At 60.3% G+C, this 87,981-nt stretch carries 77 protein-coding genes, 1 tRNA gene and 2 pseudogenes; 38 read left to right on the top strand and 42 right to left on the bottom strand.

The genetic code is table 11. From position 1 onward, the window contains the following. Positions 1-89: 89 nt before the first annotated feature. Complete coding sequence (locus ABAC402_RS39405) at positions 90-932, top strand: DUF4253 domain-containing protein (RefSeq protein WP_023450653.1); 843 nt, start codon at positions 90-92, stop codon at positions 930-932. A 112-nt stretch (positions 933-1,044) separates the two neighbouring features. Then, a pseudogene (locus ABAC402_RS35570) lies at positions 1,045-1,332 on the top strand (peptide chain release factor-like protein); the annotation flags it as partial. A gap of 237 nt (positions 1,333-1,569) precedes the next feature. On the opposite strand, the gene ABAC402_RS35575 reads toward ABAC402_RS35570, so the two are convergent. From ABAC402_RS35575 to ABAC402_RS35610, 8 genes and pseudogenes are all read right to left on the bottom strand, one after another. Beyond that, positions 1,570-2,757 (bottom strand): hypothetical protein, encoded by a 1,188-nt coding sequence (locus ABAC402_RS35575; protein ID WP_023450655.1) that lies wholly within the window; start codon positions 2,755-2,757, stop codon positions 1,570-1,572. 114 nt (positions 2,758-2,871) lie between these two features. Further along, on the bottom strand, positions 2,872-6,957 hold the full coding sequence (locus ABAC402_RS35580) for a CHAT domain-containing protein (RefSeq protein WP_023450656.1): 4,086 nt from the start codon (positions 6,955-6,957) through the stop codon (positions 2,872-2,874). Between the two features lie 151 nt (positions 6,958-7,108). Further along, positions 7,109-8,185: an AAA family ATPase gene (locus ABAC402_RS39410; RefSeq protein WP_023450657.1), complete on the bottom strand. Its 1,077-nt coding sequence runs from the start codon at positions 8,183-8,185 to the stop codon at positions 7,109-7,111. A gap of 40 nt (positions 8,186-8,225) precedes the next feature. Beyond that, positions 8,226-8,993, bottom strand: a complete 768-nt coding sequence (locus tag ABAC402_RS35590) for a hypothetical protein (RefSeq protein WP_155847450.1) — start codon at positions 8,991-8,993, stop codon at positions 8,226-8,228. Positions 8,994-9,080: 87 nt separating this feature from the next. Continuing rightward, complete coding sequence (locus tag ABAC402_RS35595; protein ID WP_023450659.1) at positions 9,081-9,779, bottom strand: hypothetical protein; 699 nt, start codon at positions 9,777-9,779, stop codon at positions 9,081-9,083. 863 nt (positions 9,780-10,642) lie between these two features. After that, positions 10,643-10,938 (bottom strand): annotated as a pseudogene (locus ABAC402_RS35600) (ATP-binding protein); the annotation flags it as partial. 144 nt (positions 10,939-11,082) lie between these two features. Beyond that, positions 11,083-11,619 carry a YfbM family protein gene (locus tag ABAC402_RS35605; RefSeq protein ID WP_082180027.1) on the bottom strand — a complete coding sequence of 179 codons (537 nt, stop codon included), beginning with the start codon at positions 11,617-11,619 and terminating at the stop codon, positions 11,083-11,085. Positions 11,620-11,766: 147 nt separating this feature from the next. Then, positions 11,767-12,273 carry a hypothetical protein gene (locus ABAC402_RS35610; RefSeq protein WP_023450662.1) on the bottom strand — a complete coding sequence of 169 codons (507 nt, stop codon included), beginning with the start codon at positions 12,271-12,273 and terminating at the stop codon, positions 11,767-11,769. Positions 12,274-12,391: 118 nt separating this feature from the next. Here ABAC402_RS35610 and ABAC402_RS35615 point away from each other — a divergent pair, with 118 nt between their 5' ends. Further along, positions 12,392-13,111, top strand: coding sequence for an SOS response-associated peptidase (locus ABAC402_RS35615; protein ID WP_052025360.1), 720 nt, complete (start codon positions 12,392-12,394; stop codon positions 13,109-13,111). 643 nt (positions 13,112-13,754) lie between these two features. On the opposite strand, the gene ABAC402_RS35620 is transcribed toward ABAC402_RS35615, so the two are convergent. After that, entirely contained in the window at positions 13,755-14,480 is a 726-nt protein-coding gene (locus tag ABAC402_RS35620; RefSeq protein WP_023450664.1) for a TetR/AcrR family transcriptional regulator, read from the bottom strand. A gap of 165 nt (positions 14,481-14,645) precedes the next feature. Here ABAC402_RS35620 and ABAC402_RS35625 point away from each other — a divergent pair, with 165 nt between their 5' ends. From ABAC402_RS35625 to ABAC402_RS35640, 4 genes are all read left to right on the top strand, one after another. Beyond that, positions 14,646-15,521 (top strand): alpha/beta fold hydrolase, encoded by an 876-nt coding sequence (locus tag ABAC402_RS35625; protein ID WP_023450665.1) that lies wholly within the window; start codon positions 14,646-14,648, stop codon positions 15,519-15,521. After that, positions 15,518-16,672 (top strand): thiolase domain-containing protein, encoded by a 1,155-nt coding sequence (locus tag ABAC402_RS35630; RefSeq protein ID WP_023450666.1) that lies wholly within the window; start codon positions 15,518-15,520, stop codon positions 16,670-16,672. The genes ABAC402_RS35625 and ABAC402_RS35630 overlap by 4 nt, the downstream gene beginning before the upstream one ends. Before the next feature lie 9 nt (positions 16,673-16,681). Continuing rightward, positions 16,682-17,491: a 3-hydroxybutyrate dehydrogenase gene (locus tag ABAC402_RS35635; protein WP_023450667.1), complete on the top strand. Its 810-nt coding sequence runs from the start codon at positions 16,682-16,684 to the stop codon at positions 17,489-17,491. A gap of 101 nt (positions 17,492-17,592) precedes the next feature. Then, complete coding sequence (locus ABAC402_RS35640; RefSeq protein ID WP_023450668.1) at positions 17,593-18,900, top strand: hypothetical protein; 1,308 nt, start codon at positions 17,593-17,595, stop codon at positions 18,898-18,900. Positions 18,901-19,006: 106 nt separating this feature from the next. On the opposite strand, the gene ABAC402_RS39415 is transcribed toward ABAC402_RS35640, so the two are convergent. The 5 genes from ABAC402_RS39415 to ABAC402_RS35665 form a co-directional block, all read right to left on the bottom strand. Beyond that, positions 19,007-22,018 carry a tail fiber protein gene (locus ABAC402_RS39415; protein ID WP_023450669.1) on the bottom strand — a complete coding sequence of 1,004 codons (3,012 nt, stop codon included), beginning with the start codon at positions 22,016-22,018 and terminating at the stop codon, positions 19,007-19,009. A 69-nt stretch (positions 22,019-22,087) separates the two neighbouring features. Beyond that, entirely contained in the window at positions 22,088-25,003 is a 2,916-nt protein-coding gene (locus tag ABAC402_RS40330; RefSeq protein ID WP_023450670.1) for a calcium-binding protein, read from the bottom strand. Positions 25,004-25,081: 78 nt separating this feature from the next. Next, positions 25,082-26,149, bottom strand: a complete 1,068-nt coding sequence (locus ABAC402_RS35655) for a M23 family metallopeptidase (RefSeq protein WP_023450671.1) — start codon at positions 26,147-26,149, stop codon at positions 25,082-25,084. Positions 26,150-26,188: 39 nt separating this feature from the next. Beyond that, positions 26,189-26,710 carry a dihydrofolate reductase gene (locus ABAC402_RS35660; RefSeq protein ID WP_023450672.1) on the bottom strand — a complete coding sequence of 174 codons (522 nt, stop codon included), beginning with the start codon at positions 26,708-26,710 and terminating at the stop codon, positions 26,189-26,191. Continuing rightward, a complete protein-coding gene (locus ABAC402_RS35665) occupies positions 26,707-27,513 on the bottom strand; it encodes a thymidylate synthase (RefSeq protein WP_023450673.1) in 807 nt (268 codons plus the stop codon). Before ABAC402_RS35665 ends, ABAC402_RS35660 begins: the two co-directional genes overlap by 4 nt. Positions 27,514-27,569: 56 nt before the next feature. Between ABAC402_RS35665 and ilvC the strand changes: the two genes are divergently transcribed. Continuing rightward, positions 27,570-28,595: a ketol-acid reductoisomerase gene (ilvC, locus tag ABAC402_RS35670; protein WP_023450674.1), complete on the top strand. Its 1,026-nt coding sequence runs from the start codon at positions 27,570-27,572 to the stop codon at positions 28,593-28,595. A 107-nt stretch (positions 28,596-28,702) separates the two neighbouring features. On the opposite strand, the gene ABAC402_RS35675 is transcribed toward ilvC, so the two are convergent. Continuing rightward, complete coding sequence (locus ABAC402_RS35675) at positions 28,703-29,476, bottom strand: tRNA1(Val) (adenine(37)-N6)-methyltransferase (RefSeq protein WP_023450675.1); 774 nt, start codon at positions 29,474-29,476, stop codon at positions 28,703-28,705. Positions 29,477-29,616: 140 nt separating this feature from the next. Between ABAC402_RS35675 and ABAC402_RS35680 the strand changes: the two genes are divergently transcribed. The 3 genes from ABAC402_RS35680 to ABAC402_RS35690 are packed head-to-tail and all read left to right on the top strand — an operon-like array spanning position 29,617 to position 33,444. Then, on the top strand, positions 29,617-30,636 hold the full coding sequence (locus ABAC402_RS35680) for a polyprenyl synthetase family protein (protein WP_023450676.1): 1,020 nt from the start codon (positions 29,617-29,619) through the stop codon (positions 30,634-30,636). 15 nt (positions 30,637-30,651) lie between these two features. Further along, a complete protein-coding gene (locus tag ABAC402_RS35685; protein ID WP_023450677.1) occupies positions 30,652-31,890 on the top strand; it encodes an acyltransferase in 1,239 nt (412 codons plus the stop codon). Positions 31,891-31,917: 27 nt separating this feature from the next. Continuing rightward, positions 31,918-33,444: a helicase HerA-like domain-containing protein gene (locus ABAC402_RS35690; RefSeq protein ID WP_023450678.1), complete on the top strand. Its 1,527-nt coding sequence runs from the start codon at positions 31,918-31,920 to the stop codon at positions 33,442-33,444. Positions 33,445-33,672: 228 nt separating this feature from the next. On the opposite strand, the gene ABAC402_RS0120640 is transcribed toward ABAC402_RS35690, so the two are convergent. From ABAC402_RS0120640 to ABAC402_RS35705, 4 genes are read right to left on the bottom strand one after another with little or no spacing between them, the layout of a single operon-like run. After that, positions 33,673-33,834 (bottom strand): hypothetical protein, encoded by a 162-nt coding sequence (locus ABAC402_RS0120640; RefSeq protein ID WP_023450679.1) that lies wholly within the window; start codon positions 33,832-33,834, stop codon positions 33,673-33,675. 7 nt (positions 33,835-33,841) lie between these two features. Continuing rightward, positions 33,842-34,729 carry a TIM barrel protein gene (locus ABAC402_RS35695; RefSeq protein WP_023450680.1) on the bottom strand — a complete coding sequence of 296 codons (888 nt, stop codon included), beginning with the start codon at positions 34,727-34,729 and terminating at the stop codon, positions 33,842-33,844. A gap of 59 nt (positions 34,730-34,788) precedes the next feature. Continuing rightward, complete coding sequence (locus ABAC402_RS35700; RefSeq protein ID WP_023450681.1) at positions 34,789-35,220, bottom strand: DUF2214 family protein; 432 nt, start codon at positions 35,218-35,220, stop codon at positions 34,789-34,791. Positions 35,221-35,232: 12 nt separating this feature from the next. Beyond that, the gene (locus ABAC402_RS35705) at positions 35,233-35,982 is read right to left on the bottom strand and encodes an SDR family oxidoreductase (RefSeq protein ID WP_023450682.1); all 750 of its coding nucleotides are present in this window, start codon (positions 35,980-35,982) and stop codon (positions 35,233-35,235) included. A gap of 206 nt (positions 35,983-36,188) precedes the next feature. Here ABAC402_RS35705 and ABAC402_RS35710 point away from each other — a divergent pair, with 206 nt between their 5' ends. Further along, positions 36,189-36,662, top strand: a complete 474-nt coding sequence (locus tag ABAC402_RS35710; protein ID WP_023450683.1) for an NUDIX domain-containing protein — start codon at positions 36,189-36,191, stop codon at positions 36,660-36,662. A gap of 42 nt (positions 36,663-36,704) precedes the next feature. Here the strand turns inward: ABAC402_RS35710 and ABAC402_RS35715 are convergent, their stop codons facing one another. Further along, positions 36,705-38,147 (bottom strand): M23 family metallopeptidase, encoded by a 1,443-nt coding sequence (locus ABAC402_RS35715; RefSeq protein WP_023450684.1) that lies wholly within the window; start codon positions 38,145-38,147, stop codon positions 36,705-36,707. Positions 38,148-38,679: 532 nt separating this feature from the next. On the opposite strand from ABAC402_RS35715, the gene ABAC402_RS35720 reads away from it, so the two are divergent. From ABAC402_RS35720 to virB11, 12 genes are all read left to right on the top strand, one after another. After that, positions 38,680-42,225, top strand: coding sequence for a YdbH domain-containing protein (locus tag ABAC402_RS35720; protein ID WP_023450685.1), 3,546 nt, complete (start codon positions 38,680-38,682; stop codon positions 42,223-42,225). A 147-nt stretch (positions 42,226-42,372) separates the two neighbouring features. Beyond that, entirely contained in the window at positions 42,373-42,558 is a 186-nt protein-coding gene (locus ABAC402_RS0120650; RefSeq protein ID WP_031235902.1) for a YnbE family lipoprotein, read from the top strand. A gap of 25 nt (positions 42,559-42,583) precedes the next feature. Further along, positions 42,584-42,967, top strand: coding sequence for a YdbL family protein (locus ABAC402_RS35725; RefSeq protein WP_023450687.1), 384 nt, complete (start codon positions 42,584-42,586; stop codon positions 42,965-42,967). Between the two features lie 130 nt (positions 42,968-43,097). Continuing rightward, on the top strand, positions 43,098-43,298 hold the full coding sequence (locus tag ABAC402_RS35730; RefSeq protein ID WP_023450688.1) for a hypothetical protein: 201 nt from the start codon (positions 43,098-43,100) through the stop codon (positions 43,296-43,298). 93 nt (positions 43,299-43,391) lie between these two features. Next, on the top strand, positions 43,392-43,640 hold the full coding sequence (locus ABAC402_RS35735) for a hypothetical protein (RefSeq protein ID WP_155847451.1): 249 nt from the start codon (positions 43,392-43,394) through the stop codon (positions 43,638-43,640). Between the two features lie 320 nt (positions 43,641-43,960). Then, positions 43,961-44,251 carry a TrbC/VirB2 family protein gene (locus ABAC402_RS35740; protein WP_235079992.1) on the top strand — a complete coding sequence of 97 codons (291 nt, stop codon included), beginning with the start codon at positions 43,961-43,963 and terminating at the stop codon, positions 44,249-44,251. Between the two features lies 1 nt (position 44,252). Continuing rightward, complete coding sequence (locus ABAC402_RS35745) at positions 44,253-44,537, top strand: type IV secretion system protein VirB3 (protein WP_023450691.1); 285 nt, start codon at positions 44,253-44,255, stop codon at positions 44,535-44,537. Between the two features lie 7 nt (positions 44,538-44,544). After that, positions 44,545-46,974: a VirB4 family type IV secretion/conjugal transfer ATPase gene (locus ABAC402_RS35750; protein WP_023450692.1), complete on the top strand. Its 2,430-nt coding sequence runs from the start codon at positions 44,545-44,547 to the stop codon at positions 46,972-46,974. Next, on the top strand, positions 46,971-48,254 hold the full coding sequence (locus tag ABAC402_RS35755; protein ID WP_023450693.1) for a type IV secretion system protein: 1,284 nt from the start codon (positions 46,971-46,973) through the stop codon (positions 48,252-48,254). Before ABAC402_RS35750 ends, ABAC402_RS35755 begins: the two co-directional genes overlap by 4 nt. Further along, the gene (locus tag ABAC402_RS35760) at positions 48,251-49,054 is read left to right on the top strand and encodes a TrbG/VirB9 family P-type conjugative transfer protein (protein WP_023450694.1); all 804 of its coding nucleotides are present in this window, start codon (positions 48,251-48,253) and stop codon (positions 49,052-49,054) included. The genes ABAC402_RS35755 and ABAC402_RS35760 overlap by 4 nt, the downstream gene beginning before the upstream one ends. Then, complete coding sequence (virB10, locus tag ABAC402_RS35765; protein WP_023450695.1) at positions 49,054-50,145, top strand: type IV secretion system protein VirB10; 1,092 nt, start codon at positions 49,054-49,056, stop codon at positions 50,143-50,145. Before ABAC402_RS35760 ends, virB10 begins: the two co-directional genes overlap by 1 nt. 2 nt (positions 50,146-50,147) lie before the next feature. Beyond that, positions 50,148-51,134: a P-type DNA transfer ATPase VirB11 gene (gene virB11, locus ABAC402_RS35770; RefSeq protein WP_031235904.1), complete on the top strand. Its 987-nt coding sequence runs from the start codon at positions 50,148-50,150 to the stop codon at positions 51,132-51,134. On the opposite strand, the gene ABAC402_RS39425 is transcribed toward virB11, so the two are convergent. Further along, a complete protein-coding gene (locus ABAC402_RS39425) occupies positions 51,135-51,983 on the bottom strand; it encodes a CPBP family intramembrane glutamic endopeptidase (protein ID WP_023450697.1) in 849 nt (282 codons plus the stop codon). 605 nt (positions 51,984-52,588) lie between these two features. Between ABAC402_RS39425 and ABAC402_RS35775 the strand changes: the two genes are divergently transcribed. Continuing rightward, entirely contained in the window at positions 52,589-53,308 is a 720-nt protein-coding gene (locus ABAC402_RS35775) for a metallophosphoesterase family protein (protein WP_052025359.1), read from the top strand. 108 nt (positions 53,309-53,416) lie between these two features. Here the strand turns inward: ABAC402_RS35775 and ABAC402_RS35780 are convergent, their stop codons facing one another. The 3 genes from ABAC402_RS35780 to dctA form a co-directional block, all read right to left on the bottom strand. Further along, positions 53,417-54,994: a phospholipid carrier-dependent glycosyltransferase gene (locus ABAC402_RS35780; protein ID WP_023450700.1), complete on the bottom strand. Its 1,578-nt coding sequence runs from the start codon at positions 54,992-54,994 to the stop codon at positions 53,417-53,419. A gap of 325 nt (positions 54,995-55,319) precedes the next feature. Then, positions 55,320-56,300 carry a glycine zipper 2TM domain-containing protein gene (locus ABAC402_RS40970; RefSeq protein WP_023450701.1) on the bottom strand — a complete coding sequence of 327 codons (981 nt, stop codon included), beginning with the start codon at positions 56,298-56,300 and terminating at the stop codon, positions 55,320-55,322. A gap of 281 nt (positions 56,301-56,581) precedes the next feature. Continuing rightward, positions 56,582-57,865: a C4-dicarboxylate transporter DctA gene (gene dctA, locus ABAC402_RS35790; RefSeq protein ID WP_023450702.1), complete on the bottom strand. Its 1,284-nt coding sequence runs from the start codon at positions 57,863-57,865 to the stop codon at positions 56,582-56,584. Positions 57,866-58,230: 365 nt separating this feature from the next. Here dctA and ABAC402_RS35795 point away from each other — a divergent pair, with 365 nt between their 5' ends. After that, a complete protein-coding gene (locus tag ABAC402_RS35795) occupies positions 58,231-58,701 on the top strand; it encodes a hypothetical protein (RefSeq protein ID WP_235079993.1) in 471 nt (156 codons plus the stop codon). Positions 58,702-58,882: 181 nt separating this feature from the next. Here the strand turns inward: ABAC402_RS35795 and ABAC402_RS39435 are convergent, their stop codons facing one another. Then, the gene (locus tag ABAC402_RS39435) at positions 58,883-59,671 is read right to left on the bottom strand and encodes a polysaccharide lyase (protein ID WP_155847452.1); all 789 of its coding nucleotides are present in this window, start codon (positions 59,669-59,671) and stop codon (positions 58,883-58,885) included. A gap of 37 nt (positions 59,672-59,708) precedes the next feature. Between ABAC402_RS39435 and ABAC402_RS35800 the strand changes: the two genes are divergently transcribed. Beyond that, the gene (locus tag ABAC402_RS35800) at positions 59,709-60,572 is read left to right on the top strand and encodes an NAD(P)H-hydrate dehydratase (protein WP_235079994.1); all 864 of its coding nucleotides are present in this window, start codon (positions 59,709-59,711) and stop codon (positions 60,570-60,572) included. On the opposite strand, the gene msrA is transcribed toward ABAC402_RS35800, so the two are convergent. Next, positions 60,530-61,201 carry a peptide-methionine (S)-S-oxide reductase MsrA gene (gene msrA, locus ABAC402_RS35805; RefSeq protein WP_023450706.1) on the bottom strand — a complete coding sequence of 224 codons (672 nt, stop codon included), beginning with the start codon at positions 61,199-61,201 and terminating at the stop codon, positions 60,530-60,532. The genes ABAC402_RS35800 and msrA overlap by 43 nt on opposite strands. A gap of 144 nt (positions 61,202-61,345) precedes the next feature. Between msrA and ABAC402_RS35810 the strand changes: the two genes are divergently transcribed. Then, positions 61,346-61,435: transfer RNA gene (locus tag ABAC402_RS35810), tRNA-Ser, on the top strand. Between the two features lie 222 nt (positions 61,436-61,657). On the opposite strand, the gene ABAC402_RS35815 is transcribed toward ABAC402_RS35810, so the two are convergent. The 3 genes from ABAC402_RS35815 to ABAC402_RS35825 all read right to left on the bottom strand — a co-directional run bounded on the left by ABAC402_RS35815 (position 61,658) and on the right by ABAC402_RS35825 (position 66,082). After that, positions 61,658-63,022, bottom strand: coding sequence for a bifunctional diguanylate cyclase/phosphodiesterase (locus ABAC402_RS35815; protein WP_023450707.1), 1,365 nt, complete (start codon positions 63,020-63,022; stop codon positions 61,658-61,660). Positions 63,023-63,574: 552 nt separating this feature from the next. Further along, on the bottom strand, positions 63,575-65,326 hold the full coding sequence (locus ABAC402_RS35820) for a VWA domain-containing protein (protein ID WP_023450708.1): 1,752 nt from the start codon (positions 65,324-65,326) through the stop codon (positions 63,575-63,577). Positions 65,327-65,725: 399 nt separating this feature from the next. Continuing rightward, positions 65,726-66,082 (bottom strand): VOC family protein, encoded by a 357-nt coding sequence (locus tag ABAC402_RS35825; RefSeq protein ID WP_023450709.1) that lies wholly within the window; start codon positions 66,080-66,082, stop codon positions 65,726-65,728. Between the two features lie 105 nt (positions 66,083-66,187). On the opposite strand from ABAC402_RS35825, the gene ABAC402_RS35830 reads away from it, so the two are divergent. After that, positions 66,188-66,628, top strand: coding sequence for a YdeI/OmpD-associated family protein (locus tag ABAC402_RS35830; protein ID WP_023450710.1), 441 nt, complete (start codon positions 66,188-66,190; stop codon positions 66,626-66,628). On the opposite strand, the gene ABAC402_RS35835 is transcribed toward ABAC402_RS35830, so the two are convergent. Then, positions 66,629-67,408, bottom strand: coding sequence for a hypothetical protein (locus tag ABAC402_RS35835; RefSeq protein WP_023450711.1), 780 nt, complete (start codon positions 67,406-67,408; stop codon positions 66,629-66,631). It lies immediately after the preceding gene. 1 nt (position 67,409) lies between these two features. Next, positions 67,410-67,844: an ABA4-like family protein gene (locus ABAC402_RS35840; RefSeq protein ID WP_023450712.1), complete on the bottom strand. Its 435-nt coding sequence runs from the start codon at positions 67,842-67,844 to the stop codon at positions 67,410-67,412. Positions 67,845-67,942: 98 nt separating this feature from the next. Here ABAC402_RS35840 and ABAC402_RS35845 point away from each other — a divergent pair, with 98 nt between their 5' ends. Both ABAC402_RS35845 and ABAC402_RS35850 read left to right on the top strand, forming a co-directional pair. Beyond that, the gene (locus ABAC402_RS35845; RefSeq protein WP_023450713.1) at positions 67,943-68,536 is read left to right on the top strand and encodes a TetR/AcrR family transcriptional regulator; all 594 of its coding nucleotides are present in this window, start codon (positions 67,943-67,945) and stop codon (positions 68,534-68,536) included. Between the two features lie 40 nt (positions 68,537-68,576). Continuing rightward, a complete protein-coding gene (locus ABAC402_RS35850) occupies positions 68,577-70,016 on the top strand; it encodes a glycosyltransferase family 39 protein (protein WP_023450714.1) in 1,440 nt (479 codons plus the stop codon). A 227-nt stretch (positions 70,017-70,243) separates the two neighbouring features. Here the strand turns inward: ABAC402_RS35850 and ABAC402_RS35855 are convergent, their stop codons facing one another. Both ABAC402_RS35855 and ABAC402_RS35860 read right to left on the bottom strand, forming a co-directional pair. Next, a complete protein-coding gene (locus tag ABAC402_RS35855) occupies positions 70,244-70,678 on the bottom strand; it encodes an OsmC family protein (protein ID WP_023450715.1) in 435 nt (144 codons plus the stop codon). A 61-nt stretch (positions 70,679-70,739) separates the two neighbouring features. Beyond that, positions 70,740-71,993 carry a hypothetical protein gene (locus ABAC402_RS35860; RefSeq protein WP_162148535.1) on the bottom strand — a complete coding sequence of 418 codons (1,254 nt, stop codon included), beginning with the start codon at positions 71,991-71,993 and terminating at the stop codon, positions 70,740-70,742. A gap of 117 nt (positions 71,994-72,110) precedes the next feature. Here ABAC402_RS35860 and ABAC402_RS35865 point away from each other — a divergent pair, with 117 nt between their 5' ends. Continuing rightward, positions 72,111-72,803, top strand: coding sequence for an outer membrane protein (locus ABAC402_RS35865; RefSeq protein WP_023450717.1), 693 nt, complete (start codon positions 72,111-72,113; stop codon positions 72,801-72,803). Positions 72,804-72,924: 121 nt separating this feature from the next. On the opposite strand, the gene ABAC402_RS35870 is transcribed toward ABAC402_RS35865, so the two are convergent. The 3 genes from ABAC402_RS35870 to ABAC402_RS35880 form a co-directional block, all read right to left on the bottom strand. Further along, positions 72,925-73,284, bottom strand: coding sequence for an endonuclease domain-containing protein (locus ABAC402_RS35870; protein ID WP_031235915.1), 360 nt, complete (start codon positions 73,282-73,284; stop codon positions 72,925-72,927). 139 nt (positions 73,285-73,423) lie between these two features. Further along, a complete protein-coding gene (locus ABAC402_RS39830) occupies positions 73,424-73,606 on the bottom strand; it encodes a DUF559 domain-containing protein (protein ID WP_040410051.1) in 183 nt (60 codons plus the stop codon). Between the two features lie 153 nt (positions 73,607-73,759). Then, the gene (locus ABAC402_RS35880; RefSeq protein ID WP_031235917.1) at positions 73,760-74,119 is read right to left on the bottom strand and encodes an endonuclease domain-containing protein; all 360 of its coding nucleotides are present in this window, start codon (positions 74,117-74,119) and stop codon (positions 73,760-73,762) included. A gap of 506 nt (positions 74,120-74,625) precedes the next feature. Between ABAC402_RS35880 and ABAC402_RS35885 the strand changes: the two genes are divergently transcribed. Continuing rightward, complete coding sequence (locus ABAC402_RS35885; protein ID WP_023450720.1) at positions 74,626-76,635, top strand: M3 family metallopeptidase; 2,010 nt, start codon at positions 74,626-74,628, stop codon at positions 76,633-76,635. A gap of 250 nt (positions 76,636-76,885) precedes the next feature. Here the strand turns inward: ABAC402_RS35885 and ABAC402_RS35890 are convergent, their stop codons facing one another. Then, positions 76,886-77,137 (bottom strand): hypothetical protein, encoded by a 252-nt coding sequence (locus ABAC402_RS35890; protein WP_023450721.1) that lies wholly within the window; start codon positions 77,135-77,137, stop codon positions 76,886-76,888. A gap of 110 nt (positions 77,138-77,247) precedes the next feature. Next, the gene (locus ABAC402_RS35895) at positions 77,248-77,451 is read right to left on the bottom strand and encodes a cold-shock protein (protein ID WP_023450722.1); all 204 of its coding nucleotides are present in this window, start codon (positions 77,449-77,451) and stop codon (positions 77,248-77,250) included. Positions 77,452-77,804: 353 nt separating this feature from the next. Between ABAC402_RS35895 and ABAC402_RS35900 the strand changes: the two genes are divergently transcribed. Further along, positions 77,805-78,122, top strand: a complete 318-nt coding sequence (locus ABAC402_RS35900) for a hypothetical protein (protein WP_023450723.1) — start codon at positions 77,805-77,807, stop codon at positions 78,120-78,122. 275 nt (positions 78,123-78,397) lie between these two features. Here the strand turns inward: ABAC402_RS35900 and ABAC402_RS39440 are convergent, their stop codons facing one another. Beyond that, on the bottom strand, positions 78,398-79,039 hold the full coding sequence (locus tag ABAC402_RS39440) for a hypothetical protein (RefSeq protein ID WP_023450724.1): 642 nt from the start codon (positions 79,037-79,039) through the stop codon (positions 78,398-78,400). A 26-nt stretch (positions 79,040-79,065) separates the two neighbouring features. Here ABAC402_RS39440 and nhaA point away from each other — a divergent pair, with 26 nt between their 5' ends. Together nhaA and ABAC402_RS35915 are read left to right on the top strand one after the other, a co-directional pair. Continuing rightward, the gene (gene nhaA, locus ABAC402_RS35910; protein WP_023450725.1) at positions 79,066-80,313 is read left to right on the top strand and encodes a Na+/H+ antiporter NhaA; all 1,248 of its coding nucleotides are present in this window, start codon (positions 79,066-79,068) and stop codon (positions 80,311-80,313) included. 242 nt (positions 80,314-80,555) lie between these two features. Next, complete coding sequence (locus ABAC402_RS35915) at positions 80,556-83,171, top strand: TonB-dependent receptor (RefSeq protein ID WP_031235920.1); 2,616 nt, start codon at positions 80,556-80,558, stop codon at positions 83,169-83,171. A 280-nt stretch (positions 83,172-83,451) separates the two neighbouring features. On the opposite strand, the gene ABAC402_RS39835 is transcribed toward ABAC402_RS35915, so the two are convergent. The 3 genes from ABAC402_RS39835 to ABAC402_RS35925 all read right to left on the bottom strand — a co-directional run bounded on the left by ABAC402_RS39835 (position 83,452) and on the right by ABAC402_RS35925 (position 86,354). Then, positions 83,452-84,203, bottom strand: a protein-coding gene (locus tag ABAC402_RS39835; protein WP_155847454.1) for an IS5 family transposase whose coding sequence is annotated in 2 segments (ribosomal slippage) — positions 83,452-83,879 and positions 83,879-84,203 — 753 coding nt in all. Because the reading frame shifts where the segments join, the coding sequence is not laid out codon by codon here. Between the two features lie 52 nt (positions 84,204-84,255). Continuing rightward, positions 84,256-85,632 carry an ATP-binding protein gene (locus tag ABAC402_RS39445; RefSeq protein ID WP_023450729.1) on the bottom strand — a complete coding sequence of 459 codons (1,377 nt, stop codon included), beginning with the start codon at positions 85,630-85,632 and terminating at the stop codon, positions 84,256-84,258. Beyond that, on the bottom strand, positions 85,629-86,354 hold the full coding sequence (locus ABAC402_RS35925) for a response regulator (protein WP_023450730.1): 726 nt from the start codon (positions 86,352-86,354) through the stop codon (positions 85,629-85,631). The genes ABAC402_RS39445 and ABAC402_RS35925 overlap by 4 nt, the downstream gene beginning before the upstream one ends. Before the next feature lie 166 nt (positions 86,355-86,520). Here ABAC402_RS35925 and ABAC402_RS35930 point away from each other — a divergent pair, with 166 nt between their 5' ends. After that, complete coding sequence (locus ABAC402_RS35930) at positions 86,521-86,940, top strand: EF-hand domain-containing protein (RefSeq protein ID WP_023450731.1); 420 nt, start codon at positions 86,521-86,523, stop codon at positions 86,938-86,940. Positions 86,941-86,981: 41 nt separating this feature from the next. Then, positions 86,982-87,800: a sterol desaturase family protein gene (locus tag ABAC402_RS35935; protein ID WP_023450732.1), complete on the top strand. Its 819-nt coding sequence runs from the start codon at positions 86,982-86,984 to the stop codon at positions 87,798-87,800. Positions 87,801-87,981 lie beyond the last annotated feature (181 nt).

Genomic DNA, 87,981 nt, shown 5'->3' on the forward strand with positions numbered 1-87,981 from the left:
GAGTCTGATCCCATTTTTCTTTAACAGTCCCGCCTGGTTCACATGGCCGGGGGTATGTGCTTGAATGGCGCCTCACTTCAGGGGGCCGTATGATCGATTTTACCAAACGTTGGTTGATGAGCGCGATGAGCGCGCTGGGCTTTGTCAGCGCCAACCCGGCCGCCGCACAGCTTGATACATCCTCGTTTGCCGAGGAGCTAAAAGACTTCCCCTATGAGTTTATCACCGTCGACGGCGCCATGGCGGAGGCTGAATGGTTGCGATTGACTACGGCCGGGCGAGGCTGGCCTGTGGTCGTCGGTGGCGATGACAACCTTCGCATCATGGCCGAGGTCTTCGCTTTCAACAGCGAAGACCCCAATCACACACCCGCTGCTATTCTTAAAGCTGCCGAAGCGATCAAATTTCCGGAAGATCTGAAGGCCTGGCATGACGCTTACGATTTGAGTGTCATGGAAAAAGACTTTGTCGGCGAATGGCCGACGGACCTGGAACCATACGATCTGGGGATAAGCGTCGCGACCGACATTGCTGACTGTCTTGGTGGGATTGCTGGAAACGAATTAACCGGGAAATTCCTGCCAAAGGTCCATATCGTCCTGGTGCCCACTGACAAGAGCTGGGAAACTCCCGCCTATCTGAAATGGGGCGGGGGGAACGAATGTCCGCCTGCGGAATATCACGTAGCCAGGCTCAAGTTGTGGCATGAGAACTTCGGCGCCGATGTGGCCGGCATGAGCGGCGATGTGCTCAATTTGCGTGTCAGGAAACCCGTGCAGGAAAAGGCCGAAGCTATAGCCGTGGCTAAGGAACAGTTTCTCTATTGTTCGGACATCGTCTTGCAGGGGACCAACGATATCGCAACGTTGGCAGCAACATTGGTGGGGCAGAGGTACTGGTACTTCTGGTGGAATTACGCGCCTGGTGATTGATCGCAAGGCCAAGTCATTGGTCAATCACTCTGGTCCCTTTTTCGCCAAGCATCGCAACTGGTTCGTGGGTATGGTCCTGGCGCATTCGCCCGAAAGCGATGTCGCGTTTTCGACTACGCGGGCCAGTGGACCGGGCGGACAGTATGTCAACAAGACGGACAGCGCGGTACGGGCGGTCCACCGGCCGACCGGGTTTGTGGCGACGGCCCAGGAACAGCGCTCCCAGCACGCCAACCGCAAGCTGGCGACGTTGAAGCTGGCCCTGCTCCTCGAAGAGCGTAGTCTGGAGGCGGGTGCGCATGCCCGGCGTGACCAATGGTCGGTTCAGCAAAGCCTGGAACGCGGTAATCCGGTGCGCACCTATACCGGGCCGTTGTTCAAGCTGAAGGTGGCTAAGTGATGTGATTGGCTGTCGCGGGGCAGGGAAACCTGACCCGCGACAGAAGGCATTCAGCAAAAAGATTGGGTATTTCGTATCGTGTCGCGGAAATTCTATGCACGTAAGTCACAATAGGTGATACGACTTACGTGTAAGACAATTCCTTGACTTTGCCCTAGTCACGGTGTCCGAAACCTGCTCCCTGATAATGATTGGGTGCGACAACGCCTGGCTGAACGGGCGGGATTTCAATTCCAGTCAGGCAGGCAGAGCCTGATAAAACGGCAGCCTGAAACCATAAGCATCCCCTATTTTTTCTTCATTTTCGAACCAAACGGCAAATTTATCGAGCATTTCGCTGGAGAGCAGGCCAGTTTCCAGACTAGTGGTGTAATCTGTCTTTCCGAGGTTCGGCCTCTCTTTTGCCATACGATATAGATCACGGGTGGAAGGATTGAGCCGGTCGATAAATTCGCCGTCGAGGTAGTCTTCATTTACATCTTCACCCAATGGCCTGGTCATTGATCGGAACAGCTCTGGATGGGAACTTAAGGGGACCCGGTGGACAAACGCCAGCAGATCTAGAAACCGATCATGAAGATTGGCGTCGGGATAAAGTTCCGGAAGATCGAGGCGGCCGCTCACATCGAGTTTGCAGGACAGCCGCTCACGTTTTTCAAGCCCTGACGTGGGATTGTTTGTGCCTTCCCGGGGCAAGATAGACGAGACTTTCGCGTCCGGATTTGGCTCCAGCATATCCTCTAGTAACAGCGTGCACTCCCAGCCCGACCAATCGACGCCTTCTGGCGAGGCTATACGAAGATTGACATCGTGAATGCCCAGCAGGACATGGGGCGCACCTGTCGGAAGCGGTTGCCGGCAGGGGCGATTTTTCTGACTTCCAGGTGCTGCGCGACCAAGGCGAGTTAGACTTGGTGCTGGAAATATCGTTCGGGTCGTGCTGGTGTTAATCTCCTGACGAATGTCGGCCGGTGAACGTGGAAAGCGTGATGCTACGGTTTCAAATTCGATTAGCTGTGTCCGCTTCAAACGACCGCGCAGACGGCTCCATGGACGGCTATCTGCCGGCCTAAGCGGCAGATCTTGTTCAATCTCGGTCTCAAATAATTTCTTTTTGGCTAACAACTGGGCATCGAAAGCCTCCCCGCTAAGTTCGAAGACTTTGCGATCAACGCCGAAGATCGCATATAGCAGTTGAGCCCGGCCTACACCGGCGACTAGGGTCGATTCATGCCCGTCGGTGATGCTATCAATTTTGCCTGTGCATCGGCGCGTAACCCATGCGCGGTCGACATTAAGCAGCTCCGCTAGACGCGCTTGATTTTCGACGACAATCTTTCGCTTACCGATTGTCTGAAATACAGGCCGTCGTTCGAACGCGAATTTGCACAATTCGGAAAATGCATGGCTAAACGTCACGGGCATAATGGTTTCCTTCTGTCATTTGGCGGGTAGACAGCAAAGTGAAGGATAGCCTTGGGATCGTATTGCTTCGGGTGTTGCAAAAAGATGCACGAGTCTTTCTTGTGAGGGGCGCCATCATGCACATGTTGCTTTGAAGGCCGCCCAGTCGATAAGTGAGAAAGCAGACTGTGTCTCGTCAGCGCCCAAAGCGACCGAGACAGAACGTTTCGGGCGTGCACCAAGTCGGACATCAGCACTCGCCGCAGGTCCCTGCAGAACTTGGTCTAGAAATGCCGCTTGGGTCGCAGAAACCACAGAAACATTGTCGTGTCGGGCGGAATTTAGGCGAAAAACCACCTCATCTCGAAACGCCGTCGCGAGATCGGCGCCTTGCGTTTGGCGTGCATAGAGGGCTGGAATGAATTGCGCTGCAGATCTGTCAAGGATCGAGTACAGGGCAGACAAGACCGATTGCGCGCCCAGTTGAATAAAAGCACCGACCAAACCCAAAGATTCACTGGCAAGGTCGCCGCTATCAGAACGCCCGGATTGGCAACTGGCGAGACACACCTGGCACAGGTGCGCGATAGGTTGAAGCCGCAGGATATCGGCGACACTGACGACAGAAGATCGTCCTTCAGCATCGACAAATCTAAGTCCTGACTGCTCGAGGGAATCGGCATTGTACTGCGCATGGGTGCTGATATGCAGAGCCCCATATTCGGCTCGCCAGCTCGCCAGTTGATCAAGGAACCACGCACGGGTCGCCTGAGACCTGGCGACAACCACAAGTTCATCCCCCAGAATCTGACGAAGTTCCGGAAGTTCGATGTCCAATGAGGACGGCAGATCCACGGGCGTTTGCGTATCGGCTTGAGGCGCAAAAATGCCAAGAACCTTGGATTTACCGGCTCGCGTGCCTTGCTGCTGCCGACGCATGCGAACAAGCGCGGCCAGGCCAGGCGCGAACCTGATCACGCGATCCTCGATGACATAGCGTAGGGCGCCTGCCTCTTGACGTGCCGCGGTGTGCAGTGGAATGGAATCCAGCGGGCCTTGAACGACGAAGGTTATCGGCGCGTCTTCTGGAAGGCCGGTCGCGGAAAGTCGCTCGGCCACCGGCCCGACGAACGCGTCCCAATAGCCCAGCGCCTGCTGTTTTAGCCGCGTGTCAAAGGCAAGAATTCCTACAGAGCCCCCTGACGCCCCCTCATCTTCTATACTGCGGAGAAAATCCTGTTCGGCCTCCCGAACATCTTTGCTCCACCGTTCTATCTGCCCGCCATCAAGCGTGATAAGTTCAACCGACGAAATACCGATGTCGGCCCCTGCCAGCAAAACGATGGTGCCGAAGGTCGTGGTCACGGGGATCACCAAGGCGCCACCCTCAGGTGCTAGTGAGACAATTTCAGCCGCCGTCGGAATGCTGCCGGTCAGCGAGATCCCGGCAACACCTACCTCAGCTTCTAGCGCCTCCCAGGTTTCATTCAATGCCTTGCGGAGCGCCGCCTCGTTTTTCTTGTTGAACGACGATTGGATCCCATCCGGCGCCGCTTCGAGCTTGCCCCTTAGACTATCCATTGTCGTTCTCAGCCGGATTATCTCCTGGCGTGTCGACTCACCTACTCGCGGATCGGAGACGAGATGCTCGGTATCATAGGCTTCACGCAAAAGGATGTTGCTAGTCTTTGCCAGGTATTCAAGTGAGGCAGAAGGATTACCGAACCTAGCAAGAGCGAAAGCCGCGAGCTGGCCTAAAAGTCCAATATTTTTTATCGTCTCTCTTTTACCTGCCGACGTCCGTGCTTGATGAATGTCCATTTTCCGGCTATCGAGACCGGTATCAAGCACCTCAGCTGCTTGCTGGAATCGCTCTACCCGCATCAGCCGTACGGCGTGATCACGTAATAGTTCCACGTCTTCAGAATCGATTCGACTGACGCGCGGCGTCGCCTGCCATGCCGTATAGGCCTCTTCACTAGCCTGCAGGGCGCGTACGACATCGCCCCGATCATCATAGACCAAGGCCAGGGCCGAGCGCGATGTCATGATCAAACTTGTCCATGCCGGGTCTTCCATAACCGATACTCCTGCTGACACCGCCATAAACCGACTGTAAGCGGACAACCGTTCATCGATTTCAGAGCAAATGCCGATAATCTCATCACCACCAATATCGCCAGACGAAAATTCGGACGCACGGTGCAGTAACAATGGAGCTAGTCGCTTCCAGCCTTCGAGACTACGTTCGTCCCGGTAATTTTGGACGAGAGTGCGCCTAACAGCAATGGCACGATCTATGTCATCCCTGGCTAGGTCTGTGTAGGCAACACCACGCACCCCCCAAAGCGCCGAGCGGTTCACATAGGCCTGGGCCAGGTCATCGCGCCAATCGACCATAGATTCTATTTTGAGCCCATCTGATGACAATATGTCGATGGCCCGTTCAGCATAGGCGTGTGCAAATTCAAAATCATGCTCGGTGGCTTGGGCAGCGTATGGGGCAATAAGCTGCAGGCAGCATCTGGCAATCATATGCATTGTCTCTCCGTGGCGGCTGGCGTCATTGGGATCCACAAGGGTCAAAACCCGTTCATGATACATCAGCCCGCGTTCATAGGCTTCAATGCGCCGGCTCCAGGTTTCATCAGAGTCCATACAACGCAAGCTTCCAAGGTTCATCCACAGGGAAGCCTGGCTTTTTAAGGTCTCCAAACTATTGCCATCGTCACTTTGATCCACCAATTCAATGGCAGTCTCGACTTTCGCCTTGATCGGTTTCAGGGGATACCCAAACCGCATTTCAGCGAACGCCAAGCCCTTAAGAATATGCTGGCGATCGGTGAAGTCGGTCGGCGGCGTCAGTGCCATAGCCGCTTCATAGTCCGCAATGGATCGCTTCGCGTCAGCCAAGGATTGGGCGCGGATGGTACCCATTTGGGCATCTGCCCTGCAGATGTACAAACGCCTGAGTTCGTCTTCAGCACCCGGCACGTCGCATAAGAGATCGATTGCCCGACTAAGGTCGGCAATGGCGGCCTGGTCATAGCAAGCGATTTCCCGTCGGCCGGCAAAACGCCGACTGTACGCGCTGGAGATGATCCGGCGCCAAGTTGGACTATCCAGAAGATCCGGACGATCAGACGTCAGCTGCTCAGTAATTCTAATCTCTTCGTCATTGTCCTCCAGTGCTAGGAACATCACGGGTTCGTGTAACCGCCGCAAGTTGGCCCGTTCCTGATGGAGTTGGGCAAGGAGCGTCCAGAAGTTAAACCCGGCATCGAATTGTGAATCAGTAAGTTCGCTGCGGCAAATGCCAATGGCATAGTCGAGGTGAATTATGCCTGACTTCACATCCTCACCGAGACATTCGCCGATGGCGCGGGCAGCAATGAGTCGTATGACGGCATGCGTAGTCCCTGACGGGCCAAATAGCTCAGAAAGTTCGCCAAGGCTGGCGCGTGCACTTGCCACTGCCGCATCAGGTTGTCCTTCCTCCAACATAAAATCGGCAACGGCGGCATGCATCGAAACAGCCGACGCGTGGTCTCCAAGAGCTGAGAAATAGTCGGCAATATGTTGTCCTACTGGGACCTGCGGATCGTCCACAGGGTTGCCAATGGAAACACGCGGGGGTGCTCCCGCCCGCTCAACCCTCGCAGCAATCTCTGCAAATTCGTCGTGGTCTTCATTTTCCCCGTCGATCATATTCTCGATAATCGCGCGGATATTGTCGGGGGTGCTCTCGTCGCCGCTCACCTGATAAAGCCAGCCCAGCAATACCTCACTCAGCGCCTGTGTCCCATCGTCAAGGGTGATGGCACCCAGGGACTGCCATTTTTCTGCAGCGCGTTTAACGAGAGCATGCGCCATTACATAGATAAATGCTGGCGGCAGCAGGAAGCCCTTCTCCAGGCCTTCACTTTCTAGGGCTGCAAGCCCTTCAACTTTGGCCGCGGCATTTTCCTGCCAACCGTAAAGCCTGACACAGGCTGCAAACCCCGCAAGGCTGCTCAGCCAGTCACCATAGGCTGACGACTCAGCGCCCAGCACAGAATGGAGAAATTCCGAAAACGCCTCCAGTCCGCCAGGTCTGAACAGGATCTCGTGCTTTCCCGCCGCAGCAACCTTGTCGGGGACAGACTGCGCGCTCAGGATGGCCTGAGCGACTCTCATCAAATCATTCCTAGAGGTCAGTGCCGGTTGATCAGATTGGGTCATTGGGTTTTCCGAATAATGGCAAATCAATTGTCAAAGAGGTTTACGGTTACATTTACACACCGGATGAAGATCCGGCACAACGCCTAGCGCGCGTCAGGCGCATACTTATAAATGCAATTTTAAGTAGAAAAATTTCAACGCTCTCGAACACCTAAGTCACCGGCATAGGCGTAGGTCGAGGTTGGGGCCGACGGCGTGGGTTGGCAACGGCACGGCGCTTGATCTCCACCTCGAACTCAGACCGGATATCGCGAAGGCTGTCGCCCCTGAGAAGAGCTTTCTCAACGCGTAATTGCAGGATATCGTCAATCGCCGGGATTTTGGTCAGAGATAGACCATAGCGGCGTGCCATGTCCTGGCGAAAGCCTTTGAGAACAGCGTAGAGGCTCTCTACTCCGGGACGTGCAATCTCGTAGACGGAAAGACGACTTACCAGCGGCTCGGGGAGCTTTTCTATCTGATTGGCCGTAAAAATCCACGTGACATGCGAACAATCAATATGGATCTGTGTAAAGGCATCGTAATAATGAGACGAACTTTCGGCTTCCGTAAATGGCAAAAGGGCAAGTCGCACGTCTCCGTTCCAGTCGCTGGACCCAGCCTTGTCAATTTCATCAAAGACAATCGCCGGATTAGCCCGCCGGCTGCGGGCGATAGCCCGAACGGCGAGGCTGGCGTCAGCCGAACGAAAACCTGCCGGTTGCCCGACAATCTCAATCGCCGAACTCATCCCCGCAGCAGAATGAAACATCGCCTTTTCCGAGAGAACGCCGGCCAAGCGATTTGCGGCCCAAGTTTTGCCGGCGCCGCTCGCACCCCACAGGAGGATGTGTCTCGGGGGTGCCATTTGGACACCCTTGCGCTTCATGAACCTTAGATCGATTTCCAGATCGTCAAGGACCGCGGCGAGATTTGGCGCTTGATCACGCAGATCAGCGACCGCCTTCAACTCGGGTGGTGGCGAGACAGCTAGCGGAGCTTCCAGCACCTTGTAGGCGCGCAGTCTGCCACTGACGTCAGTATCCTGGCTACTATTATTTATAATCTCTGTCGTGACCCTATGACGGAGTGCTTTAGTCTTGTCCTGAGCGCTGACACTCCCATTGCCACGATTGGCAGGACCAAGATGCCCACGGCATTCCGCCGCCAACTCACCCACGCCTGCAATCACAACTCCCTTCACACGAGGCCATTTTGCGCGAGCGTCTTCTCTTTCAATGTCGTCCATCTTTGACTCCTTTTGCGTTTTCGACTCTAGGTTGAGTTAGTCACACCAGCACCCTGATACCGCGGACATACATTTCCTGGCGGTTCGTACCTATGCCTTCCAATTCGCCGTCATCATCCATTTCGACTTGGCCTGATTTGCGCAGAATAAACGAGGCTCTAAAAAGTTTGCGGCCGTAGGCAACCAGGGCTTTCGCTGTCCAAAGTGGGACGGAATCACAACCGGTATTGCCAACTTCTTCGCGGGACAAATCTAAGGTGAAATCAAGATTATCAATTCCCGAGGCAGCGCCGCCACGCCTCTTGATCAACCCAGGCAGGTCCCCGTGATCGGTCGTGACGAAAAAGGTGCCTTCATCACCCTGAAGAGCGCGACAAAAAAACGTCAGGTACTCCCTGGCCTGGGTCTTTGAATCCAGGCACGGCGGCCGACGCAGATGGGTCAGACTCAGGGGGGCCGCCTCCCCCGTCAGATGTATGAGCCGGCCACCTATTGCCAGCAAATCAATCACCCCGACCCCGCCATCAGAACGCACGACTTCACAGTCAATGAGAATGCCAGCCGCATAGAAACTTGGAGCGATTGCCCGGATTTGCTTTAACTTATAGGCCTCACCAGCATACGCCAGTGTGTTCGCCAGATTTTGTACCGCGCAGTAGGTATCCGGGTCCTCGTTCGGCGACACCAGCCACCAATTACCCGACACCAACAACGACGGCCGCAATGGCCGTTTTGCCCTTAAGATTCGGGGGGGGGCGGCCTGTTTGGTTGCCTCATCAACTGATGAAGAAATCGCTTGTAAAGTCATGATACTATCTCCTTTATCCAGACTATCCCTATGCTTTCGAGTGCCAAACACTACGCTGCCGCGTTGCGCGGATTGCATACAGAGGCATCAGGCCTGATCGAATGGGTAGTTGTCGTTGGCGGGCAAAAAGCCCAGGTGAGATCTAAGGGGCAGCGTTTTTCCGGTGGCTGATGAACGAACGTCAATCCCATCAATAGCTGACTTCAGCAGGGTGACCTGATAATCAGCCACATATTCAGCCATCTGGAACAGATGAAGTTGCCTGAAGCGCTCGGCGCTAATGCCAAGCTTGGCAATTAACTGTGAACTGGGCCGCCGGCGCTGAAATCCACACGCGATCAAATTGCGTGATGACGGCTGGTTGCGACGATCCACAAGAGCAATAGCGGGATTTGAAACACCGCGATGCAATTCCCACGCGAGACCTACCCGGTTCAACAGGCGCTGTAGGCCGAAATGGGGAAAAGCTGAACATTGCCCGCCGAACTCTCTTACGCGCTCATCATCGTGATTAAAGATAGCCGACACAGCCAGAAGGCGGCCGCTGGCACCGGCACGGATAAAAAAGACATCGCGTCGACCCAGAGTGCTTGTAAGAACCGGCAAGCCGCGATCTTTGATCATACCGGCGCCGTACTGGCGATAAAACGCTTGCATCTCTGCCGCGATCGCTTCGTTGTCTTGGCCTGTCGCCTGCTCAATAACGAGGCTATCGATGGCATCAACATCCGCTGCTTTGGCGTTGTCATAAGGAAAGTGGATTGATTGAGTGTAAGCTGTTTGCATTTTAATTCTCCATGTCTGACGGAGATAAGTCTGCCTAAAGGGCACCGATCACTCAATTCGACACCGTTGCGCGATGTTGCGCAACGGTGTCGAAAATTGTTCGCCTTCAAAACGCCGGGTGCTTCTCGGTAAGAAACCTTGGGATGCGGACGGAAAGTTAGGCGACGAGGCTGAAGGCTTCGGGTTTCTTGTCCAGCGGATTACGCGGGCCGAATGCATCAACGCAAACGGCAGACGTTGGTGACCCGTTGAATGATTTCCAGCTAAGCAGGTCGGAATGTTATAGAAAATTTGACCTCGCGGATTTCCGTCAGCAGTTAGTTGGAAACCGCGCTCACTTGAATCGTGCTGCTTTGCCTATAAGACCAAATCGGGGGCACAGGCTTCCGCTACAATTTTGCGACCGCATAGACGACATTTGGAATGGGGCTATTCGAAGCGAAAACTTCCATGTTTTAAGGCTGTGTCAATTTGGGCATAAATTATTGAAAAATAAAACTTATTTAACATTATAAAAACGTGCTATGTGAAAGGAATGTGAAAATTTCACGTACCAAAATGCCCAGAAATCCAAACGGATTCAGACCAAAAAGACGGCGAACGCCCCGCATCTGCCGAACGGCCACACTTTTGAGGCGAACGCTTCCCCCAGGTCGGGAAAACTGGAGATATGAGTGTCAACCGGCGTCGAAAAAGGACCCCTTATCGTCGCGGAAAAGGGACCCTCTTTGTGCGTGCATTGAGCGGCGAGAAGCGGAGCCCTTCTGACGCGCAGCGCATCGCCGCGTTCATTTGAACTGGGTGTCGTTGTTCTACCCGGAGGGGGGGGGGCTGGGGGGAGGTTGAACAGTTTGTGGATAACTTCAGGTGCGGTGTCGCAGGCGCCAGCTGTCGTTCCCGGTCTCGATGATGTCGCAGTGATGTGTGAGCCGGTCGAGCAAGGCCGTGGTCATCTTGGGATCGCCGAAGACGGTCGGCCACTCGGCCACTCGGCGAAGGTCAGGTTGGTCGTGATGATGATCGAGGTCTTTTCGTAGAGCCGGCTGATCAGATGGAACAAAAGTTGCCCGCCGGCTTGCGGGAACGGCAGGTATCTCAGTTCGTCGAGAACGACGAGATCGAGCCTGGCCAGCTGATCGGCGATGTTGCCGGCCTTGCCGAGGCATGACAGAAGCACGGCTGATCAACGCTTGCGCCTCGCGGCTTTCGTCCTGGCGCGCGGCGAGCGTCGGCCTACCGAGCACGCTTTCCAGACTTCTGGGGAATAGTGCTCCTGTTGTTGTCACTAAATTTCTACAGCTTGCTACTGATCAGCCGTGAAAAGAACAAACCGCCCTTCCGCCGCAGCACGCAGATATAGAACCCGAACGTGCTGGAACCATTCCCAGGTATATGTGAAATCCTCATCTCCGATTTCGCCTTCATAACTCGCAGCATCAATGCGCTCATATGCCTGGCGGAAATCCGCGATCGTCAGATGCTCAATCGCGGAGGCAACGGCCCTGACCTGTTCCGGTGTCTTCAGGCTCATGATGTAGTCATCCGCGGAATACAAAGGCGTACCGGCGAGCACGGTGTGGTTAAGTGGAAACGTGCCTTCATCCGATGTAAGCTCTCCGTCGGAAAGCGTTCGATGCATGGCGTCCCAGGATTTGTCGCTTTGGGCAATGTATTCCGCTGGCCCTGCGAAATATCTCTCCTCCAGTTCCTCTTGCAAGAACGCCAGACGCTCCTGTTCGCCACTTATGCCTTGCAATGCAGCGACGTCGTCCGCCGTCAAAGCGAAATGGACCCCCAGACAACTCATATCAATCCCCCAGTTTGGTGCGTTAGCCGACATTCCCCGTTGAACGTCCGATTGACGCTACGTTAACGTAAAGGTAGCGCACCATAAGGGCGTTGTGAAGCCGAGACAGCAAAAGGTCAGAGACGATAAACCCTCGCCGCGCGAGTTGCGCCGCGCATTGCAGCCACTCGCGTGGCCGCGTCACGGCCTCTCCCTCTCAATCGTAACCCGCCCTTTACACGTCAACCGCCGGCACACCGACGCGTCCTCGATCTGCTGGACGGTCCGGGTGCCATAGCGGGCTTCTTCGACCAGGCGGCGGACCTGATGGACTACGGATAACCCACAAGCCAGGCAGGTGCCGCGCAGCTTGTCATACGGCTTCATATCGAACAGGCGGACCTGCGTTTTCCACGGCTGGTCCCGGCTTTCCAGGGCGCGGACAATGTCGGCGAAGGCGCCGTCGTCCCTCATCTTCATGCGGCGTTCTTTGGCGTGGCCCTTGGTTTCGCTCTCGCCATGCCAGACATCAATGACCTTGGGCGCGTGGGGCTGTAGCGACTGGCCATAGGCGTCGTAGCGATAGCCGCCGATGTGGAACAGGTTCGGATCCTTGCGGTCCTGCAAGGCTTTGCAATAGGTGTCGCGCCGCCCGGTGAAATCCCGCACCCCTTCCAGGTCGACAAAGAAACCGTCTTTGATCAGCATGTCACCCTCCCAGGGCTGGTTCCCGCGCACTGTGGCAAGAATGTTCTTATTTTGTTCTCATTGCCGCGAAAGAGTCAAGCGGGTAGCGTCGCAGGCTGTGGATGCCGGAGCCGCGACCATGTGCAATCTGTACAGTCAAACCACCAACGCCCAGGCGATTATCGACTTCGTAAAGGCCTGGAAGGCGGTTCGTGACCGGGCCGGGAACCAGTTTCCGATCTCCGGGATTTTCCCGAACTATGACGCGCCGGTGCTGCGCGTGGTCGAGGACGAGCTGGAGCTGGTCATGGCCAAGTGGGGCATGCCATCGCCGCCGTTTGCCCTTCAGGGCAAGAAGTCCGACATCGGCGTGACCAATGTGCGCAACACCAGGTCGCCGCATTGGCGCCGCTGGCTGGGGGTCGAAAGCCGCTGTCTGGTGCCGGTGACGTCGTTTGCCGAGCCGGATCAGGTGTCGGGTTCCAAGATCAATCACTGGTTCGCTTTCAATGAGGCGCGGCCATTGTTCTTCTTCGCCGGGGTGTGGACAAAGACGACGCGGCAGGTGCGCGTGTCCGGCGATCCGGTATCGGGCGACTTCTATGCCTTCCTGACGACGGAGCCCAACGCTGAGGTCGGCGCGGTGCATGACAAGGCGATGCCGGTGATCCTGACGACGCTGGACGAATGCCAGGCGTGGATGACGCTCCCATGGGCGCAGGCGCAAGACTTGCAACGGCCTTTGCCCGATGGCGCTTTGCAGGTCGTGGCGACGGGGACCAAGCGCGACGGCCCCGGCGAGGCGACGCAGGCAGAGCCCGGGCTACCAGGCGGCGATGTCCAGGGGACGCTGATGTAATCGCGAAGTTCGTGTCGGTTCGTGTCGCCGCAAAGCGGCGGGTTCGTGGTGTTCGTGTTCAGGTCTTGCGGCCGGCCTTAGGCCTGGCTTGCTCGTGCGTTCCTTGCGCTTGCCAGGATATGTCCTGGCTACGCTCACCCACGAACGAAGAAGAACGCGGGGTGGCATAACTCCACCCCGCGATGATCCTGACGCATATTTCCTGAAATTCTCGAAGATGCCGGGCGGCTGCCCGGCGTGAAAAATCGATCAATTCAAGTGTCGGCTAAATTCGTGTACAAAAAATACATTTAATACATTGGAACTCTGAGGTCTCGGCCAGCGTCTGACATCAAGGCGATTGTCAGTCCGTTGATCGGGAGCCTCAGCTGCCGGGGATAACCCGTAGTGCGCACCGTGATGACTGTCAGCTCCATATGCGGGGTGATGGCGCCATCTGGCGAGCCTCCACCCAGGCCGCAGCATACCCATCCAGCGCCGGCAAGTGATACGGTCTTTGACATTGTGAGTCAAAACATCTTCCCGAGTTAAGCCACAACTGGGGAAGACTGAGCGCAGCGGCGGCCAACTGTGCCCAACGGCTTGCCCTGGTGTATTTCCGATTTTTGGGAAGTGGCTATCTGGAAACAGGGGATACCTTCCCTTAATCTGCGCTTCGCGGCAACGCCAGGAAGGCGCCGGTGAAGACACTGACCAGGTGGCCATAGGCGTCCACCGCGTCGCCCGACTGGCACAGCCCGCCCGACAAACGGTCAATCCGCCCGGTGTCCGCCATGGTCAGGGTCAGGGCCCCGGTCAGCATATGATAGGCCCAGTACATGTCCTTGGGCGCAACGCCCGGTACGGCATCATGCAGGGCGGCGATGAACCTGGTGATCAGGCTGTCGAAATGCGACGTCATCATCCCCGCCCATACCGCCGACGAATTGACCTCGGCGACGAGGCGACAATAGTTGCGCCAGCCCGGATCGAGCGAACTTTGGGCGGTCATCACCGGCCGGATAAAGGCGTTCAGAATCTCATCGACCCGAACGGTGCGGCCCTCGCGTTCGGCGGCAGCAAAGGCGGCGTCCAGCTCGTCATTGCGCTGCTCGTTCAGCACCTCGGCGCGGCGCAGGAAGACCGCATCGAACAGCCCGCGCTTGGAGTCGAAATAATAATTGGGCAGGGCGACGTCGACCCCGGCCATGTCGGCGACCTGACGCACCGTCACGCCGTAAAATCCGCGTTCGGAGAATAACGCCTCGGCGGAATCCAGCACCAGGTCGCGACGGCTCTGGAGGCCGCCAGACCTTGGCGAGGAGATCTTGCCTGAGGAGACCTTGCCTGAAGAGACCTTAGGCAGAGCGGCTTTAAGCGGGGCTTTCACGTGGGTATCTTCCTGTTTTGTTTACCCTGTGACACAACTCAAACGAAACGGTCAAATTTTCAATGACTGTTGAAAAAAGGTTGACACTCAACGGATGTTGAAAAATAGTGTCTCCACAAATGATAAGAAGCGGCTTAGACGTCGAAAAAATACAGGGAGCCGGCGGTGGACGCCATCTACAGCGACATCTGGTACCAGAGCGCCGACACGCGGTTGCAGCTGTATGCCCGTGACTATAAAGCCCTTGGGGGCGGCTCCGGCATGCCGGTGCTGTGCATGCACGGCCTGACGCGTAACTCCGCCGATTTCGAATGGATCGCCGCCCACCTCGCAAAGACCTACCGTGTTATTTCGGTCGATCAGCGCGGCCGCGGCAAGTCGCAGTGGGACGATCAGCCGGCCAACTACGCACCGGGCGTCTACGTCCAGGACATGTTCAAGCTGCTGGCCGAGCTGGGGATTACGCGCACGGCCATTATCGGCACCTCGATGGGCGGGCTGATGGCGATGATTATGGGGTCATTTGCGCCCCAGGCGATCGCCGGCATGGTGATCAACGATGTCGGACCCGAGCTCGACCCGGCCGGGCTGAAACGCATCGCCGGCTATACCGGCAAGGGCATCGCCGTCGCCACCTGGCAAGACGCTGCCGCCCGGGCGCGTGAGACCAACGCCGTCGCCTTTCCCGATTATCATGATGACGACTGGCTGGCCTTTGCGCGCAGGACCTATGAGGTCCGGCACGACGGCAGCATCGCCCCGGCCTATGACCCAGCCATCGCCCAGGCCTTTGCCACCCCTGAGCCGACCGTGGCGCCGCCCGATCTGTGGGGCCTGTGGGACAAGCTGGAAGGTCTGCCGCTCCTGGCCGTGCGCGGCGAAATCTCCGACCTTTTGTCGGCCCATACCCTGAAGAAGATGGGCGAGCGCCACGCCGGCATGAAGGCGGTCACCGTGCGCAATCGCGGCCACGCGCCGATGCTGGACGAGGGCGAGGCCGTCACCGCCATCGAAACTTTTCTGCAAGGACTGAAGTCATGAAAGCTGCCATTGTCGGTTGGGGCCATACCCCGTTTGGCCGTCTTGATATGTCGCTGGAGGAGATGATTCATGCCGTCGCCCGCGAAGCCCTGGCCGATGCCGGACTGACAGGCGAAGACATCGACGCCGTCTGGCTGGGCAATTTCAACGCCGGCATGGTCCCCGACGGCTTCTGCGCCTCGATGATCCTGGGCGCCGATCCCGGCCTGCGCTTCAAGCCGGCGACTCGGCTGGAAAACGCCTGCGCCTCGGGTTCGGCCGCCGTGTACGCGGCCATGGATGCCATCGCGTCGGGGCGTGTGAAAGCGGCCGTGGTCGTCGGTGCTGAGAAAATGACCGCGGTCGACGGTGCCACCGTTACCCGGGCGCTCGGTGCCGCCAGCTATCAGCGCGAAGAGGCGGGGATGAGCTTCCCCGAAATCTTCGCCCGGTTCGCCCTGGCCTATCAGGCGAAGTATGGCGACCCGACCGAGGCCATGGCGCATATTGCCGCCAAGAACCACGCCGCCGCCGTGCACAATCCGTTCGCCCAACTGCGCAAGCCGCTGGAGCTGGACTTCTGCCTGCATGCCTCCGAGAAGAACCCGATCATTGCCGCGCCGCTGAAGAAGACCGATTGCTCGCTGGTTTCGGACGGCGCCGCCGCCATCGTCCTGGTCCGCGAAGACATGGCCGGCGATTTCAGGCGCGCTGTCGGTTTCCGTGCCGCGCAACAGGTCAATGACCTGCTGCCGCTGTCAGCCAAGGACATGACGGCCTTCGAAGGCCCGCGCCGCGCCTTCGCCAGGGCCTATGAGCAGGCCGGGGTGGCCATCGGCGACATCTCCTTTGCCGAGGTCCACGACTGTTTCACCATTGCTGAGCTGCTGTCGGTCGAGGCCATGGGCCTGGCCGAGCCGGGCAGGGGCCGCGAACTGGTTATCGACGGCGGTACCGGGCGCAACGGCAGGCTGCCAGTCAATATGTCGGGCGGGCTGAAGGCCAAGGGTCACCCCGTCGGCGCCACCGGGGTCAGCATGCACGTTATCGCCGCCAAACAGCTGACCGGCGAGGCCGGCGACATGCAACTTCATGATCCCAACCTGGGTATGTGTTTCAACATGGGCGGCGGAGCGGTCGCCAACTACGTCTCCATTTTGGAAAGGCTGTAAGTTTCCCTCATGACATCGGGATATCTGGAAGGCCGCACGGCGCTGGTTACCGGCTCCGTGAGCGGGATAGGCTTTGCCGTCGCGCAAGCCCTGGCGTCGGCCGGGGCCAGGGTCGGGGTCCATGGCCTGGCGACGCCGGACGAGGCTGACCGGGCGGTCGCTGCCATGCGCGCGGCCGGGGCAGCCGACGCGCGGTTCTTCGCCGGCGACCTGCGCGATCCGGCGGCGATTGCCGGACTGATGGAGGCTGCCGAAGCCTGGGGCGGGCCAGACATCCTGGTCAATAATGCCGGCCTTCAGAAGACGGCGCGGTTCAGCGAGGTCACCGACGACAACTGGGACGATCTGATCGCGGTCAACCTGTCGGCCGCCTTTCGCACCATGCGCCATGTCCTGCCAAGGATGGCGGCGCGCGGCTATGGCCGGGTGATCAACATCGCCTCCGTCCATGGCCTGGTCGCTTCCGAAGCCAAGGCGCCCTATGTGGCGTCGAAGTTCGGCCTGGTCGGGCTGTCGAAGGTGGCGGCGCTGGAATTTGCGAAGGCAGGGACACGCGACAGCGGCGGGGTAACGGTCAACTGCATCTGCCCGGGCTGGACCGAGACGGCGCTGATCGAGCCGCAGATCCAGGCGCGCGCGGCGGCCTGTGGTGGTGATCGCGACGCCGGCACCGCCGATCTGCTGGCCGAAAAGCAACCGACGCGGCGCATGTCCGACCCGCGCGAGATCGGCCTGCTGGCCCTGTGGCTGGCCAGCCCCCTGGCGCACAATATCACGGGTGCGTCGATCCCGGTCGATGGCGGGTGGACCGCGCAGTAAGGGGTTGCCGTTGGTTTCACATCTAACGGAAATGTAAATTGCCACACCCGCTCAGTTCGCTTAGATGGCGAGGTTTCAAGGCATATTTCAGGAGAGTGGGTATGGGTAGCGCTCGTATATTCCTCACGCGCGGCTGTGCAGCCGTTGTGATCACAACCTTTGTTGCCGGACCAGCGTCCACGGCGACCCCGCCCAAGCAGGTCGTCACCGGTCCGGTTGCCACCTACTGGATCGATACCACCACCAGTTCTGGCTTCAGTATGGCCGGCCTCGGCGGCTCCGGAATGAGCCAAGGCAAGGCGCCGTCCATGTCGTCAATGATGGGCATGATGTCCGGTGACGTGAACCACACTGTGACCTTGACGCTGGGCTCGAACCAGGTGGCCAGGACCGAGACGACCGGCGACCACCGGATGACGGCGGGTGACCTGCCGCTCTATTACAAGCGCACGGTGGCCACGCCGACGCAGCCGACCCCATATACGCCTGGCGAGCCGCAGAGCTATGAGCCGCCCAAGGGCAAGATCCTGATCTACTGGGGTTGCGGTGAACGTGCTGCCGCCGGCCAGCCCCTGGTGATCGACCTGGCCAGGATCACCGATCCGAACCAGCGTATGACCCTGGTCAAGCAACTGGCGCCGCAGGTGACGCTGGACACCGTCAAGAAACCGACCCCGGACAGCGTCAAGGCCTATGGCGAATGGCCCAATGCCAAAACCGACAGCGGCTTTACCGGCCATTCGCTGACCGGCGCGCACACCGTGAAAACGGACTATGCCCCACAGATCGACTTTTCCCTGAACCAGGGTCAGGACTTCCTGGCGCCGATCAAGGTGTCGGGTAATCAGAAGGCGGCTTCGGGTGCGGTGCCATTGACGTGGGCGGCGATTCCGAATGCCAGGGGTTTTGTGGCGACGGCGATCGGTGCCGGGCGTGAGCGCGACACCTTCATCATGTGGACCTCGGCGGCCAGCAATACCGGCTGGATGGGTATGGCGCCGGACTATCTGACGCCAGGCGATATCGAGCGGTTGACGGCGTCGAAGGTGCTGCTGCCGGGGACGGCGACGGCCTGCACCGTGCCGGCCGAAGTTGCCAATGCCGGTGAGGGCGCCATGTACAACATTACGGCCTACGGCGGCGAAACCAATCTCAGCTACCCGGCGCGGCCGGCAGACCCCAAGGTCGCCTGGAACATCCAGTGGACGACCAAGATCCGCTACAAGTCGCAAACGGGTGGGTTACTGGGCCAGGATATGGGTGGCGCCGGCATGTTCGGCATGACCGGTCGCTCTGAGCCCGAAGATCAGGCTCCGCCTGAGACGACCGCTGCCGATAAGAAGAAAAAGAAGAAGAACAGCCTGTTCGGCGAGATCGTCAAACAGGGCGTGGGCAGTTTGATTCCGTAGGAAGGGAGCTTGTAACGCCCCCTCCGTCTCGACTTGCTACGCCTTCGGCTTCGCTCGCTCGACACCTCCCCCGTGCAACGGGGGAGGATAAAGGTGGGTTCACCTCTTACCACACGATGTGGGCGAGGACGTCGGCCGCCACGGCGCTGTTGACCGTGATGACGTTACCGCCGCCCAGATTTATGACCACATTGCCGCCGTTCTGGGTGACCAGACCGGCATTGGCGACCCCGCCTGTATAGGCGTTGATGTTGATGCTGTCGTTCTGTGACGCGCTGAAGTCGGTGATCGTATCTGTGCCGCTGTTGGCGTCGAAGAGGAAGATATCAGCGCCAAAGCCGCCGCTGAGATTATCTGCCCCGCCCTTGCCGTTGATGGTGTTGTTGCCGTCATTGCCGCCCAGCGTATTGCCCAGCGAGTTGCCGGTAGCATTGATATTGGCGGAGCCGGTCAGATTCAGGGTCTCGGCGTAGCGCAGGTTCAATGAGTAGGTGACGGTCGAGAAGATAACGTCGGAACCGCCGCCCGAGACTTCAACCACGTTATCGCCCGCGTTCTGGATATAGTAGGTGTCGTTACCCGTTCCGCCGGTCAGGATGTTGACGCCGGCATTGCCGGTCAGGACGTTGTTGAGGGTATTGCCGTTCGCGTTGAGGTCGGCTGAACCGGTCAGGGTGACATTTTCAACATTGGCGCCCAAGGTGGTGGTGAAGGACGTTTGGATTGTGTCAATTCCCTCATTGGCGTTTTCAATCACGACGTCGCCGACCGCGCTGATGAGATAGGTGTCGTTGCCGGCGCCGCCAGCCATGGTGTCGTTGTTGGCGCCGCCGTCGAGGACGTTGTTGCCACTATTGCCCGTCAGAATGTTGGCGAAACCATTGCCGGTCGCGTTGACATGGGCCGAGCCGGTCAGGGTCAGGTTTTCGACCTGGCGGCCGGACAGGCTGTAGGTCACGGTTGAGTTGATCAGGTCCGTGCCTTCATTGGCCGCTTCGACGACATTGTCGCCGGTGTTCTGGACGTTATAGGTGTCGTTGCCTGCCTTGCCGGTCAGCGTATTGATGCCAGTATTGCCGGTAAGGATATCGTTGCCGGCATTGCCGGTGCCGTTGATGTCGGCCGTCCCGATTAGGGTCAGGTTTTCCAGGACATCGCTGAGGGTGAAGGTGATGGCCGACTCGACCGTATCGGTACCCTCACTGGCGTTTTCGTTGATGACGTCGCCGACATTGGAGATGACATAGGTGTCGTCGCCCATGCCGCCGTTCATGGTGTCGTTGTTGGCGGCGCCGTCCAGCCGGTTGTTGCCGGTATTGCCGGTGATGAGGTTGGCCTGGCCATTGCCGGTACCGTTGATATTGGCCGAGCCTGTCAGGTAGAGGTTATCGATGAAGGTGAAGGCCAGGCTGAAGGTTGCGCTGGAAAAGACGCTGTCAAAGCCCTGATTGTTCAGTTCGACGATGCTGTCGGTCGTGGCATCGACATAATAGGTGTCGTCGCCGGCTCCGCCTTCCATGGTGTCATTGCCGGTGCCGCCGTCCAGCCGATCGTTACCGGCATTGCCGACCAGCCGGTCATTGGCGCCGTTACCGTTGATCGTATCATTCTGGCCAGCGCCAAACAGGCTGTTGGCGCTGGCATTTCCATTCAGGGTCAGGGCGGGCATGGCGGCGGACGACAGATAGGTCACTTCGGTGCCGCCCCTCTCGCCCAGAACAACGCCATCACCGGCCCCCACCGCGGTGCGGCCGCGGAAGTCGGGCAGGGCGAAGGTGGTGCGGCCGTCGCCGCCATAGGTCGTGCCGAGGATGGAGAAAAGGGCCTGGTTCTGAGCGATGCTGAGGAGCTGACCGTGGCAGAAGGCCCAGCCCCTGGGGGCATAGGTAATTGCGGTTATGGCGATTTCGCCGAGAAACTGTTCTTCCGGATCCGCGTCGGTAATGGCGTTCCGCGATGGGAAAATGCCCTGCAGGGAGATGATATAGTTCAGGGCCAGCGAAGGCTGGACATTATTGACGGCATGGTTGCTGCCGCCCATGTCCGAGGGCATCTGGCTTTGCTGGATCGTTTGATTTTCGGTACCGATGACCTCGCCGAGCATGCGGTTGCTCAGGCCGGGACCCTGACCGGTGCCCACGACGGTGCGGCCGCGCAGATCGGGCAGGGCGAAGGTCTCCTGACCATCGCCGCCATAGGTCGTGCCGATCAGGTTAAAAAGGGCCTCATACTCCGAAATCGGCAGCAGGCTGCCGTCGCAGGGCAGATAGCCGTAGGGCGCGAAGTTGCCACCGAACTGCACAACCAGTCCCATCATATCCATGTTGTTGGAGATCAGGCCGTCGCTTGGCAGGCTGCTGTAGGACGGGAATATGCCATAAACCTGGATCATATAGGTGGTGGCGAGGGTGGGCTGGATATTGTCGAAACTGTAACCGCTTCCGCCTGCCGAGGTCGGCAGGACGCTGGAATTAATCTCGAAAGTATTTGATCCGTATTCTTCTCCGACGACGCGCTCGTAAAGCCCCGGCCCCTGTCCGACTCCGACGACGGCGCGGGCATCCAGATTGGGCAGGGCGAAGGTCGATCTGCCATCGCCGCCATAATTGGTGCCGAACAGGGAAAACAGCGCTGTGTTCTGGGAGATGGACAAAAGCTGGCCACTGGCCGTGGTGGTATAGGAGGGCGCGAAATTGCCGGCAAACATGCGCATGCCGCCGAGATAGGCCGAGTCGTTGACGCCGCTTTCCGGGGCGTCGTGGAGGGACGGACGCGGCGGATAGTAGCCACTCAGCGGGACGAGGAAGGTGATGCCCAGGTAGGGCTGATGGTTGTCGATGATGTAGGGCGCGCTGATCGGCCCGCTATTGGGGGCTGCTGTCAGGTCGAAGGCCAGAGTGTCTGCGACGGCGAAGGTCGCGGCGGAGACCGTGTCCGTCCGTCCGTCACTAACCGTACCGGTCCTGGCGGCGACGGCCGACAGGCTGGGGGCCGAGGGCACGTTCAGCGTCACCGGCGCGGTGCCCGGGCTGAACGTATGTGTGCTGGCGCCGGACTCAAGATGCGAAAAACGAAGCGCCGACGACAGGTCGAGCGCGGCCAGATAAATAGGTTTCATGATGTAGGCCCCTGCACATTGTTTATGGCATTTTCATACTTTATTTACCCGCAGGCTGTCGCGTCTTTTCTACCAGGTGATGTGCGCGAGTACTTCGGCCTGGAGCGCGTTGTTGACCGTGATAACATTCCCGCCGCCCAGGTTGATCACCGTATCGGCACCGACCTGGGTGATAAGGCCGTCATTGGCGACACCGCCGGTATAGGCGTTGACGTTGATCGTGTCGTTCTCGTCAGCGCTGAAATCGGTAACTGTGTCAGTACGGCTGCCAAGCTGGAACAGGAAGATGTCAGCGCCCAGACCGCCCGTCAGGATATCGTTGCCACCCAGGCCGTTAAGCGTGTTGGCGCCTGCGTTGCCGATCAGGGTGTTGGCCAGAGAGTTCCCTGTGGCGTTGATGTTGGCCGATCCCGTCAGGGCCAGGGTTTCGACAAAGCGGCCGGTCAGGGTGTAGCTGACGGACGCATAGATGATGTCGGCACCCTGACCGCCGGCCTCGACCACCTTGTCGCCGGTCGCCTGGACGTAATAGGTGTCATCGCCCAGGCCGCCTGTCAGGGTGTCGGCGCCGGAGCCACCGTCCAGCAGGTTGTTGCCGGTATTGCCGGTCAGCTTGTTGCCAACGCCGTTGCCGATCGCTGTCAGGTCGTCGACGCCGGTCAGGGTCAGGTTTTCGACCACCCGGCCGGTGAGATTATAACTGGCGCTGGAGATGACGGTGTCGGTGCCGGCGCCCGAGGCTTCGGTGACGATGTCCAGGCTGTCGTCGACATGGTAGGTGTCGTTGCCGAGGCCACCGACCAGGGTATCGACCCCGCTGTCGCCGTCCAGGACATTGTTGCCGTCATTGCCAGTGATGGCGTTGTTGGAGGCATTGCCGGTTCCGTTGGCGGCCGTGCCGGTCAGGATCAGGCGTTCGATGTCAGCGGACAGGACGTAGCTGACCGAGGCGTAGACAATGTCCGTACCTTCGTCGGCGCTCTCGATGACGACGTCGGACGCCACATTAACCATGTAGGTGTCATCGCCCGCTGCACCACCCAGCGTGTCGGCGCCGCCGCCGCCATCCAGGAGGTTTCCCACGGTATTGCCGAACAGGGCATTGGCGTAGCTGTTGCCGATGGCGTCGGTGGCTGACTCTGTCAGGACAAGGGTTTCAACAAATCGTCCGGTGAGATTGTAACTGACCTGACTATAGATGACATCCGTTCCGCCACCATTGGCTTCGACGACGTTGTCGCCGGTATTCTGGATAAAATAGGAGTCATCGCCCAGCCCACCCGTTAACGTGTTGTTGCCATCGTTGCCGGTCAGAATGTTCCCGAGATCATTACCCGTGCCCCTTGAATTCGCGGATCCGGTCAGGGTCAGGTTTTCGATGTAGGTGCCCAGGGTCCAGGTCAGCCCGGTCATGACGGTGTCGGTACCGCCGCCGTTCAGGTCGTTGACGATGTCTCCATTGGCGTCCACGACATAGGTGTCGTCGCCCCCGCCGCCGACCATGGTGTCGCTGCCGGTGCCGCCATCGAGATAATCTTGACCGTCGCCGCCTTCGAGGAAGTCAACGCCTGAGCCCGCCAGCAAGGTATCGTCGCCGCCATAACCGGCGAGATCGTCGGTGCCGGCTCCGCCTTGGAAATAGTCGTTATAGTCACGACCCCAAAGGCTGTCATTGCCACCTTCGCCGCTGAACGCGGCGGCGGCCCAGGTGCTGGCTACCAGCAGATTGGCGCTGCTGTTGCCGGTGGCATAGACAGTGGATGGCATGTCCACCAGCGGGCCGCCGGGCGCATAGCTGCTGTCTTCAAGACGGAAATAGATATTCTCGACGCCCGTTATGGTGTTGATTTGACCGCCCACGGTCATGATCCCGGTCGTCAGATTGACGTCGATGACGCCGATGCCGTTTGCGTCCCATACCTCGCCCAGATCCGTGTCGACAAACGTGCTGCGCCATAAGGTCAGGGTCAGGCTATCGGTGCCGGCGCCCCCGTCGATATGATTGCCCGCGAAGGTGAGGTTGGCGCTGCCGGAGGCGCCATTGGCGCCGGCGGCAGCCGTTTCGGCGAGGTCTGTGCCGCCCTGGCCGCCCAGTCCGCCGATCCCGCCACGGCCGCCAGACAGGATGAATTCGAGTTCCATCTGCTCATCGGCAGCCGTGCCGGTGAGATGATTGTTGGTAAAGCTGATGCCGACGTCGCTGCCGCGGCCGCCGTCCCCTCCGCGGCCGCCTGCGCCATAACTCCCCACCTGCGTGGCGGCGCCGCCACGACCGCCGTCGCCGCCGAGACCGCCGAGTGCCCCGGTCACCTCAATGCGGTGGCTGGTGCCAGCGGTATGAAACGGAAGCCAGATGCCGTCGACCTCTATGTTGGCCGTGCCTCCGGTGCCGCCCTTGCCGCCATCGCCGCCATTGCCGGGGGTGTCGCCCGAACTGCCGGTACGGCCGTAGCCGCCCATCTTGTAGCCGGCCGCGAAAATGGCCAAGAGGTCCAGCCGCGCGTCAGCCGTGAACACGCTATCGCTAATCCGGATAAGAACATCGCCGCTGTCACTGCCGTCAGCCGACAGACCGGCCGCGCCGCCGATGCCGGCAAGGCCATTGCCGCCCTGGCCGCCGGAACCACCCCCGCCGCCCGCCCCGCCGTAGGCGAGCAGAGTCATAACGCTGCTGAAACTGATGCCCGTGACGTCAATAAGCAGGTCGCCGCCCCGGCCACCGATGGCGCCGTCTCCGCCTGTTCCGCCAGACGGTGTCCCGGGATTTGCCGCGGAGCCGGAGCCGCCCTGGCCGCCAGCGCCCGAAGTGACCTGCAGCAGGTTGTTGCCGAGCAGGTCCTGGATCGTCTCTTCGGTGACGAACACACTCAAGCTCTCGCCATCCGCGCCCTGACTGGCGTCACCGCCGTCAGCCCCGTCCTGTCCGGGGGGCGGTGCCGCGCCATGGGAGCCCCAGGCGCCGTTCGTACCGGTGATTGTTGTCATGATACTGTCCTGTCGCCCAAAAAGACCCGGGGGTTCGATGGCACAATGACATGCGTGCCGGCAGGGTCAATGCCACCTTTATGGCAGGTTGAGGGCAAACTCGTGGTACAGAACGGTCTTCGTCCCGGCAGTGACGGCGTAGGTGGCGCGATAAGTGCCCTTTCGCCAGGTTCCGCTGGCCGGGCGCTCGCCCGTGAACAGCATGTACTGAGCCTTGTTGCGATCGAGCGGTGTGGGCGGCGAGGCTTTCAGTACCTTACCATCGGGGCGATAGATGGTCAGGGTCTGGATATCGCCGGCCTTCAGGTTGATGGCGCGAACCCAGGCGACCAGGGCCGGACTGGCGGCCGTCGGCGCCGGGATACCGCCGCGTTCGATGGCATCCATGGTCACCGGCCCGGAGGCAAAGCCCGCATTAAGCACCTGGCGGCCGCGATAGGCCATCTGCTGCCGTGCTGAGGCCTGCCACAGGCTGGTCACCGCTGTGGGTGAGCAGGCTGAAGAGGTGTTGAACGGGTCGACGGGGACCTTGTTCTTGCGTACGGTCAGGTGAACATGGGGAAAGGCTGCCCAGCCGGACTGGCCGACCATGCCCAGGACGTCGCCGGCCTTGACCTTCTGGCCGTCCTTGACCGCAAGCGAACCTCGCCGCATGTGGCAATACTGGCTTTCCCAGCCATTGCCATGGAGGACGAAGACGCGATTGCCGCATGCCATGTTGGATGGGATGGCGGACTGATTGTAGGCGCCGACCTCCCAGTCGGCTTCGCTGTCGCGGACCCCGGCGATGACCCCATCGGCGACGGCCAGGACGGCGACGCCACGCGCCTGGGCGATCTTGTCCGGGATACGAAAATCGGTGCCGTCGTGGCCGTCATAGGTCGCGATGCCGCAGGTATAGTCGCTGGCTGGCCCTTTGGCCGGGTCGTGATCGGCATATTGCTGGATAAGGCAATCCTTACCCAGTTCGCAGGCAATGGGGGACGCTATGCTGAAACCGACGTCCGAGGCGGTGACGGCCGGTTGCGCCGCGGGCTCGACCAAGACGGCAGGGGCGGTATCGGCCCGGGGCGGCGAGCAGGCAGCCAGAAGGGCTAAGCCAGCGGCAATAAGACCAGATGGAAGGGACGTGGTGCGCAGGGTCATAGGGCCGGACCATAATACAATCAGGCGAGCCTTGCCAGATCACTTCCCTCTTTCGTAGACTTTAAGGGTAAAATCAAAGTCATCGTTCTCGGTCTTGGCAAAAGCCTCTTCACGAACGACCCGCCATATCGCCGGATCGATCGCTGGAAAATGCGTATCGCCGTCAACCGTGGCATGAACATGGGTCACGTAGAGCCGGTCGGCCCTGGGTAGGGTCTGCGCATAGACATTGGCGCCGCCGATGACGCAGACCTCCCCAGCGCCGTCGTCGGCGGCATGTTCACGGCCGATATCGAGTGCCTCGAACAGGGTTTCGCAGACGACACCACCTTCGGCTTCGAACTTCAGGTCGCGGCTCAGGACCAGGTTCAGCCGGCCGGGCAGGGGTTTTTTCGGCAGCGAGTCCCACGTGTTCGACCCCATGAGGATCGGTTTGCCCAGGGTTATGTCCTTGAACAGCTTCATGTCCGAGCGCAGCCGCCACGGCAGGCCGCCGGCCTTGCCGATGGCATTGTTCTCGTCCATGGCCACGACCACGGCCAGGGGAACCTTGGAACTCATACGGCAACCGGCGCCTTCAACGCCCCGTGACTCTGGTAATTTTCGACCTTGAGGTCGGCGTAGTCGAAGCCGAACAGGTCGGTTTTCGGTGCCAGAACCAGGGTTGGAAAGTTGAAAGGCGTGCGTTCGAGCTGGGTTTTGGCCTGCTCGATATGGTTGCTGTAAACATGGACATCGCCGAAGCTGTGGACGAAGTCGCCAACCTCCAGACCGACCGCCTGGGCCACCATGTGGGTCAGCAGGGCATAGGAGGCGATGTTGAACGGAACGCCCAGAAAGATATCAGCCGAGCGCTGATAGAGCTGACACGACAGTTTGCCATTCGCCACGAAGAACTGGAACAGGCAGTGGCAAGGTGGCAGGGCCATATCTTCGACCTGCGCGGGGTTCCACGCCGAGATGACATGACGGCGGGAATTGGGGTTAGTCTTCAGGTTTTCAATCAGTTGTGCCATCTGGTCGATCGCCCGACCGTCCGGCGCGGCCCACGACCGCCACTGCTTGCCATAGACGGGACCGAGATCGCCGTGCTCGTCGGCCCATTCGTCCCAGATGGTGACGCCATGGTCATGGAGATACTGCACATTGGTGTCGCCGCGCAGGAACCACAGCAGTTCGACGGCGATCGATTTGAAATGGACCTTCTTGGTGGTCAGCAGTGGAAAGCCCTTCGCCAGATCGAACCGGATCTGGCGGCCGAACAGGCCGTAGGTACCCGTACCCGTGCGGTCGTCGCGGTGCACACCGTTTTCAAGACAGTCGCGCAGAAGGTTGAGGTACTGATATTCCGGATGGTCGAACATGAAGGGTACTTTAAGATCAGGCGATTCTAATTCCACTATAGCTGAGGCCACCCGCCATGTCCCTTCCCGTTTATCGTGATCACGACTGCGACCTGTCCCTGATCCAGGCGTCGAAGGTGCTGATCATAGGTTACGGCTCACAGGGGCGGACCCAGGCGCTCAACGCCCGCGATTCCGGTGTCCGCCAAGTTAAGGTAGCGCTTAAGCCAGGGTCAAAAACACGTCTCAAAGCCGAATCGGATGGCTTTGAAATCGTTGCGGTTTCGGACGGCGTCCTGTGGGCCGAGGTGATCGTCGTCCTGACGTCGGACGAGGCCCACCAGAGGTTGTTCGTCGACGAGATCGCGCCCCATTTACGAGAAAATCAAGCGTTGATTTTCGCCCATGGCCTGTCTGTCAACTTCGGTCTGGTGACCCCGCCTGCCAATGTTGACGTCCTGCTGGTCTCGCCCAAGGGCATAGGTCCGCGCATCCGTGACCTCTATGTGGCGGGCGAGGGGGTGTTCTGCCTGTTCGCCGTTCACCAGGACGCATCTGGCCGGGCCAGGGCGCTGGGCCTGTCCTATGCGGCTGCCCTCGGCTGCGGCCGCAAGGGCATTCTCGAGACCACCATGAAGGACGAATGCGAGAGCGATCTGTTCGGCGAGCAGGTCGTGCTGTGCGGTGGAACGCGTGAACTGGTGACCTCGGGTTTCCAGACCCTTGTTGATGCTGGCTATCCGCCCGAGGTGGCGTGGTTCGAGACCTGTTATGAGCTCAAGCTGGTGGTCGATCTGTTGTGGGAACTGGGTATGTCGGGTGGCTTCGGCAAGATTTCCAACACAGCGGAATATGGGGCCTATCTTACGGGTGCGCGAATAATCAATGAGTCTTCGAAAGCAGAGATGCAGGGAGTTTTGCAGGATGTTCAGTCTGGGGCGTTCGTTCGCCGGCTGATGGCAGATTACGATGCCGGGAGTCCGGATTTGAACGCCCGACGGGCGGCGCTGAGGGACAATCTGCTGGACGCGACGAAAGCTTATCTGGATGATGTGGCGCTGTCAGAATCCCCTCTCCCCGCGAGCGGGGAGAGGTTAGGGTGAGGGGCGGGGCGTCTTGCGAGCGCTCCGTCCTTTGAAGGCCCCTCACCCGATCGCCCACGCTTCGCTCGGCTCTCGTCCTCTCCCCGCAGGCGGGGAGAGGTAGATAATCACCACGCCAGGAGTTGTACGCCCCGCAGGATCGCGTCGACCTCTGGCGTGTGTTTGCGGTCGCCGTGGTCGTGTAGAACCAAGGGCGGCAGCAATCGTAAAGGCGCCTTGCCCAGGCGGGTGGCGCGAACCAGCACGCGTTTAGCGTCCTTTTCGATAAACGGTTGAATGGGCCGTACCCGGAAGGAACCGGCCTTTGACGACAGGCCCGTCAGGATATCGCCGAGGCGGTCGGCGCGATGGATGAAGACGATATCGCCGCCGTCCTTCACAGCCGCCAGCGCAAAGTCCAGCCAGGCCCCCAATCCATCATCGGCGATCCAGGCCGGACGCTTGGCCTCGTGCGGCGCTCGTAAAGTGTCAGGGTCATCGAAGAACGGCGGGTTGCTGAACACCAGGTCGAAGCGTTCGAGACCAAGGGTTTTGAAGCCGGCGCCGATGTCACCTTCGATCACAGTGACCTCGTCGTGACCGTTCAGGGCGGCGTTTCCCCGCGCCAGGCCGGCATAGACCGGTTCGCGCTCGATGCCCGTCAGGGCCAGATCAGGGCAGCGTGCTTTCAGCGACAGCATCGCTCCGCCGGCGCCGCAGCCCAGTTCAAGTGCGCGGCCCGAGGGATTCAAGCCGGCGCACGCCGCTGCCAGCAGGGCACCGTCCATGCCGATGCGATAGCCTTTGGCAGGCTGCATCACTATGACGCGCCCGTCCAACAGGTGCGTCTGCGTCACATCTGTGGCAGAATGCGTCAAGGTCGGATCCGTCTCTTCGCTCATAAGAGATTGTTTTCTGATATATTTGCCGCCGATATGCCAAACACGTTCTTTGGGCCGGTTGGAAGTTTACTATCGCGGGCCATTGCCTGCACCGTCAAGGCGGTTTATGGCCTTTACCGTTTGTGTCAGGAGTTAACACCTTGGATTCGGCCAATATCGAGACTGTACGCGCGCCGGTGGCCAAAGCCGACGTGAATGCCCTGATCGGCCTGACCGCTGCCGACATGATCAAGGTCAACAGTCTGATCACCGCCCGCATGCAGTCCGAAGTTCCCGTCATACCGGCCCTTGCCGACCATTTGATTGCTGCTGGCGGCAAGCGTCTGCGTCCGCTGCTGTGCGTCGCGGCGGCGCGGCTGTGCGACGTGCGCAACGACAATCACCACAGGCTGGCGGCTGCCGTCGAGTTCATACATACGGCCACACTGCTGCACGACGACGTCGTCGACTCGTCATCCCTGCGCCGTGGCAAGGTTGCCGCGCACCTGATCTGGGGTGCGCCGTCGTCGGTTCTGGTGGGCGACTTTCTGTTTGCCCGCGCCTTTGAGTTGATGGTCGAAACCGGTTCGCTGCGTGCGCTCGACATCCTGTCAAAGGCCGCGGCCGTCATCACCCAGGGCGAGGTCCTTCAATTGATGAAGGCCTTCGACCTGAATCTCAGCCAGGCTGACTACATCGAAATCATTTCGTCCAAAACGGCGGCATTGTTTTCGGCGGCTTCGGAAAGCGGTGCGGTCTCCGCCGGCGCTTCGGAAGACCGGATCACCGCGCTTTACAGCTATGGCCTTAATCTGGGCCTGGCGTTCCAGATCCAGGACGATGTGCTGGACTACCAGGGCGACGCCGCCGACCTGGGGAAAAATGCCGGTGATGACTTTGCTGAGGGCAAGTCGACCCTGCCGCTGATTCTGGTCATGCAGGCGACCAAGGGCAGCGAGGACGCCTTCTGGGCGCGGACCATCGGTGAGCGCAAGCAACAGGTTGGCGATTTCGCCCATGCGCAAAAGTTGATGATCAAGTCGGGTGCGCTCGAGCAGTCACGCGCCATTGCCCGCGGCTACGCCGACAAGGCCCGCGCCGCGCTTAGCATCTTCGATCCAGGTGCATGGCGTACGGCCCTGGAAAACCTGGCGCTCTTCAGCGTGGAACGGCAGACCTAGCCAGGGCGAACGACCTTGACCCCAGAAACGGCTACCGAAGCGGCGACAGAAACGGGCGCCGCCACCATCCGCAACACCGAAGCCCGGTTTTTCGAGCTCGATATCCTGCGCGGAGTGGCCGCCGCCATGGTGGTTCTGTTTCACTACAAGCATTTCCTGATCGATGACGGCGGCAATTTCGACTACGCCCACATGCCGCTCCATGGCCTGCTGGCGCCGGTCTATATTTTTGGCCAGTATTTCGTCGAGCTGTTTTTCTCGATCTCGGGCTACGTCTTCTTCTGGCTCTATGCCGAGGCTGTGTCGGAGCGGCGTGTCGGCCTGCGCAATTTCTTCATCGCGCGCTTTTCGCGGTTGTATCCTCTGTTTTTCCTCACCTTTATCGCAGTTGCACTTTTCCAGTGGGCCTTCGTCACCCTGTACGGCCAGGCCTATATCTATCAGGACAATTCGCCGGGTCAGTTCGTGCTCAACCTCTTCATGGTGCAGCAATGGCTGCCCGGCGCCCAGATGTCGTTCAACGGCCCCTCGTGGTCGATCTCGGTCGAGGTCTTCCTCTATGCTGTCTTTTTCGCCCTGTGCGCCCTGCGGCTCAACACCCCGGTGATGATCGCCGCGGTGGTGGTGCTGGGTCTTTTGTTCAAATATCTGCAACCGCAGCCGCCGCCGGACTTTACCCGCGGGATACCGAACTTTTTCCTGGGGGGACTGATCTTTTATGCCGTCCAGTACCTGCGTGATTATGCCCGCACCGTCTGGCTGGAGCGGGTGGAGAAGGTACTGATCTGGCTGGTGCCCGTCCTGTGGTTGGCAGCCTATGTTGTCGGTCATGATTTGATCTGGGGCCCGGTATCGACCTGGATCGAGAGCCACGGCATCGGTTCCAGTTCATTCCTGTTCAGTACAGACAGCTTCGTCTATGTTCTGGTGCCCCTGACCCTGCTGGCACTGGGCCTGCAGCAGGGCAAGTGGTTGAACCTGGAAGCCCTGCGAAAATGGTCGTGGGCCGGCGACGTCAGCTATTCGATCTATCTCATCCATTTTCCACTACAGATTCTGGTCATGGTTGGCTTGGCGCACCTGCCCTATGAAACGCGCGCCGACATATTCGACTCGCCGTTGGTGCTGATCCTGTTTATGGCTGTGTCGCTCGGCCTGGCGCGGTTAAGTTTCCTCTATTTCGAGATGCCAATGCGACGCCATCTAAAGGACTGGCTGACGCGCAGGCTGGCGCCCGGTACACCGATCCTTTAGAACAATCTCATCTTGAAGGAGCGACTCATGTCCGATCTGCCGGGGGCCTTTGTCGGCCAGGGTACACTACCGCAAATCCTGCTTTACAATCGTGCCAACCGCCACGGCCTTATCGCCGGCGCCACTGGCACCGGAAAGACCATCACGCTCCAGATCCTGGCCCAGGCCTTTTCCGACGCCGGTGTGCCGGTCTTCGCCGCCGACATCAAGGGCGACCTGTCGGGGATATCGCAGCCGGGCACGCCCAACGAAAAGCTGCTGGAGCGCGCCAAAGGTATGAACCTGGAGCTGACGCCGTCAGCCTGTCCGGTGGTGTTCTGGGACCTCTACGGCGAAAAAGGTCACCCGATCCGCGCCACCATTTCCGAGATGGGGCCGCTGTTGCTGGCGCGGCTTTTGGACCTCAACGACGTCCAGGAGGGTGTGCTGAACATCGCCTTTGCCGTGGCCGACAAGGAAGGCCTGCTGCTGCTCGATCTCGACGACCTGCGCGCCATGCTGCGCTACCTGTCTGAGAACAGCAAGGAGATCGGTGCGACCTACGGCCAGGTGTCACCAACCACCGTCGCCACCATCCAGCGCAATCTGCTGACCCTGGAAAACCAGGGTGCGGCCAAGTTTTTCGCCGAACCGGCCCTGCGGTTGGAAGACCTGATGCGGACCAACATCAACGGCAAGGGTTACGTCAATATCCTGGCCTCGGACCGGCTGATGCAGAATCCGAAGTTGTATTCGACCTTCCTGCTGTGGCTGATGGCCGAACTTTTCGAGGAACTGCCCGAGGTCGGCGATCCCGAGAAGCCGCGTCTGGTCTTCTTCTTCGACGAGGCCCATCTTTTGTTCAACCAGGCCTCCAAAGCTTTGCTGGAAAAGATCGAACAGGTGGTGCGTCTGATCCGGTCCAAGGGCGTCGGCATCTATTTCATCACCCAGAACCCGGCTGATGTCCCCGATGCCGTACTGGGTCAGCTCGGCAACCGGGTGCAGCATGCCCTGCGCGCCTATACACCGTCGGAACAGAAGGGGTTGAGGTCGGCAGCGGATTCGTTCCGGCCCAACCCGGCGTTCGACACTCTTGAGGTGTTGCAGCAACTGGGCACTGGCGAGGCCCTGGTGTCGCTGATGGACGAGAAGGGCCGGCCGACCATAACCGAGCGTGCCTTGATCCGGCCGCCGGCCTCGCGCATGGGACCGGCGACGCAAGCGGAGCGTGCGGCCATCGTCGCTGCCTCACCCGTCGGCGGCATGTACGACACCGAACGCGACCGCGAGTCGGCCTACGAGATGCTGTCGGCGCGCGCCGCCCAGGCGGCCGCCGATGCGCCTCCGCCACCGCCCAGCGCGGCGGAAAAAGCCGCGGCCAAGGCGGCCACCGACGCCGCCAGGGCAGAGGAACGGCAACGCCTGGCCGAGGAAAAGGCCCGTGCCAAGGCGACGTCCGACACGCTCAACACAGTCAAGCAGGTGGCTGTGCCGATCATCCGCTCGGTCGGCATCGCCATCGTCGGCCAGTTGATGCGCGGCATGTTTGGCACGACCCGGCGGCGGCGGTAGCAAGACTACGCCAGATCCTGAACCGCTGCTCTCGGGCGGCCGCCCTTGAAGAACAAATACGCGGAATAATCCTTGAAGCCATGGATCAGGACGATGTTCTGCTCATCCAGCGTGTAATACCAACCCGCGAAAATCTTGACTCATCGTGGGTTGGCAAGCGCGACTGCGCGCCCGAGCTTTTGCGAGGAGCCATGCGGCGTTTGAGCTGAAAAAAACGAATACCAAGCGTCATTCTTTATGAGGCTTGGTATAACACGGATGCCCCCATGTGAAGTCTTCGGTGAGGTCGCAGGCCACGGCGATTACCCGCAGTGTCTCGAACTCGGTTTTCCACGGCGCTTGCCGGGCCATGTAGGCGTCGACCTTGGGATGGGTGACCGTTGCAACCATGGTCAGGTCAGGCCAGACCCGCCGCCAGTGACAGCGTTGCGGCATCCTTGACGGCGCGGTCGAAGTCATTGTCGATCGGCATGTATTCCAGCCCCAGATAGCCCGTGTATCCAGCGGCGCGGATGGCCTTTAGCAGGTTGACGTGATTGACCTCGCCAGTGCCCGGCTGGTGGCGGCCGGGGACATCGCCCAACTGGACATAGCCGACCTGATCAATGCCGGCCTGAAACTTCTCGATCAGATCACCGTCTTCGAGTTGCATGTGGTAGAAGTCCCAGTTCAGCTTGACCATCGCAGAATTGACGGCGCGGCAGATGGCGACCGCCGGACGTGAGCCGTTGAGCAGGTGGTTGGGGTGGTTGACCGTGTTGAACGGCTCGACCAGTGCCGTGACGCCTGCGGCCTCGAGCAGCGGCGCGACACGCATCAGGCCGGCCGTATAACCACTAACCATGGCTTCGCGCGACATGTTGGCGATATTGCCGTGGCCGACCAGGGTGATGGCCTTACAGCCCAGCGTCTTGCAGTCGGCGATCGCCTGTTTGATCATGGTGCCCAGCTCTTCGTGTTTGGCCGGGTCGGAAAAGGCCGGAGCGGCCGGGGCGAACTGCGCCACCTTCAGGCCATACTGGTCGAGCAAGGCCCGCACCTTGACGGCATCCAGACCATCGCGATTGACCGGCCAGAACTCGACGGTCGTGAAGCCAGCCTTGGCTGCCAGGGCAAAACGGTCGGCAAAGGGCGTAGTGCGGTACCAGGTGTCGAGATTGAGGGCATAGGGTTTCAGCGCCGTTTTGGTATCAGGCGCGGCGTCCGCCGGGCTGACGGCGGCGGTCGCAGCTAATCCGGTCAGGCCGGCGAGGGTAGCGAGGGCGGCTCGGCGTGAAGTGGTCATGTGGCGTATCCCTGTATGGCTTATTGTCGGACTATCTACGCCACAAACGGCGCGTTTGGCTACAGTTGCCCGTAACCGCGCGCCATGATCGCTGCAAAAACCGGAATCAGGACGAACAAGGCCAGCTGAATCCGAATCCAGCGCATCACTTTGGCGACGGCGGCTGCGTCGGGCGGGGCTTTTTGCCAGCCGACGAAGGCCCGAGTCGGCAGGATCGAGCAGATCCCGACCGCCAGGAACGCCACCATCTTGGCCCAGAAGAACAGGTTGTGCGTGTAGTAGTCCGGGCCCGACCGGCCAAACATAACGCGGCCGACACCAACCATGATTATCATCACGGCCATCAGGCCATAGCCGCGATCGATACCGCCAAGGAGCTTGATCTTTTCAGCCGTTATCTCGGCGCGCAACAGCGTGTGCTCGGAAATCAGGGCGCCGAAAACACCAAAAATCAGAATATGATGCGCAATAGCCAGAAGAAGATCGATCACGCCGATGACTCCCTAAAGGTCGAACATATCCACGGTTTTCCAGTTCAGATGTTGGCCGGAATCGACGCAGATCATCTGGCCAGTGACGCTGGGGGCGTTTAACAGATAAACCGCCGCCGCCGCGACCTCTTCTGGCGAAGTCGGCTTCTGCAGCAGGGTCGAGCGCGCTTCGCGCGCGAAGTCCTTGTCGCTCTGGTGGATCGACTTCAGGGTCGGCCCGGGACCGATGGCATTGACGCGGATACGCGGCGCCAGCGCCTGGGCCAGGGTGCGGGTGGCGTGCCACAGACCGGCCTTGGACAGGCCGTAGCTGAAAAAGGGCGGGGAGGGTTTCAACACCCGTTGGTCGATCAGGTTGATGATTGAGGCGCCGTCGGGCAGCGGGGCTTGTGCCGCGAAGGCCTGGCTCAGCAGGATGGGCGCCAGGAGGTTGGTATTGGTGTGGGTGGTAAAGCTGTCGACCGTCACCGTGGCGGCACGGTCGTCGGAAAAGATCGAGGCATTGTTGATGAGGACATCCAGCGGCCCCAGGGCCTTGACGGTATCGCCGACGAGATTGGCAACACAGGCGGGTTGGCTGAGGTCGCAGCCGACGGGAACAGCGTGGACGCCCAGGGCTTCCAACTCGGTCACCACGTCCAGAGCGTCGGCGCGCGAACGGTTATAGTGGACCGCTATATCATAGCCTTGCCCCGCCAGGGCCATGGCAATGGCCCGTCCGATGCGCTTGGCGGCGCCGGTGACCAGAGCGCGCTTAGTCAACGCGACGGAAGTCGATCAGGTTCAGGATGAGGTTCAGGACGAAATAGCCGGCAAAGATGTAGATGGCGATCATGGCTGTCAGGACTCCGAATATTCAGCCCCTGTTAAACGTGTCGGGCGGCGCGGGCAAGAGGGGCCGATAAAAACTTGGAATGTCCTGCATTGTCCACTTGCGAAATAATCGCATGGCGTTCACATCTAGGGCTATGGAAGATTGGAAGAGAGTTGTAGAGCCGTTTTCGCGACCGCTGTTCTTCGCCTATTCGCGCACGACGCGGGGCAAGACCCTCGGCGTGCGCGGGCTGGTGCTGGACAAGGACGGCCGGGTGCTGCTGATTGAGCATACCTATCTCGAAGGCTGGTGGCTGCCGGGCGGCGGAGTCGATGCTGGTGAGACGGCCCACGACGCCGTGGCACGCGAACTGCGTGAGGAGGCGGGGGTCAATCCGCTGGAACTGCCTAAGCTCCAGTCGGTCCATTCCAATGAGCAGTTTTTCCCTGGCGATCACGTGCTTCTGTTCCGCGTCGACGAATGGGAACCGGTCGACATGAAGCCCCAGGGCGAGATCAAGAATGTCGGTTTCTTCGCGCTTGATAACCTGCCGGAAAACATTAACGGCGGCAGTTTGCGGCGGATACAGGAAGCGTTGATGGGCTTTCCGCCCGATCCTTTGTGGTGATACCTCCCCGCGCGCGGGGGGTATACGCGGGGGGCATAAAGGTCAGCGCGCCCCTCTGGTCGACGACAGGGCCGGGCGAAGTTGGGCGCGTCCATTGGTGCGCACCGCCGCCGAGTCGTTCTGAGCCAGGGTGGGGGCCAAAGACGTAGGACGACTGGTCTCGTCTTCGTTCTCGAAGTGATACGCTCCGGTCTGCATGGCCAGGCTGTCGCCTGTGCCGTCCGTGCGCTTGACGTCGGCCATGGCGACCATTGTATCGATCTCATTTTTGCGGGCGCGGAAGGCGATCATGTCCTGGCCCTGCAGCATGTTCGATTGCGGAACCTTGGCACTGCGCGGATCGATCGGACGCTTGTCCTTCCACACTTCGAAGTGCAGGTGTGGCCCGGTCGACCGGCCGGTGGTGCCGACATAGCCTATGACCTCGCCCTGGCTGACCTTCTGGCCAGCCTTGACGGCAATCGACGACATGTGGGCGTAGCCGGTTTCCCAGCCATTGGCGTGGCGAATGCGGACCCAGCGGCCGTAACCGCCCCACCACTTGGCATCGACCACGACGCCATCGCCGGCAGCTTCGATCCTGGTGCCCGTCGGCGCGGCGAAGTCAATGCCCGTGTGCATCTTCATGAAGCCGACGATCGGGTGGAAACGCATGCCGAATCCCGACGAAGTGCGCGCGCCGGAGACCGGGGTAGCCAGAAGGAAGCCTTTGATATTTTTGCCGAATTCATCATAATACTCGACGCTCCTCGAACCCTTGGCCTGGAAGGAGTAGAAGCGGTCGATACCGCCCTTGGCCTCGATCTCGGCATAGAGCAGGTTGCCGGCTTCGACTGTGCGGCCGCTTTCGGTGACCTTGCGATCAAAGATCAGCTTGAAGGTATCGCCCGACTTGATGTCGCGTTGAAAGTCGACCTTATGCTTGAACAGCGACACGACCTGCTGGGTCAGGGAGGGCGTCGCCCCCATAGCAGCGGCGGAGGTGAACAAAGACCCGTTGATCTCCCCGATAGCGACGCGGCGCTCGGCGCGGATGGGTTCTTCCAGAGCTCGAAGGCGCATGACGCCGTCGCCGGATGTGGTCAGGGCCAGTTGCTTGGCCGGGCCGGTGCGCACCGTTAAACCCAAAAGTTGCGCCGGCTTGGAGGCGTCAAGCGGGCGGGCAATTGCGGCCTCCAGGTTCTGACCGGCCTTGGGCGTGTTGACGTCAAAGGCCTTGGACAGCAGGTCGACGGCGACCTTGGCCTCTCCCGGCGAGACTCCGGCGCGAACGATGGCGTCGGCCAGGGTTTCGCCGGCGCGGACGGAAATGGCAACGTCGTCAGGCTGAGCGTAGCCAGGCCGGGCGGCGGCTTCGGCGAAGGCCTGGGTTTCCAGCGCCATGGCGGCAACCGGGTCGAGCGGTTGGGTCAGACCTGTCACGGGCTGCAAAACATTCCACAGCAAGACGCCAAGAGTCAGCGCCGTGGCCGACGCGAAGATCATCGGTGTTACGCGGACTGGCTGTCGGCGGGGATCGTGTTGAGCCATGCTTGTCGAAAACGTCCTGGTTTTACAGAAGTCGGACGCCGGCAAAGTCGAGGTTTTACACTCGTTCGTTCCCGTCTTTACCGACCCTGAGGTGTTACCTTGGCCTGAGTCTTGATTTCGCGAAAGGCCCTGCTTACGCCGAAAAAAGGCGATAATGAGGCGATTTTCCTCGCCCCGGGACCGGTTATTAGCTCGCACTTTTACAAGTGCAAGGTTAAAATGAGCCTTAAAAAAGCTTAACGAAAGATTTACAAAAGGCGCCTTCCGAAGGCGTTTACGCCTAAGCGCCTCTAAATATGTGAAAAACTTACGCAAAAACTTACTGAACCTAAAATGTCACTGTCAAGACGGGATAACTGTGATTTGCGGCGGAATTGGTGAGACGGAGGGAAAAAAGAAAAGCAATGTGTCCACAATTTTTAACAAGTTTCAGTGATAATGTCGTTTACCAAACCTCAGTACGTGCAGAAGCCCAAGCCTGTCAGATATGAGCCAGAGTCCGTCCCTGAGCGATGAAGATGCCCTGTGGTTCCCGGTGCACAGCAGCGGCGGCGACAGCTTTTCCCGTCCGGCAACCCCTGACGGTGCTCCCCGTGATCTCAGCGATCAGAACCCTCAGGAAGATGGTATCGGCGTGCCGCCAACCCGGGGGGAAGGCAATGGGAGGGGCGGTCCCCGGCCGCCGCGCAAGGGCATCAGGCCGTCGAGTTGGCTGTGGCTGACCCTGTGGGGCGCGGCGGCACTCGGAATCGTCACCTACGCGGCGCGCAAGGAGATCGCCACCGTCGCCATCGAGAACTGGTTGAAGGGGCAGGGCGTCGAGGGCGCCCACCTGAAGATCAGCGCCCTGGGTTTTGGCCGCGCGTCCGGCCAATTCTATGTCGGCGACGCTAAAGAGCCGGAATTTTCCATCGGCCGTTTCGACATCGACTACAGCCTTAAACCCTTCGCTGGCGGCGGTATGCCGCTTGCCCGGGTCAAGGCCATCCATCTCAGCCGGCCGCTTCTTCAGTTCAGCGCCAGGGACGGCAAGCTCAACTTCGGCGCGCTCGACAAGCTGGTCCAAAGCGCCCTGACGGCGCCGCCGTCAGCAGCACCGCCGCCCGAGTCCATCATCATCGACGATGCCACTGTGCGCGTGGTGACCGATTACGGCCTGGTCCGCGGCCATGGCGGTCTTACCCTGACCCAGGGGCGGGTCACCTATGCCAAGCTGGATTTGCCAGGCGCCGAGCTCTCAGGCCCCATGGGTTCGGGCGAGTTGACGCGCGGGGCGGTGACGGCCAAGAGCGTTGGCGTGGCCGGTCCCGGTGACCAACTCCACGTCCAGGCCCGTTTCGAGGCCAGAAACTGGGAGATGCGCGCCGCCGATCCGGTCGAAGCCGCGGATGTCAGTCGCCGGCCAACCAATCTTCAGGACGTCACACTCGATCTCGACTCGCTGCTGCCCTACCGCAAGTCCACTTCAGTTGCCGAGGCCCTTAGCGGTCCGACCGAGCATACCGTCGCGGTCAGGGCCTCGGGGGTTCAGACCGCCGACGCCGATTTCGGCGGGCTGGAAGCCAATCTCCATCTCAAGGGCGCTTTGAAGACAACGGCCAGCGGCACCAATGCGACAGGCACGGCCTTCACCGGTCAGGGGCGGCTGCTGGCGCGCGCCGACAGCCTGATGAGCGGCGAGATCGATAGCCGTGATCTCCACCTGGAAGGCAAGACCCTGGCGGTCACGGCCGGCCTGTCGATGACCGAGCCAGCCACGATCGAAATCACCGGGCCGGTGACCGGCACGGCCGCGATGCTGCGCCAGAACGATTTGTTCGCCAGGGATACCCGGTTGAGCCTTAGCGACTTCGCCCTGGCCGTCAACGGTGCTGGCGTCGAGACCGACTTTGGCGGAACGGCGACGGTCGGCCGCGTTGCGGTTGCCGACATCGCCCTGGACGGAGTGCGGACGTCGCTGAGCGGCACGGGCGGCAGCGATGCCGCTACCGGCCGTTGGAATGTGAATATTCAAAGCGACGTCGCCAGCGATAACGCCAGCTATACCGGCCTTAGGGTCATGGCGGCGTCGCGAGTCAAGGCGGCGGCGGAACTGGCGACTAAACCGCCGGTGCCGGGTGCGCCCAATCCGCCACCGGCTGACGCCGTCGTCATGCTGGATCACGCCCTGACGCGCTTCAGCTTGCGAGCGCGGGGACTGAGTCTGGCGCTCAACGGCACTGCCGAGGCCGGCGCTCCCGCCGAGTTTGCCCTGCGCGCCCGCACTCCGATTGAGCTGTCCCTGAACGGCGGCGGCAAGGCGACGATCGTGCCTACGGCGCAGAAGCCGCTGCTGGGTAGTCGCCAGATCGGGGCCCTAGGCCTTTCGCTCAGTGGTCCCGACCTGCCGACAGCAACCATGGCCGCCGAGAATGTCGGGCTGACCGACGCCGGTCTGTTTGCCGGTAATTATGCAGTCAAGGCCGATTTCGACTTTTTCCCGGTCTCCGGCGGCCATTTCGAGGGTGAGGGACACTTCACCACCACCTCCGAAGCCGGTTTCGCCGCAACACTGACCCAGCCGGCCACGATGACCGCCGCCTCGGCGGTGTTGGGCGACACCTTTACCGATGTTTCGCTGAAGCTAACGCCGAAGGGCATGGCCTTCCTGGCGCTGGACAGCGAGGGCGGCTTCCGCGTCACCGGCGCCTTTAGCGACCTGACCATGCACGCGCCCAACCTGCAGGCGCGCTTCAGTGGCGGCGAAGGATCTTTGGAGGCCTTCTCTATTGCAGGGGCCGAAGCCGTGGGCTTGAAGATGGGGCTGGCTGAAGGCGTGTTTACCGACACCCTGACCGGCACCGACCAGCGCTTCAATCCGTTGATTGTGACAGGCAGCCTGACCAATGACGCCAGGGCCCTGACCGGCCGTTTCACCGCTTCAATTCAGTCCACGAAACATACCATTGCGGCGGTCAATCTCGACAACGACAATCTCACCGGCCGCGGGAGCTTAGGTTTCTCGACGGGCAGCCACCTGAACTTCGCGCCGCAAGGGCTGCAGCCGGTCTATCTGAGCCCGCTGGTTGCCGCCATTTTCTCGCGCGATGTGTCCGGCAAGGCGACTTTCAACGGCGCCATCTCCTGGGACAAGACGACCTCGGGCAGCGGCGGCGTCCTGACCCTGGACGGGCTCGACTATGTCGGCGCCACGGGCATTTCGCGCGGCCTGACCGGGCGCATCGTCTTCACTTCGCTGGCGCCCATGCTAAGTGAACCGGGCCAAATGATCAGCATCGCGTCGATGGATGTCGGCGTGCCCCTGACCGACCTCAAGCTGAGCCTGCAGTTCCAGGGAGAGACCATCGCGCTGGAGAGCGCCGTGGTGCAAAGTCCCGGCGGGCCGCTGATCCTGGAGCCGGCCGTGCTACCGCTGGACGGCAAGTCGGCCATTTCGGGCGCGGTCAAGTTCGACGGCCTCGATTTCGGCAAGATCGTCGCCGCCACCGACCTGGCCACCTCCATGACCATGGAGGGCAAGTTGAGCGGGCGTCTGCCGTTCAAGATCGACAACGGTCGCCTCAGTATTGCCGACGGCCTGATGCAGTCGGACAGCGCAGGCCAGATCTCGATCAGGCGCACCGCGGTGACCGGCATCACGGCCGGAGGTTCGGTTACGGCGGAAGATCCGAATGCGCCCAAGCCGGTTGCCCCCCAGGCGGATCCGAACTTCAATCCGTTCCAGGACCTGGCCTTCCAGGCAATGGAGTGGATTCACTACGATAAGATCGATGCGCGGCTGAACTCGATCCCCGGCGGCAAGCTGAACATCAATTTCCACATCAAGGGCCGCTTCAAGCCACCACAGACGCAGAAGGCCAGGATCAGCCTGTTCGATTATATTTCCGGCAAGTGGATGCAGAAGCCAATCAAGCTGCCGTCGGACACGCCGGTCGAGCTTTACCTGGAAGTACCGGTGAATCTGGACGAGATCCTGGACGACCTGACGGCATTCAATGTCCGCACAGCGGCCAAGCCGCAAGCGACGAAATAGACAGTGAAGCAACTAAAGGCAAGGCAACTGCGCTGCGCAGGGGTATGCAGGTGAGCGGAAAATAGGCTTTCCGTTCAGCCACGGTTCAGCCTATATCTCCTATTACTGTTATCAACACGCCGTTGGTGCGGCGATGAGGAGCCATAAATGAAGAAAGCAAGTGTTGCTATGGCTGTGGCCGGGGCAAGTGCGGTGGCATTGATGGCGTGTACGCCGTCAGTGAATGTCAACGTCAATCTGGCCCCCATCTACGCCAAACTCGATGTCAATGTGAAGGTTCAGCTCGACGAGGACGTGAAAGCCCTGGTGCAGCAGAACCCGAACCTGTTCTAACCGCGTGATCTGAGTGAGAAACACCATGAAAACGAGCAAGTTTTTTAAAGCCTTACTGACTGCGGTCGCCGTGACCGCTTCTGGCATGAGCGTCGCCGCCATCCTGGTCACGCCCGCCGCCGCCGATATCGCTTCGTCTAAGGTGATTGTGGATGCCGCCAAGGCCGCCGGCACCGTCGGCGAGAAGTCCGACGGCTTCCTGGGCATAGTCGGCGACGCCGATGCGGCCACGCAAGCTGCGGTCGCCGAGATCAATGCCGGCCGCCGCGACGTCTACGGCCAGGCCGCTGCCAAGAACGGCGTATCGATCGAAGCCGCCGGTGGATCGGCCTTCGTCAATATCATCCTGCCGAGATTGAGCCCGGGTGAGTACTACCAGGACGCTTCTGGCGCCTGGGTCCAGAAGTAACCTGCCTCCGGTCGGAATATTAAAGCCCTTCCGCAGTTCGCCGCGGAGGGGCTTTTGCGTTGAATACTATCGATTGCTTACGCTGGGGGGCGTTGGCTGGCAGGACAATTCGTAACACCTGAGGCGTCCCATGCGCCGTCTCCTGCTCTGCGGTATCGACCTGGCTGCGGGTGTGAACGATATCGACCAGACCGTACGTGCCGGCGCGGCGGAGGTGGTGGTCAACAATATGTTGTCTGTTGCCGACTATCCCGACGCCCCGAAAGGCGCCGTGGCGGTGGTTGTACGATGGCCGATAAACAATGCCGCCAGTAATACCAATCCACGATGACCTTGACTCATCGTGGATTGGCAAGGGCGCCAAAGAACGCTTCTTGCCCGCCTGAGCTTACGCGAGGAGCCATGCGGCGCTTGAGCTGAAAAAATGCGAATACCAAGAGTCATTCTTTATGAGGCTTGGTGTAAGCCCCTGGCTGACAAGTCGTTGCCGGTGATGCGTCTGATTGACGGCAAGGGTACTGCCTACAATCCGGACAAGGCCCTTACCCAGGCGATTCGCAACGATCAAGACGTGACCGATCCAGACAGCAGCGATCTTAACCCGGGCCTGTCCGGAACGCGGCTGTCGGTGTTCGAGGTCGCAACCCGTCGGTTGAGCCTGTCCGACGGGTAATTGTGTCCCTAAAGTACGCCCTGATGATTGTCGCGGTTTTTGTGATGATCGCGGCATTTTTGGTCGAGTCCAAGTTGTTTTGGAATGCGGTAATCGACTTAACGGTCGCTTTCCGAAGCCGTTTTGTCAGTGTCCGTCTCGAACGAGTGTCAGGTGACCACGAATTTTGTCGCGGTTGTCACATCTGTATATGCGCGCTGTCATCGTACCGTCACATAGCGTCTCTACAGCCCTTGCTAAAGGCCGGAGGTTGCGCGACATTCGCCGCAATCTAATTTGTGATTCCCCGCTACGAAGGCGAGACGCGTATGAAAAAGCTGATGTCCCAAATTCTTATGACTGCGACGGCGTTTGCCGTGACGGCGAGCCAAGCCGCTGCCCAATCCGGACCCGCCGGGTCGTCGCCGATCACTGGCGCGATCAGCTGGATCCGTGACACACTTCTGGGTCAGGTCGCCACCATGGCGGCCGTGATCGCCGTCGCCGTCGTCGGCTTCATGATGCTGACCGGGCGGATGAACTGGCGCTACGGCGCTACGGTTATCATCGGCGTCTTCATCCTGTTCGGCGCCGGGACCATTGTCGCCGGTATCCAGTCCATGGCTGGCTAAGGTGGCTGAACTGATCAAATCCACGGTCTTCAAGGCGCTGACCCAGCCGCAGATGTTTGCCGGGGTGACCTATTCCTATTTCATCATCAATGGCGTCGTCACTACCGAAGCCTTTCTCATCACGCGCTCCTTCTGGGCCCTGGCCGTTGCGCTGGTCGTTCATGCCATCGGCTACCTTGCCTGTTTGCGTGAGCCGCGCGTCTTCGACCTGTGGCTGACCAAGGTTTCGCGCTGCCCGCGCGTGCGGAACTTCCGTCACTGGCGCTGTAACTCCTACCGACCGTAAATTGCCCATGGCCGATGCGCCCAAACCGTTTAGTGGATTTGCCGGCTGGTTCAAAAACGAACAGCGCGTTGGCGATCGCCTGCCCTATGACCGCCTGCTCGACGACCGGACCATCATCCTGCGTGACGGGTCCCTGATGCAGTCCATCTATCTTGAAGGCTTCGCCTTCGAGACGGCCGACACTGAAGAGGTCAATCACCGCCAGATCGTTCGTGCGGCGGCCCTGCGCGCCGTCGGTTCGTCGCGGTTTGTCCTGTATCACCACATTATCCGCCGCCGTGTCAGTGTCACCATGCCGGCGGCCTATGACGATCCGGTGTGCAGCCTGATCCAGCAGCAGTGGCAGGACAAGCTTAAGTCGCGCCAGCTGTTCGTCAACGACCTCTTTATCACCATCGTTCGCCGCAACCCCAAGGGCAAGGTCGGCTTTGCCGATGGCCTGGCGAGCATGCTGGGCCGCGGTGTCGGCGCCAATGCCGAGGCGGCCGCCCTGGCCAGCACCCATCGCGAGCTTCAGGCGGCCACGGAAGCCCTGATGGCGGCGTTGCAGGCCTACGGTCCGCGGCCACTCGGTGGTTACGACACGGCCAATGGCCGCTGCTCCGAGCCACTGGAGCTTTTGTCGTGTCTGTATAACGGCGAGATGCGGCCGGTGCTGAAACCGGTCAGCGATATCGGCCACTATCTGCCATACCGTCGTTCCTCCTTCGGCCTTGAGGCCATGGAACAGTCGAGCCTGGGCAATGGCAAGGACTTTTCGGCCATATTGAGCCTGAAGGACTACCCGCCCCACGCCACGCCCGGCATGTGCGACTCGATCCTGCGCCTGCCTTTCGAAATGACCCTGACCGAGAGCTTCGCCTTCGTCGACCGTCAGATCGGCATGGAACGCATCAACCTGGCCCTGCGCCGGATGCGTGCCGCCGACGAAGAGGCCATGTCGCTGCGCCAGGGGTTGATCTCGGCCAAGGACGACCTCGCCACCGGCAATTTCGCGCTCGGCGAACACCATCTCAGCCTGCTGGTCCGCGCCAAGTCCCTGGCTGAACTGGACCCCGCTTCGGCCCAGTGTCTGGCGGCCCTGGCCGATCTCGGCGCCGTAGCGGTCCGTGAAGACGTCAATCTCGAACCGGCCTTCTGGGCGCAGTTTCCCGGCAACGAACCCTATATCGCCCGCAAGGCGGTGATCTCGACCGGCGCCTATGCTTCTTTTGCTTCGCTGCATGGTTTTCCGATTGGCCAGCCCGAGGGCAATCATTGGGGCCAGGCGGTCAGCGTCTTCGAGACCTCGTCGGGCACGCCCTACTATTTCAACTTCCACAAAGCCGATCTTGGCAACTTCACCGTCATCGGGCCTTCGGGTTCGGGCAAGACGGTGGTGCTTAACTTCCTCGCTGCCCAGGCGCAGAAGTTCAAGCCGCGCACGGTGTTGTTCGACAAGGACCGCGGCGCCGAGATATTTATTCGCGCCGTCGGCGGCCATTATGCCAGCCTGCGTCCGGGCGAGCCGACCGGCTTCAACCCCCTGCAACTGGCTGACAATGCCGGCAACCGGGCCTTCCTGCGGGCCATGATTGCGCAACTGCTGGCACGGCCGGAACTGCCGCTGAACTCGGAAGAAGAAGCGATCATCACCGAGGCGGTCGACGCCAATTTCGAGCAGGACCCGCAATATCGCCGCCTGCGCTATTTCCGCGAACTCCTGGGCGGCGCGCGCCGGCCGACCCATGGCGACCTGGCGGCGCGCCTCAACCCGTGGGTCGGGGACGGGGAAGCCGCCTGGCTGTTCGACAACGAAACCGATTTGCTCGATATGGACGCGCGCACGCTCGGCTTCGACATGACTCTGCTGCTCAATGAGCCGGTTTTGCGCACGCCGTGCATGATGTACCTGTTCCAGAGGGTCGAGGAACGTCTGGACGGCCAGCCGACCATCATCATTATCGACGAGGGCTGGAAGGCGCTGGACGACGAGATCTTTGCCGCCGCCATCCGCAACTGGATGAAGACGCTGCGCAAGCGCAATGCCATACTGGGCTTCGGCACCCAGTCAGCGCGCGACGCTCTCGACAGCCGCATCTCGACCGCCATCATCGAACAGGCCGCGACTCAGATATTCATGCCCAATCCGCGCGCCCAGGTCGAGGATTACTGCGACGGCTTTGGCCTTACGGTGCATGAGTTGGACCTGATCCGGGCGATACCGGCCCATTCCCGCGCCTTCCTGGTTAAGCACGGCAACCATAGCGTCGTCGCGCGCCTGGACTTAAGCACCATGCCGGATATACTGACCGTGCTTTCGGGCCGTGAAAGCACGGTGCGCCAGCTTGACGAACTGCGGGCGCAGTATGGCGACGATCCGCGCGACTGGTGGCAGCCTCTGATCGGCACACCCTATCCCGAAACATCGGCGCCCAGAAAGCGGGGCCACGCATGATGCTCCAGGCGAATGTCTGCCGCCAGATCACCCTGGTCGGTGAAACCTCGGTCTCCGGATCGCTGGAGGCCATGGACTGCCATATCAATGCGGCAGTCAAGGTCGGCTATGACAGGCTGTTCGGTGCGGGCGGGGCCTTTGGTTACGCCCTGACCACCATGCTGGTGATCTATGTCGCGCTTATCGCCTACGGTTTCCTGACCGGCCGGACGCAACTGACGGTGACCATGATGTCGCCGCGCATCATGACCATGGTCCTGGTCCTGACGTTCGTTAGCGTGTGGCCGGCCTATCACGCTGTCTTCTATGGCCTGTTCATGGGCGGACCGGACGAGGTGGCCGCAGCCCTGCTGGGGCACAAGGGCAGCGCGGTGATGAACTTCGCCCAGAATCTGGACGGTTTGTTTGTGCGCTTTGCGCAGATTGCGCGAACGCTCGACGGATCGACGTCGATTACGTCCTCGACGGCGCAGCAGCCGGAACTGGTCGCCACCCTGGTCCAGTCGAAGTCCATGCCGGTTACCCTGTTCTGGCTAAGCGGTTTGTTCCTGCTGTGCTCCACCCTGGGTGTGCTGATCCTGACGCGGCTGGTGCTGTACCTCCTGTTGATCCTGGGGCCGATCTTTATCGTCCTGGCCCTGTTCCCGCAGACGCGCGGGCTGTTCAACGGCTGGATCCGCACCACGCTGATCTTTGCCCTGGCACCGCTGCTGACCGTTCTGGGCGGAACGGCAGCCCTGATGCTGTTCGCGCCGTTGCTGGACGCCATCGTGGCCGATCCTCAGCGCGCTGTACAGGCGGTCCAGCCGATGGTCATCCTGTTCATGGGCTCTCTGATCTATGCGGCTTTCCTTTTCACCCTGATGTGGGTGGCGTCTTCGCTGGTCCGCGACTGGCAGGCTGCCCTGCGTGAGACGCCCAATGTGCGCGGCAACCCGGAGCCGGCCGCGCCTTCGTCATCGACCCAACAGGTTTCTATGTTCACCGATGCATCGGGCCGGAGCGTCAACGACGCCTATGCCCGCACCGAGCCCCTGGTCACCGCGGTCATGCGCGACGGCGGGGGCGGGAGCGGGCAGAGCGGCGGCGGTGGCACCAATAGTCGGACCGAGGCTCTGGGGCTCTACGATCCCCAGGCCAGGTCGACGTCCGGAGACCGATTCACCCGCGTCCAGGGCCTGGGTCAGCGGTTTCGTGACCGTACCTCGCCCACCGGCGTACCGTCCGCCGCCCAGGCGGCGCCCAAGCTTCCTCCTGCTACTCAGGAGCCTCGATCATGATGAAACACCAAACCCTGTTCCATTCCGCGTCTTTTGCCCTGCTGACGCTCTTTGTAGTCTGCGGGGCCGCAATGCCGGCTTTTGCCCAGGACGATGAAGACGATATCCGTCTCACGACCATTCCCTTTGACGCCGGGGCGATCATCGGCCTGGAAGGCTGCCTGAATTTCCAGACCATGATCTCTTTCGAGGCTGGCGAGTTGATTGAGAATGTCGGCCTGGGTGACGCCGCCCAATGGCAGGTTACGGCGAACCGGAAGGCCAACCTTCTCTTCGTCAAACCGTTAATCGCCAATGCCTTCTCCAACATGTCGATCGTCACCAACCGGCGCAGCTACAATTTTGAGCTGAACATGGCACCGTCAGGCGATTGCGCCAGGGGCCGCGTCGTCTACGATCTGCGCTTCCTGTATCCGCCGGCCCCGGCCCAGGCGACCAATGCCCCGGGCAAGCCTGTGGATCCCAACGGCTTCCTGCCGGTTCCGGAAAAGCGCAATACCGCCTATACCTATTCGGGTTCAGCCGGCCTGGTGCCGATCCGTATCTTCGACGATGGTGTCTCGACCTATCTGCGCTGGCCTGCCGGCGCGGAAACCCCGGCGGTCTATGCGCTGAATGCTGACAACAGCGAAAGCCTGATCAACTATGCCACGCGCGGCGACTACATGGTGATTGAGCAGGTGGCGCGCGGCTTCGTCATGCGCCAGGGCGACTCGAAGACCATAGTGTTTAACGATTCCTACCGTGTCGAAGGTCTGGACGCTCTGTCGCCCAAGCCACGTCCCAAGGGAGGTAAGTAATGGCCCGCAATCCGCTTCCCGCCGGCAACGATCCGCGCCTGAACCTGCCCGAGAGTGAGCTCGACGCCGCCTCTGCAAACGCTCTGCCGCAGGTTGCCAAAAAGGGCACGCTGGGTGATCAACTGGGCCTGGCTGCCGGTATCATCGGTGCGGTCGCACTGGGTCTGATCGCCATGCTCAGCATCCGCAACCCGCCGGCCGGACAACAGCCCCCGCCGCCGACCCAGGTGGCACCGCCGACCTCGACCCTGCCGCCGATCGACCCCAGCGCCAATCCGCCGATGAGTAGTGAGACGCCGCCTCAGAGCTTTGTCCAGCCCATGCCGCCGGGCGCTAATCAACAGCCGCCCGCGACCCAGGCGCCAGTCGATCCTGCCGGGGGCCGAGCCCCGGCGATGATCGTCGACAATTCGCAGCCGCCGGGCACGGATACCCCGGCCGCCCAGGGTGCGGCACCGGGAACGGCGCCCCCCCCGGCGCTGAATCCCAATCAGCAGTTTCTGGCCTCGGCCAATGGCGAGGTTAGCCAGCGCGCCTGGCGTATTGGTGATCCGTCCAAGGTTGTGCCTCAGGGGGCGGTGATTCCGGCGACGCTGGAGACGGCGATCAATTCCGACCTGCCGGGCTATACGCGCGCCGTTGTTTCGCGCGACATCCGCAGTTTCGACGGCACCGCCATCCTGATTCCCAAGGGATCGCGCCTGATCGGCCAATACAAGAGCGGTCTGACCAGCGGTGAGACCCGCGCGTTTATCGTATGGAACCGGCTGATCCGTCCGGACGGCCTGTCAATCCAACTGGCCTCGCCGGCGACCGATGACCTGGGCCAGGCCGGCATGTCGGGCAAGGTTGACAGCCACTTTGCCAAACGTTTCGGTTCGGCGATCCTGCTGTCGGTGGTCAATGGTTTGTCCAGTGCCGCTGGCAGGAACGGGTCGACCATTGTCATCGGCTCATCGTCCGGCGCCACCGGCGTTATCGGCGAGGCCTTGTCGAACGACATCAAGATTCCGCCAACCATCAAGGTGCCGCAAGGCGCCTCGATTCAGGTTTTCACGGCCCGCGATCTCGATTTCAACCTGGGTCAGTGACCATGGCCGTAGCCAATGCAGACACTGTTATTCCGCTCGACGGGGTCTATCTGCGGACCTATCTCAAGCCGTTCATGGACTTTCTGGAACGCGACGAGGTTACGGAAATCCTGGTCAATAAACCGGGTGAAGTCTGGGTGGAAGCCGCGGGCCAGGCGGCGATGCAGCGCTTTGACATGCCTGAAGTCGACGACATCCTGCTGTCGCGCCTGGCCGCCCAGATCGCGCGCATGGCCCACCAGGGCATCAACCGCGAAAACCCGCTGCTGGCCGCCAGCCTGCCGACGGGGGAACGGGTGCAGCTTGTCGGGCCGCCGGCAGCGAAACACTGGGCCCTGGCCATCCGTCGCCACCGCATGGTCGATATGAGCCTGGACGACTATGACCGCGGTCCCATCCCCGATACGTCGCGCAAGGCCCGGCGCGACGATCTGGCCTTTGCTCACAAGCACCCGATCACTTTTCTCAAAGAGGCGGTAGCCGCGCGCAAGACCATCCTGGTGTCGGGCGGTACCTCATCGGGCAAGACGACGTTTCTGAACGCCATGCTGAAGGCCATCCCGGCGCACGAGCGCATCATCCTGGTCGAGGACACGCCGGAAATCGTCGACAGCCATGCCAATTCTTTGCGCCTGGTGGCGGTCAAGGGCGATATGGGCGAGGCGCGGGTGACCATCAACGACCTGCTGCAGGCCAGTCTGCGTCTGCGCCCGGACAGGATCATCGTCGGTGAAATCCGCGGCGAAGAGGCGAACACCTTCCTGCGCGCCATCAATACCGGCCACCCGGGTTCGTTCACCACCTGTCATGCCAATACGCCCAAGGGCGCACTGGAACAGGTAGCGCTGATGGTCCTGCAGTCGGGGACGCAATTGACGCGGAGCGAAACCCTGGCCTATGCCAATTCGCTGATCGATGTGGTCGTCCAGTTGGCCCGCCATGGCGGCGAACGCCTGGTGACAGATATCCACCTGCCGGTCGCGGAGTAGTTAAGCGGGTTTCGGTTTTGCGATGCGGATCACGATCACTGCGGCGACCGTCAGGATCAGCACCCCTGCGACGGTGTCCCACCACATCAGGTCCGGTGTCCGTTGAGTCAGCAGGGCGGGGGCGTTCTTGAAGACGTCGTTATCCGATACCACGACGACCGCGCCGAAGATGTTGTTAACCATGTGCAGGGCGAAACCGAAGGCCAGGCCGCCAGTCCGGATGGCGACAAGCGCCAGAACGACACCAAAAAAGGTCGCCCACACTGCCTGAGGCAGGCCGTTGGGGATATGGCAGGCGCCAAAGATTAGACCGCTGATGAGCGAGGCTGTCATCGGCTGCTTCGTTGCCAGCAGCAGTCCCTGGGTCAGGTAACCGCGAAAAATATACTCCTCGGCAAAGGTCTGGATCGCAAGGGCCAGGCAGGTCACCGCCACCGCCGTCACGCTCAGCCTCTCGGCGGTCCAGGTGAAGCCGGCCGGCCGCAGGAGATAATCGATGCCGGTCATCACCGTCAGTACGGCCAGCCAGACAAGGCCGCCGGTGAAAAATCCAGGCCAGTCCCAGCGCCCGACGATATCGCGTGGTGTCTTGCCGTGCAGCAGTGGGACGACGGCGACGAAACCGAGCAGCAGGGCGCCGAAGACCAGGGCCAGGAAGCCGAAGAACAGGACCGGGTTCTGCGGCGACTGCATCTGCTGCGCCACCTCCAGCGGACGCCCTGTCAACAGGACCGCGGGTATGGCGATGACGACCGCGACGACCGTGCCGACACTCAGGGCCAGGATCCAGCCCAGAACATAGCGCCACCCGTTGTTCTTGCCACGCGCGGCATAGTCGAGAAAGGTCATGGCGTCAGCAAAGGCCTGACAGCGCCCGCTGTCAAGAACGCAGTAATGCCAAGCCTCATAAAGAATGACTCCTGGTATTCGCATTTTTTCAGCTCAAACGCCGGACCAGGTGCCCCCCATGGCGCCTCGCAAAAGCTCGGGCGGCCAGAAACGTACGCTGGCGACGTTGCCAACCCGCGATGAACCAAGAATTTCGCGGGTTGGTGTAATACCTATCAACGAAAAGATTGACACATCGACAGTAGGTAGACCCCTCCGCCTCGACGCGCTTCGCCCTTTGGGCTCGCTTGCTCGGCACCTCCCCATTTGAAATGGGGAGGAGAAGAAACCATTGAACATATTCTTTTTTCTCCTCCACATCCCTTCGATGGGGAGCGGGGTGGCCCGTGCCATGGCGAGCAAGCGGAGATCGAAGATCGTAGCGCTGCCTGCCGGCGAGGCTCGAGACGGAGGGGTCCCATTGCGGAAAGAATGTCAAAGTCAAAGTGGGTTGGTGTTAATCCAAAAACGGGAACGCCTGAGCGGTGCGTCACACGTCTTGGATTAAGATGCGCTCCAAGGTTTGTGGGCTTTTAGTTTGCAGTGCAATACATTACATGGAGGGCATGGCCTCCCATATTGCGCAACTCACCTATGCCATCGGCGACATCCACGGCTACGACGACCTGTTCGCGCGTCTCGTAGAGCGCATCCGCAACGATGCGGAGATGATCGGTGAACGGCCGCGGTTGATCCTGCTGGGTGACTATATCGATCGCGGACCGGCCTCACGCCAGGTGCTGGACCGGATCCTGCGGCTGCAAAAGGCGCCGTGGTGCGATTTCATCGCCTTGAAGGGCAATCACGAGGAGGCGCTGCTGCGCTTCCTCGCCAACCCGGTCTCGGGGGAGACGTGGCGGATCTGGGGCGGGGCTGCGACCCTGGAGTCGTACGGTGTCGCCATGCCTTTCCTGGCCAACGATATCGATATCTGGTGCGACGTGCGCGATGATTTCGCCCGTGCCTTCGATCCGGCGCATCTTGATTTGCTGCGGGCCATGCCGGTGTCGTTTCAGACCGATGACTATTTGTTCGTCCATGCCGGGGTCGATCCGGACGTACCGCTGGAAGACCAGGGACCCGAGACCTTCATGTATATCCGTGGGCGGTTCCAGCTGGCCGAACAGGCGTGCCAGTATGTCGTGGTCCATGGCCATACGCCCGAAGACCCGGTGACGGATCTTGCATGGCGCATCGGCGTCGACAGCGGTGTCTACAAGATCGGCGTCCTGACGGCGGTGCGCCTGCGCAAAGACGAGCGGAAGCTGCTTCAGGTGGAGGCCTGACAGCGTCGCTGCGCCGTCGCCTCTTCGCGTGAAAACACCCTCTTTCTGACACGCGGCCGCCATTAGAGCGGTATCACGCGAAGACGCGAAGGCGCGAAAAAGTCTATCTTACAGCGTTTTCGCCGCTTCCGACGGCCGCTTCTTCATCGGTTGGCACACCACCATCTTGACCGGCCAGTTGCGCATCTCGCACGCCTGGCGTGACATCAGCTGATGATAGGTCAGGGGCGCATAGAACAAATAACTGGCGGCAATCAGCACGCTGACGCTGCACAGGACGATGAAGCGGTGCTTGTCGAGGAAGGCGAACTTGCGCGCCGCGATCCTGAACACCAGGGGGAGCATCATGAAGCTGAGCGCCAGGCCGATGAAGTAGTGATAGACGTACATGACGCGCTGGGTGCCCAGGAAGATATGGAACAGCCAGAAGATCATGAACATGGCGAAGATGGCTTCAAGACGGTTGAAATCCTCGGCCTGGCCTCCGTCGCTGAGCCGGCGTGACCGCCGGCCGACAATCAGAACAGCGGCGCCGACAATGGCGACAATGCCTAAGCCCCAGTTGACCGGATTGCCGACCATCTGGATATAGGCCGTGCGCTTGCCGTCAAAGTCCCAGCGGTAGTTGATGATCTTGTGCATGAACGGCCATAGGATCGGTTGTGAGCCGTTGGGCTCGGTCAGGATCGCGCCAGTGAAGTCGCCCTTCATGTACTTGTAATAGTCGTAGCTGCCATTCCAGATGACGGAGAGATCCAGAGGGCGTTTGTCGAGCAGCCAGTCCTTATAGGGCTGGCTCATGGCGCGCAGGTCGCGCTCGCCCGACTTGCTGGCCGGGTCCGGCGCCTTGGGGTTCAGCACGACATGCAAGGCAAACACCAGGGCGACCGTGGCCAGGAATCCGCCAGCTGCCACACCTCCGCGCGCCAGCGATTTGAGCAGGTTGTCGCGCGTGCGCAGGGTCCACAGGCTGCGGATCAGGGTGATACCGCATAACGCGACCATGACCAGGGAGTTGACCTTGGTCATGAAGCTGAGGCCGCACAGGAGGCCGAAGACGGCAAAGGTCAGCAACGGCCGTTTCGGGTCCTTGCCGAAGGTGCTCAGCCACACCAGGATCGAGCCCAGGGTGAAGGTCAACTGGTACGAATCGAGGTGGGCGGCGCGAAAATGGACGATGAAGCTGTTCTCGAAGACGAACAGCAGTGAGAAGACAAAGGCTTCGAACGCCTCCTTGGTCAGCCGCAATACGATCAGGTAGAACAGCAGCGCCCCGGCTACGGCGAACAGGGCAGACGGCATGCGTATGGCCGTGAAGTCGTAACCCTTGGGTACCACGCGCGTGTCGAGTTTCTTGACGTCGGCCAGGAAGGCGGTGTCGAGCTTGTCATTGGTACGGTCGATCGACTGGCCGAGATCCATGAACATGAAGCCCAGCGGCGGGTGCGAGGCGAACTGGGCCGTGTCTTCCTTGTACCGTTCCGCCGCCGTTATATAGTAGGATTCATCCCAGAAGGCGTGTCTCGGATTATTGACATCGCGCAGGAAGTTGAAACAGGCCAGCACCAGAATCAGCGCGCCCAGCAGCCAGCGCAGGGTCTGGTCGTCTGCGTTCCACAGCTTGTCGGCCCAGTAGCCTGCTAAGGTTTTGGTGCGGTTGGCGAACGACGCAAGAATAGGGGGCATGAACGGCTCTTGGTTCAGGGACGTTGACCCGCTTATGCCCGAAAGATTTTGCGCTGCCTAGAGCGCAATCCGACAAAGTGGGCACCACTTTTCGGAAAAATTGCGCGTCAAAACAAAAACTTAGAGCGGGGTTGTGATTCCATCAAAACTTATCCCTAGAGCACAATCCGATAAAGTGTGCGGTGGTTTTTGGATAAATTGCGCGACAAAACAAAAACTTAGAGCGGATACCTGCTCACCTCAAAATTCCACTCCAGACGCTTTATGGTCGTTGTCGTCTTCGACGATCCCTCCCCACACGAAGCGCGTGGGGAGGTGCTGGGACTTACCAGCCCTTCTTGTGGCCGCCCTTGTGGTGCTTGGCGCCGTGATGGGTCTTGCCTTGACCACCGTGGGTTCCATGACCGCCGTGGGTTCCATGACGATTGTGACCGGTGCCACCGTAGTAGTAGCTGCCACTGCCGTAAGACGAAGACGACGAATAGGTCGTCGCGCTGGAGACACCGCTGGTGTAGGGCCGGTAACTGCCATAGCCGTAGCCATAGGACGTTACTGGCACGCCGGTCGAGTAGGAGGCCTGGCTGGAATAGTAGACCGGGCTGCTGCTGTAGGTGGCGCAGGTGCAGGGCGCATAGGCCGGGGTCGTGGCCGGATACGAGGTAAAGCCGCCGTCGTCATAGGCGACGTGGCTGTAACCGCCGTTGTCATAGCTGTCGTCATAATAGGTCGCGACCGGCTGGCAGGTGTAGCGAACACCGCAGCCGTCGGAATAGGCGGGTGCGGTTTCGTAGCCTGCCTCGTACCGGGGCTGGCTGTAGTAGGTTTCCGCGCCCTGATAGGTCTGGCTGTAATGGCTGCCGCTCGAATAGCCGCTCGAAGAATAGGCCTGCGGCTGGCTGTAGGTGTGGTAGCCGCCGGAGCTATAGGTTTGGGGCTGCTGAACGTATCCGCTGTTGGCATAGCCGTCATCGTAGTAGGCCGGCTGCTGCTGGTAGTAGCCGCCCTGGGCGTCGGCACCGTCGGCATAGCCGCGGTCATAGTTTCGGTCGTATCGCTTGCCAACCTGAGACCCGATGACGCCGCCGATGACGGCGCCGCCGATCGTACCCAGGCCGCGCTCGTTCTTGGAAATCTGCGATCCCAGCAGGCCGCCGGCAACGGCGCCAACGACAGCGCCGGTGTTGCGGCCCTGATTGGGGTCGCGACGCTGATAACTGTCGTCCTGATAATATTGCGCATGGGCAACGACCGGAAGAATCAGGGTGGCGACAACGGTGAGGACACCGAGGGACAATGTGTGGGACATAGGCGAGTACCTCCAGCGAAATTAACCAAATCTTAACACACAGGCTTGCGCCGGGACGTGTAAAAAAACAATGAGGCGCGCCCGGCACGCGAAAAACGGAACCTGGGACTTACACCAACCCTCGATGACCTTGACTCATCGCGGGTTGGCAAGCGCGCCAGTGTACGTTTCTGGGGCGCCCGAGCTTTTGCGAGGCGCCATGGGGGCGCCTGGTCCGGCGTTTGATCTGAAAAAATGCGAATACCAAGCGTCATTCTTTATGAGGCTTAGCATTCGTCGCCCTAAGCGGCGTCAGACACAGGTTTGGTGCGCAGACCGTCCTTCAGGCGCTGTTTGTCCAGTTCGCCTTCCCAGCGCGAGATGACGACGCACGCCACGCCATTGCCGATAAAGTTGGTCAGTGCCCGGCATTCGCTCATAAACTTGTCGATGCCCAGCACGATGGCCATGCCCGGGACCAGGGCCGGATTGACCACGGCCAGGGTGGCGCCCAGCGTAATGAAACCCGCACCGGTCACGCCCGTAGCCCCCTTTGATGTCAGCATGGCTACCCCCAGCAGGGTTAGTTGCTGCATCAGCGTCAGTTCGTAACCCAGGGCCTGGGCAATGAACAGCGAGGCCAGGGTCATGTAGATGTTGGTGCCGTCGAGATTAAAGCTGTAACCCGTCGGGATCACCAGGCCAACCACGGGCCGCGAGCAGCCAAGCGCCTCCATCTTGCGCATGAGGTTGGGCAGGGCGCTTTCCGACGACGAGGTCCCCAGCACGATGAGCAGTTCGTCGCGCAGGTAGGCGACGAAACGAAAGATTGAAAATCCGCACCACCAGGCGATAAGGCCCAGCACCACGAAGATGAACAAGGCGGCCGTGACATAGAAGGTGGCGATCAGGGCCAGCAGCGAGCCCAGCGCCGCCGCACCGTACTTGCCGAGCGTAAAGGCCATGGCCGCGGCCGCCCCAAGCGGCGCCAGCTTCATGATCATGTTGATAATGTCGAAAACGAGGTGGCTGCCTTCGTCGATCAGGTTGCGCAAGCCTTGCGCCGGCGGGCCGATGCGCTGCAGGGCAAAGCCGGTCAGGATGGCGACCAGCAGGACCTGCAGGATATTGCCCTCGGCAAAGCCGCTTAGCAGGGTGTCCGGAATAATGTCGAGCAGGAATTCGCTGAGGTTCTGGTGCGCGTCGGGCGCCACGTATTGCGCCACAGCCGAGGCGTCGCCGGTGGCCTGCATGCCGGCGCCCGGGCGGACGAAATTGCCCACCAGGAGCCCGATGACCAGGGCGAAGGTCGAGACGACTTCGAAATAGAAGATGGCCTTTATTCCGACGCGGCCGATCTGTTTGGCTTCGCTGACCTGGCCTATGCCGGAGACGACGGTGCAAAAGACCAGGACGGCAATGGTCATCTTGATCAGATTGATGAAGCCGTCGCCGATGGCCTTCATCCACGGTTGTGACGCAAACTGTGGCCAGATGAGACCGATGGCGGCACCAATGACCAGCCCCACCAGAACCTGGACATAGAGTTGTCGCCACAGAGGCGTCTTATGCGTCGCTGAATCCATACGTAGCCCCTGTTTTTCGGCGACCCTACAGGGGTTTACAGTGGCTCACAATGTCCGCGATACCGGCAACCTTTTTCAGATCGGCTTGTCTGGCAGACTTGAGAGCGGGATGTATTCTGATGGACTCAAAGCCACGCTCCAGGTTCTTGAGTTGTAAAGCAGTTTTCCGAAAACGGGGACGCCCGTGCGGTGGCGTCACACTGTATCGGACTGCGCTCTGGCGCCGGAACGGTTTGGCAACCAGCCCAGCGATGAGCGCGAGTGAAACGGCGAAACGCATGACCTGTCCTTTGCATCGGCCAGAATTTGGGTGATAAGGCGCTGTCCGCCGCCAGGCGGCACTACCGTTTTTGAGGGAGTTGATCGTGGCAGCGTTGCGGCGCGGATTGACCATCCGGGAATTGACCGCCCTGCCTCAGGGCCTTGTCGCGGCGATCGATGTGACCGGAGTGGAACTGGTGCGCGCCCATCTTTGGGTGTCGTGGCTGGCCATGCTGATCGGGCGAGGCGCTCAGATCGTGGTGCGCGGCCGGCGGATTTTCTGGCCGCACCTGCCGGCAGATGTCAGCGGAGATCCGGCTTTGCTGGCCGTCCTGGCGCATGAACTGACCCATGTCTGGCAATATGCGCGTGGCATGACGTTGTGGCGGTACGTGCTGCGCGAACGCGGGCGATATGATTATGTGCTGGATGGCCGGCCGTTTGACGATTACGGCTACGAGCAGCAGGCGTCGATCGTTGAGGACTGGGTGCGGATGCAGGCAGGACTGTGCACGTGTCATAGCGAACGGCCGGTGCGGCAGAGCGACCTGGCCGGGGTGGTGCCGTTCTCCTGAAATGTCGGTGCGGCGGATTCGTCCAAAGGGTTTGACCACGAACGACACGAACATGCACGAACTTCAAGGCCTGCCGGAATTCGCCACGTAGCGGCCTTTATCGACAGATGCCGCTACGCGGCAAAGTCAAAAGAGGTCTGAAGTTCGTGTCCGTTCGTGCCGTTCGTGGTCAAAATCTTTCTTACTTCAGCGGGCTTTTCTCCGAGACGACGAAATCGTCGAAATAGACCATCTGATCCGTCGGCGGCGCCCAATCCAGGGTGGCGCCACCGAAGAAGGTGTCCATCTTGATACCCTCGACCCTGACAGCATCGGATCGCCGCCATACCCGGCCGTCCAGGCGCAGAACCTCCATACCGTCGACATACTGGACCAGGGAACCATTGGCCTTCCCGATGTCGTTGAGCGCAATGTGCTGTGTCAGCGTATACCATCTCCCGGCCTCGAACCGGCTCATGGCGTAGTTGTCGCCGCAGTCGTCCGTCTTGCCGGGGTGGTAGAGATAGGCCCAGGCGCTGCCCTGCGCCCGCCACATCAGCCGCGTGCTAAAGCCATCGAAACTGCCGTCCTTCAGGCAGCCGGTGGGGAAATCACCACCGCCCAGACCTGGCAGCTTGCCGCCCTTGACCCAGGCAAAGCCTGGCGAGAACATCACCCGGTACTGCAGCCAGTAGGACGTGGACGGCACAAAGCGGGTGGTGAAGGTCATGGCCGAATTGCCGCCGATCAGCCCGGCGGGATAGGTGACCCGCAAAACCGGGTTGGCTGGGTCGAGGGGGTCTGCGGCGATGACCGTGCGGCCTGCCGCCAAACCGGTCGATTCGGACGGAACCAGGCCCCAGTCGGCCTGGAAATCGGCCGTTGCATAGGCGCCAACGGCACGGTCGTTGAAATCCACCGACAGAACCGGCTCGGTTTGAGCCGATGCGCCTGTCACCGCTAATCCTAACGCGATAATTCCTGTCTTCACTCTGGCCTCCCGACGGTTTGCCGCTATGATAGGCGTCATGACCGCTCGCGACAATTCCCCAGATCTGTGGCGTGACAGCTTTCCGAACCCTGCCGCTGCAGGCAGCAAGTACGACCGCGGCCATGCCGTCGTGCTGGGCGGGCCGATGGCTGCGACCGGAGCGGCACGGCTGGCGGCGCGGGCTTGCTTGCGTATCGGTGCCGGGCTGGTGTCGATCGCCTGTGACCCGTCCAGCCTGATGGTCTATGCCACGGCGTTACAGGCGGTGATGACCAAGGTCATCCGCGATGAAGCCGCCTTTGCCGCATGTATCGAAGATCCGCGCATCACCGTCGTGCTGATGGGGCCGGCCGCCGGGGTCAATGATCGTACGCGCAACCTGGTCCTGGCGGCGTTGAAAGCTGGCAAGGCCTGCGTGCTCGATGCCGATGCCATAACGGTGTTCAAGGACGCGCCTGACGAACTGTTCGACGCCATCGCGTCGCCGGTTCTGCTGACGCCGCACGCCGGCGAATTCGCCCGTCTGTTCGGTGAGGTCAGCGACCGCGAAGCCAGCGCCTTGCGGGCCGCCAGAACCAGCGGGGCGGTGGTCCTGCTTAAGGGCAGGGACACAGTCATTGCCGCCCCGGACGGCAGGATCGTCGTCAATCGCGAGGCGCCGCCATGGCTGGCCACTGCCGGGTCGGGCGATGTGCTGGCCGGGTTTGCCGCCGGTCTGGTGGCGCAGGGCATGGCTGTGTTCGAAGCCGCCTGCGCCGCCGCCTGGATTCACGCGCAATGCTCCAGAGCCTTCGGTCCCGGCCTGATCGCCGAGGACCTGGAGGCCCAGCTACCGGCCGTGCTGCGCGATCTGTCAGGTCAGATCGGGCAGACCGCGCCTGTGCCCTTCAGGCCGCAATAGCCGTCCGGGTTCTTGTGCAGATAGCCCTGGTGGTAGTCCTCGGCGAAGAAGAAGGGCTTGGCCGTGGTCTGGCCGGGGGCCTCGGCATCGGCCGGCGTGACGGGGCCGAAGATCTCGGTGGTGATAACGCCCTTGCCGATGGCCGACAGCGATTTCTGGTAGTCGGCCTTGCTGGCGAGGACAGCTTCGTACTGCGCCTGCGTGGTCGTGAAGATGGCCGAGCGGTATTGGGTGCCGACGTCGTTACCCTGACGGTGACCCTGGGTCGGGTCGTGGCTTTCCCAGAACAGCTTCAGCAACTGGGCGAAGCTGACGATTTTGGGGTCATAGACCACCAGTACGCCCTCGGTGTGTCCGGTCTGGCCGGAGCAGACCTCCTTGTAGGTGGGATTGGGGGTGTAGCCGCCGATATAGCCGGCGGCGGTGGTGTAGATTCCGTCCTGTTGCCAGAACTTGCGCTCGACGCCCCAGAAACAGCCCATGGCGAAGACGACCTGCTCGGTGCCGTCCGGGTAGGGGCCTTTCAGCGGCGTGCCGAGCACGGCGTGAATCGTTTCGGTGGGGATGGCATCGCTGCGGCCGGCCAGGGCCTGGGTTGGCGCGACCATCTGGGTTTTGAGACCGAACATGTTGGTATTCCTTTTCGTTGCGCGATTTATACGCGCTCTTTGGTTATATGGTTACAAAAAAAGCGTAGCAAAGGGGCTTGCTCATTCATGCGGCGACGCTATAAGAGCCGTCTTCCGAACGCCACCTGACCGGCGTGCGGTGATGGACAGGTGGCGGAGTGGTCGATCGCGCACGCTTGGAAAGCGTGTGTACGTGAAAGCGTACCGAGGGTTCGAATCCCTCTCTGTCCGCCACCCCATAGACAAAGCCCCCTTGCGGGGCTTTTTCTATGGGGTGGTGACAGTAGGGTTCGAACCCTCGCAGAAAAAAGTGGGTTCGTAACCGTAGCGAAGCGAAGGTTTGGCGAAGCGCAGCCAATCCCTTTCTGTTTGCCACCCCATCGAAAGAGCACCCTTACGGGGCATTTTCGATGGCAGGCCGAGAGGGATTGGGAGGCTTCCTCTGAGCGCGTCAGGCTATATGCTCTCGCGTTCCAGCGTCCGTCGGCCCTTGAGCCAGGTCAGGATATGGCTCCGGCTTTGCGGTTTCGAGAACAGATAGCCCTGCAGGTGCGAACAGCCCAGCCGTTGCAGCGCCTGGCGCTGGTCCTCGGTTTCCACCCCTTCGGCGACAACGCCAAGGCCCAGGCCGCGCGCCAGGTGAATCACCGCGCTGATGATCGGTGCCGCCTGGGGCTCAACGCCCAGGCCGTCGATAAAACACTTGTCGATCTTGATGACGTCGAGCGGGAAGTTCTTGACGCTGAACAACGACGAATAACCGGTGCCGAAATCGTCGAGAGCAATGCGAAAACCAAGGTTGCGTAAGGCGCCAAGGGTATCTGCAGCGCCGCGGCTGTCCTCGAAAAAGGCCGTTTCGGTCACTTCGACATGGATGCGGCCATAGGGCACGCCGGCGGCATCGGCATGGCCGCGCAGGATCTGCACCATGTCGGTGCCGTTAAACTGACGCGCCGACAGGTTGATGGCGACATATTGCTGTGGCCAGTCGCCGCAGTCGTTGAGCGCCTGGCGGATAACCCAGTCGCCGATGCCGCGGATCAGCCCGCTCTCTTCGGCTACGGGAATGAAGACGGCCGGAGACACCTGGCCCAGATCGGCGCTCTTCCAGCGCAGCAGGGCTTCGAACCCGGCGACCTCCTGGGTCGCGGCGGCGATGATCGGTTGATAATACAGTTCCAGTTCCTTGTTAGCGATGGCCTTGGCCAGGCCGGCTTCGATGGCCCGTCGGCGACGCAGATTGTCGTCTAGGCTCTTGTCGAAGCGGCAGACGCGGTTGCGCCCGGCGCGCTTGGCGGCGAACAAGGCGATGTCGGCGCAGCGCATCAGGTCGGTGACACCGCGCAGGCCGCAATCCTGGCCCAGGAACAGGCCGACAGAGGCACCGATCTGGATGGCGTTGCCATTGACCAGGAATTCGGTCGCGCAGGCGTCGACCACCTGGCGGCAAATGACTTCGGCCGTCTCTGCCGCGTCAGTCGCCAGAATAAAGCCGAATTCGTCACCGCTCAGGCGCGCCAGGAAAGCCTCCGCCGGCAGGGTATTGCGCAGCCGTTCGGTGACCTCGCAGATCAGGATGTCGCCGGCGGCATGGCCATAGGTATCATTGACATATTTGAACCGGTCGAGGTCGAGCAGGGCCAGCGAAAATGGCGCATCACCCTTCAGGCGCTGGCTCAGTTCGCGCTGGAACGCCGCCCGGTTCGGTGCGCCCGTCTGGAAATCGTGAAAGGCGGCATGGATAGCGCGAGCCTCGCTTTCACTGAGCTGTTTCACCCTCTCCTGGAGGTCCTGCAACTGTTGCTGGTCGGGTGTTTGCATAGGCTGAGCCGTCCGTCTGATCGTAGGAAGCTAGGGCAGAAATGTTAAGAAGCGGTGGCAGCTGGTGTTTGATGCGGTAACGGACGGTTTACCGTGCTTTTTCATTCTTGGTAACGCCCGGAAGTTGAACCCCGGGCGGTTTTCACCTGAAAAACTGTTAAGCTTGAATCGGGTCGATTTCAGTACTAATGTAACGTGTCGCTGCGATCACTTCCCCCCTCGAAAGTGGCGACTTTGACGGGCACCCTGCCCCCCAGGGTGCCCGTCTAACATTTGCCCTTCCCCTTACAGCATAAGCCTGAGACCGGCACCGCGCCATAGCAGTCGTGTGCGTCGATGCGAGCCGCCGATAGCGCAGTCCGGCTAGAGCGGTATGCGTTTTGATGGAATCAAAACCCCGGTCTACGTTTTTTTGTCGCACAATTTATCCGAAAACGGGGACGCCCGTGCGGTGCTGCACACTTTATCGGACTGCGCCCTGGGGCGAACAAAAAGACAAAGGCCCGTCGATGACGGACGGGCCCTCTTTTCGCTTTCCGTCCGCAGGGCAGGTTACTGCCTGACCCTGGCGGTTTCGGCCAGGCGGGTCAGTTCCAGGAACTCCTGGCGGCGGTAATCGGTCTGTGTTCCTCCAAGTGTCCGGGCGTCGGCAAGGCTGTAGGTCCCGAGGTATGTGTCGCCGCGCAGAATCTGGCCATAGGCCGCGACCGCTGCCGCAAACGCCATATCACCCCGTGCCGGCTGCGCTGTGACCACCATCGCCGCCGGGACAGCCTGTTGGATCAGGCGCGACGTGTCCTCGCCCGGCAGCTTGTAGCGGAGTTTTAGCCACACCAACTGGTCGTCCTGGGTGCCGGCGGCCGCCACCGTGTTGCCAGCGAAATGGCGGTCGGGCAGCCAGCCCTCGGTTCCGGTCGGGACGATCTCATAGATGGCCGTGACCTGATGACCGGCGCCAATATCGCCGGCATCGACCGCGTCATTGTTGAAGTCTTCCTCCGCCAGGGCGCGGTTCTCGTAGCCGATCAGCCGATATTGCGACACCAGGGCAGGATTGAACTCGACCTGGATCTTGACGTCCCTGGCGACCGTGAACAGGGTCGAGGACAGCTCGTCGTCAAGCACCTTGCGCGCCTCCATGGCGCTGTCGATATAGGCGTAGTTGCCGTTACCGACATCGGCCATCTTCTCCATCAGGCCTTCGTTGTAGTTTCCGGTGCCAAAGCCCAGCGCCGTCAGCGTGACACCCGATTCGCGGTTCTGCTTAACCAGGGCCTCGACCTCAGCGATCGACGAAATCCCGACATTGAAGTCGCCATCGGTCGCCAGGATCACGCGGTTGATGCCGCCGTCGATAAAGTTGGCCTTTGCCGTGGCATAGGCCAGGGCCATGCCCTGGCCGCCCGCCGTCGAGCCGCCTGCCGATAGACACTCCAAAGCCTGCTTGACGTACTTGCCTTCATGGGTGGGCGCCAGAACAATGCCGGTTGCGCTGGCATAGACGACGATCGACACCTTGTCGTCGGGGCGCAGATTGTCAGACAGCATGGACAGGGCTGTCTTGACCAGCGGCAGCTTGTCGGGATCGCTCATCGAGCCGGAGACATCGATCAGGAAGACCAGGTTGGCGGCCGGGCGTTCCGACCGCGGAACGTCATAGGCGCGCAGGCCAACCCGCATCAGCCGGGTCCTGGCGTTCCACGGGGTTAGGGCGACATCGGTGGTGATCGAAAAAGGCTTCGACCGGTCCTGGGGCAGAGGGTAGTCATAGCGGAAATAGTTGAGCAGTTCTTCGGTGCGCACCGCCGCTTCGGGGGGTGTGACGCCGTCGTTGAGCATGCGCCGGACATTGGCATAGGCGCCGGTGTCGACATCAACCGAGAAGGTCGATACCGGCACTTCGGCGACCCTCACCACCGAGGCTACGGGCTCACCCTTATACTTTTCGGTAAATGGCTTGGTTTGCACATCGGTGAACCCGGCATAGCCGTAGCTGGTCGGAGGCGCGACAGCTAGTGCCATGACCGGTGGCGGCGGCGGCGGAGGTGGTGCTGAGACGACAGGTGCCGGTGCGGCTTCCGCACGTCTTTTTTGGGACTTCGCCGTTTTCTGTTTGGGTCTCGCCCCTGTGACAACCACCTGCTGCGAGGCACTGTAATTGAGGTGGTCTTCTGGTTCTGCGATGGAATTGCATCGTACTGGCGAGTCCGCGATGACAACAGGTGTCGTCGCCATGGCCATGGGAACAGGTAAACCGGCGCCCGCCACCATGGCGGCCGCGCCGGCGAATAAAAATCCGCGCATCTTGATCTCCCTCACGCCCTGTCCGAAGGGCCCTTCCGTCCGTGAAGTCACGAACGCCGCTATCTGAGATTTCGCTCGGATTGCGCGCAAAATATGTCGTGGATTGTGGCAATTGTGGCGGCCCCGAAAGGACAAGGGTGTGACCACAGGCGCTCTGCCTCTGACCCATTTGAGTCAACGCTCACATCCAGGAATCGTCGCCCGTCGGCTGGGCCCCGGTGGTAAAGAAACGGCCCCGACGATGCCAATACCCATGAAGCCGCGGCCGATCCTTAACCGGCCTGGCCTGAAATCTTGACTCTCAACGCAGGGACCAAGGTGTTCACTTCCGGACAGTCGTTGCAGAAACACCGTCCTCAGGCCGATGGCAGGATCGGGCCGGAGAGCCCATGGCCGTCGTTATGCGGCCGGTGGTTCCCACAGTTCGACCGGGTTACCTTCGGGGTCGATGATGCGGGCAAAGCGTCCGGTTTCGGGCGTGTCCCAGGCCGCATCGGTCGTGACGTCGATACCCGCCGCCCGCAGGGACGCGAGCAGGGCGTCAAGCTCGGTGACCCGAAAGTTCATCATCCACGGCTTGTCCGCCGGGAAATAGTCCGTGGTTTCGCTGAACGGCATGAAGACGGTCGGACCGGCTGCCTGGCGCCATTGATAATCGTCCGTGGTCATGATGCCGAGGTGGCTCTGATACCATTGCAGCAAAGCTTTCGGATCCCTGGCGCGAAAAAAGACGCCGCCTATTCCAACAACTGGCATGAACGCCTCCTGTACCAGGGTGAAGCCGATACCAGAGGCGCAAAACGGCCGCCATCTTTCCTTGCGACGGGGTTTGCCGTATCGTGCCGCAAAAGGGAGACCACGATGACGTTCCACACTACCCTGTACCAGCCTGAGGGGCGGGCGGTCACGGGCATCATCGTCCCGGCGCCGGTGGTCGAGGCGCTGGGCGCCGGCAAGAAGCCGCCGGTCGTCGTGAACGTCAATGGCTACATTTTCCGCACCACCGTCGCCGTCATGGGTGGCCACTACATGGTTCCGTTTTCCTCCGAGCACCGCGCGGCTTCCGGCATCAATGGCGGCGATGCCATCGAGGTCGAGCTCGAGCTCGATTCTGCCCCGCGTGTGGTCGAAATCCCCGACGATTTCCAGGCTGCCCTGGATGCCGCCGGGGTCGACGAAGCCTTCGACAAACTGTCCTTTACCCAGCGCAAGGAACATGTCCGCGCCATCGAGGACGCCAGGACGCCGCAAACCCGTGCCCGTCGCATCGACAAGGCGATTGCCCTGTTGCTGGGCCGGTGATCAGGCAAAAAGGCCCGGCAGGAAGGGTTGACCGGCCAGGGCCTCGGTAAAGGTCCAGACGCAGAGGCCGGTGTAGGCAGCGGTGCCGATGACCACCAGACCCCACCGCGCCGGACCCGGCAGCCTGCCGATCAGCAGGGCGCCCAGCGGCAGGACCTGATGGGCATGCAGGGCGAAGAAGTGCGCCACCCTTAGATCACCGCCGGCGCGGTTCCAGCCGAAGAGAGGAAAGCTGCCAGCCTCGGCGCCGACGGCATGGCCTGCGGTCGAGGACATGTAACCGGCTGTGATCATGACCAGGACCGTCGACACGACAAGCCCCGCCACCAGGGCAAAGCGCAGGTCGCCGCGCAAGCCGGTGACCGGATGGCGGGCGATGTCCCACGCGACCGGCAGCATGGTCAGGGTGATCAGCACCGCACCTATGCCCATCAGGATGTACATGACCGAATGGAAGGTATCGGAGACGAAGAAGTGCGACTTCTGGCCCAGAGCCGCCTGGAAGCTGATATAGCCGAGCTCGAAAACGGCTGGCAGGATCAGCCCCCAGCGCACGAAGACCATGTGCCAGCGCGACTGGCGCTCCGGCCGGGTGAAGTGCAGATAGGCCGCCTGGGTGGCCGCGAACACGCCCAGGGAGAGGGCGAACTTGGCGGGCTTGACCCAGACATTGACCCCGTCCAGCAGACGGGAATCGAGGCCCTGGGCGACCAGCATGGCGAGGAAGGCGACGCCGAAGACCAGGGCCGCGGCAGCGAGGGTCTTTTGTGCGGAGGTCATGTCAGGCGGCCTTCTTTTCCGGGGCGAACAGGCTGAGGACGGCATAGAGCAGCAGGCCGGCCGGGCCGAACAGGAAGGTCAGGCCCAGGCACGGCACGATCAGCCAGCCGTTGAGGCCGCGCCTGGCACTGTCCTCGACGATCCAGGCGCCGACGAAAAGGTCGAAGGCCAGATAATGCAGCCAACCCGCCGTCAGGGCGAAATCATTGGCAAACAGGGCGCGCACGGCGATCAGCGACGAAAAGCCGCCTTCGCCGAAAGCCTCACGGCCCACAATCAGCAGGCCGATATAGGCCGCGCCGAAGACAAAGGCGGCGGTCAGTCGGACCAGGCCGACCGAGCGCGGGCGAAACGGCCGGACCACAAGCCCCGCCACAAGGGTCAGCCAGCCGGCCATGGCCAGCAGGTTGCCGAGATTGAAAAAGGTTTCCGCCATGGGCGTGCCTCCTGGATTGCAAACTGAATCTAAACACTGTAAAGACCGAGATATCGCGCAATCTGAACACCGTCAAGTTAAATCTTTACACTGTTAACATGTCAGCCGAGCCTTCAAAGCCCTACCACCATGGCGAACTGCGTCAGGCGCTGATCAACGCCACCGAACAGATCCTGACCGAACGCGGTCTGGAGGGCTTTTCAATGCGGGAGGCGGCACGCCGGGCCGGTGTGTCTGCGGCCGCGCCGGCGCATCATTTCGGCGATACCCGCGGCCTTTTGACCGCGGTGGCGACGGCGGGTTTTCTCGAACTGCAGGCCGCCTTGCGCGAGGCCAATACGCAGGGCGGCGACCGCACGGCCCGTATCCAGGCTCAGGCGAGGGCCTATATCCGTTTCGGTGTCGCTCACCCGGCGCGATTCGATCTGATGTGGCGGTGTGAGGCACTCAATCGCGCTGATCCGGCCTATTTGTCAGCCAGTGTCGGGGCCTTTTCGTTGTTGCATGAGGTGATCACGGGTGTCGCGGTTTCGGCGGAGCAGTTATGTGATGTCGCCAAACCGGGTATCGACGTCCGCGCGGTTGCGGCCTGGTCGCTGGTCCATGGGTTTACCACCTTAGCACGGCAGGGCAATTTCGATCCCGAGATGCCCGGGTTGATGGATGGCGTCATGGCCACACTCACCGTGTAACGTCTTGCCGCCGGGTGAAAATGCCGCCAATAGAGGGGGCATGCTCGCGCGCCTGAAACAGTACCCCTGGCTGACCGCCGTCGTCATCGGCATGACGCTGCTGCGTCTGGTGACGGCATCGCAAGTCGAGCTGGTGCCCGACGAAGCCTATTACTGGCTGTGGGCGCAGCATCCGGCACTGGGCTATTACGACCATCCGCCGATGGTGGCGTGGTGGATCATGGTCACGACCCTCCTGTTCGACAGCGAACTGTTCGTCCGGTTGAGCTTTGTGCTGAGCTTCCTGGGCCTGTCGTGGCTGATGTACGACGCGGCGCGCGTCCTGTTCGACGAAGCCATCGCCCGGCGGACCGTACTGTGGCTGAATGCCTGCCTGCTGCTCAGCGTCGGTTCCGTCGTGGCGACACCCGACCCGCCGTCGGTATTGATGTGGGCCGGCGGATTGTGGGCGCTGGCGCGACTTTTGGCATCCAACAAGGGGTGGTGGTGGCTGGTCTTCGGGCTGTTTGCGGGCCTGGGCGTCGAGGCAAAGTATACCAATTTGTTCTTGGGGCTGGGCGTTGCCGCGTGGATGGTGATGGACACGCCGGCGCGGCGCTGGCTGCTGACGCCGTGGCCGTATCTGGGCGGCCTGGTGGCCTTGGCGGCCATGGCGCCGAACCTGTTGTGGAACCTGAGCCATGACTGGGTGACTGTTGAGAAGCAGTTCGGGCGGATAGGGGCGCAGGACTTCACGTTGAAGTTCCTGATCGAGTTCGTGCTGTCGCAGCCCCTGCTGCTTAACCCGCTGATTTTTGTGTTTGTGGTTTTAGGAAGCGTAGCGGCGTTCCGCAACAGCGAGTCGCGGTTGAAGCTGCTGGTGGCTCTGCCCTTGCCGTTGTTCGCCTATCTGCTGGTCCATGTTTTCCATGACCGCATCCAGGGCAACTGGACGGCGCCGGTGTTTCCGGGTCTGGTCTTGCTGGGTGCGGTGATGGCGGAAGGCATGGAGGGCAAGGGCTGGAACCGCGTACGCTGGCTGGCCGCGCCACTGGGGGTTGGTTTGAGCGCGTCGGTGCTGGTGTTCTTGGCCCTGACGCCAAGCCTTCCCGGTGCCGGCGGGCTGTCGGAAGGTTGGCGAAGCCTGACCTATAAGGTGGCCTTGCCTTCGTCCTATTTTGACGACGCCACCTGGCTGGCGACGACGGACTATAACACCCACGCCGAGCTGGCCTATCATACCGCAACCGGTATCTATTCCCTGGACACCTATGCGCCGTACGCCTTGGCAGAACGCCAACGCTATCCGTGGCAAGGCGCCCCGCCCGAAGGCCGGGCCCTTATTGTGATCGCGGAGGGCAAGGCCATAGATCCGGCACGCTGCTTTGATCGCGTGAAAGACGTCGGCACCGTCTCTAGAACAGCCAAACCCGGCAAAAAGTCGAATTTCCGGCTGTATTCCGGACAGTTGCGAGACCCAAATTGCGATTTGGGGAAGTAAAAAAGCAAGGAAGTCGCCCCATTTCGACAGGGCGCAAAAATTTCTTGCAGGCATGGAACCCAAGCCCGCCGCGAAGCGGGAAAGACCGTAAAGGGGATCCACAGATTTCACAGATTATAAGAGGATTTTTTCGCGGTGCCGACGGAGCCAGGACCGGATTGAAAGGCGCTACGGGCCAAAATTCTTAATCCCTCTAATCTGTGAAATCTGTGGATCCCCTTTAATCCTTACGCCAGAACGGCTTCCAGGGTGATCGGCACGGCCGAAAGGGCCTTGGATACCGGACAGCCGGCCTTGGCGCCGGCGGCGATGCCATCAAACTGCTCCCGGGAAATGCCCGGGATGACGGCTGTCAACTTCAGCTTGATCCCCGTGATCGAGAAACCGCCTTCGCCGGGCTGGAGCTCGACAGCGGCCTCGGAGTCGATGCTGGTTGCCGTAAAGCCGGCATTGGCGAGGGCAAACGCCAAAGCCATCGAGAAGCAGCCCGAATGCGCGGCGGCGATCAGCTCTTCGGGGTTGGTCCCCGCCTGGCCGTCGGCGTTTTCGAACCGCAGCTTGAAGGAATAGGGCTGGCCGTTGAGTACGCCGCTCTGGGTGGTCAGCGTGCCTTCGCCGGACTTGCCGTCGCCGGCCCAATGGGCTTTCGCCGTTCGGATCATGATTATCTCCTCTCAAAAACATTCAGGGTGCGTTGCCGCCGCCCGGCTTGTACCGCCCCGGTTAAATCAAGCAAATAAAGTCTTCGTAGGATTTGCCGTTTGTGCGGTTGTCGTTAATGCCCGAAACGGCCTCGATCACCACGTCCCTGGCGCCGGTGACCTCGGCGATATGGGCCTGGAACTGGCGGACCTGGCCGTCATCGGGGGGCGCATCGAACACCACGCGCAGGACGAAACGCTCAAAACTCTCCTGGATCAGCTGGCGATGGGTAAAGTGGGCGATCTTGCGCAGTTTCACGCTCGACAGGTTAGGCCAGAACAGGGTGCCGTCGGGGCGTTTGAACATATTGCGCACGCGACCCGTGATCCGTTCCAGCGAGCGAAGTCCTGGCGTCGCCTTGTCCGGGTTGCCCCAGATGGCGTAGTCGCCGGGCGCATAGCGGATCAGAGGCGTGGCGTGGGCGTAGTAGGGTGTGATGATCACCGGATGGGGGCGCAGACGCGACTCGGCGCTTAGGGCCGCGGAGGGTTCTTCCATCCACAGGTTTTCCTCGCAGACCTTGAGGTCGCCCCTGGGCCCCTGGATGGCCATCGGGCCGGCTTCGGAAGCGGAATACAAATTGATAACATGACCCTTGAACGCCGCCCGAATAGCCTGCGCGGTTTCCTCCCGGCAGGTTTCTCCTGTCAGCAGGATGGCCTCGACGCTTTCAAGACAGGCGCCGCCATCGGCAAGAATCCAGCTGTGGACGATGCTGGGGTAGGAGATGACCAGACGCGGCCGGATGCGGTCCAGTTCGGCGCACTGCTCGAGCGGCTTGTGGAAAAAGTTGACGAAATGCACCGATCCGTTTTGGGTCTGCAGTGGCTCGCCGGCTTCGCGGGCACCGACATCGCCGGTCACCGCCTTGGAGATAGCCGTTGGTTTGCCGACGCCCAGGCCGCGCCAGGCCAGGCCGCGCGCCGTCAGCGCTTCCGAGGCGTAGCTGCTCAGGCTGGTGCGCAGGAAGGGCAGGGGCGTGCCGGTTGAGCCCGAGGTCTGGCCGGGCGTCAGGGGCGCCATGAAACGCGGGACCTCGGTGGCGGTTAGTTCGCGGCGGTTGGCGTAGGCGGCCTCACGCGTCAGGACCGGCACCTTGTCCCAGCCGGACATATCGAAGCGGTCGCCATCAAACAGCGAGTCGAGGCAGCCGCTGTCACGGTAGAAGGGCACGCGCAGGCGGGCATGGCGACACAGTTTTTCCAGCAGGCCGTGCTGATAGGCGACAATGGCGTCACGCGACATCGTCTGCGTCTTCATGAGGGTCTCGAACATTTTGCGGCCCTGCGGTGTCATGCTTTCCCTGTCGGTTGCGCCACGGCATTGGCGGATGTATGGATGGTCGGTATTTTTTGCGTAGCTTTATCCGATTCTATTATGGGGTTCTCCGCCATGTTCAAAACCAAGCCTGTTTCCCTGTCGGCCCTGGCCGTCACCGTATCAGCCCTGGCCCTGGCCGGCGCCCCCGCCATGGCCGACGACCTGTCCGGTACGCGAATCGGCGTCCAGGCCGGTTACCTGTGGGGTTCCGTCGAGCCCAGCGGCTTCGACAGTTTCGGCGACGATAAGATAGAAGGCTATGATACAACGGCCGAGATCGGCGGAGTCGAACTTCGCCATGACTGGCAAGACGGCGACACCGTCTTCGGCCTGTACGCTTCATGGACCGGCACCAATGCCGAAGGCGGCACGACGATCGAAAAGGTCTCGGTCGACAGCGAAGGCGTCGAAGTGTCGACTGACCAGGGTTTCGACACCGAACTGGGTTGGCTGGCTTCGGCCGGCGGCCGTTTCGGTACCGTGATCAACGGTAATACGCTCATCTATGCCCAGGCTGGCGCGGCCTCGGGGCGGTTGAAGATCCTCGAGACCGGCGACGGTGCCGGGGCTACGCGCCACGTCACCGCCTATGGTTATACGGCCGGTGTCGGTGTCGATGTTCAAATGAGCGAGCGCTGGTCGCTGGGGCTCGGGATCCAGCATTTCGAACTGAACGGTGTGGAGTTCGAGCCGGATGCCTTCGATCCGGGCGAGATCAAGACCAAGGGCAGTCTGGCGACGGTAACGCTGGGATTTAGGTTTTAGTGGTTGCGACGGATCGTCTTGGGTAGGAAAGAGGACCTCCATCTCGAGCCTTGCCGGCAGACCATGGCGCGGCGCTCGGCGAAGGCCTATTTGGCCGAAGCCGAAGTCCGCGACGGAGGGGTCACTTTTTGATCAACGACTCCGCCAGCAGGATTACGCCCAACGCGCTCTCATCCGGATCTGCCATGATCTCGAAGCCCGGAATGCCATGGACGTGATAGCCTTGTGAGGTTAGCCAGGCATCGCGAATCTCGTCCCGGTCGGCCACGTCAGCGTGGATATGCACCTGGCCATCGATCTCCACGATCAACTTGGCCTGAGCGCAGTAGAAATCCGCGATGTAGGGTCCAACAGGATGCTGCTTGCGGAAGTGCAGACCGTCCTCTCGGCCTCTGATCCTGATCCACAGGCGGACTTCCGGCGGCGTCATTTCCTTGCGCATCCGGCGGGCGAGCGCGTATTTGCGGAAAGGTTTTTTCATAGCAGGGAGATTAATCGGCTGGAGGCGGTGGTCAACCCGGGACCCCTCCGTCGCGGACTTTGGCTTCGGCCAAGGGGCCTTCGCCAAGCGCCGCGCCACCTCCCCATTGAAGGAATGGGGAGGAGAAGGCAAAAGGGCGTCAGCCGTTTCGGCTCAGACATGACAATTCGTTCTCGACGATCAGTTTAGCGGCGGCGCAGTAAAAATCCGCGATATAGGGACCAACTGGATGCTGCTTGCGGAAGTGCAGACCGTCCTCTCGGCCTCTGATCCACAGGCGAACTTCCGGCGGCGTCATTTCTTTCCTCATCCCTAGGGCCATCCCGCTCCCCACCGCAGAGATGGGGAGGAGAAAAAGAAAGAAACTTACAGGCGCTTACTCATAGTTCCTTCTCCTCCCCATTCCTTCAATGGGGAGGTGGCGCGGCGCTCGGCAAAGGCCTCTTGACCGAAGCCGAAGTCCGCGACGGAGGGGTCACTTTTTGATCAACGACTCCGCCAGCAGGATTACGCCCAAGGCCGTCTCATCCGGATCCGCCATGACCTCGAAGCCAGGAATGCGATGGACATGATAGCCTTGTGAGGTTAGCCAGGCATCGCGAATCTCGTCCCGGTCGGCCACGTCAGCGTGGATATGCACCTGGCCATCGACCTCCACGATCAACTTGGCCTGAGCGCAGTAGAAATCCGCGATATAGGGTCCAACAGGATGCTGCTTGCGAAAGTGCATACCGTCTTCGCGGCCTCTGATCCTGATCCACAGGCGGACTTCCAGCGGCGTCATTTCCTTGCGCATCCGGCGGGCGAGCGCGTATTTGCGGAGAGGTTTTTTCATAGCAGGGAGATTAATCGGCTGGAGGCGGTGGTCAACCCGGGACCCCTCCGTCGCGGACTTTGGCTTCGGCCAAGGGGCCTTCGCCAAGCGCCGCGCCACCTCCCCATTGAAGGAATGGGGAGGAGAAGGCAAAAGGACCTAATACCTATCAACGAAAAGATTGACACATCGACAGTAGGTAGACCCCTCCGCCTCGACGCGCTTCGCCCTTTGGGCTCGCTTGCTCGGCACCTCCCCATTTGAAATGGGGAGGAGAAGAAACCATTGAACATATTCTTTTTTTCTCCTCCCCATCCCTTCGATGGGGAGGTGGCGAGCAAGCGGAGATCGAAGATCGTAGCGCGTCGAGACGGAGGGGTCCCCTTGCGGAAAGAATGTCAAAGTCAAAGTGGGTTTAGTATAAGTCATTTCCGCCCGGATATGACAATTCGTTAATCTGTCACAGCCTTGTCACCCGGGCGCCTTCGTCCTATGAAGTTACAAATCCTACCACTCAGGTGTTCCTCATGAAATTCGCCGCCAAGCTGACCTTTGCCACCCTGTTGCTGGCCGGGGCTTCGACCGCTGCCATTGCCGGCACCCTCGAACAGGACGTCGCCGCCTTTCTCAAGCCGACCTTCGTCACGGAAACCTCAGCCGCCGCCATCGATGACCGCTGCGCCGCCAATATCGAGCTGGCCACCCGCGTCAAAACCGAACTGGAAAGCCATACCGGTCCGGCAAGTCTGGCCAGGGATTTCGAGATGTTCGACACGCTGAGCCTGGTCCTCGGCGATGGTGGCAGTGAAATGTACCTGATCTCGCAGAGCTCGGCCTCGAAAGAGGTCCGCACCGCCGCGGAGGCCTGCGTGCCGAAGCTGTCCGACCTCGGCACCGCCATCGGCTTGTCGCGCCCCATCTATGACCGCCTGTCCGCCATCCCGACTGCCGGCCTGGACAGTGCAACCGCTTTTACGCTTAACAAGGTCCTGACCAACTACCGCCTGGCCGGGGTCGACAAGGACGACGCCACCCGCGGCAAGGTCAAGGCGTTGCAGACCGAAATCACCGAGATCGGGTTGAAGTTCGCCGGTAACATCCGCGACGACAAGGGCGACATAGCGCTGATGCCGCAAGAGCTGAACGGCCTGCCTCAGGACTGGCTGGATGCCCATAAGCCCGGTGCCGATGGCTTGATCCACCTGACCTTCGACTACCCCGACGTCATTCCCGTGCTCGACTTCGCCGACAACCGCGAAACCCGCAAAAAGGTCGCCATCGGCTTTCGCAATCGCGGCTATCCGGCCAATGCGCCGGTGTTGAAGACCCTTCTGGAAAAGCGCTATGAGCTGGCCCAGGTGCTGGGTTACAGCGACTATGCCGCCCTGGTGACTGCCGACAAGATGATCGGTAACCCCCAGCGCGCAGCGACCTTCCTGGACGACGTCAACGCCGCCGCAAAGCCCGGCGCCGAGGCCGATTACAATGAGTTGCTGACCTTTGCGAGGACGGTCGATCCGTCGATCACCCGTCTGGAAGGTTATGACAATTCTTACATGGCCAACAAGCTGCGCAAACAGAAGTACGATGTCGACGCCCAGGAGGTCCGCCAGTATTTCACGCTCAACAAGACCCGCGACGGCATCTTCAACCTGCTGAAGGACCTGTTCAAGGCGGATATCCGTGCGTGGGATACGCCGGTGTGGTCGCCGGAAGTGACAGCGTGGGAGTTATATGACGGCGACAAACTGGTCGGCCGCTTCTATCTCGACATGAGCCCCCGCGACGGCAAGTTCAACCACGCCGCTCAGTTCACAGTCCGCACCGGAGTCGAAGGTGAGCAGGTGCCGATTGGTGCGCTGTTGTGCAACTTCCCGGCCGACGGTCCGATGGATCACGACGACGCCGTGACCTTCCTGCATGAGTTCGGCCACCTGATCCACCATCTCTATTCCGGCCACAACCGGTACGCCAACCAGTCGATGAGCAATTTGCAATGGGACTTCATTGAGGCGCCGTCGCAGCTGCTGGAGGAATGGACCTGGGACTACACGACGCTGAAGAGCTTTGCATCGAACCCGGCGGGTGAGGTGATCCCCGAGACCCTGGTCGCCAAGATGAACGCCGGCCGGCATTTCGGCGAACCGACCATGTGGAAGGGCCAACTGGCTTATGCCGCCGTGTCGCTGAACTTTTACAACCGCAAGCCCGACTTTGACCTGTCTGAGAAATACAACGAGCAGATGGCGCGCTATTCGCAGTTCCCGGCCATTGCGGGCACGCACCCCTATGCCAGCTTCGGTCACCTGGACGGCTATTCGGCTATCTACTACACCTATGTCTGGTCGAAGGCGATCGCCCTGGACCTGTTCACCCAGTTCGAGGCCAGCGGTATCCGCGATCAGGCAACGGCGTTGAAGTATCGCAAGCTGGTGCTGGAACCCGGCGGGTCACAGGACGCTAATGTGCTGATCCAGAACTTCCTGGGCCGGCCGTTGAGCCTGGATGCGTTCAAGGAAGAACTTCAGGAAGAGTAGGGCTGTTTTCAGCTAAATTGCTTAAGAGATGGAAAAATCTTCCTCTCCCCACTTGAGGTGGAGGGTAGGGGTGAGGGGTTGGATCGGCGAGCACCACAAATGCCGAACCTGAGTTAGCCCCTTATCCGGCCTTCGGCCACATTCTCCCATCAGGTGGGGCTCCCATCAGGTGGGGCTCCCATCAGGTGGGGCTCCCCTCAGGTGGGGATCCCCGCAGGCGGGGGAGACGAAAAAGATGGACAGGGCCTCTCTACGCAAACCGCACTTGCGCCGAACCGCCGCCGGAGAAGATTTGCTGCATGGCGTCGCGGACGCATTCATGGGCTTCGGTGCGCGAACGGAAAATCCCCCAGAAACAGGTGTCGCGGAAAACTTCCCAGCTCTGGCCGCGGGCAGCGATCTGGAAGCGCACCGGCACGTTTTCGTAGATCAGGTCGGGCTCGGCGTGGGTCGGCCAGATATCGTCCCAGCCGGCAGGTAAGGCTTTAAAAGAAATTGGCATGTTTTTTATATAGTTCCTTGCTCACTATAATTCTTGGGGCGCGGCTGCCCGATAGAAAAGGCCCGGCGTTTGACAACGCCGGGCCCGGAAGCTTGTATCGGTGAACCCGATTAGAGCGTCTTCAGGTCGACGGCCGAGTTCTTGCCGCGGTCTTGCGCGATCTGGAACGAGACCTTCTGGCCTTCGTTCAGGCTGCGCAGGCCTGCGCGTTCGACGGCACTGACGTGCACGAAGATATCCTGGCCGCCTTCATCAGGTTGGATGAAGCCGAAGCCTTTAGTTGGGTTGAACCACTTTACGGTGCCGTTGGCCATGGTGGCCTCCTTGAGAATCGCACATTTCGTGCAGTATCGACGCGCGAGATTGCGCTTCGGTCCGAAATAGCAATGCTTGGGAGAGAGGCCGTATGGCGTGCAGACAAGTCATGGGTCTGTTTTCGAATAGCCTCAACATGTCACAGGGTCGGATTTTTGACAAGGTTTATTTTCGCGTATTGAGCTTAATTTTCTTAATTTATGAATAGAACTGAGGGTTTACAGGCATAGTCTTTGTCGAGTTCAACGTTCACAAACAGTTCAATCGATCGAGCGGGCTGTTTGTGAAATCCACATATCTTTCTTATGCTGGTGGCGTCAAAACTTTGGGTTTACAAGACTCAGGGCAACTCATGACTATTGTCGACAACACCGAACGGGCGGGTATGCGCGCCGTTATCTCGGACATCCTGGTTCGCCACCGCGACGGCGCCGTGACCGATCCGCGCGGCCGCGCCGCCATGGCAGCCTTTGTCACCTCCTACGCGCCTGACGACTATCTCAGCGACGACGCCCTGACGGACCTCGATGTCTATCTCGATATTACGCTGCTGATGAACAGGCTGTCCCATCTGGCGCAGGATCCCGGGGTGATGGGCCGGGTCGAGACCATTATCCAGGTTGCCCTTGGCAACGAAGAGGCGCTGTCGGTTATCCGCCCGACGCATTAGACCAAGCCTCATAAAGAATGACGCTTGATATTCGCATTTTTTCAGCTCAAACGCCGGACAAGGCGCCCCCCATGGCTCCTCGCAAAAGCTCGGGCGCCCCAGAAACGTACACTGGCGCGCTTGCCAACCCACGATGAGTCAAGATTTTCGCGGGTTGGTATTGGAGCGGGATGAGCTTTGATGGACTCAAAGCCCCGCTCCAGGTTTTTGTTTTGTCGCGCAATTGTTCCGAAGCGTGGCGTCCACTTTAGCGGATAGCGCTCTGTCGGTCTGAATTACGGGCAGGCCCTGACCTCTTCCCACGTCATCAGGGTCAGGTTGCCGCTCAGGTCTTCATAGACCTCGGCCCTGGCCTTGCGGGTGCGCCAGCCGGAGGTTTCGCGGAAAGTCCGTCGGACCTCCAGGCACAGTTCGTAGTTCATCCCCGCAACGACCTGGGAACGGGCGGACTCGATGTCCTTCAGCAGATAACCAATGGGCGCCGCGTCGGCGGCAAAAGCCGCGATAGCCCGCATCTTGTCCTTGTCACGCATCGGCTGGAAACCACCGACAACAGGAGCTTCTGGTGGGGCTTCTGGCGCACGTTTGGGCGCAGCTTCGGGGCGGGCGGAGATCACCGCTGCCGGCGCCGGCGTCATCACGGCGGGACGTGCCGCTGGAGCCGGCTGAGCCGCTGGCGGCGCGACAGGCGCTGCAGAGGCTACCGAGGGGGCCACAGCGGAGGCTTCGTCCTTCTTTTTCTTCTTTTCTTTTTTCGGCCTGGCCGGTTGTTGAACCTCAGCAAGCTGGGGCGCCTGTGGCGTGTCCTGGTGGCCAAAGGGCAATTCGCCCTTGACCATAAAGTCCGGCACCCGCGGATTGGCGCAGGCGGTCAACATGGCAAGCAGGGCCAGGACGGGAACGGTTTGGATACGCATGGCTACCCTTCAGGATAAAATCGGTCGTGATCCTGCCGGTTTTGCTTGGTGACGGCAAGGGCAGCGGCTATAAATTCACCATCATGACCAGGTTCGGCCGATTTACCCTGCAATTTCTCAAGACCGAGGCGGGGGCAGGGTTTCTTTTGGCCGGCGCGGCGCTGGTGGCTCTGATCTGGGCCAATTCGCCGTGGGCGGAGACCTATTTCGGCTTTATCAACTATCACTTCCCGATCCAGGTTGGCGACTGGCGCTTCGACGAAAGCGTGCTGGGATGGACCAAGGAAGGCCTGATGGCCGTTTTCTTTTTCCTGGTCGGACTGGAGATCAAGTACGAAATCCTGCGCGGCGAACTGTCCAGCCCGCAGAAACTGGCCTTGCCGGTGGCGGCTGCCCTGGGGGGCATGATCGTGCCGGCCCTGGTCTATGTCGCGATCAATCTGGGCGGCGACCTGCGCGGCTGGTCGGTGCCTGTGGCGACCGACATTGCTTTCGCCCTCGCGGTTCTGGCTATGGTCGGCAAGGGTTTGCCAACCTCCTTGCGCGTCTTCCTGCTGACCCTGGCCATTGTCGACGACCTGGGCGCGGTCTTGATCATCGGTCTTTTTTACAGTTCGACCTTTGACCCCCTGTGGATCGGCATACTGGCCGGAATCATTGCCGCCATGCTGTCGCTGCGCTATTTGGTGCCGCTCACGCGCATGGGCTTCGGTCTCGCCTATGGCCTGCTGTCAATCCTGGCCTGGTTTGTCACCCTTAAGGCCGGGATAAGCCCCTCCCTGACGGCGGTGGCCTGTGCCTTTTGTGTCACCCTGGACGGGTCAAGGGGCGAGGACGGGGAGGGCGTGCTCAAAGCCCTGGCGCACGAACTTCACCCCTATGTGGCGTATCTCATCCTGCCCTTTTTCGCCTTTGTCGCATCAGGCTTTGCGCTCGGCGGCATGACCTTGAATTCGCTGGCCGATCCGCGATTCTTGGGGGTTGCCGCCGGACTGTTCATCGGCAAGCAGATCGGCATATTTGCCGCCTGCCATCTCGCACTTGCAGCAAAATTAGCCCAAAAACCGGATAACGCAACGTCAGCCCAGCTCTACGGTGTGTGTCTTTTATGCGGCATAGGCTTCACAATGAGTCTTTATATCGGCGCTCTGGCCTTTCCTGGCAGCGACCTCGAGGCACAAAACGCTGTAAAATCAGGGGTTGTCGCTGGGTCAATCCTGTCGGCGTGCGCGGGTGCAATATGGCTGAAGCTGGTCAAACCTGCCGTAGCGTAGTGAGCTCAACCCATTGATTTTCAACACAAAGATAATTTTGGAGGCGGAGATTTCGAACCAGTCCCCGTCTTTTCGCCGTAGTTTTTTTTGCACCGCAGTATTCAAATTGTGGATATTTGTTTCCGTGCACGTAATGTGTTACACAAAAAAGTAATCAGCTTGCCGCTGTTCAAGGCCGGTTCCGGACCTTAAGACTAAACAAAAAAGACCAAGCAGAGACGAAATTTACCTAAGGGAAACACATGAAAAACGCTCCGCAAATACTTAAGACTCCTTACCTCGCCCTGCTGATGGCCGGTGCCGCCACCACCGCCCTGTTTTCAGCTCCGGCCCTGGCCCAGGAAGCCGCCGGCGACGAAGTTGTTGTTATCGTGACGGCGCAAAAGCGGGCCCAGCGTCTGCAGGATGTGCCGATCGCCATCACCTCCCTGTCGGCCAAGACGCTGCAGGAAGCCGGCGTGCGCGACATCAAGGACATGCAGATCCTGACTCCGGGCCTGACGGTCACCTCGACCACGAATGAGTCGTCGACCACAGCCCGTATCCGCGGCGTCGGTACGGTGGGTGATAACCCCGGTCTGGAATCTTCGGTCGGCGTGGTCATCGACGGCATCTATCGCCCGCGCAACGGCGTCGGGTTCGAAGATCTCGGCGAGATGGAACGCATCGAGGTGCTGAAGGGCCCGCAGGGTACTTTGTTCGGCAAGAACACCTCGGCCGGCGTTATCAACGTCATCACCAAGAAGCCGCAGTTTACCTTCGGCGCCGATGCCGAAGCTACTGTTGGCAATTACGGCGCCAACGGCTTCTCCGGCTCGGTGACGGGTCCGATGACCGACGAAGTCGCCTACCGCCTGTACTATGCCAATCGCAAGCGCGACGGTTATAACAACGTCAATACCGGTGTTGGCCCCCGCACCCTGAACAATGACGGCGACCAGAATTTCCACACGGCCCGCGGACAACTGCTGTTCGTGCCGAATGACAATATCGATATCCGCGTTATCGGCGACTATACCCACCGCGACGAGAATTGCTGCGTTTCGGTCCAGATCCGCACCGGCCCGACCGGCTCGATCTTGAATGCCCTGGCTGGTAATAACGGCGTTGCTGCGGCGAACAACGTCAACATCGAAGATCGTCTGGCCTATGCCAACCGTGGCACGCGCCAGGTGTCGCGCGACGGCGGCGTTTCGGTCGAAAGCAATATCAAGCTGCCGGATTTCCTTGACTCGACACTGACTTCGGTCACCGGCATGCGTGACTGGAAGAGCACCAACGGCCAGGACATCGACTACACCGGCGCCGATATCCTGTATCGCAGGGACAATGGCGACTTTAACGCGCGCTTCAAGACCTTCAGCCAGGAAGTCCGCCTGGCCGGGGCAACGGAAAGCCTGAACTGGCTGGTGGGTGGCTTCTACGTCAAGGAAGACCTGACGCGGCAAGACTCCTATGTCTATGGCTCGCACTACCAGACCTATCTCAGCCTGTTGCTGACGAATGGCACCAACCCAGGGCGGGTCGGTCAACTGACCAGCCTTAATGGTAATCCCGCCAACGCGCTGGGCGCCTATACGCCAGGCGATGGGGCCAAGGACAGTTACACGCAGAACGTCGAGAGCTGGGCGCTGTTCACCAACAACTCCTGGAAAGTGTCGGAGCAACTCGAAATGACCCTTGGTTTGCGCTATACCAGCGAAACCAAGAAGATGACGGCTCTGTATACCAATACCGCGGGCAATACCGCGTGCGGCGCCGCGCAACGGGCCTATGGCACCACCCTGGCCCAGATGAACACGCCAGGCGCGACGGTAACCAATGCGCAATGGCAACAGATCATTGGCGCGGACACCCTGGCCCCGGTGCCGGCGGGAACGCCGACACGTGTTCAGACTGTTCTGGGCAATCTGTGTCCGTTCTGGGCCAATCCGGCGTTCAGCAACCGCCGCGTAGCGGATGAAAACAGCGATGGCGACCTGTCTGGCACCCTGAAGGCGGCATGGCGTTTCAATGATGACGTCATGGCCTACGCGTCCTTCGCCCGCGGTTACAAGGCCGGTGGCTATAACCTGGATCGCGCCCAGACCGGGCTGACGCCTGACTCGGAACTGTGGTTCCTGCCGGAGACGGTCAATTCTTACGAACTGGGGATCAAGACGAACCTGTTTGACAACAATCTGACCCTGAATGTGACGGCCTTCGACCAGGCGTATGAAAACTTCCAGCTCAACACCTTCTTAGGTACGGCCTTCGTGGTCGAGTCGATCCCGCAGGTGAACTCCAAGGGCTTCGACGCCGACTTCTCATGGCGGACCCCGCTGACCGGCCTGACCATTGCCGGTGGCTTGACCTATGCCGACACGGTCTATGGCGACTTTACGGCGGCCGACCTGATCAATCCGACGCATTTCCCGGGCCTGTCGCTGCTGCCGGGTGCGACGGTGTCGTTCGCACCGAAATGGAGTGGCTCGACAGCAATCAGCTGGGGCGGCAACATCGGCGACCTGCGGGCGTTTGCCAATGTCACGGCCAAGTACTCGTCGGAATACAATACCGGTTCCGACCTGATCGCGTTCAAGGAGCAGGAAGCCTACACCCTGGTCAATGGCCGGGTCGGTATTGGCGCCCAGGATCGCCGCTGGACGCTGGAACTGTGGGGCCAGAACTTGACGGACGAGACCTATCGTCAGGTCGTGATCAACGGGCCGCTGCAGGGCGCAGGCTTCCAGACGACGGTGCAGACGGCGGGTTCGAATCCAGGGACCTATTATGATGTGGCCAAGGACACGAACACCTATGACGCCTTTATCGGCGCTCCGAAGACGTACGGCCTGACGCTGCGCGTGCGGTACTAGAACGATCGGGAGTTGGGGCGAACGAGCGTTTCCTGGAGCCCCACCTCTTTCCTGTTTATGATAAAGAAGCCTGCCTTTCTTGGGGCAGGCTTTTTTATTGCAAAACGGAGAGGTGGGTCTCAAGGAAACCGGCTTTGGCCCCCCACACCCTAGAGCGGGGTTTTAATGGAATCAAAACCCCGCTCTAGGTTTTCATTTTGTCGCGCAATTTTTCCGAAAACGGGGACGCCCGTGCGGTGGCGTCCACTTTATCGGATTGCGCTCTAGGGTTTGTGGGGATTCATTTTGAGTTTATGACTGCGGCTGCGATGTAGATTATGGCCTTGAAGCTGTCGTCGGTTTTGTCTGCCTTCATGGCGAAGCGTTTGAACTCTTTGAGTTTGCAGAAAAAGTTCTCTATCAGGTGTCGCCATTTATAGATTTCCTTGTCGATATTCATAGGCTTTGAACGCCGTGGATTTTGAAAAATGACGATCTTTGCCCCGCGTTCATTGAGATCATCGATAATCGAATTGCAGTCAAAAGCCTTGTCGGCCAACAAGGCTCCGAAACTGACACCGGTCAGAAGCGGTTCGACGCCTACCGTATCGAACCGATGGCCCGGCAACAGTTCAAACCGCACCAGATTGCCAAGAGCATCTGTCAAGGCGAGGATTTTGGTGGTCATGCCGCCCTTTGAGCGGCCTATGGCCTGGCTTCGAGTCTCCATTTAGCGCCCTGGCCATGACGGTGGACCTTGACTATCGTCGCATCGACCATGGCGTATTCCATGTCCGGATCATCCGAGGTGGCATCAAATATCCGTCTAAAAACATCGGCTTTGCGCCAATCATTGAAGCGGCGAAACGCTGTACTCCAGTTGCTGTAGTGCGCTGGGAGGTCGCGCCAAGTACTGCCTGTACGCGCAACCCAAAGCACAGCCTCCATAAAACAACGATTGTCACTGCCGCTACGTCCAGGATCAGTTCGCTTCCCAAGACAATGAGGCTCGATCTTCGCCCACTGGGCATCATTCAGAATATTGCGGTCCATAGACAGTATGAATCACAATTCGATTCATCTGTGAATCCCCACAATTCCTAGGCTATGTCGCTATCTCTCTTGGGAAAAAGGTTCGAGCACACAAACCACCTTCAGGTCTATTGGAGAGAGTGATTTCAGCACCATGGGTTCGTGCAATCGCGCGGGCGATACCAAGCCCTAGGCCCGTACCGCCAAAGGCGAGGTTTCTAGAACTCTCCAGACGAACGAAGGGATCAAAGATGCGGCCCATTTCCGCCTCCGGAATACCAGGCCCGTCATCTATGATGTCCACATACAATCCGTCATCAGCATTTTGGATGCGGATCAATACCAGACCCGAACCATATCTGCGGGCGTTTTCCAGCAGGTTTTCGAACAGTCGCGTCAGAGCGACCCTGTTCCCAGCAACCACAAACCCGTCAGCACCGCGGTCGAACTCGATAGAAATCGGATAGGGAGCGGCATTGGCCAAAGCCGACACGAAGTCACAAAGTTCAATCAACTCGTGCCCGCTCACGGGGTTTTCAGCGCGGGCATAGGCCATCATATCCGCCAACAACAGCTCCATCTGAGCAAGATCGGACTCGATAAGTTCGCGACTGATGGTTTCATTCGCATCCATGCGAAGACGGATTTTCGTTAGTCCGGTACGGATGTCATGGGCAATTGCTACCATGATTTGCTCGCGTTCGCGCACCAACATGGACAGCCTGACTCGCACACGGTTCAGGGCTCTAGCCAAGCGTCGCAATTCGACCGGGCCCGTTTCGGACACAGGTATCGCCGTTTCCGCAAGTCCGACGATCTCTGCGTCATGCTCCAGCTTCCGAATGGGTTGCATAATGACCCAGTGTATCGCCAGACCAAGCCCGACAGTCGCAAGGAGTATAAGTCCGAGCCGGAAAAAAACTGAATAGGCGCCGTTCGTCCCGAAGTTGGATGGCGCAAGCCATAAATTGAGGACACGTTTGTCAGCCAATTCTATGGCTATATGAACGGCGCTTACGGCATAAAAAGGTCGTGAGCGCTCGCTCGTATCCCGCTTGCTTAGTTCGGTCAGTCCTACGGTTCGAAACCTTACCTCGCGATGGCGCATGCGCTCAGTGACAGCGGTCGTCTCACGCATCAAGAGGTTCCGCTTTGCGGTGTCAACCTTCACATCTGGAGAGAAATCCGGTGTGATTCGTGCGAATTGCGATGCCCCGTCAAAGGCTGAAAGTACGGCCCCCTCGACCTCAGCAGGCGCGGTGTCGAGCAACCAGACAAGCTCTGCAATACTTTGCGAACTTTCGATAATTACCCGATTGGATAGCTTATCGGACAGGGGGGTTTGCATGATGGCGGCCAGCGCTGCCATCGCTAACAGGACGGTGCCGAAAGTGAGCGCCAGAATACGCGCCAGGATTGAGTTTAAAGCGCCTGGAAATAGGGCCTTCATGAGTCTTCTCGGGTAACAAGTACCGAAAAGGCATAGCCGAGGTTGCGGACCGTCTTGATGAGCGCCGGTTGCTGAGGATCAAGTTCGAGTTTGCGGCGAACGCGGCTGATCTGGGAGTCAATGCTGCGATCAAAGGGATTGGTGTTAACCCCTCGAGACAGGTCAAGCAGCGTCTCACGAGACAGAACACGGGGGGCGCGCTCGACAAGGGCAAGCAACAGGGCAAATTCACCTGACGTCAGAATAATCTGCTTACCGGTTTCGGTTTCGAGGGTCATTTGGTCCGGCAGCAGTCGAAACATACCGAAACGATAGGCAGCGCCCGGGCGTTTTACGTCGCCAACACCCGCGCCGGCATGACGTCGCAGGACGGCCTTGATCCGCGCAACAAGTTCCCTGGGATTGAAAGGTTTGGCGAGATAATCGTCGGCACCGATCTCAAGTCCTACGATCCGATCGACATCCTCAGCAATGGCCGTGAGCATGATGACGGGTACGGCGGAAAAGGTGCGCAGCCTCTTGCAGAAGGACAGACCATCTTCGTTCGGCATCATGAGATCAAGGACGATGAGGTCAATTCGACCCTGAGAGAGCAGCTTCTCCGCTTCGGCGGCAGATGCCGCAGTCTCAACGCGCATGCCATTGCGCTCCAGAACACCCCGCAACAGCGCGCGTAGCTCGCCGTCATCATCAACGATAAGCACAGAAGGCGGGGCTTTCATGTCTTGACCTTAGTGAGCTTCCGCCTACGCCTCAACCGCCTTTTTTGGGGCTGGTCCTTATTGATGGACGGCTATGGCAACATTTCGTCACAAAAGACCGATCCGCAGACAAATACCAGCAACATCGGGACGTTAGTACGTGTCCATCAAAACTATGGAGACGACTATGACTACCAACAAGTTCTTAAACACTTTCGCAAGCATTTTTGCCACTTCGAGCCTGTTGATTGCGACCCCATCACTGGCGCAATCGGGTGAGCGATTTACGACCATGCTTATGCGTGCCGACAGCAACCGCAATGGCGAGGTCACATGGGCCGAATTCGCCGCCGAGCGCACTGAGATGTTTGACCGTCTGGACCGCAATCACGACGGTTATGTCGATAGCAAGGATCGCCCGCGCCTGCACGGGAGCCGGTTCGACGAGGCCTTCAAAGCCCTCTCTCAGCTGGACAGCAATGCCGACCGACGCATTTCTCGTGCGGAACTCCAGCAAGGCAAAGCCCCATCCTTCGATGCCGCAGATGCCAACAAGAACCGCGTGTTGGACGCCAAAGAAATAGCCAGCGTGAGCACCTTGCGCTGATTGCGCACAGATGGCCTCTTATCAAAGGACAGGAACGTATTATGTTTGAAAATGAACTCACCCCCGCTTTTGGCCTCGTTGTCTTGCTGTTTGCGATCGCAGAAATGGCATGGCGCAGGCACTCTGGCCGCGGCTACGATTTCCGCTCACTTGGCGGAAATTTAGGGATCTTGGTAGGCCGAGGCGTGTCGAGCTTGCTGACCGGCGGCATTATTACCGCCGCCTGGTTCGCCGTGTATAGTCTTGCCCCTTTCAAGTGGGCGGTCGACGATTGGCGCACCTGGGTGGTCGGCTTCTTTGTGATTGAATTCTTCTATTACTGGGAGCACCGTTTCAGTCATACTATTCGCTGGTTCTGGGCAAATCATTCGGTTCACCATTCGGCCAATGAATTCACCTTGCCGGCCGCATTCCGTCTGGGGTGGACGAGCGTGCTTTCGGGTGCATGGGTAGTAATTTTACCTATGGCATTCATGGGTTTCCATCCACTCGTGATGGGTACACTGATGACCCTGAGTCTGCGTTACCAATACTTCCTGCATACCGAAGCTGTCGGCAAGTTGGGCCCGCTCGAATGGGTGTTCAATACGCCGTCTCACCACCGGGTGCATCACGGTTCTAACCCAGAGTATCTCGACAAAAACTTCGGTGGGGTTCTGATTATATTTGACCGCTTGTTTGGCACCTTCGTCGAAGAGCGTGACGATATTCAGATCGTTTATGGACTTACCAAAAAGGTGACCAGCAACAATCCGTTCGTCGTGGCTTTCCATGGCTGGATTAACCTCTGGCGCGATCTCAAACGCACCAATACTATGAGCGGCAAATTGCGTACGATGTTCGGTCCACCCGTGGATTGAGCCATCTAGGGTTTATGTAACGATATCGAGTTTCGGGGGCGCGACACGTTGCACGGTAGCTGCCGATTATACGCGGCCTAGGGCCTGTTGAGATTCACCTTGCATTGATGATGCCCGCGCAGAGATGGATCATGGCTTCAAAGCTTTGATCCGTCTTGCATGCGCGCATGGCGATGCGTTA

Source organism: Asticcacaulis sp. AC402 (genome assembly GCF_000495835.1).
GTDB lineage: Bacteria > Pseudomonadota > Alphaproteobacteria > Caulobacterales > Caulobacteraceae > Asticcacaulis.

Coding starts and splice junctions, on each gene's coding strand:
- ABAC402_RS35840 (WP_023450712.1), bottom strand. CDS start 67,844: ATGGCGGAAACCTTTTTCAATCTCGGCAACCTGCTGGCCATGGCCGGC.
- ABAC402_RS0120640 (WP_023450679.1), bottom strand. CDS start 33,834: ATGGTTGCAACGGTCACCCATCCCAAGGTCGACGCCTACATGGCCCGG.
- ABAC402_RS35915 (WP_031235920.1), top strand. CDS start 80,556: ATGAAAAACGCTCCGCAAATACTTAAGACTCCTTACCTCGCCCTGCTG.
- ABAC402_RS39830 (WP_040410051.1), bottom strand. CDS start 73,606: ATGGCCCTAGGGATGAGGAAAGAAATGACGCCGCCGGAAGTTCGCCTG.
- ABAC402_RS35640 (WP_023450668.1), top strand. CDS start 17,593: ATGGGTAGCGCTCGTATATTCCTCACGCGCGGCTGTGCAGCCGTTGTG.
- ABAC402_RS40970 (WP_023450701.1), bottom strand. CDS start 56,300: ATGTCCCACACATTGTCCCTCGGTGTCCTCACCGTTGTCGCCACCCTG.
- ABAC402_RS35660 (WP_023450672.1), bottom strand. CDS start 26,710: ATGAGTTCCAAGGTTCCCCTGGCCGTGGTCGTGGCCATGGACGAGAAC.
- ABAC402_RS35880 (WP_031235917.1), bottom strand. CDS start 74,119: ATGAAAAAACCTCTCCGCAAATACGCGCTCGCCCGCCGGATGCGCAAG.
- ABAC402_RS35715 (WP_023450684.1), bottom strand. CDS start 38,147: ATGATCTTCGCGTCGGCCACGGCGCTGACTCTTGGCGTCTTGCTGTGG.
- ABAC402_RS35655 (WP_023450671.1), bottom strand. CDS start 26,149: ATGACCCTGCGCACCACGTCCCTTCCATCTGGTCTTATTGCCGCTGGC.
- ABAC402_RS35630 (WP_023450666.1), top strand. CDS start 15,518: ATGAAAGCTGCCATTGTCGGTTGGGGCCATACCCCGTTTGGCCGTCTT.
- ilvC (WP_023450674.1), top strand. CDS start 27,570: ATGTCCCTTCCCGTTTATCGTGATCACGACTGCGACCTGTCCCTGATC.
- ABAC402_RS35690 (WP_023450678.1), top strand. CDS start 31,918: ATGTCCGATCTGCCGGGGGCCTTTGTCGGCCAGGGTACACTACCGCAA.
- ABAC402_RS35760 (WP_023450694.1), top strand. CDS start 48,251: ATGATGAAACACCAAACCCTGTTCCATTCCGCGTCTTTTGCCCTGCTG.
- ABAC402_RS35890 (WP_023450721.1), bottom strand. CDS start 77,137: ATGCCAATTTCTTTTAAAGCCTTACCTGCCGGCTGGGACGATATCTGG.
- ABAC402_RS40330 (WP_023450670.1), bottom strand. CDS start 25,003: ATGACAACAATCACCGGTACGAACGGCGCCTGGGGCTCCCATGGCGCG.
- ABAC402_RS35725 (WP_023450687.1), top strand. CDS start 42,584: ATGAAAACGAGCAAGTTTTTTAAAGCCTTACTGACTGCGGTCGCCGTG.
- ABAC402_RS35610 (WP_023450662.1), bottom strand. CDS start 12,273: ATGCTGATCAAAGACGGTTTCTTTGTCGACCTGGAAGGGGTGCGGGAT.
- ABAC402_RS39405 (WP_023450653.1), top strand. CDS start 90: ATGATCGATTTTACCAAACGTTGGTTGATGAGCGCGATGAGCGCGCTG.
- ABAC402_RS35855 (WP_023450715.1), bottom strand. CDS start 70,678: ATGATCCGAACGGCGAAAGCCCATTGGGCCGGCGACGGCAAGTCCGGC.
- ABAC402_RS35735 (WP_155847451.1), top strand. CDS start 43,392: ATGCGAATACCAAGAGTCATTCTTTATGAGGCTTGGTGTAAGCCCCTG.
- ABAC402_RS39410 (WP_023450657.1), bottom strand. CDS start 8,185: ATGGACGACATTGAAAGAGAAGACGCTCGCGCAAAATGGCCTCGTGTG.
- ABAC402_RS35615 (WP_052025360.1), top strand. CDS start 12,392: ATGTGCAATCTGTACAGTCAAACCACCAACGCCCAGGCGATTATCGAC.
- virB11 (WP_031235904.1), top strand. CDS start 50,148: ATGGCCGTAGCCAATGCAGACACTGTTATTCCGCTCGACGGGGTCTAT.
- ABAC402_RS39440 (WP_023450724.1), bottom strand. CDS start 79,039: ATGCGTATCCAAACCGTTCCCGTCCTGGCCCTGCTTGCCATGTTGACC.
- ABAC402_RS35775 (WP_052025359.1), top strand. CDS start 52,589: ATGGCCTCCCATATTGCGCAACTCACCTATGCCATCGGCGACATCCAC.
- ABAC402_RS35925 (WP_023450730.1), bottom strand. CDS start 86,354: ATGAAAGCCCCGCCTTCTGTGCTTATCGTTGATGATGACGGCGAGCTA.
- ABAC402_RS35635 (WP_023450667.1), top strand. CDS start 16,682: ATGACATCGGGATATCTGGAAGGCCGCACGGCGCTGGTTACCGGCTCC.
- ABAC402_RS35930 (WP_023450731.1), top strand. CDS start 86,521: ATGACTACCAACAAGTTCTTAAACACTTTCGCAAGCATTTTTGCCACT.
- ABAC402_RS35860 (WP_162148535.1), bottom strand. CDS start 71,993: ATGTTCGAGACCCTCATGAAGACGCAGACGATGTCGCGTGACGCCATT.
- ABAC402_RS35865 (WP_023450717.1), top strand. CDS start 72,111: ATGTTCAAAACCAAGCCTGTTTCCCTGTCGGCCCTGGCCGTCACCGTA.
- ABAC402_RS39445 (WP_023450729.1), bottom strand. CDS start 85,632: ATGAAGGCCCTATTTCCAGGCGCTTTAAACTCAATCCTGGCGCGTATT.
- ABAC402_RS35695 (WP_023450680.1), bottom strand. CDS start 34,729: ATGACCACTTCACGCCGAGCCGCCCTCGCTACCCTCGCCGGCCTGACC.
- ABAC402_RS35780 (WP_023450700.1), bottom strand. CDS start 54,994: ATGCCCCCTATTCTTGCGTCGTTCGCCAACCGCACCAAAACCTTAGCA.
- ABAC402_RS35590 (WP_155847450.1), bottom strand. CDS start 8,993: ATGACTTTACAAGCGATTTCTTCATCAGTTGATGAGGCAACCAAACAG.
- virB10 (WP_023450695.1), top strand. CDS start 49,054: ATGGCCCGCAATCCGCTTCCCGCCGGCAACGATCCGCGCCTGAACCTG.
- ABAC402_RS35575 (WP_023450655.1), bottom strand. CDS start 2,757: ATGCCCGTGACGTTTAGCCATGCATTTTCCGAATTGTGCAAATTCGCG.
- ABAC402_RS35675 (WP_023450675.1), bottom strand. CDS start 29,476: ATGAGCGAAGAGACGGATCCGACCTTGACGCATTCTGCCACAGATGTG.
- ABAC402_RS35830 (WP_023450710.1), top strand. CDS start 66,188: ATGACGTTCCACACTACCCTGTACCAGCCTGAGGGGCGGGCGGTCACG.
- msrA (WP_023450706.1), bottom strand. CDS start 61,201: ATGTTCGGTCTCAAAACCCAGATGGTCGCGCCAACCCAGGCCCTGGCC.
- ABAC402_RS35580 (WP_023450656.1), bottom strand. CDS start 6,957: ATGACCCAATCTGATCAACCGGCACTGACCTCTAGGAATGATTTGATG.
- ABAC402_RS35835 (WP_023450711.1), bottom strand. CDS start 67,408: ATGACCTCCGCACAAAAGACCCTCGCTGCCGCGGCCCTGGTCTTCGGC.
- ABAC402_RS35605 (WP_082180027.1), bottom strand. CDS start 11,619: ATGTCGGCTAACGCACCAAACTGGGGGATTGATATGAGTTGTCTGGGG.
- ABAC402_RS35730 (WP_023450688.1), top strand. CDS start 43,098: ATGCGCCGTCTCCTGCTCTGCGGTATCGACCTGGCTGCGGGTGTGAAC.
- ABAC402_RS0120650 (WP_031235902.1), top strand. CDS start 42,373: ATGAAGAAAGCAAGTGTTGCTATGGCTGTGGCCGGGGCAAGTGCGGTG.
- ABAC402_RS39425 (WP_023450697.1), bottom strand. CDS start 51,983: ATGACCTTTCTCGACTATGCCGCGCGTGGCAAGAACAACGGGTGGCGC.
- ABAC402_RS35710 (WP_023450683.1), top strand. CDS start 36,189: ATGGAAGATTGGAAGAGAGTTGTAGAGCCGTTTTCGCGACCGCTGTTC.
- ABAC402_RS35720 (WP_023450685.1), top strand. CDS start 38,680: ATGAGCCAGAGTCCGTCCCTGAGCGATGAAGATGCCCTGTGGTTCCCG.
- ABAC402_RS39415 (WP_023450669.1), bottom strand. CDS start 22,018: ATGAAACCTATTTATCTGGCCGCGCTCGACCTGTCGTCGGCGCTTCGT.
- ABAC402_RS35750 (WP_023450692.1), top strand. CDS start 44,545: ATGGCCGATGCGCCCAAACCGTTTAGTGGATTTGCCGGCTGGTTCAAA.
- ABAC402_RS35820 (WP_023450708.1), bottom strand. CDS start 65,326: ATGCGCGGATTTTTATTCGCCGGCGCGGCCGCCATGGTGGCGGGCGCC.
- ABAC402_RS35665 (WP_023450673.1), bottom strand. CDS start 27,513: ATGTTCGACCATCCGGAATATCAGTACCTCAACCTTCTGCGCGACTGT.
- ABAC402_RS35815 (WP_023450707.1), bottom strand. CDS start 63,022: ATGCAAACACCCGACCAGCAACAGTTGCAGGACCTCCAGGAGAGGGTG.
- ABAC402_RS35845 (WP_023450713.1), top strand. CDS start 67,943: ATGTCAGCCGAGCCTTCAAAGCCCTACCACCATGGCGAACTGCGTCAG.
- ABAC402_RS35740 (WP_235079992.1), top strand. CDS start 43,961: ATGTCCCAAATTCTTATGACTGCGACGGCGTTTGCCGTGACGGCGAGC.
- ABAC402_RS35895 (WP_023450722.1), bottom strand. CDS start 77,451: ATGGCCAACGGCACCGTAAAGTGGTTCAACCCAACTAAAGGCTTCGGC.
- ABAC402_RS35595 (WP_023450659.1), bottom strand. CDS start 9,779: ATGCAAACAGCTTACACTCAATCAATCCACTTTCCTTATGACAACGCC.
- ABAC402_RS35800 (WP_235079994.1), top strand. CDS start 59,709: ATGACCGCTCGCGACAATTCCCCAGATCTGTGGCGTGACAGCTTTCCG.
- ABAC402_RS35850 (WP_023450714.1), top strand. CDS start 68,577: ATGCTCGCGCGCCTGAAACAGTACCCCTGGCTGACCGCCGTCGTCATC.
- dctA (WP_023450702.1), bottom strand. CDS start 57,865: ATGGATTCAGCGACGCATAAGACGCCTCTGTGGCGACAACTCTATGTC.
- ABAC402_RS35755 (WP_023450693.1), top strand. CDS start 46,971: ATGATGCTCCAGGCGAATGTCTGCCGCCAGATCACCCTGGTCGGTGAA.
- ABAC402_RS35825 (WP_023450709.1), bottom strand. CDS start 66,082: ATGCCAGTTGTTGGAATAGGCGGCGTCTTTTTTCGCGCCAGGGATCCG.
- ABAC402_RS35885 (WP_023450720.1), top strand. CDS start 74,626: ATGAAATTCGCCGCCAAGCTGACCTTTGCCACCCTGTTGCTGGCCGGG.
- ABAC402_RS35900 (WP_023450723.1), top strand. CDS start 77,805: ATGACTATTGTCGACAACACCGAACGGGCGGGTATGCGCGCCGTTATC.
- ABAC402_RS35935 (WP_023450732.1), top strand. CDS start 86,982: ATGTTTGAAAATGAACTCACCCCCGCTTTTGGCCTCGTTGTCTTGCTG.
- ABAC402_RS35870 (WP_031235915.1), bottom strand. CDS start 73,284: ATGAAAAAACCTTTCCGCAAATACGCGCTCGCCCGCCGGATGCGCAAG.